Below are 111,072 nucleotides of genomic sequence, written 5' to 3' on the forward strand. Positions count from 1 at the left end.
GGCAGGGGCCGCCACCTGGATGGTGGGATGGGGGATGACTTTGCCCGCTGGCTCTGGGCGGAAGGCCACAGAGACAGCCTGCTGCCGACGCTTCGAGCGCGGGCCACGGCGGGGGCGGGAAGTCTGAGGCGACGGCAGAGGATGGGCAACGGCGATCATAATCAATCCCTTTTAAGCTGAAAAACGAATGATTGCATTGTAGTGCGCCCCTATCCTAACACTGGCTTTTGATCGATCAAAGTTTAATTTTTGGCGGGATAAATGGGGGATGATGGGCAAACCAGGTTTGAGGAGAAGGCGATCGCCTCCAAATGTTTATGAAACTTTTACAATTCAGCACGTCCCACTATTGTCGCAAAATTCGCCTCATTCTCGGTTACAAACAATTGCACTATGAAGTGGAAAATTTAACACCGGGGTTACATCTTTTGCGGATTAAGCCCCTGACGGGATTAACGACGATGCCGGTGCTCTGTCTGGATTCGGGGGAAAGCATTGGCGATTCTACCGCGATTTGGCAATACCTAGAACAACAGTATCCTGAACCGCCTTTACTATTAGCTGATCCATTGCTCAACCGGCAAATCCTGCTTTTAGAAGATTGGCTCGATGAAAGTATTGGCATCGCCACCCGCTTTGTTTATTACGACTACCGCGCCGGAGCCGGTAAACATCTCGATACGTCTTGGTTGAGTCCGATTGTTGTGAATTTAGTCCGCCAACAATACAAAATTCAAGGGGCCGGGGTAGCATTAGCCCGCCAACGTTTGGCCCAAGCCTTGGAGATTCTCGCCCCCTGGCAAGACTCTCCCTATTTGGTGGGCGATCGCCTCACCCTCGCCGATTGCACCGCTGCGGCATTACTCACGCCTTTACAGATGATTCCGGAATATCAGGATTATGGCTGGCTCTGGGAGCGGGTGCAAGCCGTCCATGGTGCTTGTGGTGAGCCATTTCCCCAGTAGGGGCGTTGGCGTAAGCCTGCTGGAGGCACAAAAATTTTTCGCCCTACCAAAAAAAGAAGGACAACCCGAACAGCGGGTTATCCTTACACTCATTGCCAAGCGAAACTTTTCAAGGGAAATCTTGGATTAAGCCAAAAATCTAGGCTTTGTTGTTGCGTTTTTTCATCCAAGCACCCGCACCGATTGCCAGACCTGCACCAATCATCGAGAAAGGTTCAGGGGTTCCTGTCGAGGGGGTTCCGGGCGTGGTAGCAGCGGCGATGGTCATGTGGGACAGATCTTTGCCGTTAGCGGTGCTGAACGTACCGCTGTTGATGGCTTCCGTCACGTTGTTGAAGTAGTAGGCGGAATATTCGTTACCCGCTTTCAAGCTGACTACGAACGGCCCAGTGAGGTTCAGACCGGATAAAGACCAGGAACCCGTGGATTTTTTGCCCGCAGAAAGTGGGTTGTTTCCTTCGTCAGATTTACCAACAACAGACCATTCAAAGGCACTGGTGTCAAAGCCGGAGAAGAGGGAGCCGGATTGGAGACCGGAAAGCAGGGTTCCTTTGTCGCCCACATCGTTGCCAGATGCGGTGACGCAAGCGGCGTATTCCAGCAGACCCACACCACCAGCGGCGCAGTCGGTGCTAGCAGAACCACCACCACCACCGCCACTATTGCCCTGAGCAATTGCATCACCAGCACCAAAACTAACAGCGGTAGCAGCGATTAAAGTAGAAGCGACTAAAGTAGAGAATAAGCCTTTCATGGTACACCCTCCCACGAGTGATTAAGAACGTTTGTTGAGATTGCAGTGTTTAGTAGCTTTCCCCCACCGCTCTTTCAGAATAACCTGAATCCCTTAACCATTCAATAAAGTTTCCGTGAAGATACGCCAAAATTCTGTAAAGAAGCTGCGAATATTCCGTCATTTACCGGAGGCGATCGCCGCAGGATCCTCTTTTGCTGAGGAGGCGATCCCCCTAAACCCGTTTGGGGTCAGCCTTTTGCCCTAGGGATACCTCTCCCTCTGCCGGAGGAACATCCCCCGCTCTCGGTGGGGAATGCTCCTCTCAAATCAGCAACTTTTACCCTTAGGAAAAAATTTTTTTAATCTCTGAGGAAAAAAATTTTTTTAATTGCTTAAAAAATCAAACCTCTATCCCCAAAGCACCGTATTATTACGGATATTCAGGGGAGCGGGAGCAGCATACCCAAAAATACTTAAGTGTTTTTACGCAAATTATGGCAGTAGCCCAGGGGATTAGTTATATCCCCCGCATAAAATTCAGTTGGCTCTATCCATTACGCATCGTAATGGGGTCGCCACTTGCCCATCGGTCAGGCCCCGCTGCTGAACCAAAACCCCAAACCCCCCTAGGCCGGTGGGGTCAATCAGGCCATGGAGATGGCTGCGCCGTTGGAGGAGTTGATTTAAGGGGATATTGCCTTGGGAAAGGGCCGCAAGGCGATCGCCTAACCCCAAGGCCATTAAAAATAATCCCTGTTTCGTTATCCCCACTGTTTGCAAGCCGTACTGTTCCCCCCAATGGGTGAGGGCGGTGAAATTGACATGGGCGGTAATATCCTGCTGGCCCAGATTTACATAGGGATTGTTGTGGTGGCGGTGCTGGAAATAGCATTGCAGCGTTCCCTCATACCGTTGGGGGTGGTAGTAGCGATCGCCCTCATAGCCATAATCAATCGTGAGCAAATACCCCTGCTTCAGCTTCCGGGCCACGGTTTGCAACCAATCCAGGGCGGCTAAATTCACCTCGGTGCGGTAGCCCGACCGGTAGGTGGGGCCAGGGAGCGGAATCCCCAAGGTTTGGAAATAGGCCGCGATTTCTGGGGTGGACAGGGGGCCAAGGCGTTCCTGAATGCCTGTAGGAGTGACATCGAGATAAACCTCTTGCAATTGCTGATCTTGACTTACCACCAAATGCACCGGGAAAGCATCCACCAATTCATTGGAAAAACAGCAACCGATCAGGGATTGATCGGGGATTTCCCCCCAATCCTGCCAAGTGACCGGATGCCCCCCCAGCTTTTCCCCTTGGCTTTGGCGCTTTTGGGGGGATTTTTCCACAATGATGTAGCGGATCGCCTTGTAGCATTGCGGATCAGTTTCTGCCATGGCCGCCAAACAATCCCGCGCCGTCTCCCCCTCCCCGGCCCCCATTTCCAAAAGGGTAAATTCCGAGGGACAGCCCAAAATTTGCCACATCTGGCAAAACTGCACGGCTAATAACTCGCCAAAATCGCGATCGCCTGTGGCGGAGGTGAAAAAATCCCCCTGAAAACCAATGGGCTGGCGGTTGTAGTACCCCAGTTCAGGGTGATAAAGCACCGTTTCCATGAAGTCGGCAAACGTCAGGGGGGAGGCGGCGGTCAGGATTTGCAGCAGATCCATCACTTAAAACTGGAATTGAGTTTGCAAGGACAGAATAAACACATCATCATTGCCCCCGTTTTGGTTCACTGCCGGGAGCCAGATAATCCCAGGGGTGAGGGCGATGCGATCGCTCATTTGATAGCGATAGGCTGCTTCAATATGCCACACCGGATCGGTATCGAGTAAATTAACCCGTCCCCCTTGGGCCCGCAAACTCCGCAACGTCGGCTCACTACCCAACACCACCATCCCTAAATTCCCCGCGCCCCCCAAATCCGGGAACGCGAGGGTAAGGGCATAGTTCCAAATTTCCCCATCGCCTACCTCTAATAACCGCGCCTTCGTCACCCCCACCCAACCGGAAAGGGCGAGGCCATCACTGGGTTGCACCATGGCCGTTAACCCGTAGGAATTGCTCACCACCGGCCGGTTAAATAAGGAATCACCAAAGGGACGGCTACTATTCGCGTTCAGGGCGAGGGGGATCAAATTCGCGCTAAAGGATCCCGTCGCTGTGCCACTGCCCCCGAACCGAAAACGGTTGGCGGTGCTGTAGCCGTGGACATAGGTTAAACCCAATTGAGCTTGGTCATTGCCCACCACCGCCTGAGCCAATAGGGAATAATCGGCGTTAAACAGCCCTCGATTCGGCGTTGCCGCTTGGTTGGCCAAATAGCCCAGATCAAACCGGAGGCTTTCGCCGATGTGATGGGTAATCCCCAGCCCCGCGCCATCGCCACCAAGGCCATAGATGGGATTGCGCTGGCCAAATCGGGAGAGCGCCCCGCTGCCCCCCTCCTGATCCTCTAAATAGGGGTTGAGGGTGTCGGCATAGTGGAAATGGGAACCGCCAGCCCCGAAGAGGGTGAGTTCTGTCGCATCCCCTAGGGGATGGGTATAACTGAGGAGATCAAGGACGACATTATTGGTATTGCGCTGCACCGTGGAGGTATCCATGGCTAGACGGCCATCATTACTAAATAAGAGGTTGGCGGCATTGGCCCCGCCGGTATTGCCCTGATCCGCCAACATCGGCAGGGCATTACTGCCCATTAACCGGGTACGGAGGCGATCGCGCCCCGTAAAACTGGTGTTGAATTCCAACCTGGTGCGGTATTGAAAAATTGGCTCAGTGGGAATCCGGGCCCCATTGCGGGTAATGCCAGTAATCGCCTCGCCCCCTAGATTGCTATTGAGGGCAAAAATCGCCTCCCCTTGCAGTTTCGTCGTTGTCGAAAACTGACTGGCTTCTAGTTCCGCCACCCGTGCCGTCATGGCATCAATGCGCCCCCGCAACACGGCTAAATCTCCATTAAATTCCCGGATCAGCCGCTCAATTACGGCCAAATCTTCTGCGGTTGCGGTATCCCCTTGGCCCACTAATAGCCCTTCAATCCCCTGAAGGCAAGCATTCAAAGCCGCCGCAAATTCATAACGGCTCAAGGCGCGATTCCCCCGAAATGTGCCATCGGGATAGCCTTTTAAGCAGTCGTAGCGATCGCTCAAATCCCGCAATGCCCCATAGGCCCAATCCCCTGGGGATACATCCCGCAACTGCGCCGCCCCTTGGCTCCAAGCGGGGGCGATCCCTACCATCAATGTTAGTAACGTGAGAAGTGAGAAGTGAGAAGTGAGAAGTGAGAAGTGGAAGATTTTCTCTCTCCTCTCTGCTCTATCCTCTTTTCTCTTCCCCCAAAGGGGTAGCTGTGCTAATTGCTTCAACATCGCTCACACCAAGTAAATGATGGTCAATATTAAAGCATTGGAGGAAGGGGGAATAGGGAGTAGGCAATATTTCCCCACAGGCGGCAGAGTCGCCTAGGGTGCATCCCATGGCAGAGCCATGGGACGAGGAGGCAAAACCCCCTTTTTAAGGGGGTTGGCGAAGCCGGGGGGGATCCCACTCCCTACAATTCTCCACAAATCGCTTCGCGATCTCCCCCCCTGCTCCCCAGTGGAGATGGAGATAGGAGCCGTGAATGTGAGTATTGCTCCAGCCTTCTGGGTAGGGGGGGGTTTGGGTGGATAGGCCTTTGAGGGTAAAGAGATTGGGGGATTGGGGGGCGAGCCATTGGGAGCGGTGGAATTCATGGCCCCAAATTTGGGCTTGGGCGGGTAAAAGGGGGGTGGATTGTCGGGCCGTGGCTTGGCGATAACCGAGGGTGAGCTTGCCCCCCATTTGGGTTTTACCAGGGATCGCCCCCACCATCGGCCAACTTTGCCCTTCAAAATCGACCAATTCCTCACATAAATACATGAATCCCCCACATTCCCCATAGGTGGGCATCCCTTGGGCCATGGCCCCCCGTACCGCCTCCCGAGCAAGATGATTAGCCGCCAACTCCGCCCCAAACAATTCTGGAAATCCGCCGCCAAAATACAAGCCCTGCACATTTGCAGGGAAGGGATCGGCGCAGGGACTCCAAAACCGCAACTCAGCCCCCGCAGCTTTGAGGGCATCGAGATTATCTTCGTAGTAGAAGTTAAAGGCGCGATCGCGGGCGACAGCAATTGTCACCCTGGGGGATTTTACGAGGATCGCGGGGGCTTCTTCTGGGGTAATTGGTTCCGGCTCAATCAACGGTAACAGCCTTGGCCAATCAAAATCCGCCACCAATGCCGCCAACCGTTCACAGAGTTGGGGCAATTGGGGTAATTCATCGGTAGGGACTAGCCCTAAATGGCGATCGGGGAGAGTTATAGCCTGCTCCCGCCGCAATACTCCTAGGATGGGAATCCCTAAGGGATCAAGGGCAGCGGTGAGCAATTCTAAATGGCGATCGCTCCCCACCCGATTTAAAATCACCCCCGCCAGATTTAAGCGGGGATCTAAACCCCGATAGCCATAGACCAACGCCGCCACCGAACCCGACAAGCTTTTACAATCCACCACCAACACGACCGGCACATTCAACAACCGGGCCAGGTGGGCCGTACTGCCATAATCCCCCTGGCCCTGCCATATCACCCCATCAAACAGCCCCATCACCCCCTCAATGATTACCCCTGCCATTCCTTGCTGATGGCGATTAAAACAGGCTTTTACCCCCGATTCTGACATTAAGAGGGGATCTAAATTACGACAGGGGCGGCCCGTGATATGGCGGTGAAACATCGGGTCGATGTAATCCGGGCCCACCTTGAAGGATTGCAACCGTAGCCCTCGGTGGTGGAGATAGCTGAGGAGGGCGAGGGTGATCGTCGTTTTGCCCGCATTGCTGCGATCGCCCGCAATGATCACCGTCATGGCTCAAAAATCTCTAACAACGGCTCAGGGGTTTCCACCGGCCGCCGAATCACCGGCTTCTCGTCAGACTCACCCGGCGTAAACAATTCTTCAATGGCCTGGGCCAGCGTCGGAGCCATCACAATCGTATTGTTATAGGCCACAATCACCCGCGCTAAAGTAGGCACACTATTGCGCTCCGCTTCTAAATAAATTGGCTCCACATACAACAGCGATTCTTCAATGGGAATCACCAATAAATTCCCCTGTACTACTTGCGATCCTTGAGTATCCCAAAGGGAAATTTGCTGAGAAATCAGCGGGTCTTGGTTGATCAGCGCCTCCATTTGGGAGATCCCGAAAATCAGCCGCTGTTTGGGGAATTGGTAGAGCAGGAGCTTGCCGTAGTTGTCGCCATCGGCCCGGGCCGCTAACCAGGCAATCAAGTTGGGCCGCGCCACCGGGGAATAGGGATGGAGAAGGATAAACTCTGCCCTGGGTTCACCGGGTAACTGCATGATCAGGTGATAGGGATCAACGGGTTGGGGTGTATCGGCATAGATTTCTTGGGGCGTTGTCCATTGATCTTCACGGTTATAAAAGACGCGGGGATCTTCCATGTGGTAGGTGAGGAGCCGCTCCGATTGGGTGCTAAAGAGATCGGTCGGATAGCGCAGGTGGGCCCGCAGGGGGGGCGGGATTTGCTCTAGGGGTTTAAATAGTTTGGGAAAAACCTTATTCCAGGTTTGGATAATTGGGTCTGTGGGGTCAGCAATATAGAAAGTCACATTGCCGTGATAAGCATCCACCACCACCTTGACGGAATTGCGAATGTAGTTGAAGGGGTGGGGGCCGGGGTCAGAGTAGGGATAGCGATCGCTCGTTGTGTAGGCATCAATCATCCAATAGAGATAATTGGGTTCACTGCCATTGCTGTTATCGACATTAGCCACCACCAGATAGGGATCATTGTCATAGCGCAAAAAGGGGGCAATTTGGCGGAGGCGATCGCCAATGATACGCCGGAACAAAATCTTAGTATCCGGCGTGAAGTTTTGGGTGAATAAAATCGGCCAATCCCGCAGATAGACCGCAAACACCAGCCGCCGCCACCAAGAATTGAGCGGAATCCCCCCCCGACCTTCATAGGTCGTAAACACATTGTCCGAACCACTGGGAAAATCAAACTCCTCCACCTTCGTTGAAGTCATCACATGGGTATGGGTCAATTCACCAAAATAGATCCGGGGCCGCCCTAAAGGGATGCTATCGGGAACAAGATCCGGAGCCAATTGCAGCCGACCAGCATCGCTTTCCGTGCCAATATCCTGGACATCATAGGCCGGTAGCCCTCCTTCCCCAACGCGGTTCACAGGGGACATCGTGAAGCCATAGCCATGGGTATAAACCAGATGTTCATTCACCCAAGTTTTCGTCACCCCCTCCACCTTGTCATAGTCCAATTCACGGGGAGCGACGATCATTTGCTGGATTTGGGGGAAAATGTTCCCCACTTCGTCGTAGCGTTGAATTTGATAGCGGTCAATATCCGCACCATGGAACGTGTAATAGAGGCGAATTTCTTGAAGTTGGCGATTTGCTTTCAAGAGGGGGCGGGTATCCCAAAGGCGAATGTTATCAATGGTGGGGTCGTTGGCGGCGATTTGGGCGAGGGTGAGATTATTTTTCGGATCAAAGGTTTCTGATTCAATGCGAGTCAGACCAAAGGCGGAGCGGGTGGCGGCAATGCTGTGAACTAGATAGGGGGTTTCTCGCTCTAGTTCGTTGGGTTGAACGTTGATCCGCTGGATCCCCTGGGTGAGGAATAGGCCCAGGAGGGCGGGGAGGAGATAGATCCACCACAAAATTGCCAGGATTTGGCGGAAGTTCACCGTTTGGGCGCGACTGCGATAGATTAACCCCCCACAGAGGCCGAGGGCAATACAGCCGAGGCCAATTTCCCAGGGGAGTTGCACCATCACATCGGTATAGCCTGCCCCGTAGACGGCCCCACGATGGGAATAGACAAGCTTGATCGCGTTAATGGTGTGCTGGAGGGCGATCGCCCCCATCAACATCCCCCCTAATCCATAGAGATGGCGCAATTGGGGCTGCGAAAAGCCGGGAAATTTGCCATCAGAAAGGCTATTGCCGGAAAGCAAATAGGTCAACAAACAACAGAGAAGCGTCAGGAAAAACAAGCCCGTGAGCCACAGGGCCAAGAGTTCCAGGATGGGCAATCGAAAGAAGTAGAAGCCGATATCGAGGTGAAATAGGGGGTCGCGCTCGTAAAACGGGGTAGCCTGTTCCCAGGCCAGAATCCGCGTCCAGTGGTTGGCGGCTAAATATCCAAACAGCACGACCATCCCCGTTGCAATCAGTCGCACAGTCCAACGGAACTGGATAATGATGCCGAGAATCATGACTGCCATCAATAGCCAGAGTCCGAGGGAGGTGGTGGTGAGGAGGGTCACGAGGGCTGCACCACTTAAGAGGGGGGGGATATCGGGGGTGAGGGGGGGGATCTCAAACCCCAACCAGCCATAATCAAGGGCCACCCGACCATACTGGATGGTTCCCCAAGCCAAAAGGGTCGCTAACCCTAGGACTAACGGGAGGATATAGCGCAGGGTGAGGATTTTCTGGCGCTGAGGGGGGGCCATATTTTGCCGGAGATCGTGAGCATCGACTGGGGCGGGTTGGGGATATTGGTGGCGATCGCTCCAGGCCAAATGGCTAAACCAAAACACCGCTGAAATCGTACTGACTCCAACCCATAACCAAACCTGGGTCTGTACCCGGATCCAGAATGTGGCGAGATAATCCACTTCTGTAAACCAAAGAATTTGGGCAATCAGGGCCACGAGGCGATCGCTCAACAACAGCCCAATGGCGATCAACCCCGTCACTATCCATCCCTTCACTCGCTTTTTACCCACAGCCCAATCAAACCTGCTAATTTGAAGAAAACTTAAAAGTCCCGTTGCCTTTTTCAGCCTACCGGATTCTCCCATGCATAGCCATTCTGATCGTATTCCTAGCATTTCTGTCACTGAGTTAGCCCAACGGCTCGCCCAAGGCGATCCCGACCTGCAACTCATTGATGTCCGTGAACCGGAGGAAGTGGCGATCGCCCACCTCCCCAATTTTAAAATTTACCCCCTGAGCCAATTTGGCCAATGGTCCACCACCCTACCCACAACACTCAAACCTGATGCAGAAACCTACGTCCTCTGTCACCATGGGGTTCGCTCGGCGCAAATGTGCCAATGGTTACGGAGCCAAGGTTTTACTAATGTTACAAACATTCAAGGGGGGATTGAAGCCTATGCCAGTTTGGTCGATGGGGCGATCGCTCGCTATTAAAAATCCCAATTTCAACGGGTTTAAAAAATTTTTTTAACATCCACTCGCATACAAACGTATTTTAGCCATGCTCGGTCACGATTGCCTCAGTGAACGCCAACAACAGATTCTCTGGGCGACAGTTCATCGCTATGTTGCCACCGCCGAACCCGTCGGGTCAAAGGTGCTAGCCGCTGAATATGACCTGCAAGTCAGTTCAGCCACAATTCGCAACACCATGGGCCGCCTCGAAAAGGTGGGATTGCTCTATCAGCCCCACACCTCCGCCGGTCGCATTCCCTCCGATTCCGGCTATCGGGTCTATGTGGATCACCTAATCACCCCTGACGATGGCAAAGGGGAACAACTGCGCCAAGTCTATACCCAACAACTGGATTGGGGCCGTTACAACCTTGAGCAACTGCTGCAACGAGCCGCGCAAATTCTCGCCACCCTCAGCGGCTATATTGCCTTGATCACTCTGCCCCAAACCACGGGCCATCGGATTCAATCCCTCCATATTCTCCCCATCAGCCCCGAGCAAGGAATGCTCGTTGTCGTCACCGATGCCTATGAAACCCAATCAATGCGTCTAGATTTGTCGGCCTTAATGGCGAGCGATCGCCCGGAGGATGAAGCCTTAGATATGAGCGGCGAGTTACAAATTCTCTCCAATTTTCTCAATCAAAAACTGCGGGGGCAATCCCTTGCCGCATTACAGCAATTAAATTGGCAAGAATTGGGGGAAGAATTTCGCGCCTATACGGTGATCATCCAGCAAATTTTAGGGGAAGTGGTGCAACGGTATCAAACCCCCATGGTGATGCCCATTGTGATTCGCGGCATTGCCGAGGCTCTGCGCCAACCGGAATTTTCCGAGGTGCAACAGGTGCAAACCTTGCTGTACCTATTAGAAGAAGAACAGGAACAACTTTTTCCTTTGATTTTCAAACAGCCGGAACAGCCAGCACAGCGGTCTACTGTGCGCATTGGCGCAGAAAATCCCCTCGCTCCCCTCAGCAGTTGCACCTTAATTTCTGCCCAATATTACAAAGGCAATTTACCCGTGGGCAGTGTCGGCTTAATCGGCCCCACGCGGATGCTCTATGAAAATGCGATCGCCCTCGTCGAATCCACCGCCCAATACCTCTCCGATACCCTCAACACCCCCTCCTAAGAATACCTTTTCCCTTTCCCCTTTCCCTCACCCCCACAAACCATAACGCACAATACAATAAATTGCCCAAACCCCATCTTTCCAGTTAATTTTTTTACCCTCCTGATAAGTACGACCATAGTAGGAAATCCCTACTTCATAAATGCGGCAATTCATGCGAGCTACTTTAGCGGTAATTTCTGGCTCAAAGCCAAAGCGGTTTTCTCGAATTTTCACACTTTGAATGATTTCGCGGCGAAACGCTTTGTAGCAGGTTTCCATATCAGAAAGATTGAGATTGGTAAACATATTAGAAAGCGTCGTTAAAAAGCGATTGCCGACGGTATGCCAGAAGTATAAAACCCGGTGGGAACCTGTTCCCAAGAAGCGGGAGCCAAAGACCACATCAGCCCGGTTTTTGAGGATAGGATCAATCACAAGCGGATACTCTTGGGGATCATATTCTAAATCTGCATCTTGAACAATGACAATCTCCCCCGTTGCTGCCCTAAAACCCGTGCGCAGGGCGGCCCCTTTGCCTTGATTACGGGGATGGTAGATGATTTGGTCAACCAGGCCGGTGATTTGCGTTTCGAGAATATCCCGAGTGCCATCGGTGGAGCCGTCATCAACAATAATGATTTCTAGATTTTGAATGGGAGATGCTTTCACTGCTGCAACAATTTGGTGAATTGTTGTTGATTCGTTGTAACAGGGGATAATGACAGAGAGCTTCATACCGTTGAAGGGGTAGCGATCGCCATCAAGGATAACCCAACCGGGGGCGGTAATCGTTGCTCTAGGCGTTGAAACAGCGGCACAAAGCGGTTAAACAGCCCCACTTGTCCCCCTCCAGGAATGGTTCTTTTTAACAAGGAACCATTCACCCACCAGCCAGGAATCCCCATGATGTTGAAATAATGGAGAGCGAGGGGGGTAAAATTTCCATCCACGAGGGTACGGCTCAGGTTCTTTTTGTTATAGCGGCGATAATGGCCAACACTACTATCGAGAAGATTATAAAGCCGTTGACCGGCGGGGACTTTGAGAATTAAACGGCCTCCCGGTTTGAGTAATCCAGCCAGTTGGTTTAAAAATGCCTGATCCTGTTCAATATGCTCTAGCACATCCAGCAAAATAATCGTGTCAAAGCGATCGCGCCATTGCTGTTGGGTAGCATCACCCACATGAAAAGTAACATGATCAGCTTCAGACAAACGCGACCGAGTTTGAGCCACATAGTCCCCATCTAAATCTATCACCGTTAAATGGCGGCAATGGTTGGCGAGATGCACAGTAAAATTACCCGTTCCGCAGCCAATTTCTAAAACCTCATCCCCTAAATGGGGAGCAATATGAGCAAAAACCCAGCGATTAAAGTGATCCGCTTGGGCTAAATGATCGAGCCATTGGGTTTGGGCTAAACTGAGGGAACCTTGTTTACGCATGGGATAGCATCAAAAGTTAAGGGAGGAACAATGTTTAAATCCTTAGATTAGGGAGATGGTGCGTTAAAATTAAACGATAAACTGTTAATCCTGATCTCCTCAATTCTAGCTTTGGTTGCTCTAGATTTAGTCCGCATTATTTTAGTCGAACCCGCTGGCCCCCTCAATGTGGGGTCGGTGGCGCGGGTGATGAAAAATATGGGGCTATCGCGGTTGGTGTTGGTGAATCCGAGGTGCGATCGCCGCTCCCCCCAAGCCTATCAAATGGCGGTGCATGGGGCAGAAATTTTAGAAGCTGCTCAGGTGGTGGGGGATTTAACGACGGCGTTGCAGGGGTGCGATCGCGCCATTGCCACTGCCGGCCGGGATTGCAGTTTAGGATTACCCCTGGAAACGCCCCGCGTCGCCTTTCCTTGGCTGCTGGCTTCCCCTGGCGAAACGGCGTTAATTTTTGGCCGGGAGGATCACGGTTTAACGAATCAGGAGTTAAACCTAGCGCAACGGGCGGTGATGATTCCCGCTCATCCTGCATATCCTTCTCTCAATTTGGCCCAAGCCGTCGGGATTTGCGCCTATGAGTTAACGCAAGTCCTCACCCGTTCCGTAATCCCCCAAACCTTACCCACCGCTCCCCTTGACCACCTCGAAGCCTACTACCAAGACCTCGAAACCCTCCTATTAAATATTGGCTATCTCCGCCCCCACACCGCCGCCGCCCGCATGGCCAAAATCCGCCACCTCCATCACCGCGCCTTACCTACGCCGGAGGAATTGGCTTTGTTGCGGGGGATGATTCATCAGGTGCGTTGGGCGATTCAGCATCAGCCCCGTTCCTAAGCACCCAATAGGTTTGGGGTTGCCCTAGGGTATCAAACCAGGCCGTTACGGCTTGGGCTTGGAGTTTGGGGATCTGTTGCCGAAGTTGCGTAACTTGTTCAGGGCGACGACTAATCACCACAGGGGCAGGATCAGCGCGGAAAGCTTGGGCTAATTGGGTAGTTGTGCCAGAAAAGACGGTGAAGGGGCGATCGCCTAAGGCCACATAGAGGGCCAAACTGGGCAAATTAAAATCTTCGGCAAATACAATCATGGCAGGGCGATCGCCAATGATTGCCAAATCCGCAACCTGTTGCGAGCCTCGCAATTCTGGCAAGATTAGCGGCAAGATCAACCCCCAAACACAGAGCAAAATCGTTGCGCCCTGAACCATTCCCCCATAAAAGGCCGCTCTCATCGCTCCCCGTGCTAAGGCTCGATAGATCAAGGTTGCTGTGATCAAGGAGAGGATGGCCGTGAGCAACAACGCCCAAAACGGGATAGGGATCCACCGCTTCACGAGCAGTAACGCCAAGCTCAAGATGAGGGAAAGCAAGAGACTTAACCCTCTGGCCCACCGTATCCTCGGAATGAGCTTCGGCATTGTACTGGCTTGGGCAATGAGCAGGGCCACGGCGGGATAGGCCCCCAAGGCATAACTGGGCAACTTACTGGGCAACAGTTCGTAAACCAGCCAACCGGCCACAAGCCAAGCCGTCAACGGCAATTGTTCTGGGGATCTCCAGGTTTGTGCTTGATCAATCAAGGCAGCCCACAACCAGGGAAACCAGGGTAAGAAGGCGAGGATAAACAGCAGCAGATAATACCCCGGTAGACCCCACTGGCCAAACACCACCCCACCCCCCACCCGATGGACAATGTACCAATCCCACAGCCAGCGGGCAAAGTTGCCCCCATCTTCGTGAGCCGTGAGGGCAAGCCAGAGGCCAAAGGGAATCAGGCTCAGGGGGGCAAGCAGCCAAGGGCGCAGGGCCGTCAGGGCGGAGCGATCGCCCTTCCCCGCCCCCAACCACCACAGCCCCCAACTGCCCAACACCAGCAGTAAAATCGGTGGCCCTTTCGTCAGCACCCCCAAAGCCACCGCCCCCCACAGCCAAACCAACCAAGACCAATGGGGGGTCAGGACAGCACGAATCATTGCCAACATGGCCACGGTTTCCAAGCCCACCAGTAGGCCATCGGTGAGGGCGACTTTGCCAAAGAGGGGTAAGAGGAGGGCGGTGAAGATTAACCCCATGGCCCGGCGGGCGATCGCCTCTCCCCAAATATCCCGACCCCATCGCCACACCACAATCCCCGTCACCAACACCGCCAAACCACTAGGCAACCGCGCCGCCCATTCCCCCCAACCCCAAAGTTGCATCGCCCCCGCCATCAACCAAAACTGCAACGGCGGTTTGCGATGCAGTTCTGACCAGAGAAAATCAGGAATCCACCATTCCCCAGTCTTGTGCATCTGGAGGGCAAAACCCCCATAGGCCGCTTCATCTTGATCCCAAAAGGGAATATTTCCATTGTGAATCCCCAGCAAAATAACCGCTAACCCAATGAGGGCTAGCGGTTGAGCATTTTCCCGGAGCGATCGTAATGTCAGAATTGCCAGGAAATTCACAGGAAGATGCTAGGGCAGAATACTACTCTTCGTTATTATTCGATTGCTCGTTGGTTTCACTGTCAGAACCACCACTGGAATAGCGTCTACCCTTAGAGTAAGAGCGAGTCGATTTCTTCCGAAACTGGCGAGCATAAGCCGCGTTACGAGCAGCTTTGTCTTTTTTAAGATTGCGGCGTTTAGACACGGTTAGTCCTCAATTAACATCAAAATAATGCGCTCGCAAAGGAAATCCACGGATTACATGGGTTTCCTGCAAGCGCAGTACAAAATCACCCAAGGTGTTTAGAAGCGGTCATTGCGACGGCCACCACCACCACCACCACCACTAAAAGAACTCCGGGGTTCACGGGGGCGAGCCTCGTTCACCTTCAGTTCACGCCCCATCCATTCAGCCCCATTGAGTTCTTCAATGGCCGAGGCTTCTTCTTCAGGGGTTTCCATTTCCACAAACGCAAAGCCCCGCATCCGACCGGTTTCCCGATCCGTGGGGACATGAACGCGCTTGACCTTGCCGTATTCAGCAAAAACTTCAGTCAAGTTTTCTTGGGTAATGGAGTAGGCAAGGTTGCCAACGTAAATTGACATAAGATCGAATGTCTCCTCAATCAAGTAATTGTCCAAGAGCCAAGATTTCGGAGAATAGCCTGTCAATAGCTGAGGGAAAAAACCAATCAATACTGAAAAACAAATGCTGTTACCGATTCTCATACTCGTCTTTTGAGTATAACACTAGGTCGCCGTCACTCAACAAAACTTAGTATTTTTTAAGCCATCAATGCCATGGCCCATCCGATGGGAGGATCAATTAAAGTACATAGATTCTGAATTGAGATGCAGAGATGAGAGAGCAAGGGTCGCTCTAGGCCTTGTTAATGTTTTCTTATCCCTCTGATAATTTTTCAGATTTAGGATCAACCTCGATTAATCGGCCGTCGTTGGGCGGCTTTGAGGAGAACACCGTGAATCAACAACAATACCCTAAAAACCCCCATATCCATCGCCCTGAACAGGCTGGCGGGGATGAGCCGATCTGTAATCATTCCCCCAATCCCACCTTTGCCGCCATTCTTAACAGCCGCCTGCAACGTCGCCAAGTGATGCGGGGTGGGGTTGCTGCTGCTGTAGCGGTTTTGTTTAGCCGCACGAACCTTAGCAACCTTTTTGCTGAACCCGCCCAAGCCGCAGAGCATGGCTCTCTCCTTGGGTTTAAAGCGGTTCCCGTCAGTTCTGCTGATGCGATCGCCGTTCCTGAAGGCTATACGGCCCGTGTCCTTTTGCCCCATGGGGAACCGATCGCCGGTAACTATCCCGCCTATCGCCTCGAAAATACCGGGGCAGAGCAGGGGATGCAGATGGGTTCCCACCATGACGGGATGCACTTTTTCCCTATTGAAGGCAATGATCCCTATCAAGGCAGTTCCACCGATGGCTTACTGGTGGTTAACCATGAATATGTTGAACCCCGGTATATGCACAAAAGTGCCATCGGTCAACCCCTCGATTCTGACGGCGTGCCGCTCAAGGCAGACGGCCAACGGGCAGCGGATGAAGTACTGAAAGAACTGAACGGCCATGGCGTGAGTATTGTGCATATTCGTCAGCAGCGTAATGGCAGTTGGGGGATGGTGCGCGATCGCCTCAATCGTCGCATTACCGGCCTCACCCCCATGGACATCACCGGCCCAGTACGGGGGAGCGATCACGTCAAAACCAAATACAGCCCCGATGGGACGAAAACCCGAGGAACCCTCAACAACTGCGCCCATGGTGTCACCCCCTGGAACACCTATATGGCCGCTGAGGAAAATTGGGCGGGGTACTTCCGCAATGGCAAACAGGTGGATCAAAAGCCCGATCTGCCCCGCGAACAGGCCCGCTACGGTGTCGTTACTGGGGTTTCTCGCTACGGTTGGGAATTGGCAGACAACGGAGCCGATCAATATACTCGTTTCGATGCCACCCCCAAAGCAGCCCGTGCCACCGAGGATTATCGCAACGAACCCAATACCTTTGGGTGGATGGTGGAGATTGACCCCTTTAACCCCACCAGCACTCCGAAAAAACGCACCGCCCTTGGTCGTTTCGCCCATGAAGGTGTGGTATTCCAAACCCCTGTGGAAGGCCAGCCCGTGGTGTGTTATTCCGGGGATGATGCCCGGTTTGAATACATCTACAAATTCGTCTCTGCCCAGCCCTACCGTAAAGCCACCGCTAACGGCGATCTCCTGGATCGCGGCACGCTTTATGTGGCCAAGTTCCACGAAGAGGGCAAAGGGGAATGGGTCGCCTTGGTTTTTGGCCAAAACGGCTTAACTGCTGCCAATGGTTTTAAAGATCAAGCCGATGTGTTGGTGAATACGCGCCTCGCCGCTGATACCGTTGGAGCAACCAAAATGGATCGTCCTGAATGGGGGGCCATTGACCCCGCAACGAAGGCGGTGTACTTCACGCTCACCAATAATAGTAGTCGTACCGGCGAACAGGTGGATGCGGCGAATCCGCGCTCGGCCAATGATTGGGGCCATATTATCCGCTGGAATGAAGCGGGGGGGAATCCGACGGCTACCACATTTGAGTGGGATATTTTTGTGTTGGCGGGAACGGCAGAGGATAGTCAGAAGTTATCGGGGAATGCCTTGGATCCTGATAGTCTGTTCTGTTGCCCCGATGGCCTCTGGTTTGATGCCACGAGCCGCCTCTGGATTCAAACGGATATCAGCGAGAGCGTGATGAACACGGGTAAATATACTCAATTTGGCAATAACCAAATGTTGGCTGCTGACCCCCGCACCGGAGAAATTCGCCGCTTTTTCACTGGCCCCATTGGCCAGGAAATCACGGGGGTTGTGACCACGCCGGATCAGCGCACGATGTTTATCAATGTGCAGCACCCTGGGGCGACGACAACGGAGGAGGATTTTGCCGCCGGTAAAAATGTCTCTCGCTGGCCGGATCAAAAAGCGACTCATTACCCGCGCTCTGCCACGGTGGTGATTACCAAAGATGATGGCGGGATTATTGGCACATAGAGTGATGCCACGGTGAAAGGGCGAACCATTGGCCCAAAAATGGGGCGAAAAATTTTTGTGCCTCCGGCAGGCTTACGCCAACGCCCCTACGGGTTTCCTGTTGCTGGTTGAAGATCATCCCCCTAGGGGGATGATTTTTTTCTAAAAGAGGAAATACCGCTGGGCCATGGGCAGGACGGTGGCGGGTTCGCAGGTGAGCAATTCCCCATCGGCCCGGACTTCGTAGGTTTCGGGATCAACTTCGATGTGGGGTTGGTAGGTGTTGAGTTTCATGCTGGCCTTGGTGATCGTGCGGGTATTGCGTACCCCATAGACCCCCTTTTGGAGGCCGATTTGAGCGGGGATGCCAGCGGCGATCGCCTCATGGGAAAGGAACGTTAAGCAGGTGGGGGCCATGGCCCGGCCAAAACTGCCAAACATGGGGCGCATATGGACGGGTTCAGGGGTGGGGATGCTGGCGTTGGGGTCGCCCATTTGGGCATAGGCGATGAAACCCCCTTTGAGGATTAACTGGGGTTTTACCCCAAAAAACGCCGGTTTCCAGAGGCAGAGATCCGCCAATTTCCCCACCTCCACCGAACCCACTTCATCGCTAATGCCGTGGGTGATGGCGGGGTTGATCGTGTATTTGGCGATGTAGCGTTTGGCCCGTTGGTTGTCATTGCGATCGCAATCTTCCTTTAAGGCCCCAAACTGGGTTTTCATTTTATGGGCCGTCTGCCAGGTGCGGAGAATCACCTCCCCCACCCGGCCCATGGCTTGGGAATCGGAGGAGATCATGCTAAATGCGCCCTTGTCATGCAAAATATCCTCGGCGGCGATGGTTTCCCGACGAATCCGCGATTCTGCGAAGGCCACATCTTCAGGAATGCTGCGATCCAAATGGTGGCAGACCATCAACATATCGAGATGCTCCTCCAGCGTGTTCACCGTGTAGGGGCGGGTGGGGTTGGTGGAGGAGGGCAGGACGTTGGTTTCGCCACAAACCTTGATGATGTCCGGGGCGTGGCCGCCGCCGGCCCCTTCGGTGTGGTAGGTGTGGATCGTGCGGCCTTTGAAGGCGGCGATCGTATCTTCCACAAAACCGGCTTCGTTGAGGGTGTCGGTGTGGATCGCCACTTGAATATCGTACTGTTCCGCTACGCTTAGGCAGGTATCAATGGCTGCTGGGGTCGTACCCCAATCTTCATGCAATTTCAACCCAATCACCCCCGCTTCCGCCTGTTCGATTAAACCTTGGGGTTGGCTGCTGTTGCCTTTGCCCATAAAACCAAAATTGAGGGGATAGGCTTCGATCGCCTGCAACATCCGCGCTAGATTCCAGGCTCCGGGCGTGCAGGTGGTGGCATTGGTTCCCGTGGCGGGGCCGGTGCCGCCGCCGATCATCGTCGTGATCCCGGAGGCGATCGCCGTTTCGATCTGTTGGGGGCAAATGAAATGAATATGGGCATCAATGCCGCCAGCGGTGAGGATGTGGCCTTCGGCGGCGATCGCCTCGGTGCTGGGGCCGATAATAATATCAATATTGTCTTGAATATAGGGGTTGCCCGCCTTACCAATGGCGACGATCCGCCCGTCTTTAATCCCCACATCGGCTTTCACAATCCCCCACCAATCGAGGATCAACGCATTGGTAATCACCAGATCCACCGCCCCATCAGCGCGGGAAATGGGGGATTGACCCATGCCATCGCGGATCACCTTGCCCCCGCCAAACTTCACCTCATCCCCATAGGTGGTGTAATCCCGCTCCACTTCAATGATCAGGTCAGTATCCGCAAGACGGAGGCGATCGCCCGTGGTGGGGCCAAAGGTTTCAGCATAGGCGCGGCGATCCATGCGGTAGCTCATGGGGGATTCTCCTTTGTAGCAAGCGAGGCAAGTTTAGCAAATAGTGCTAGGAGCCAATGTAGCAGAGAAGGCGATCGCCGCCCTTGATCTCCATTGCTAACCCCTAAAATCCCCCCCGTAGCCAACCCCCAGACTGTCCCAACCTCTCAAAAGCTGCGTCCAAATTTGCCTACAATTAAAGGATAAGAATTCAGCCCCTTGGCCCTACACACCAACGGAATTGACCCTGTAGGATTTCCTGAAGACTGTAACCCTTGTTACTGGGGCGATCGCCGCTCCATCCTGATCAAACAGAGGTGGCCACCATGGCACAACGCCGCGTTTATCTCGCAATTCTGACCCTCTTAGCCAGCTTGGTGACTTTCCCCACCAGCGCCCAAACCTCCAACTTTGGCCAAATGGAATTGGCCAGCGGTTTTGATCGCGCTGCTGCCACTGCGATGGGAACGACGGGCGGATCCATTCGTTTAGGGGATTTAGCCCAGCAACTCAGCCGGGGGCGCGTCCCCGCCGCCTGCCAAATGGCTAACCTTCACACCAGCCAAACCCCGGATCATTTGTTAATTCTCCATCCGGATATTGAAACCCTGCGGCTCGTGGTCAACAATGGCGGTAAAACGGCGGTGCTGATGGTGCAAGGCCCCGATGGCCAGATCCACTGTAGTTTCCCTGGAGAACGCTTCAATGAAGATGCAGTGCTTCAAGAGGTGGATTGGACAGCAGGAAATTATCAACTGTGGGTGGCGGCGGAAAAAGCCGGACAGCAATATCGCCTCTCAGCGCGGGAATAGGGTCCTGCGCGGGTGAGCATCCCAACCCATCAAGATTTTGGGGCCGGCAGGATTGGCAAAGCCCTCTACAATTAAGGAAGGACGATCACGACTGTTCGTGATAGCCGCTTGCACTGGGGCAAAGTTGCTAGGGGTTGTCCTGGGCATCCTGTCCTCATCTTGTTCCTTCGTTTGCTTTGCGATCGCATGAGTACCGATTCCTTTTCCACCTTGTCTCAATTTGGGTCAGATAGCGCGGATATCGACCTAACTGAACAGTTGATGTCCCAATCCCAGAACTATAAAAAGTTACTGGGGTTGGTGTTGGAGTGGACTGGACGGGAACCGCTGCTGACGCAAATCCTCTTCAAAATGATGTTGGATACCGATCGCCCCCCCATTGCTGGAGAAGAGGCGGCTTGGGTGGATGAATTAATGCGATCGCGCATCCTCAAAGCCTGGGAAAGTGAACCCCAACTCAAGCCCCTGCAAATGTTGCGCGATCGCCTCACCAGCCAACGGGACAAACGCAACAGCCTCAACCTCCTGCGTTATTACCAAAAAGTCCTCAACGAAGAAGAAGTATTTGCTGACAATAGTGCCGAACAGAAGGAACTGCGGCTCTTGGGGTTAATTGCTAAACATCGCGGCCGGGTGAAAGTCCACAACCGGATTTATGAGGAAATTTTTAACCCCAGTTGGGCGCAAAAAGAAATCAAAAAGCTGGAATCCACCCTCGGCCCCGATGACGAAGAATTTCTACGGGCCTTTGAACAGCTTGAGCGCACCCTCCTCACCTCCCAAAGCAATATCATCGCCCAAATTGAAAACGGTCAAGATAAAGTCAACGCCAACCAACTGATCCATGAAGTGCTGCGGGAAGTGACGGGGAAAATTGGCGAATTGGTGGGGGCGGATCGCACCAGTATTTTTTTACTCAATGATGAACAGACAGAACTGTGGTCGTTAGTGGCAGAAGATGCCACGGGGCAACTCCTGGATATTCGGGTTCGGGTTGGGGAGGGCATTGCTGGCTCTGTAGCCCAACGGAAACAGGTGGTACATATCCCTGATAACGTCTACGATGACCCGCGATCGCGCCTTGTTCAGGAATCCGATCGCAAATACAACTACTACACCCGCAATATCCTCGCCTTCCCCATTCTCAACGATGACGGCGAGCTAGTTGCCGTTGTCCAATTGCTCAATAAGGTGGCCAAATCGGGGGATGATGCCGGGTTTAGCCATCGAGATTTGGAGCAGTTGGCCAAATGCGTGCTGCCGATTCGCCGTATTTTAGAAAGTTGTCAATCCTGCTATGAGGCGATTAAACGGGCCCAAGCCTCCGCTGCTTTGGCTAAGGCAACGCGATCGCTCGATCAAGTCAACCTCGACACCTCAATGATCCTGCAACGGGTCATGGATGCCGCCAAAGAACTCCTGAATGCCGATCGCTCCACTCTCTGGCTCTACGATGATCACCATGGCGATCTGTGGACGCGCCTCCCTGGGGAAGGGGTGATCCGCTGCCCCGTAGGGGTGGGATTTGCGGGCCAGGTGGCAAAAACCCGCCAACCGATGGTGATCGCCTATGACCTCTACGATGATCCCAACGCTGAAAACGCCAAGCGCACCGATGCCCAAACCCATTACCGCACCTGTAGCCTGCTCTGTATGCCGATCCTCAGTCCTGATGGCCAGTTTTTGGGGGTGAGTCAGTTGGTGAATAAGCGTAAAACCGGCTACGAAGGCCAGGAATATCAAAAAGCCCAATATCCTGCTGTACCGCCCTTTTTTAAGGCCAGCTTTGACCGCAACGATCGCCAATCGATGCAGGTGTTTAATGAGCGGGTGGGGGCGATTCTGCAATTCGCTAAGACCCATGAGACGCTGAAAGCTTCGAGCCATTTAGGGGGAGAGCCGGAGGAAGTCCTTGCCCAAGCCCTGAAAATGCTGGGGCAGGTGGTGGAGCCGGAGGGGACGGCGGGCCAGCGGGATGCCCTCTATGGCGTGTTGCGGGGCATTTGTTTGTCTCTGCGGCGGAAGTTGCCGACGGAACATTGTCATATTTTTCTGATTGATCCCGAACGGCAGGAACTTTGGACATTGGTGATTGATCCCAAACAGCAATGTTCCCGTGAACTGCGGATGTCTGCCCGTCAGGGGATTACGCCGAAGGTGTTGAGTACTGCGGATGCGAAGCGCAGTAATAAGGCGGGGCAGATTAGTGATAATCTTGTCCGGATTGGGCTGCGGCGATCGCAACTGGAAACCCTGCGTAATATCCTCCTGTTCCCCCTCATTGACCCCCATGCGGGGCCGGTGGCCATTGTCCGCCTCCTCAATCGCAATCGCATTGATGGCTTCAGTAGTGCTGATGTGGAGGTGTTACAGGCGATCGCCCCCGCCCTCCTCCCGGTGTGCCAAACCATCCAAACCATTTACCAACCCCCCGGCCTCTCCGCTGCCTAAGCTAAATGTCAAAAAATGTGAACTGATGGCAGGCAATCTAGGGCTTGAACTAACAGGAAGCCCACTATCCTTTAAAATAGGCGATTGGAGCCTGCTTATCTGGGCGATCAGGATCTGCCCTGTTTTGATTTGTACATTGGCTTTAGACTTCAGCAAATCCTCTGTTTGGAACCCGCAATAAACCCGTAATGAGTAATCCAGCATTTTCGCAGTTTTCGGCCTTGGCTCTCAAAGTAGTGGGGGTCATTTTGATTTTGTCCTCTTTACTGGACTACGTTATCCTGCTGATCCCCTTCAACCCCATGAACCCGGATTGGCAAATTTCCTTTACCAACCAAATTGTCGATCGTGGGATTATCCCCATGGTCGGGATCTCATTTCTGGTGGTGGGTTATTGGTTAGAGAGCGCCATCAGCAATCTTCCAAGCGGTAAAATTTCTTTTACGGACTTGCGCTTTTGGTCTTTTCTCTTAGCCGCTATTCTGGGTTTAGTCTTTTTGCTGTTAGTGCCGGTTCACCTCAGTAACCTCGGTCGCGCCAGTACCCAAGCCATGCAACAAATTGAGCAAAGTGCTACTCAAGCAGAGGAGCAAATTGCCGGCCAATTGGAACAGGTGACAGAACTGTTGGGAGATAATAATCGCATTCAGGAATTGGATGCGGCGATCGCCAGTGGTCAAGTCCAAGGCGAACAACTGCAACAACTCCAAACGATTCGGCAGCAGATCGAAGAACTCAAAGGCAACCCAGAAGCGATCGAAGAACAGGCCAACCAAGCCCGCACCCAACTCCAGGAACAGCGCAAAGAAGCGGAAAATCAAGCCAAGCTCACCGCCTTTAAATCCGGCTTTCGGATTGGCATTAGTAGCTTCTTGCTCTCCATTGGCTATCTGGTCATTGGTGGCATGGGCTTCCGAAGTTTAGCCGGCGGTGGTGGCGGCGGTGGCGTTGGCCGCCGTTAAACCATTAACTGGCTCACGTCTAACCGCAATGGGGTGCGATCGCACCCCATCGCTTTACGAATTAAACGGTTATGTTTTCGGTTTATATTCTCACCTACAATGAAGCGGTCGAAATTGGCCCCTGTTTAGAATCGATCCTGCCTTGGTGTGATGACGTGATTGTGGTGGACTCCTTTAGTACCGATGCCACAGTGGCCATAGCCCAGGGCTACAACGTCAAAGTTGTTCAGCACGCCTTTGCCAGCCATGGGCAACAACGGACTTGGATGCTCCAGGAAGTGGCAACCGTTTACCCTTGGGTGTATATCCTCGAAGCTGATGAACGGATGACCCCAGAACTTTACGCCGAATGCTGTGGTGCGGTGCGGCAGGAAGAATACATTGGCTACTATGTGGCGGAGCGGGTGCTGTTTATGAATCGCTGGATTCGCCACTGCACCCAATATCCCCGCTATCAGATGCGCCTCTTGCGCAAAGATCGGGTCTGGTTCACCGACTACGGCCATACGGAGCGCGAAGTTTGTGATGGCCCCACCGGCTTTCTCCAGGAAACCTATCCCCACTACACCAGCGGCAAAGGCTTCAGCCGCTGGTTTGAAAAGCACAATCGCTACTCCACCGATGAAGCCAGGGAAACCTTGCACCAATTGGAAACTGGCCAAGTCCATTGGCGGGATCTGTTCCTCGGCTCATCTGAGGTAGTGCGGCGGCGGGCGTTGAAGGATTTGTCCCTGCGGTTGCCGGGGCGGCCCTTTTTACGGTTTTTGTATATGTATTTCATTTTGGGGGGAATTTGGGATGGCCAGGCAGGTTTGACCTGGTGCATCCTCCAGGCGTTTTATGAATATATGATTTTGCTCAAGGTGTGGGAATTGCGCCAGGCAAAGCAGGCAACGGATTCAGGGGGATAGGGGCGATCGCCATCAACCACAGCAGGGAGGCGGCCAAAACGGAGGAAGCGGCAAACTTTGGTATAAAATACCACTACATCCCGTCGTCATCCCCCTTGTAATCAGCGGTTTTGGCGAAATATAAGGTGAGCGCCCTCGAGACGAACCTGAAAAACCTTTACATTTCTTCAAAAGACCCTGTATTTTCTTTACAATTAAATTCATAAAACTAATTCTCATCCCAAGCAGTCGTGAGCAAGGAGAACCCACCCTCGGTGTTGCAGCGTTTAAAGCAGGACTTCAAGAATGACCTAATCGCCGGTCTATTGGTGATTATCCCCCTCGCCACGACGATTTGGCTCATTTTCACCATTTCCCGTTGGGTCATTGCCCTGCTTACGGAGATCCCGAAACAGGTCAATCCGTTCCAAGGTCTTGACCCCTTTGTGAGTAACCTCCTCAACCTCCTGGTGGGTTTGGCGGTTCCCTTGGGGTCTATTTTGCTGATTGGGTTAATGGCCCGGAATATTGTCGGGCAATGGTTACTGAATTTGGGGGAAAGTATCCTCCAATCCATTCCCCTTGCCGGTTCGGTGTATAACACCCTCAAGCAAATCCTCGAAACCCTCTTGCAGGATTCCAAAAGCAAGTTTCGCCGCGTGGTGATGGTGGAATATCCCCGGCGGGGGGTGTGGAGTATTGGCTTTGTAACGGGAACCTTGAGTCCTTCCTTGCAAGTCCATCTCGCTCAACCAATGTTGAGTGTGTTTATCCCCACTACCCCTAACCCCACCTCTGGCTGGTATGCAATCATCCCGGAGTCTGAGGCGATCACCCTCTCTATTTCCATTGAAGATGCCTTTAAGGTGCTAATATCTGGCGGCATTGTTAGCCCTCGCTCCCTTGGGGAAGTGCCGCCGGTTAAAACTGCCGAATCCGCCTATTCCGCTGTTCCTGTGGAATCTGCCCTTAACCCTGAGGGTAGCCATTAACGGGTTGCTCTTCCTTTAACCCCCTCACCTTTCTTACGGAATTCTTTTTAAACCTATGCCAGCCCGTCAACAACCCCGCCGCACCGCCCGTGAATTGACCCTTTTGGGGTTGAGCCAGGCCAGCGGTAATGATGAAAAACTTGCCCAGCAGGATCTCAATGCGTTGATCTTGGCGGCGGTGCGGACGTTGACCAGTGAGGTGCGCGATGCGTTGGAAACAGCGGGTTTGGAGGTGAAAAGGGGGAGCGATCGCCTCAATAAAAGCGAAATCCATGCCCCCGATGTCCACAGTGGCCGGGTGATGGTGCGGGAAGCGATTACCCTCACGGAGCAGGCGATCAACAGGTTAGGGGCGGCGTTAGATCTACCGGAGATGATCACACTGGCGAATCAAAAGGATGTGCGAGACTATGCCTTTGAACTGATTGGCACGATTAAACGACGGAAAGCCGATATTAGCGCGGAACTGGAGCGATCGCTCGTGGACTGGTCTTTAAGTCGTCTCCCCCAGTTGGATCGCAATATCCTCATGATTGCGGTGGCCGAAATCCGCTATCACCAGATTCCCAACCAAGTGGCCATCAATGAAGCGGTGGAATTGGCCAAACGTTATTCTGATGAAGAAGCGGCCCGCTTTATCAATGGAGTCTTACGGCGGTTTACGAATCAAAAACCGCTGGTGGTGGCTGAACCAGAGGTTTAGCCCCCTGCCCCAAACATCGAAAACCTTGAGAATTCTGCCCCCTACGCTCCAAAAACGCTGTGTTTAATTGGTTCAACCGCAAAAAAAAAGCTGAGAACGAGCAAACTCCCCCCCCCGCGACCCCGCCGGTTAAAGCTCCCATTGAGCCTGAGCCGCCTCCAGAGTCCACCGCTGATCTCGATTATCTCCAATGGGCAAAGGCGGCTTATCAAACCATCCAGCAAAAGCAGGAAACACCGCAACCTGTTGAGGAAGTGGCGGCTTCAGAGCCGGAAGTGGCGGCCCCCGCAACGCCGACAGCGGTTGATGTTGCTGAAACCCTTACAGAACAAGTCGTTGAGGTGGTGGACTCATCCCAACGGGATCAACCAGCCCCACCGGCAGCCGTTACTGAACCTGAAGCGGCGGCAGATCTGGCGGAAGCCTCTCCCATTGAGCCAGATCCGACGGAAGTCTCCACACCCGAACCCAGCCAACCGGCTTGGATGCGCAAATCTGACGGGTTGGAGCGACTGAAGGAAACGGCTTTGGTGGAGGAGGAGGAAGATCCGGAGCCAGTCTTGGCCTTTGATGAGGATTTCCTCTGGTCGGCGCGGATTTTAGCAGAGCAGGGCCGCAGTCCCGATGAAATTGATCTGGAAGAAATTAGTTGGTTGAAACGGTTGCGGGAGGGTTTGGGTAAAACCCGCCGCAGTTTGATCAATCAACTGAAGGCAATTGTGGGTCAGGGGCCGCTCAATGAGGCGGCGGTGATGGAGATTGAGGCCCTCTTGCTTCAGGCGGATGTGGGGGTTGCCGCTACAGACTACATTATTGAAACGCTGCAAGCCCGGTTAAGGGAGGAGGCTCTGCCCCCAGAGGAGGCGATCGCTTACCTGAAGGAAATCCTCTGCAAGATCCTCGATCACCCCCTCCCCGATCCCAGCAATGCCGCCCTTGTTCCCGCTGATGACCGGCTCAATATTTGGCTGATGACGGGGGTGAATGGCGCGGGGAAAACCACCACGATTGGTAAATTGGCCAATTTGGCCCAAAAATCCGGTTATCCCACGTTAATTGCTGCCGCCGATACGTTCCGGGCCGCTGCCGTTGAACAGGTGAAGGTGTGGGGGGAACGCACCAATACCCCTGTAATTGCCAATCCGGGCCAGAATACCGACCCGGCTGCGGTGGTTTATGATGCGATCGCCGCCGCCCAAGCCCGCAATATTCAACTCCTCCTCGTCGATACCGCTGGCCGCCTCCAAAACAAGAAAAACCTGATGGAGGAACTGGCGAAAATTCGCCGCATTATCGACAAAAAAGCCCCCAACGCCGTCGTTGAGTCCCTCCTTGTCCTCGATTCCACCCTCGGACAAAATGGTCTCCGCCAAGCCGAAGTGTTTTCCACCGCAGCCCAACTCAGTGGCGTTGTCCTCACCAAACTCGACGGCACAGCGAAGGGGGGCGTTGCCCTCGCCGTCGCCCAACAGTTAAACCTCCCGATCCGCTTTATTGGGGCCGGGGAAGGGATTGAAGATCTCCGGCCCTTTTCCAGTTATGAATTTGTCGAAGCCCTACTCAGTGATTGAAGAACCCCACCCACAAGGGCAAGGGAAAATTCCCCATCTCCCGCAAAGGACTTGGCCTGCCTTGAGGGAATTTCCCTGGGCGGGGTTAAGCATTGACAAAAGAATCAAACAATGCTATTGATTTTGAGACTACCTTGTCTGTGGCTGCCAACCTCACGCCAAAACCAGCCCGCTGGGTTGACCAAGCTCAAGTTCACAGTATTTTAACGCCCTACTCCCGCACTCCTTGCGAACGTAACCCCAGTAATGACGGCCGCACCGCTTCCCCATCCCTCCAATCCTGACCTGGCCTCCGCACGCGCTGAGGCCTCCGCCGTCGCTGGCCTTAAGGAGTTAGTCGCCCGTCTGCACCGTGAGCAAAACCGGATTCAAAATTTGCTCAGTTCCTTAGGGTTTGCCCTGCGGAGTTTTAATAATCTCAATCAATTTTTAGAAATTGTTCCTTTGATGGCGGCAAGGGTGACGGATGCCGATGGGGGGGCATTGGTGTTATTGCGCCCCGATGGTCAGCCCCGGTTAGAGCAACTCCATTGCCAGGAGGGCCATGCCTGTAAAGATATTCGCCGCGCCCTGGAAACTGCGACTCGGGAAATGGGCCAAGGGGCCGCTGGGACTCCGGAAGGGGGCTTTCAACCGGGGGGGTTGGATCAGCATCTCCAGGATTATCTGGGGGAAACGGTGCAACTGTTTGGCACGCCGATTTTAATTAAAAACCAGGAACGGGGACGACTGTATATTTTCAGTGATGCCCCGGATTATGCCTGGACGGGGACGCGGCGGAAGTTGGTGCAGTTGGTGGCGGATCAAACGGCGGTGGCGATCGCCAATCAGGAAATGACCAATGCCCTGCGCCAAAAGGAGCGCCTCGACCGGGAGCTAGAAATTGCCTCGGAAATTCAAGACCACCTGCTGCCCCGTCACTGCCCAACGATCTGGGGCGTGAATCTGGCCGCCAGTTGTCAAACTGCCAACCGCGTTGGCGGCGATTATTACGACTTTATCCCCACCACCTACGCCCAATTTAGTCGGGAAAATACCGTTCTCCCCGCCTGCCCTTGGGGGATTGTGATTGGCGATGTCATGGGCAAAGGGGTTCCGGCGGGGTTAATTATGACAATGACTAGGGGAATGCTGCGGGCGGAGGTGCTGAACCGCCATAGCCCGGCGCACATTGTCCAACACCTCAATCAGGTCATGTACGCGGATTTGGAAAATTCCCACCGCTTTCTGACGTTGTTTTATTCGGAATACAACCCGAAAACGCAAATCCTCTCCTATACCAATGCGGCCCACCATCCCCCCTTACTCTGGCAGGCAGCAACGCGATCGCTCCTCAAGCTCGATACTTGGGGGATGCTGATCGGCCTCGATATTGATTCAGCCTATGAAGATGCCGAAATCCAACTGGCCTCGGGGGATACAGTGGTCTATTTCACCGACGGTTTTACCGATGCCATGAACCAATCGGGCGATCGCTTTGATGAAGAGCGGTTTAACCATGCCTTTGAATGGGCCTGTCAACAGGGCTATCATTCCCAATCCATCCTCGATCATCTCTTTCAAGAAGTGGCCACCTTTGTGGGCCCAGGGGAAACCCATGGCGATGACATGACCCTAGTCGTGTTACAGGTGGACTAGCGCTACAATGGCTCTCAACGTGGTTATTGTTGGGAGATTTGCGATGCCGGATGTAATCCTTTTGGGGCCATGGCCCGCAATTGATGCCCCTGGGCTTTTAGCTCAGGCGGTGAGTGATCCTGACATCCTCGGCCAGATCCAAGCAGGATTTCAGAATTTTATGCAATCGGGGCAGGTGTGGGCCATGGTGATTGGCATTGTGATCGGCTATGGGATCCGGAGTCTGACGAGTTAGGGGGTGAATGGGTTTTTGTGGGGATCACCCTTGGAAAATGTCAAGAATCCCTCACAATGATGATCGGCATGGGGGCGATCGCTCCCCTTAATCCCCACCACCAACCCCAGATCCCATCCCTAATCCTGGTGAGGAGTCGTAAAAATGATAAGTAATCCCTGTTTAACAGACCGTTTAGATAAGTTATTTCCACTTAAGCAACATTTTAGTTGTTAAACTGGAATCGTTACCCTATATGTAATAACAGAGAACTTTCTGAGCTGGGGTACTGTTCCCTCTAGCTACGGTCTTTGCAGTCGCCATCACCCCCCTCATCTGACCAAGCGTTAGGATGGGGTATCAATATCCAATCACAAGGAGACAACCCACTGATGCAGGAACTCGCCGTCCGTCCTGAACTAGACTTTACGAGTAAAGCCTACAAAGACGCTTACAGCCGGATTAACGCCATTGTCATCGAGGGCGAAGAGGAAGCCTACAACAACTACATCGCCATGGGGGAAATGCTCCCGGATCACCAAGAAGAGTTGATCAAGCTGGCAAAAATGGAAAATCGCCACATGAAAGGGTTTCAGTCCTGTGGCAAAAACCTGGATGTCACCCCCGATATGGAGTTTGCACAGAACTATTTTGCGCAACTCCATGGCAACTTTAAAACCGCCTACGAACAGGGCAACATTGTCACCTGCTTCTTAATTCAATCTTTGATTATTGAAGCCTTTGCGATCGCCGCCTACAACATCTACATCCCGGTCGCCGATCCCTTTGCCCGCAAAATCACCGAAGGTGTTGTTAAAGACGAGTACAAACATCTCAACTTTGGGGAAGTTTGGCTCAACGCCCATTTTGAAGAAGCCAAGGCTGAACTAGAAGCGGCCAACAAAGCCAACCTGCCCATCGTTTGGAAAATGCTCAATCAAGTCGAGCAGGATGCCGCCATCCTCGGCATGGAAAAAGAAGCCCTCGTTGAAGACTTCATGATCAGCTACGGCGAAGCCCTCGCCAACATTGGTTTTACCACTCGCGACATCATGAAAATGTCTGCCTACGGTTTAACCGCCGCCTAGATCTGGGTCTGCAATGCTCATGAGCCTGCCTGATGGGTAGGCTCATTGTTTTGGGGATGCAATCCTGAACCCTTCCCCGAATTCTGCGGAGCGGCAGCCATCTCCTTGTAGGGATGAGCGGCCAGAGTCGGCTATAATGTCAAAAATCTTAACGACAAGCGACACCGTGCGAGGCGAGATTGTCTAGACAGTCCTGGTCAAGGGCTTCAGCGCTCTACTGAGTGAAAACTGAGTGAAATAGGTCGTACCGCGCCCATTACTCCCATCGCTTGATCTCCAAAGTCCTGGCATCTTTCCGCTAGGAAATATCCAAATCACATTTATCGCTCGTTATCTGCAAACGAGCCTTTTCTTCATAACTGCCCATGTTTGGTCTTATCGGTCACTTGACGAATCTCGAACACGCTCAAGGCAAAGCCCATGAACTTGGTTACACCGAGTATGGCAACCAAGGGCTGGATTTTTGGTGCTCTGCGCCGCCGCAAATCATTGATCATGTCAAAATTACCAGCCTCACAGGCCAGGTGATTGAGGGGAAATACATTGAATCTTGCTTTTTGCCGGAAATGCTAGCCCAGCGGCGGATTAAATCAGCGATTCGGAAAGTGCTCAATGCCATGGCCACCGCCCAAAAAGAGGGATTGAACATTACCGCACTGGGGGGATTTTCCTCGGTTATTTTTGAAAATTATAATCTCAGTCAAAATAAACAAGTTCGTAATGTCGAACTGGACTTTACCCGGTTTACCACCGGCAACACCCACACGGCTTACATTATTTGTCGGCAATTGGAAATCTGTGGCCCACAGTTGGGGATTGATTTAGCTCAGGCAACGGTGGCAGTTTGTGGGGCGACGGGGGATATTGGCAGCGCTGTCTGCCGCTGGCTGGATCGCAAAACCAATGTGCAGGATTTGCTCTTGATTGCTCGTAACCGTGATCGGCTCAATGAGCTACAAAGTGAATTGGGGCGGGGCAAGATCATGGATTTGGAGGAAGCGCTCCCCTTAGCAGATATTGTGGTGTGGGTGGCGAGTATGCCCCGTGGCGTAGATATCAATGGCATTCCTTTGAAAAAGCCCTGTTTGTTGATTGATGGTGGCTATCCTAAAAACTTAGATCGGATGGTGGCTCAGGAAGGGGTGCATTTCTTAAAGGGCGGCTTAGTGGAGCATGAAATTGAAATGGATTTCCGCTTTATGAGTTGGGCGGATATGTCGGTGGCTGGTCAGCCGCTGTTTGCTTGTTTTGCGGAGGCGATGCTCTTGGAGTTTGAGCAGTGGCATACGAATTTTTCCTGGGGACGTAACCACATTACGCTGGAAAAAATGGAGCAGATTGGCGCTGCTTCCCTGAAACATGGGTTCCGGCCTTTATTGCTCCAATAAACACTGCGTTTTGTTGAGTTGACAGGGGGCGATCGCGCCCCTTGTCGCGCCTATCCCTCATTCAATTCCCCATCCCCTGCCATGAGTGCTACCAAAAATCGTCCCTTTCTCTTAACCTTTGAAAAACCCCTCTGTGAGTTAGAGTCGCGCATTGAGCAAATTCGCGAACTGGCGCAGGAAAATAACGTCGATGTTTCTGACAAAATTCGGGAGTTGGAGGCGAAAGCAGAACAATTGCGCCAGGAAATTTTTAGTAGTCTTACCCCGGCCCAGCGGCTGCAATTGGCTCGCCATCCCCGCCGCCCTTCGACGTTGGACTATATCCAAGCGATGTGTGATGAATGGGTAGAACTCCATGGCGATCGCGGTGGCAGTGATGATCCCGCTCTAGTGGGGGGCGTTGCTCGTCTCGGGGGTGTGCCGGTGGTGATGTTGGGGCATCAAAAGGGACGGGATACGAAGGATAATGTGCTGCGCAATTTTGGCATGGCTTCACCGGGGGGTTATCGCAAAGCCCTGCGTTTAATGGAGCACGCCAACCGCTTTGGAATGCCAATTTTAACGTTCATTGATACCCCCGGCGCTTGGGCTGGTTTGGAGGCGGAACAGTTGGGCCAGGGGGAGGCGATCGCCTATAACCTCCGAGAAATGTTTAGCTTTGATGTACCCATCCTCTGTACAGTGATTGGTGAAGGCGGTTCCGGGGGAGCCTTGGGCATTGGCGTGGGCGATCGCATCCTCATGTTTGAGCACGCCGTCTACACCGTTGCCACCCCCGAAGCCTGCGCCGCCATCCTCTGGAAAGATGCAGCCAAAGCCCCCCAAGCCGCCGCCGCCCTCAAAATCACCGCCCTCGACCTGAAAAACCTCGGCATTTTAGACGAAATTATCCCCGAACCCGCCAGCGGGGCCCACGCTGACCCCCTGACAGCGGCCCAAACCCTCAAAACCAGCCTGCTCCATAACCTAGAAATTCTCCTCGCCATGACCCCAGGAGAGCGTCAAGCCGCCCGCTATCAAAAATTTCGTCACATGGGCCAATTTCAAGAACAGCTAGAAGCCTAAGTACCCCTGGCCATGGGTAAGCTTCAGTAACCTTCCCCCGGTTATGATCTAGAGTGGTATACTGAGGGGGTAGGGAAATTAACATTTTTTTACATTCCTCTCATAACTGGCGAGAACAGCAGCCTTTGTGGCTTTCTCCAGGGCCAAGAACACCAGTTTTTGATCCTGCTTAACCTGCATTGCTCTCAGTGATGCCTCCCCATCAGGACAGTTTTCGGCGCTCTCTTGATTAAGGAAAGCCATCACCGATTTCGGATGCTGCGAGTTCACCCTTTCAACTTAATCAGCACTTAATTTCAGATTGCATGAGTGATTCTTCCCCCCCTAAACGGGCGATTATCACTGGCGCAAGCAGTGGTATCGGCCGAGCGACGGCCCTTGCCTTTGCTCAGGCTGGTATCGATATTGCCTTAGTCAGTCGTTCGGAAACCAAGTTAAAAGCCGTTGTGGATGCGGTCGCACAAACCGGCGTAGAGGCCAAAGCCTACGGCGTTGATCTGGCTCAAGTCGATCAGGTAAAGGCGCAATTAGCCGCGATCGCCGCTGACTTTTACCCCATTGATATTCTCGTCAATAATGCGGGCATGGGCTACACCGGCCAACTGGCAGATACCCCCCTCGCTGATTGGCAGCAGGTGATGGATCTGAACCTCACCAGTGCCTTTCAATGCATTCTAGGGGTCTTGCCTCAAATGCGCGATCGTCGTACCGGCACCATTCTCAATGTGGCCTCGGTGGCGGGTAAAACCCCTTTCCCCGGTTGGGGAGCCTATAGCGTCAGCAAAGCGGGCTTAATTGCCCTCTCGAAAACCCTCGCAGCGGAGGAAAGAAGCAACGGAATTCGCGTTGTGGCCTTCTCTCCCGGCGCAGTCAATACTCCCATTTGGGATACCGAGACCGTCCAAGCCGATTTTAACCGAGCAGCCATGCTCACCCCGGAAATTGTCGCTCAATCCATTCTCCACACGGTGCTTTTACCAGAGCAGGCCGTGGTTGAAGATATCACGCTGATGCCCAGTGGCGGCTCCCTCTAGTAGCCGCGCCTTGTCCTGATCACAGCCGTGTTTTTGTTCCTTACCCTCTTTGGATTTAGTCTGTTATGACCATTACTTCCTCCTCTAACGGTTCCTCTCCCTCATCCACCGTTATTCCTCGCCCCGATCGCAATACCCACGGCGGCCAGCCCGTGCAACCCCAACCCCCCACTACAGAATCTGCAAAAGAGATGATGATGGATGCAGTGCGTCATATTTTGGAAGGCGTGGGGGAAGATCCAGAGCGGGAAGGGCTACTCAAAACCCCGAAACGGGTGGCGGAGGCAATGCAATTTTTAACGCAAGGGTATTCCCAATCTTTAGAAAAGTTGGTGAATGGAGCCATCTTTGATGAAGGCCATAATGAAATGGTTTTAGTGCGGGATATTGATGTGTTTAGCCTTTGTGAACATCATATGTTGCCCTTTATGGGTCGCATTCATGTGGCCTATATCCCCAATCAAAAGGTAGTGGGTCTGAGTAAATTAGCCCGCATTGTCGAAATGTACGCCCGTCGCCTTCAGGTACAAGAACGGCTCACTCGCCAAGTAGCGGAAGCCGTGCAGGAAATTCTCGATCCCCAAGGGGTGGCGGTGGTGATGGAAGCGAGCCATATGTGTATGGTGATGCGGGGTGTGCAAAAGCCCGGTTCTTGGACTGTCACCAGTGCGATGTTGGGGGTTTTCCAAGATGAACAAAAAACCCGTGAGGAGTTCCTCAGTTTGATCCGCCATCAACCCAGTTTCCGTTAAAGCCGACATTCCGCCGGCTGCTCAATCCATGGTGCGTCAGCCGTGATACTGCTCTTTCGCGCCCTAGGTGATCAATCTGACGCACCCGACACCCTACAAAATGTGAGTTAAAGGGAAATTCCCCTGATTCTCAGCCAAGGGGAGAGGGTTGGCTTCCTTTGGCTGCCTCGAAATTGAAAAATCAACTTAAGCCCTGGGATTAACACCCCAGGGCTTAAGTTAATGCAGATTTTTCTGTGGTTGGTAATCAAGGAGGGCAAGGGAAACAGCCCCGCGATCCCTGTTGGTGAGTTAGCTCACACCGATGGCAATTAACAGGAGGGTGGATACGAGCAGGAGGGCCACGGCCCCCTGTTGGAGATAGCGGAATTGTTGGCTAGAGGAGGGATAGTCGGAGAAATAGAGGGCGGGTTCGGTGGCGTAGTTGTTGAGTTGACCGTCGGGGTTGATGGTTTGCATGATTTTGTGAACTCCTGGTTGCTTATCTGTAAACCAATATAACGGAATATAACAAAGTGTTGCGGTGACTTGACAAGCGCATCATGGTGACAATTATCACCGCCACTTTCATGAAAAATCGCGATCAGGGCTATGGGACAGGCCCGAGGATTGCTGATGGATGGTGCGGATCAATTGTTCGACAGCAGCAAGGTTTTTATCACCGGGCGATCGCTCTACCCCGCTGGATACATCCACCCCATCGGGGTTAATCATCCCTAAAGCCGTGGCGATATTGTCGGGGTTTAAGCCTCCCGCGAGGAACCAGGGTAGGGGCGGGGTAAAGGTTTGGAGATCCTGCCAGTTGAGGGTGTGGCCCGTTCCGCCCTCAAGGTGGGGATGGTAGGCATCGAGTAAGAGGGCATCGACGACGGAATAGTAGGGGGGGATCAAGGTGAGGGTGGCGGGCGATCGCACCCGGAAGGCTTTCCAGAGGGTGACTTGAGGGCATTGCTCCCGCAGGGTTTGGCAAAATTCCGGGGATTCTTGGCCGTGGAGTTGTACGCCGGTAAGTTGGCCTGTGGTGATTGTGGCGGCAATCGTCCCTAAGGGTGCATCGACAAAGACCCCGATTCGCTCAATCCCTGGGGGAATCCTTTGGGTAATCGTGGCAATTTGGGCCGGGGTGACATAGCGGGGGGATTGGGGAGCGCAGATCAAACCTAGGGCCGTTGCCCCCAGGCGGGCGATCGCCTCCCCTTGTTCCGGCTGAGTAATCCCGCAAATTTTAATCCGCATCGTGATTTTAAAGATTTATGATCTAAAGCTTGTCATTTTATTGCTGATTCTGCCCTTTTCCCCATGTAATTTCCCAGAAGCATCTATAATTGCCAACGCTTGACTGTTTAGACTTTCGCAAAGGAAATTTACCATGCCCTTTTTATTGGCCGTCGGTGGGATCACCGTTTCTTGGAATTTGAACGTGGCGATCGTCATGATCCTATCGAACCTGTTTGCGATCATCATTGGTCGCTTCGCGATTAAAAATCCTGGCCAAGGCCCTGCCCTGCCCACGAGTCAACCTGGACTGTGGAAAAGCTTTGGTTTGCCAGAACTCTTGGCCACCGCCAGTTTTGGCCATATTTTAGGCGCAGGCATGATTTTAGGCCTCTCCAACGCTGGCGTAATCTAACAACCTTGCCGGACTGGAGGGTGGCGATCAAGTTTCACCAGGTTCCCAAACCCCGAAGGAGGGAAGTTAGCCCCTCACGATTCACTGCCGCTGCCAACATCCATCGTGAGCGGTGATTTACCCTAAGCCATTCTCCAGAGCAAGCTTGATCTGCTGAAATAGGGTTTAATTGTCTAGATGCATAGGGACTCTCGCGGGTAATTTGGCGATTTCTGCCAAAGCCCCTAAGATGTAACGTGATTCGCGATCGCCCTGGGCAGTTTAGAATCAGAAAGAAGATTTCAAAAATCAAGGGCCGGAGTAAACTAAAACCCAGTGATCCATGCCCTTGCTCAATGAACTCCCATACTTCCAGCGCGTTCAAAGATAGCCCCCATACAACGGTGAACCTTTCCACAACCGTCATTATTTTGACCCTACTCCATCCCCTTCAGGCGGTACCCGTCCAGAATTGGACGTTTGAACCGGATACCGTCATTCGGATTGGGCGTTCTACAGATAATGAAGTGATTCTGTACAGTGCCGTTGTTTCTCGCCACCATGTGGAAATTCGCCCCAGCAATGAAGCGGGTTGGGAGGTCGTTAACCTCGGTGCTAACGGCACTTATATCGACGGCAAGCGGATTACGAAAATTCCGGTGTTTGATGGGATGATCATCCGTCTGGCCAGTTCTGGCCCCCAGATTCAGATCCGCATTGAGGAGGGTGAGTTAGACGAACAGGGACGGCGACGGGCGAAACGGCCCTTGCCGCCGTTGGGTGAAGACAAATCAAAAGATACGCTCATTACCTGATCTCGCTCTCGTTCCTTGGCTCTGCCCAGGAATGTAATCTCTGCCTCCACCGGGCGGCAGAGCCGCCTAGGTGCGTGCCACGGCGGAGCCATGGCACGAGGGGACAGCCATGGCATGAGGGGGAAGGGCGAAAAATTTTTGTGCCTCCGGCAGGCTTACGCCAACGCCCCTACATTTGGTTTGGGTTGTTGCGGGAATGGGGTTTAAAACTGGGGTTCGACCATGATCGAGAACATGAGGCCCCGTTGATGGCGATCGCTGTCCCCCGTCAGGGGTAAACCCCAATCGAGGCGAAAGAGGAGATTGCCGCCGGGTTGCCACGCTAGACCGATCCCAGTACTGCTCAAAAATTCCCCAGCACCGCCCGTATCCCAACTACTGCCCAGATCAAAAAATGGGGTGAGTTGTAGCGTACCCCAACGGTCATCCCGCAACACCGTAAACCGCGCTTCTAGGGAACCATACCAACCGTTATCCCCCACCTGGCTATTGGTGCGATAACCCCGCACCGTATCCACGCCCCCCACCGCAAACTGCTCTAGGGGAAGGAGGCGATCGCCCGTCAATTGCCCCCCTAGGCGGGCAATGGCGAGAAAATCCCGATCAAAGGCCTCCACCCATTGCAATTGCCCCGTCCAGCGGGTAGACCGGCCATCAATCCCGAAATCATTGTGGGTGGCATTGAACCAATCCAGACCGATGTTGAACTGAGAACGGGCAGCAAGGACGCGACGGGGCGATCGCTGCACCCATTCCTGAAATAAACCCAAGGTTGTCACCCGTGACACCCCCCGCGCTGGCCCCAAGGAAAAGGAAAAGGGGACATCTTCCAGGAGAAATGTGCGACTTTCCCGCAGGGCCAAACTCGCCCCTAGGGTGAACTCCGTCGTCAGATTTTGCACCAAGGGCTGCCGCAGTTCTAATAACCCCGTTTTCGACCGGGCGACAATCCCCAAACTACTAAAGGGGTCTTCAATCACCCGGCTCTGACTCTGGTCGTAATGGAGTCTAATCGTACCATTGCGGGCATTAATGGGCAGTGTATAATCCACCGCCCAGGTATCCAAACCCGCCGTTGTGCCATAGCTGCCGCTGAGGGTATCGCCCCAGCCAAGGAGGTTCAGATGGGTGGCGGTAATCGCTCCCCTAGTGGCTCCAATACTGGGGGCATCGTAGTTATTGCCCTGGAGTTGCAGGGTGAGGGGGTCGGCTTCGGTGAGGCGGAGGGTGAGGCGGCTCAGTCCGGGGGCTGTCCCGGCGGAAAGTTCCGTTTGAATGGCGCTAAAGCGGGGATCCCGTTGGAGTTGTTGAAGGGCGGCTTCGAGATCCGGGAGGTGGACGGGGGTTTGGGCGGCACGGGTGAGGCGATCGCGCACATAGCCCGGTCGTAGCCGGTTTAACCCTTCAATCTCAATGGCTTCAATGGCCCCTTCCACCACCTGAATTTTAATTCTGCCCCCCTGTAAATCCTGAGCCGGGAGGAAGGCCCCAGATGTGACGTAACCGTTACGGGTGTAGAGTTCGGTGATGGCGGTACGGAGGGCAAGGAGGTCGGCAAAGCTGGCGGTTTTGCCCAACCAGGGGGCGATCGCCTCCTGTAATTCTGGTTCAGAAAATACCGTACTTCCCAAAACTTCAATGCTTTGAATCTGCACCGTCACCCCATTGCCCGGCAATTGATCCGGGGTTGAGGGAGTGGTGGGTGCGGGGAGGAGATCGGGGGTTTGGAATTGGCTGGGTAAGGCGGGCAACCCGTCCAAGGGGAGGGGATTTTTTAACGCGGGCGGGAGTTTATCAACGCTGGGGAGAGCAGCGACGGGGAGAGCGGTCAGAGCGGGCAGACAGACCCCCCAAAGCATGGTTAATACTGTTGTTTTGTTCAGGTTCATCCCGTTTAATGGAGGGGAAGGTTTATTAAAGGCGTTCATTGAGCCGGGGCCTTGTCCGGATCAATGGCATCGGATCAGAAAAGGAGGGGGAGAGCAGTCTAAGATTTGCACGAAGAGCAGCAGATCGAACTTTGACAGTTAGCAAGGGATAAATTACAGGGGGATGATCATGAACCAGCGATGGCTTTGGGGGATTTTGGCAGGATTTTGGTTGGCGATGGGCCTCCATGGTCTGCCGGTAACGGCTCAAGTTTCGCCTCAGTTGGGGGTGATGGAGCAGGGGGTGTCAGCCTATCATGCCGGGGATTTAATCACGGCCATTGCCCAATGGCAACAGGCTTTAACCCTAGCGTTGCCGCCGGAAACCCGCGCTCTGGTTCAGCAAAATCTCGCCCTCGCCTATCGGGAGCAAGGCCGTTTCGACCAAGCGATTCAAGCCTGGCATGAGGCGATCGCCCTCTACCGTCGCCACCAACCCAAATCCCCCGAAATTGCCCAATGGCAAATTGACCAAGCCCAAGCCTACAGCACCCTAGGGCAGGATCAGCGGGCCATTGATCAGTTAGTAGCTTTGGTCGCTCAATCCCTTGATCCCCCACTGCTCACCCTTGCCCAAGGCGCGTTAGGCAATGCTTACGGTCGCATCGGCAAATATGAGGAGGCGATCGCCCAATTCACCACCGCTTTAAATACGCCGCAACTGCCCTCAGAATTGGCCGCAACCCTATTGAACGATCTCGGCAACACCTATGGCAGGTATTACCAAGACCGGCAACGTCAGGCCACCGGAGCGGAAATTGAGGGGGATTTAGACCTAGCGCGGCAACTTTTTCAACAGGCGGCAACGCTGAAAGCTCAAGGGTTAGCAGCATTGGATCAGGCCATGGCCCAAAGTGCTGATCCCCTACGCCAAGCCCAAGCCCAACTCAATCGCCATAAACTTGCCCCCAATCCTGGCCAATGGCCCACCATTGCGGAACAAATTGCGGCCCAATTGCGCACCTTGCCCCCTCGTCAGCCGGTGGCGATCGCCTGGCTTAACCTCAGCCAACAATTAGATAATGATCAACCCCTAGCCCAAACCGCTGCGGTCGCTGCCCTAGGAATTGCCAATCATATCGGGGATCAACGGAGTCAATCCTTTGCTTGGGGGCGGTTGGGGGAGTGTTACCACGCCCAAGGCGATGACCGCCAAGGATTGCAGGCTTTGGAGCAGGCGCAATTTTTAGCGCAACAGAGCAACGCCCCCGATAGTCTCTACCGTTGGCAGTGGCAAGCAGGGCGGATGTTTAACGAGCAGGGCGATCGCCCTCGGGCCATCCAAGCCTATCAACAGGCGATCGCCACATTGCAAACGATTCGCGGCGATCTCGTTTCCGCTAATCGTGATTTTCAGTTTGATTTCCAGGAAGCGGTTGAGCCGGTGTATCGGGAGTTGATGGCGTTGCTGTTTACGGGGGATAACGTTGCCTTTGTGGGGCCGAAACAGGAGAGCAAACTGGCGAATGCTACGGCGGAAAATTCCGTTCAAGCGGCTCTTGATGTTTTGGAATTGCTCAAACTTGCGGAGTTACAAAACTTTTTCGGGGATGACTGTGTACAGGTGGCGAAGTCCCAAGGTAATGCTCAGGAGGCGATCGCCGCCAGCAACACCGCCTTGCTTTATTCCGTCATCCTCCCCGACCAAACTCAAATGATCCTTAAAGCCCCCGATGGCCGGATCATCCACCACCGCGTTGATATTGCCCAAGGGGAACTAGAGGATCTTATCGAAGAGTTTCGTTATCGATTAGAATTGCGGATCACGAACCAATACCGTCCCCTCGCCCAAAAACTCTATGATTTGCTGATTCGTCCCCTAGCGGCGGATTTAGCCGCCATCAACCCCGACACCATTTTGATGATCAATGATGGGGCATTGCGGCGGATTCCTTTGGGGGCATTGCAGGATGGCCGAACATTTTTGATTGAAGAATATGCGATCGCCACCACCCCCAGCCTCAGCCTCACGACGGGCGGAACGCCGCAGGATCAGACGGAGATTAAGGCCCTCAGTGTGGGACTAACGGTAGGCCGCGATGCCTTTGCGCCCTTAAGTAATGTGGCTCAGGAAATTACCACGGTACAGAGCCTAATGGGGGGGCCGAAGCTTCTGGATCAGGATTTCACGATCGCCAACCTCAAGCAAAACCTGTTAAATGAAGATTTTGCCGTGATTCACATGGCCACCCATGGCAAATTCGGGATTGATGCGGAAAATACGTTTTTGCTGGGTTATGACCAAACGCTGAGTTTGGCAGAATTGGATAGTATGTTGCGATCGCGGGCTAGTAACAAAAGCAACGCCCAACCCGTAGCCCTCTTAACGATGAGTGCTTGCCAAACGGCGGCGGGGGATAATCGTTCGGCTTTGGGGATTGCGGGGGCCGCTGTCCGGGCGGGAGTACAGGCGACGCTGGCGACGCTGTGGTATATCAACGATGAGGCGACGGTTCCCCTGATTGAGGAGTTTTATCGCCAATGGCGGGGTGGAGAAATTACGAAGGCGGAAGCCCTACGCCGCGCTCAATTACGCATGATCAACGACCCCAGTTTTAACCATCCGGCGGTGTGGTCGCCCTTTGTCTTAGTGGGGAATTGGCTTTAGGGGGATGGGGAACGGAATTAAGGATTGTTAAAGTAGGGATGTAGCAGGCAAATTGCCTAAAACTGGAAAGCCTTGAGCAATAAAGCATTTGGACATCTGCTCTTACCCTCCATATCAAAAAAAATAATCTCAACCTGCGGAATATGAGTTATATTGGGTGCATCTCAGTTAGGTGAGTGTGCCCTCATCCCCCAGCCCCTTCTCCCTTCTCCCAAGAAGGGAGAAGGGGGGTTTCCAAAGCGAGATACACCCGTTATATTCATATGCTAGAGTAGATTCTATTGTCATTAGTGAATATTTTTTTCGTCACTCAACTAAGCTGCTGATTGCCGCCTAATTAATATAGCAATCCTATTTGATTCATGAAATAACTATTGTTGCTGGGCAAGGCTTTCAGTTATCTTTTTGTTCAGCAATCACGTCGGATTGCTATAGTTATATTTCAAACGAATTATCAAGGGTTATAAGAGGAATTACTCATAAAATGAGACAGGTAACTGTACTAAGTCTGTTTTCTGGTGCGGGAGGTTTAGATTTAGGCTTTCATATTGAAGGCTTTGAAATAAAGGCATGTATTGAGATAGATAGAGATGCATGTAAAACTCTCGAAATGAATAAAGGCAAATATTTATCTAATGATGCAAAAATATATTGTGCTGACATAACAAAACTAGATGCAAATTCAGTAAAAGATAATATCGGAGATGTAGATTTTATCATTGGTGGTCCACCGTGCCAAAGTTTTTCTGCTGCTGGTAGGCGTGCAGGTGGCGTATATGGAGTGAATGATACAAGAGGATCGTTATTTTGGTTCTATGCTCAGTATCTAAAAATATTTAAACCTAAAGGGTTCTTATTTGAAAACGTAAAGGGCTTATTACAAGCTAACAAAAGCAAAGACTGGGAAATCATCAAACAGTCATTTGGAGAGATTGGATACAATCTTTCATATCGGGTCTTAGATGCGGCTGATTATGGCACACCACAACATAGAGAACGGGTGATAATGGTTGGATGGATTGACAAATCGCCTTTTAGGTTTCCTCGTCCAATTTTTGGACCAAACAGCAGTGATAAAAGATCATATATGACACCAAGAATGGCTTTTAGTGATGTTGATGATCCTGAAGAGGAGGTTCCAATATATTCTGGGAAATACGGTCATCTGCTAAAAGATATACCACCTGGGTTAAATTATTCTTTTTATACAGAGCGAATGAGGCATCCAAATCCTTTGTTCGCTTGGAGATCAAAGTTTTCTGGATTCCTTTATAAACTTGATCCTGACGAACCTTCAAAAACATTAGTCGCACATCAAGGTAAATATGACGGGCCGTTTCATTGGAAAAACCGAAAACTCAATATAAATGAACTTATTAGACTTCAAGGTTTTCCTATAGATTATAAATTTGCAGGATCTCGTATTTCCGTTGAAAAACAAATTGGAAATTCCGTTGCACCAAAGCTATCGTCCTACTTAGCAAAATCTGTTTTGATGCAAGTTTTTCATTCTGATATTTCATTAGATCTACTTGATTCTGATGAAATATTAAAGAAACCTAGGAAATCACGAGTAACTAAAAATACACAACAGAATAGTTTTGTTAAGGATAATAGTAGTCAGCTAAACCCTTGTGTCAGCTATATCACTGACTGGCCAACAAAAATCACTAATCTTTCCATCCACGAAAAGTTTTTTGAAAACAAATGCGTTCTGAAAAACGGCAAATGGCAAATGCAAGTCAAAAAAAAGCGTTGCAAATGCAATGTAGTTATAAAAATAGAAGTTGATTTTATCCAGCCAATTTATGAAACTTTTGAAAAAATAGTATGTACATTAAAGACTGATAATATTTTTGAATTTAATTTTGCATGGGACTTTATTCATAAGCTAGTTGATAGTTCTTGTAGTTACGAAAGTTTGCAACCTTTATATGGTCATTTCACAGAGCCATATCCAAAATTTTCATTGACAACAGCTACAAATATGCCAGAAAGTAGTATTACTTTGTTAATGAAAAAAATGGAAGATTATTCTTTCTTATCAAAGACACATGACTATAGTGAGATATGGAACTTATTTGATAAAAATATTAGTATCTTAGACTTAGTTCGCTTGTTAAGAAGTAAAGGTGTTGATATTCGGATTCATGAAACTAATAGAACTATCCCCGAAAACAGTTTTCGGATATGTTATCCTTTTTGCTTGCCATCTTGGCAGCCAACCTACATAACTTGGGCTGATGCAGGAAAACATAAAACGGGAGATTTAGATATAGAAAAGTTAATTTTTGGTGGTGTATTATGAGTGTTACAGTTAAGAACAAAGCAGAATTAGAAAGAATTTTACAAGAGTGCTTAAATAGCGCTATGTCGGAAGATTTGCTTGACCTTCCTATTGAAATCAGAGATAATCTCAACAGTATTTTTGAAAATATTGATATTGCAACATCAGGTTACTTGAATCTGTTGACTTGCTTGGTTTGTTCAAGCGTTGATGATTCGATTGATCCTAGATACCACAGGCGGCCAGGAAAAGGCATGCCAGCACCGGAAGTTCCTGATGGCTGGTTTTCTGGAAGAACTGTCAGTGAAAAGATCATATATCCGTGGATGGAAGCTCATGGATTTAGAACGGCAAAGTCTGGCTGGCAAACGCGAACATTTGAAAGACCTAATCCTTATACTTTGGCATATCCAGAGAATATCGCATTTATCAAAGAACCATTTTTAAAAATCCTTGATTTTGCAAGCAAAAATAAGAGTAAATCCGCACTACTTGTTACATACTTATTAAAGAAAGAAATAGCATATAAAACTAAAAAACAAATTCTCACAAGTAATGTGTCTAAAAACAGAATTGGCAACGAAGTGCTAATTACTGATATTATTTCTTCACTTCAGGAGCAATTCTCTTTGCCGAATAGTTCACATCTACCTGTTATTGCGGTTTATAGCATATATGAACTACTTTTTGGCGAGATTGAAAAATATCGTGGGTTAGCTCTTAGAAAATTAGAGAGCCATCAAGCTTCAGATTTAAGAACAGGAGCTGTGGGGGATATAGAAATTGAAGACTCAGATGGTGATGTTATTGAAGGGGTTGAAGTTAAACATGGTATTGAAATTGATATAACAATATTGCTTCGCGTAAAAGAGAAAATACTCAAATCACAAGTAAAAAGATACTATATCTTGACAACACATAACAACTGCTCAAACTTAAGTAATGATATCACAACATGTATACGGCAGATATACCATGATCACGGATGCCAAATAATAATAAATGGGGTGCTACCTACGATTAAATACTACTTAAGAATGTGTACTAATCCATCGGTTTTTATCAATCACTATTCTAAAAATATTTCAGATCAAAAACATGTAACTGTGGAACAGTTAGAGAATTGGGAAAAAATACAGGATAGCTTAAACACATAACACATTGTTGTATGAGACGGTCAGATCAATTTACTGGTGGAGATACCGATGTTAAGTAGGAGGGACTAATCATTTGTAAGATTCCGCAATCTTTGGAAACGTCAAACCCTTGTGCAGCATGGGTTACACAGATTGAGCTATTTTACATTTAATTGAGCCTACCTACTTATACACCGTCTAACAATTCGGGTGCAGCGGATTGACCAAAGCCGCTTGGGGTGGATTTGACACTCCCCGCGCTAAAGCGACGGGGATTCTTGGTTCATCGACCGGACTTAACCGAGCAGGATTGCTCCAACCCAGCCAGAGGTCTAATCTCCCCAAGCGTATAACTTCCCGTTTGCCCCACGGTAGTTCGTCCCAGGCGCAGGATACAAACCCGCTTCACTATCGACTCAGCACGATGCCGATTGCAGACTAACCCTTTCACATTCAAGTCTTCCTAGGCGACCAAATCGTTAGATTGGATGACGCAGTAGGCAATCCGCCCACTCATTACGCTGCCTGCTTACCCTTAAATGCTTCCAGGCCTGTCGGTTTTTAGCCTTGTGATAGTTCCTGGACGTTTGAAATTCAATATAATCACCATAACACGACTGGCCCAAGGAGGGCGACTAAAGTCGCTCGTGTCGTCTTTCATCCCCGCAATAAATTGACGGGGCTTTCAGACTCCCGCACTATTTTCGTAAAGGTGTCGGCAACCGCTGAACCGAGCCGTTAGGCATCGTGTAAAGTGATTAGTCCTTTAACAATGCTCTAAATCCCGCCTGCTGAAAATGGGTATCGGCAGTCAGTGCGTCAATGATTCCTCGATCTTGCATCACGATGAATGATTACAGTCCACCAACCCCCATTCTTTGTCTCCTCGTTGCTTAAACAAATTGAATGCTAATCTGTATAGGCTATCGGTTAATAAAACGACTTCAACGCTGGGATCAGTTTCGAGAGATTCTAAAAGTTGGATTGCCGCCGCTCTGTATCTTTGCTTAGAAAGCGCATTACCTATTTCTAGCAAAATCGCCTGAGTTGTCACCAAACGAGTGCTGTTACTCTCAATTTGATGAACAATCTCAACAGCCCGTGCATGATTTTGATCAGTGACGGAGGATAATGCGATCGCAAAAGAAGTATCTAAAAAGACTTCAGTCATTATTAGAAAGAGGTTCCTCATATAAATATTGATCAATTTTCTCTGACCAATCAGGTTCACCCTGTAATTGTAAAGACTGAGCAGTTTTAAGAAACCTCTTAGGTGGTTTTACGTCATTGGGTAGAACACGTTCAACAATAATACGTACCCTCGTACCTGCGGCTAGGTTTAAGGGTACTTCTAGTTGAAGAGCTGTCCCGTCAAATATGGCTTCGAGTTCTTGGAGCATTATTTTCTAGAGGCTACAGACTACCTTCAGTATAGCCTGATCTCTAAGCAGCAAGATATGCTGCCTAACGTTAGCTGGCTCCAGTTTTTGGTTCGGGACGTACAGAAAGGCTATCTGTTGCTATTTGAGTGTGCTGGTTTTTGCCGTTCTGGTATAACTGAGGTATAACCAAGGAGTAAAACTTTCAGATAAGGTCACGATGAAAACTGCAATTTCGCTTCCAGATTCAGTTTTTGAGCAGGCAGAAGCACTCGCTCAACAGTTAGGGTTGTCGCGCAGTGAGCTTTATACAAAAGCGTTACAGGTATATCTGGAAAGGTACAACCGTGATCAAATCTTGCTCAAGTTAAACCAAGTTTACGCTAGAGAGTCCTCCGAACTTGATCCAGTGATGGCAAAGATGCAGTTTATGTCTTTGCCTTGTGAGGATTGGTAATGTATCGAGGAGAAATCTGGTGGGCGAACCTACCCGATCCAGTCGCCTCAGAACCTGGATATCGTCGCCCCGTCTTGGTGATTCAGGATGATGCTTTTACCCAAAGTCGAATTAGCACGGTTATCGTCGTTATCATCACCTCAAATATTCAGTTAGCGGAAGCACCGGGCAATGTATTGTTACCGCGTGGAATGTCGGGTTTGTCGAGAGACTCCGTTGTAAATGTCTCTCAAATTTTCACAATCGATAAGACTTTTTTGGTTGAGCGTATTGGTTCACTACCAGACTACTTGCAGGAGGAGATAGATGAGGGCTTACGAACAGTTTTGTATCTGTAGCAGCACCAGCTAACTTCACCGTTATACTGCGGCGGTTTTTCTCATGACTTGGCTTTACCTTCCTCCCCCCAACAGGCGGCAGAGCCGCCTAATACCCATGCCATGGCAGAGCCATGGCACGAGATAATAACATCTAAGAAAATTTCCAGAAATACGGGGAATGGGCAACGGGGAATGGGGAATGGGCAACGGGAGGGAGGGCGAAAAATTTTTCGCCCCTACTTTGCGAGGGTTTAGTTTTTAACGATCGCTCCGAAGTCTCCCAAAATGCGGGCGTGGTTGCGGATGAGTCCTAATAAATTGAGGCGATTGGTTTGGATCGCTGGATCGTCAGCCATCACTAAAACACTATCTTCTCCATCAAAGAACCGCGTCACCGCTGGAGAAATCGCGGCTAATCCATCCACTAAGCGCTGATAATCCCGTTCTGCTTGGGCCTGCTCCGTTTGGGGAACCAATTCACAGAGCGCTGCATAGAGTACCCGTTCTGATTCCTGCTCAAAGAGATCCGGTTGGATCACCACTTGGGGATCGAGGGTATCCGTGGGAAGCGCTCCCTTAGCTGCAAGGCGGGTGGAGCGGTTGACGGTTTCGTACAAAAGATCGAGATTTTGGCTATTGCGGAGATGTTGGATGAATTGGGCGCGATCGCGCAGATCCAATAAATCCTGAAGGGCGCGGCTATGGTATTCGGGGTCATCTTCCCCCAATACAGCATTTACCAAGTCGTAATCAATACCCAATTCATCCTGTAAAAGGGTGTGCGATCGCTGCACAAAGAAATGGATTAATGCCTCTAAGGGAGAACTATAGTCGGGATGGCCACTGACAAAGGCCGCTGAAAATTGGGTGAGCAAATCTAATAGATTTAACTCCAAATTGCCATCCCAAATAATATTCACCACCGCATTGGCGGCCCGCCGTAGGGCAAAGGGATCAGATGAGCCGGTGGGGATCAGGCCTAAACCGAAAATACTCACCAAGGAATCGAGGCGATCGCCTAAACCCACCAATTGCCCCGCCAGGGTTTGGGGTAAATCATCATCAGCCCCACGGGGCAGGTAATGCTCAAAAATCCCCCGTGCGACCGCCGCCGATTCCCCACTGACCAGGGCGTATTTTTCCCCCATAATCCCCTGCAATTCCGGGAACTCATAGACCATTTGGGAGACGAGATCCGCTTTACAGAGCAGGGCAGTGCGTTCAATCGTGGCGGTTTCTGAAGCGGGTAAATCCAATTGCCGACACATTTCAGCAGTGAGATCGAGAATGCGATCAACCTTGATCTGCATTGACCCTAAATCTGCTTGGAACGTAATCGTTTCCAACTGGGGCAAATTCGCCTCTAAGGGTTCATCACAATCGGCATCGTAGAAAAACTTACCGTCCGCTAAACGGGCGCGGATCACTCTGGCGTTCCCCGTGGCGATCAAGTCAGCCTTCGCGGGATCGCCGTTGGCGATGGTGATGAAGTGGGGCAATAGGGAACCGTCGGCGGTTTGGATCGGGAAATACCGTTGATGTGTCACCATCACCGTGGTGATCACCTCTGGGGGGAGTTTGAGAAATTCTGCCTCAAAGTTCCCTATAACCGCCTGAGGAGCTTCCACCAAGTTAACAACTTCATCCAAAAGATCCACCGGGATTATGGCTTCTCCCTGAACAGATTGGGCGGCGGTTTCGATTTGGGCGATAATTGCCTCCCGCCGTTCGTGGGGATCAACGATTACCCCTGCTGCCGCCATTGTGGCCTCATAGGCGGCGGGGTGGGGGATCGTGACAGGTTGAGGATGGAGGACACGGTGGCCCCAGGAAGTGCGATCGCTCTCGATCCGCTCCGAACCATTGACCAACACCACCGGCAACACCGCCTCATCCCACAGGGCCACCAACCACCGAATTGGCCGGGGAAACCGTAATTCTCCATCCCCCCACCGCATAAACCGCCGGCCCTCCAATTGGGTGATCCATTGGGGGATCAGGTCGCGGAGAATGTCCGGTGTGGGCTGGCCGGGGATCTGTTTGTCAATAAAAATGAATGCGCCCTTGGGGGTGTCTCGTTGGGTGAAATCCGCGACTGTAACCCCCTGTTTTTGGGCAAATCCGAGGGCGGCAGCGGTGGGTTCCCCATCGCGATAGGCGGCTTTGACCGGGGGGCCTTTGATTTCTTCGTGGCGATCAGCCTGTTGGGCCGGAACCCCCGTGAGGAGTACCGCCAGGCGGCGGGGGGTGGCGTAGAGGGTGATGGCCTCCGGGGTGAGGTGAGCTTCCCCCAGGCTGTTGGGGATTAGGCGTTGCCATTGGGCGATCGCACTGGCAACAAAATCAGCGGGTAATTCTTCAGTACCCACTTCAAGGAGAAAATTCGGCATTGTGGTTGATGGCGGTTGAGGTTTTGGGGTTGGGCAAGCTCCCCCCCTATACAGTTAACAGTTTAGTGGCTCAGGGGGGCAATCCTAAGGGCGGTCTAGTTGGAGCCAGTCCCGGCCCAGTTGGATCGTAATGTCTGAGCTTAATTCCCCCGTACTTTCCACCCGCACCTCACCAATCCCTAGGGCCAGTTGGATCTGAGCCGCTATCCCCTGATCTCCCTTTTGGGCAATGATTCGGGTCGTTTCCAAGGGTTCATTCCAATTGTTGCTCATGAAGAAATTGGTGTAACCCTGGGCGCGTAAACTGTCTTGGATGGCGGCGATCGCCCCTTCACTGCCGGTACTGTTTTGGATCGCAATTCGCACTCGTTCAGGAGTACTATCGGCCACCCCACCCAACCCCTGCTCAAAATGGTTGGACATGATCCGCCGAATGCCCCGCTCATCAGGAAGCCAGTAACTCACCGCATTTTCCCCAGTACCATTGAAAGCCCCCGGCAACATCAACATTTGCACATCATCCCGCTTCGTATTCGCCGCAAACCCCACCAACGCCGCCAATTCTTCCACAGTGAGATTCGTGTCAATATTTTCTTGAATCACGTTGAAAATCTTCGGCAGCTTGAGCAACGTCTGAGGCCGAATTGCCTGCTCAATCACGGCTCGGATCAAAAGTTGCTGACGCTGAACCCGGCCAATATCGCCAAAGCGATCGTAGCGAAACCGCAAAAATTGCGTCGCTTTATTACCATCTAAATGCTGCTCCCCTTGCTTGAGATCAATGTAGAGGTGTTGGCTATGGTCGGTGTATTTCATATCGTTGGGGACATAGAGCGTTACGCCCCCCAAGGCATCGATTAACTTTTCCACCGCTTGGACATTGATCCGCACATAGCGATCAATCGGGACACCATTCAGCAATTGACTAACAGCACGGGCCGTCAAAGGAGCGCCGCCGTGGAGGTTGGCAGCATTAATCTTCATCTCCCCATAGCCCGATAATCGAACAGGCGTATCCCGTGGAATCGACAGAGCCGTAAGTTTGTAGTGAGTGGGGTCAAACCGAACCAAGATCATCGTGTCTGACAGCCCATCAACGGAATCCACCACTTGCTGATAGCCCAAATCCGGGGGCGGATTCTCAAGATCACCCGTCAGCACTTTTGTACCCAAGATCAAGACATTAACGGAGCGGGTCAGCTTGGGCAGGCTGAGGCTATCGGAGGTAATCGAACCCCCTTGGGAGAAGAGGGCGTTATCCTCTGAGGAGAGTAGGACACGACGGAGAGGAGTTGCAGAGAGGGAAATGGCTAGGATTGCCCCCGCCATTGCTGAAACCACACCAATCCCCGTGAGTCCCAACCAAATCCAAACCCAGCGAGGGCTTTGCTTCCCCGGAGCACGGCTTTTTTTGCGATATTTTCGCGGTGCTGTGCCAGGGCGAACGGGTTTAGATTTGACGTGACTTGGTTTAACCACAAATTTTCACCACACCATTTAACGGGCAAATTCCCCAGTAATGTAAACGCAACAGAAAAGCAGTTGCAAGGTTTACTCCATGATCATTGCAGCGGTTTTGGGACAAAATCGGGATGAGAAGCACGAAAAATGGGCCAAAATCTTCAAGATGTTTTTTCGATTGTACGGTACGGGCTGAAATTGGGATAGATGGGGGATGAAGGATGAAGGATGAAGGATGAAGGGTGAAGGATGAAGGGTGAATGCTGCGAGGCTTTGCTATTCTCCCCCCGGTAATCGGGGGGTTTTTCCCCGCCATACCTGAAACATTAACCCGACGCAGGTTAAGACGTAGATGCTGCTGAGGGTTCCCTCCAAAAACAAGAGGCGGAATTGCCAAACCTGATCGGGGGCTTGGGTTGCGCCGAGGCTTAATGTGGCGATCGCCCCCAACCAGATCAGAAATAAGCGCAGGGCCAGGCGGCTGGTTTGCCGTTGTTGGGGAGAGGTTTGGGGTTGCCAGAGCCACCAGAGGGCGGGCAATGGGCCCAGGAAAGGAATCAGGGTAAACCACAGTTGCAGCTTGATCAGCGGGCGTTCTGCCCAGGGATCCAATGGGAATGATGGTTTCATAAGGGGTAGGGGCGAAAAATTTTTCGCCCGCCGAGGATTTTTTTAAATTAACGGCGATGAATGGCTTTGGACTAATGGCTTTGAAAAATATTCTGCACTATTGGTTTTGCTAAGGCTGCGGCCTGATCCAAAGCGGCCACTTCCCCCTCATGGAGTCGCCACCCCATCGCGCCGGCATTTTCCTGGGCTTGGGCAATGGTTTTTGCTCCGGGAATGGGCATGGTTCCTTTGCAGATGCACCAATTGAGGGCAATTTGGGCGATGGTTTTGTTTTTTTCCTGGGCTAACTGGGCTAAACATTGGCGCAATGGCTCCATACCTGGCAAAATTTGCCGACAGACCACCCCCCGCAAACCTTTTGGATAGGGGCCTTCGGGGGTGTATTTGCCCGTCAGTAATCCTAAAGCGAGGGGGCTATAGGCGATTAACTGGATGCCGAGGCGATCGCACTTTTCCTTTAATCCCAATTCTGTCACCGGATAGGTAGAGAGGAGGGAATACTGCACCTGTAGGGAGGCGATGGGGACATGGCGATCGCCCAACCGCTCATGGGCCCACCGTAACCGTTGCGGCCCAAAATTCGACAACCCCACCCCTTTCACTAAACCCTGTTGGTACAATTGCGCCAACCCATCCAACAGCGGCCCCTCCTGCCAGGGGAAATAATTCGCCGTTGACCAATGCAATTGCACCAGATCAATGGGTCGCCCCAACCGTTCCGCCGAAGCCGCCGCCGCCTTCACCATCGCCTGGGGCGTTAATCGCCAAGGGTAGGGGGCGAGTTTCGTGCCGATGCAAATGTTTTCCCGGTTCGGCCCTGAATATTCCCGCGCAAACCGCCCTAACAAGATCTCACTTTGGCCCTTTAATTTCCCCGTCCCGTAGGAATCCCCGGTATCAAAAAAGGTCATTCCCCGCCCGACGGCGTAGTTAAAAGCAGCTTGGAGGTCATCATCCATTTCCGGGCGGTAATCCCACAGGAGGCGATTGCCCCAAGCCCAAGTACCGCAGCCCAGTTCTGGCCAGGTCAGGGCCGGGGAGGATGGAGGTAAGGATGGCATGATCTTGATCACGGGATTAATTTTCGTGTTTCTGAAAAAATTTAAAATTTCTAGGGTGCATTGTCTCAAAAATTAGCTAGGATGATGCTTGTCCAAGCAATCATCCCTCCTGGATGGAGAATAAGGTGGTGATTGGGCTAGTTATTGCCCCGGTTAACGGGAATACTCAATAACTGATTAACCATCAAGGCTGTTCTCTTGTTGCTCAATAATAAACGGTTTGGAGACTATTTACTGATGAAACGTTCTATTGCCTTCTTGGCTCTCTTGCTTGCTGTCTCTTCTGTAGCTCTAACCGCCTGTGGTGGTGGCGGAGAAGCCCCCACGGCAGAACCATCCCCCGAAGAGTCCCCTGCTCAATAAATTGAGAAGGTATTGACCAATAAAAACACGCTTAACTGTTATATCACCATACAGTTAAGCGTGTTTTTATGGCCGCCTAACGATATACCGGCAACGTAAATTGAAAACAACTGCCTTTTTGGGGGGTACTATCCACCCAAATATTGCCGTAGTGGGCTTGGATCACCTTACGACAGAGGGCTAAACCGATTCCAAAGCCCTCCTGTGCTTCATCGCGTTTGAGGCGAAAATGTCCTTCAAAAATCAGATCCCGCTTCTCGGCAGGAATCCCTAGGCCCGTGTCAGCAACACTCACCTGCACTTTTTGCGCCGTGCGGTGCAAAATGGCCACGGTAATCGTTCCTTGGGGTGGGGTGTATTTAATCGCATTTTCGAGTAAATTGGTCAGCACTTGGCGAATCAGTTCGCCATCGGCATAAACATCAGGTAAATCCTGGGGAATATCCTGAATTAGCGTCAAATCTTTAGCCGCAAATCGCAGGGTTAACTGGCTGAGGACATCTTCGCAGAGGGGCCGCAATTGTAAACTGCGTAATTGCAAGTTTAAGCCGCTATTCTTCCCTTGGGCTGCCTGTAAAATATCGTTGATCATCCGGTTCATGACCCGAAATTGGGTGCGGGCGTGCTTATAGAGTTGGTGCTTTAATTGGGCGGCGCGTTCGGGGTCTTCATGGGTGTGGGCTAGTTCGAGGGTTTCGACGGCGATCGCCGCCGCCGTTAACGGACTCCGCAAATCATGGGCCAACATCGCCAACACCTGATCCTTAAATTGCAATTGCTCATTGAGTTCCGCATTTTCCCGTTTGAGGCGAAACAGATCCTCAGCTAAACGAATTTGGGTCACAGAATAGCGATCGCTCTCCGCCTGATCCCCCCCTTGGCTCGTCACATCCGCCAACCACTGTGACCACCACCGCTTCACCTGCGCCACCAAGTCACCCCCCGCTAAGGTTTGGCGCGGAGCCGGATAAATTTTCACCAAGGACGGAGCCGCCACTAACCGAAAATGCTCCGCAAGATCAGGATTTTCGCTAATTTCCAGCACCTCTAATTCAAAGTCATCCTGTTGCTGTAACCCTTGTAAATAGGCTTGAATTTCTTGGGCATAGCCTTGGGTTGCCGCCCGTTCATCCACAAACAGCAGCAGCTTCAGAAGATTAGCAGTCTCCAGTGGGGGCATAGCGCAGGGAGTCGGCTCAGGGGGGTTAGAAGATCGCACAGCAACAATATCCTTGGGGAATTAGGGATAAGCGGGGAGACCCAGATCGAAAATGTCAAGATCAATTAATCTTATTTTAATATCTTCAGGCTGGCCGCTAACCTCACCCCCTAGGAGTTTGGTTGGGAATCTCCGTTTCGGCTTAGAATCTGAAGATAGCCTAAAGGCCCGGCCGGGTGACAGCCCCCTACGCCCAAAGGATCCGTAGGGGCGGTGCATTCCCAGTCTTTTTCCGCTGAACCTTTGACCCAACCCCCCAAATTCCCATGGCTCTCGGCTACCTCGCCCTTGTTTTGCACGCTCATCTCCCCTTTGTTCGCCATCCAGAGAGTGACTACGTTCTTGAAGAAGAATGGCTGTTTGAGGCGATCACAGAAACCTACATCCCCCTCCTGAATATCTTCACAGGCCTGCGGCGGGACGGCGTAGATTTCAAAATGACCATGAGCCTCACGCCCCCCTTAGTCTCGATGTTGCAAGATCCCCTCTTGCAGACGCGATATCTTAAACACTTGGGGCAGTTGCAAGAATTGGCGGAAAAAGAAGTGGATCGCAATCGCCACAATGGCCACCTGCGCTACTTAGCCGAGCACTATGTCCAAGAATTTGATACAGTGCGCCAAACTTGGGAGGGTTATCAAGGGGATCTGATTACGGCCTTTAAAAGCTTCCTCGATAGCAATAACCTCGATATCATCACCTGTGGTGCAACCCATGGTTATTTCCCCCTGATGAAAATGTATCCTCAGGCGGTGTGGGCGCAAATTAAGGTGGCTTGTGATCATTACGAGGAAACCTTTGGCCGGCCGCCTAAGGGGATGTGGTTGCCGGAATGTGCCTATTACAACGGTGTGGAGCGGTTGGTGGCGGATGCGGGGTTACGCTATTTTCTCACTGACGGCCATGGGGTGATCTATGCCCGGCCGCGCCCTCGCTTTGGAACCTATGCACCGATCTTTACAGAAACGGGGGTGGCGGTATTTGGTCGAGATCAGGAATCTTCGCAACAGGTGTGGTCGTCCGAGGTGGGGTATCCCGGTGATCCTGAATATCGGGAGTTTTATAAAGATATTGGTTGGGAATCGGAGTATGAATATATTAAGCCCTATGTGATGCCCAATGGTCAGCGCAAAAATGTTGGGATTAAATACCACAAAATCACGAACCGGGGGGCGGGGTTGAGTGATAAGGCTTTGTATGATCCCTATTGGGCAAAGGAGAAGGCGGCGGAACACGCGGGGAATTTTATGTTTAACCGGGTGAACCAAATCCAGCATTTAGAGGGGATCATGGAGCGGCCGCCCTTGGTGATGTCCCCCTATGATGCGGAGTTGTTTGGCCATTGGTGGTATGAGGGGCCGTGGTTTTTAGATTATTTATTCCGCAAGAGTTGGTTTGATCAATCCACCTATGCCCTCACCCATTTGTCGGAATATTTGCAATTGGAACCCCATCAGCAGGTTTGTCGCCCGGCTCAATCGAGTTGGGGTTATCAGGGGTTCCATGAGTTTTGGCTCAATCAAACCAATGCTTGGATCTATCCCCATTTGCATAAGGCGGCGGAGCGGATGATTGAGTTGAGCGGCCGGGAGGCGGCGGATGAGTTGCAGGAGCGGGCGTTGAATCAGGCGGCGCGGGAGTTGCTGCTGGCGCAGTCGTCGGATTGGGCGTTTATTATGCGCACGGGGACGATGGTTCCCTATGCGGTGCGGCGGACGCGATCGCACCTGATGCGCTTCAATAAAATTTATGAAGATTTGCAACAGGAAAAGGTGGATGCGGGTTGGCTCGAAAAGGTGGAGGAGATTGATAATCTCTTCCCGAACCTGGATTATCGGGTTTATCGGGCTTATCAGGTTTAGGGGGCCTTCCCTGGGATTCGTGGGGAATCTTTGCAATGTTGCGAGTGATGGCTAAATGTAACGTAGGATGAAGGAGTGATCCCAAGCTTCTCATTCATCCCGTCGTTTTATGAAAATTCGTTGCGCTGCGTCTGAGCCGGTTACGCTCCATGTTGAGGAAGAACTGATTCCCATTCACCACTATTTGCGCCAACCGCAGCGGTTGGTGAATGCGATCGCCAACCCCAAGTTAATGGAAGTGCTAGGGGGCGATCGCTATCGCCTCAAACTCAATCCCCTCAATCTTCTCAACCTCTACCATTTCCAACCCACGGTAATCCTAGAGGTAAAGGCGGATAGTTACGGGATGATCTCGATCCGTTCCTTGGGCTGTGAAATTCGCGGCATTGACTATATTAATGATCGGTTCAGCCTCGAACTGAAGGGCCGCCTGATTCCCGCCAAGCGTAAGGGGCAAACCTATTTAGAAGGGCGAGCCGATGTCGTCGTGACCGTTGATGTGCCGCCCGCTTTATTATTAGCCCCCCTGCCGATGCTGGAAACAGCGGGGGTCGGTTTAGTCCAAGGCATACTGAGCCGCATTAAGGATCGCATCCTCTCCCATCTGTTGGCGGATTATCACCACTGGGCGCATCAGGAAACCACTGGCTCTAATCCCCTTTGGCTCAATGGGGCCGAAAACCCAGCGGGTTAAGCCCTCACCCCCAACCCCTCTCCCAAACGATGGGAGAGGGGAGCAGATTGCCATGGGCGTAGGGGCGTTGGCGTAAGCCTGCCGGAGGCACAAAAATTTTTCGCCCCTCCATCAGCCCCCTTTTTAAGGGGGCAGCGCAGCGGGGGATCTTCCCTTAAAACTCAATGCCAGCCTGGGCTTTTACCCCTTGCTCCTTAAAGGGATGTTTAAGCAGCGTCATCTCTGTTGCCAGATCCGCCCGCTCAATCAGTTCCGGGGGTGCGCCCCGGCCCGTGAGGATCACATGGGAATCAGCGGGTTTGGTTTCGAGGCCCGCCAGGACGGTGGCCACATCGAGATAGCCCAATTTAAGGGCGATATTCACTTCATCAAGTAATACGAGGCGATATTCGGGGTTTTGGATAAATTCTAGGGCCGTTTCCCAAGCGGTTTGGGCGTTGGCAATATCGCGATCGCGGTCTTGGGTTTCCCAGGTAAAGCCCTCCCCCATGGCTCGGAACACCAATTGATCCCCGAACCGTTCTAATACTGCTTTTTCCGCCGGTTCCCAAGCGCCCTTAATAAATTGCACGATCGCCACTCGATAACCATGGCCCAGCGATCGCATCACCATCCCTAAGGCCGCCGTGGTTTTGCCCTTGCCATTGCCCGTGTTGATAATGATCAGGCCCTTCTCCTGATTGGCAGCGGCCACCCTTTCCGCCTGCACCGCTTTGCGGCGTTGCATTTTCTGTTGATATTGTTCGGGGCTGAGGTTGTCGGTCATGGTGATGGGGGTTCGGGGATAATGGTTAAACAGCCTTCAAGGCGGATCGCATTGGGGGTTAAGTCCAGTAGCGTTAACTGGATGTCCGGCCCTAGATCTAGCTTAAAGGCAGGGAGAGCGTGGGCTGTGGCTCCGAGGGTCAACTGGAGCGGGGCCAGGCGGAGGGTTTGGGGGGTTGCCATTGCTAGGCCGCTGTGGAGCGTGATCCCCCGTTGTCCGTGAACATCAGCCATTTGGCCTTGGAGTTCAATGGCATCAGGCTGAAAATTTGCCGTTTCCCAACGGATCGACCCTAATTGTAACCCGCTGGCCGGGGGAATGATTTGGGCGATCGCCTCCTCTAAACCTTGGGCCAATAATTTCGATCCGAAAGAGGCTTGTAAATCCCCCACCGTTAACGCCACCGAGCCAATCACCGGCACTGGGGCTAACAGGCGAAAGGGCTTCCCTTTGAGCATTTCTCCCACATTGATCTCAATATTTGTGGCCGTCATCTCCCCATGACTGAGGTGAATGCCTTGATACACCGCTTGATCCGCCTTGAGATCAACCTGGGAAATCTTACCTCGGAGTAATTGTTGATTTTTACTGGTGATCTGGATTTGTAAATGATCAACGTGATCCAGTTGCGATCGCAACCAGAGGCCCACAGCCGGAGCTAAAACTCCACTCACCCAATCCGAAGCTGGCAGCATTTTCATTAAAATTTCTGTGCAAAATTCTGAAATAGTTGAAGTTTTTTAATCAGTCCATCCTGGAATATGACCAGATCCCGATAATTGGCCCATGACAGCCCTAAAAGCTGCCAAAAAATCCTGTAATATTTGTACATAGTTTAAATGCCCAGGGTTCAGTTTACTCCCGACTGCCTGGCTCTCACCTGGCTCACCCCGATTTTGCACCATTCATGGCGGAACGCATTCAAAAAATTCTGGCTCAATGGGGAATTGTCTCCCGACGACGCGCTGAACAATGGATTTCAGCGGGGCGGATCCGGGTTAATGGTCAGGTAGCAACCCTGGGACAACAGGCAGATCCACAGGGCGATCGCCTAGAACTCGATGGCCAAATCCTCACCCCCAAGCATACCGCCGATCTCGTTTATATTCTGCTCAATAAACCCCGGGGTGTGGTGTCCACCTGTGCAGATCCCCAAGGACGGCGCACCGTGTTAGATTGTCTCGAACCCCACTGGCGTAGGGATTACCGCCTTTATCCCGTCGGTCGTCTCGACACAGACTCAACAGGTGCTATTCTACTAACGAATGATGGTGTCCTCACCCTCAACCTGACCCACCCCCGCTATCATCTCGCCAAAACTTATCATGTCTGGGTTCAGGGCCACCCGCCCCCTGAAATTCTTCAACAATGGCGGCAAGGTCTACGACTGGATCACCGTTGGACGCAACCGGCTCAAGTGACCATTCTCAAAACGGAACCCGAGCGCACCCGCCTGCGCATTGTGTTACAAGAAGGGCGGAACCGCCAAATCCGGCGCATGGCCACACAACTGGGATATCCGGTTTTACAATTGCACCGAGTGGCGATCGGGAGCTTAAGCCTTGATCAAGCCCCTGCCAAACCCTTGGCTGCCGGGCAATATCGGGTGCTGACCCCTAGCGAACTCGCCCACCATTTCACGAATCACGATCCTCTCAATCCTCACTTGCCTAACCCTATTGCGGAGAAGCCTCTATGCAAACCCCAAACCAGCCTTTAACACCAGAGCAGGGGGAAAAGCTCAAAGAACTGGGCCTTTATCTCCATGAAGTGCGCCGCAAACGCGCCCTCTCCACGGAGGCTTTAGCAAAACAAACCCGCATCCCCCTCCGTTTAATCAAAGCCATTGAAACCGCAGATGGCTCGGCTTTACCCGAGCCGATCTATATTCAAGCCTTGGTGCGTCGGATTGCCAACGCTCTCCATCTCAATGGCCAAGAACTGGCAGCGGCTTTTCCCGTCGAAACCCATTGGCAATCGATTCGCCCCACCTGGAAACCCGTATCCGCTTCCCAGTTGCGCCCCTTCCATATGTATTTGGTTTACATCGCCGTGTTAATCGGGGCGGTGAGTGGTTTATCGATCTTGATTAAGCCTCCAGGGCCACAGTTAGCCAAAGACAACAGCAGCGTTTCTCTGGAATCTCCCTCCGTTTCCTCGGCTCCTGTGCAACAGGTACAAAACATTTCCAGTCCACCCCCAGTCCAAGCGCCCCCAAGCCAACAAACAGAAGCACAAATTTCCAATGATCGCGTTGTGGTTTCGATGACCCTCCAGGATGATTGCTGGCTGCGGGTGGTGGCAGATGGTGAGGTTGCCTTTGAGGGGACGCTACCCAAAGGTGAAAAACGCAGTTGGGAAGCCAAGGAACAAATCACGATTATGGCCGGCAATGCTGGGGGTGTTGTTGTGGCGATTAACAATGAAGAAGCCAGACCCCTAGGCAATCCCGGCGCAGTACAGACTGTCACCTATCGTCCCCCCAGTGGGGATCAATCCTAACGGGCGCACCTCTGAGGAATTCGTGATTGATGGTGGGCGCGTTAAGCGCCCCTTTTTTTTAAGAGAGTGGGTGATGGAGGGGAAGTTTGAGGGTGAAGGTGCTGCCCATGCCGGGGGTGGAGGTGCAGTAGAGGCGGCCCCGATGGGTGTTGGTGATAATCTGGTAACTGGTGGAGAGGCCCATGCCGGTGCCGGTGCCGATGGGTTTGGTGGTGAAAAAGGGGTTAAAGATTTTCCCTTGAATATCCGGTGTGATGCCGATGCCGTTGTCTTGGATGGCGATCGCCACTTGCTCCCCATCGAGGCAGGTGGTGTGAATCTTGATCCGACCTTGGTCAGGTTCAGCAGAACCGGGAGCACTGCTATATTGACGATCATGAATGGCATCAATGGCGTTGGCCAGCAAATTCATAAACACTTGATTCAAGAGGCCGCCATAGCATTCCACTAAGGGGAGGGGCCCATAGTTTTTCTCGATGTAAATTTCCGGCATACCGCTGCGGCCATTGGTGCGGTTTTGCAAAATTACCAGGGTGCTATCGAGGTTTTCGTGAATATCAATCTCTTTTAAATCTGCTTCATCCAGGCGGGAGAACGTGCGTAGGGATTTAATAATATCGCGAATGCGAGCGGCTCCGGTTTGCATCGAGTCGAGGGTTTTGGGGAGATCACTGGCGATAAATTCCAGATCGACATCTTCCATTAATTCGATAATTTCCCCTGGCGGGTCGGGGTAATGGCTTTGGTAAAGATGGATAAGTTCAAGGAGATCATGGGCATAGTTGGCGGTATGGGTGAGGTTGCCATAGATGAAACTCACCGGGTTATTGATTTCATGGGCAATCCCCGCTACCAACTGCCCCAAGCTGGACATTTTTTCGGCTTGGATCAGTTGAATTTGGGTTTCTTGCAGTTCCCGATAGGCCTGCTCTAATTCCTCACTCTTGGATTGGGATTCTTGATAGAGTTGGGCTTGATAGATGGCGATCGCCACCTGATTACCAATACTGTGCAATAGCTCCATTTCATCGGGTTGCCAGGGGCGATCGCGCCCCACCCGCCCCATTTCAAACGCGCCAATCTTGCCCCCAGCGGTATGAATCGGCAACATGAAATAGAGATCAACCTTCACCTCCTGACAAAAAGCCTTTAAAAATTCATCGGTGGTATTTTCCACATCTAACTGATAGGTTTGGCCAGCAAAAATATGCTCAAATAAAAGGGGAAACTCACTCAGTTGATAGGCTCCCAACCAACTGGTCATTTCCGGTTGACGCTGTTCCATAATCACATTCCACTCTGGTGGCTCTCGATCCGCCTCATACCAACCAAAGGTGCAAATATCTACCCCCACTTCGGCAACAATTGCATTGACAGTATTTTGCACAATCGTTTCTAAATTCAGGGAGTTGCGCACCTCCGTACTAATTTCATTTAACAGTTGGCTCCGTTGCACCAAGGCTTTGAGGGCCGCTTCGGTTTCTAATCGGGCAGTAATATCCCGTGCGGCGGCATAAATTAAATCAGCATGGGGCGCAGAAGACCATTCAATATAACGATACTCGCCATTTTTAGCCTGATAGCGATTGACAAAGGAGGCAATATTATTTTGATCTCCTAAATGGGCGATCGCCGCCAACGTAGAATCCAGATCATCGGGATGAACAAAATTCAGAAAAGGCTGTCCCTCCAGTTCCGCTAAATCATAGCCCAACGTCCGCGACCAAGCCTGATTGAGGCGACGGAAATTCCCCTCTACATCCGCAATACAAAGCAACTCTAAACCCACATTAAAAAACTGCTCTAGTTCCAATTGAGCTTGTTTTCTCACACTAATATCACTAAATAAACCAATAAACCTGAGCGGGCGACCCTCCTCATCCCGCTCCAAAATTCTGCCCCGCGACAGCATCCACTGATAGGAACCATCGGCATGACGCAGCCGATGTTCACTTTCATACATCGGGGTTTCTCCTTGCAGATAGCGAGACATATCAGCATAGGCCTGTTCCCGATCCTCCGGATGGAGGCGACTATCCCAATCGGCGGTCGTATTGGTTAACTCCTCCGCCCGACAGCCCAAGAGCAGGAGCCACTCCCGGGAATAGATCACCGCATTGGTTTGCAAATGCCATTCCCAAACCCCATCCCCCACGCCTTCGAGGAGAAAATCTAAACGGGCTTTACTTTCTCGCAGGGCAATTTCTGCCTGCTTGCGATCATCAATATAACTCGCAAGCCCTAAACAAACGATCCCTTGATCCGGCCCCTCCTGCAATGGGGCTAAATTGGCACGATGCCAATAATATTGCCCATCAGCGTGTAAAACTCGGTACTCTAAACCCTGCACTCGTTCGCCCCGTAAAACGGCATTAAAGCTCTGGACACAAATGGATAAATCTTCAGGATGAACCACATCCGCAAAGGGACGTTGACTTAAATCTGTGAGTTCATAACCCATCACCGTTTTAAACGTGGGGCTAACATAGCTAAAATTGGCATTTTGATCAGCAATAAAGAGCATATCATTGATGTTTTCAATGATGTTGCGCAATTTATTTTCACTGGCTTGGAGGGCCAATTGATTGATTTTTTCGGTGGTAATATCGCGGATATAACCATACCAAGTTGTGCCGCCGTGCTTTTGCCGTTGGGGGGTGGCATAGCCTAATAACCACAGTTGTTGACCATCGGGATGATTGACGCGATATTCACAGCGCCAAGGGGTTAATTGGGCCGCAGAGGCCATAATCGACTCAGATACCCGGTCAAAATCATCGGGGTGAATGACACTAAAAACGTTTTGACAATCTTCCTGCACAGTCTCAGGGCTAATGCCGTAGATCTGCCGAATCCCTTCACTGGCATAGGGAAAGGACATGGAACCATCCGGTTCTAGGGAGAATTGATAGAGAGCGCCGGGGACATGGTGGGCGATTTGTTGGAGGCGATATTGACCGTCGGTGAGTTCGCTGTTGGGGTTGCGATCGTCGGGTTGATCCGTGGGGGGGGGTGTGATGTCCCGGAGGATGGAGAGGTGGAGATGGGGCAGAAAATGGGCGGTGGCGGTGTATTGGATCAGACGGCGATCGCCCTCCCCCCGCAATAGGGAAAATTCCCCCTCACTTTTCCCCGCAGCGAGGAACTGCCGCCATGTTTGCTCAAAGTCCAGTTCTAAACTGACAAAATCTTGGATAGACTGCCCAACAATTGCCGATGCGGGGAGGCCAAACAGTTCACAGGCGACGGGGTTAGCGGCAATGTATTCCCCCTGATCATTGGCGATTAAGAGGCCATCTAAGCTGGCATTAAATAGGGACTGAAATGCTGGATTATCCTCACCCTCACCGCCAAAAATACCGGCTGTCTCTGTGGCTGCTGTTGCCTTGAGGCCACTCCCTGGTTGATGAGATTGAAATCTAGGCGATATTTGCCGAGGGTAAGGCATGATCAACAAAATTTTGATGATCTAGACATTAACTCATTCCATGATCAATTGTGCCGGTATTGCATCAATCCTTAACATGATGGCCGCCATGAGTCTGTGCTCTGGCGATCGCTGGGAACCTTAATCACTCTGCCCTTTTGGAGTCGGGATTGGCATCTGCTTTGGGGGGGGCGGTGGGGGCGGATTCATCGGGGGCCTTTTCCGGGAAGAGATTCACCTCAGCCTCTGGTTCTAGTTCATCAAAAAAAGGTCTACCTTCTCTTGGCAAGACGGGATCCGAGAGGATAGGTTTACCGCGATCAATGGTTGAGGGGGCCACATTGGGGAGGGCTTCATTCACCCCGGCTTCGGTGACGGTGCGGCCCCGACTGACAAAGAGGACGATCTTGAGCGATCGCCCCACCTGCTCACTGACAAATTTCTGCATCTCCTGCACCTGCTTGGGGGTGATCTCTTCGACGAGATCACTGGCTACCTGGATATTGAGATAGACCACTGGGGGCCGGGCTGACCAATCAATGCGGGTATCTAAAAGGGTGACATCCCGCTGACCGATGGTGATCGTGTTGCGCACCAACAGGGCGCGGATATAGTCCTCCACCTGGACGCGACGGATTTGGGAGGCAAAATTCGTCCCGAGGGGAATGGCCAAAATCGCCACGGAAATCACTGCCCAAAGGACAGAATGGCTCATTTCCGTATAGCCCGCCAACATAAACACCACCATGCAGGCCAGGACAATGCCGATCAAGTTGGTGAGATAGAGCAGGAATGCCTGCTGGCTAAAGACCCAAAAGCTAGGGTTGGTGAAGGCCCGGGACATGGCCAAGCCCACGACGCAAATCGGCGGCATCAGGGCGACGGCGATCGCCGTCCCCGCTAACACATCACTAATGCCGGTGCGAATCTTGGCAAACCCACTGATCCCCCCAGCGGCGATCGCAATTCCTAAATCTACTAAACTCGGTTGCACGCGGGACTGGAACTCGGAACCAAAGGAGGGAATGGGGGTAATTAGCCCCAAGATCATCGAGAGGGTAATGGCGAGCATCGTGCCGCCGATAATTGAAAGGAGGGAGCGGCGGAGCAGTTCTAAATCGCCCTCCAAGGCCGCAAACGCCAACCCCCGCAACGGCAACATCAAGGGTGCAATAATCATCGCGCCAATAATCACCGCCGTACTATTGCCAATTAAGCCAAAGGTGGCAATGGCACAGGAACTAATGATCAACACCACATAGTTCAAACTCCAACGGGAATCAATACTTAATTCTTGATGGAGAATTTCCGTCGGTTTTTCCCGTATGGATGCGGGAAGATGGCGGAGTTTTTGAGCGTAAGGGGAAAAGCGCGATCGCATAGCTTCACCGGAGATAAAGATACCGTTATCCTAAGCGTCACCGGACAAGCCTGGCCGATCCCTAACGGGAATAGGTGCGTTGGGGCGATTCCGTTTCCATCTTAAACTCACGCATTTCTGAGCTTTGGGCGGCTTTCCGAATTAAATAAGCAAGGGCATAATCACCATGTTCATGATGATTCAATGTCACCGCCAGGGCAAAAATTTGCGCCGCTAAATCCGGCCCCAATTTTTCAATCATCCCCTGCCGTTCACTCTCCGCTGCGGCCTGTTCTCGAATTTGCATTTGCCATTCCCGTTCAAAAAACTGCTCTAAAGAACCGCTCACCCCTAACCGGGTTAACACCTCCCATTCACCGCGATCGCACCAATAGCCCTCACATTCCGTACAGCGTTCGAGATAAAAGGGGGTGAGATAGTCCACCTTGGTACGGGTTAAATAGCGGCGGCATTCTGGACAAAGGCCCGCTTTGCGATCGCTCTCTCCCGGTGCAAAGGTGGCGATGGTTTCCTGATTCAGCGTTGCTGTTGTCGCCGTTTGCGGCGGGGTTTTCCCCTGCCATTGGCGATAGGCCGTAGCTGACAGCCACTGACCTTCACATTCGCTACAGCGTTGAACCGTGAGATTTCCCCCCAGGGATGTTTCAAGGAGAGCAGTATTTCGACACTTTGGACAATCCACAACCAACTGGTCTTGAGTTTACATCCTCAATTCTAAAGGCTGATGTCCCTCTCATCACCTACCGAAAGAGAGGTCTTGAAAACTCGCTGCCCTCGCTCCGTTCATTCCCCAGAGGGAAGAGCCACCCCTGAGAGCGATGGGCAGCATCAATCCTCCTTGAGTAGGGATTGAGCAATGGTTAAAATTTGATCAAAATCGTAGGTTTCGACAATTTTCAATAAATCATGATGGACGGCTTCCCCCTCGGCGGGCAAAGCTTGGAGCAGACGACGAATTTCCTGTTCATTGCATTGTTCCGCCGCCTCCCGGAGGTCAGCGGGCCAATCCGGAGGCAGTTGCGATCGCCATCGGCCCAACATATCAATGGGGGATAAGGGGCGCGAATCACCATAGAGATAGTCCAGGGCGAGATGTTGACCAATGACATGGAGCAGCGTTTGACTCTGAAACGGTTTGCTTAAAAACCCATTACAACCCACGGCTAAGGCTGCTTGGCGATCGCGATCAAAGGCAAAGGCCGTCAGCGCAATAATCGGTGTCTCCCCATCTTGCTGGCGAATATGGGTTGCCACCTGTAAGCCATCAATCCCCGGCAGTTGAATATCCAAGAGAATGAGGTGAGGTTGCCAAGTTGACCAGAGGGGAATCACCGCGTTACCATCCCCACAACAGAGCACTTCAAAGCCAATGGATTCCAGCAAATAGGTTACTAAAAATTGACCATCGGGTTCATCATCAATGACCAAAATTCGGGGGCGTAGCTCTGGTTTTTTCAACCCAATGATGGTGCGGCTCGGCTGGCCATATAAAGGCAAAGGACAGGAAGCCGCTACCGTGAACGGCAAAGTTAGCGTAAAGCAAGATCCCGCGCCGGGGGTGCTGGTGACGGCAATATCTCCCCCCATTAATTGGGCAAATTGGCGGCTAATCGGCAGACCTAACCCCGTACTCTGCGGGGTTCGTTGGCCCGTGGTGGTTTGGGTAAAGGGTTCAAAAATGGCCTCAAGGGCAGTGGCGGGAATTCCATAGCCGGTGTCAGTAATTGTGAGTTTGAGATCATAAACAGGATCGGGGGCATGGGGAGGGCGATCGCCCCCAGGCACAGCAGGACAGATCGTTAATTCCACCCATCCTTGGGGCGTAAATTTCAACCCATTACCCAACAAGTTGATTAAAATCTGACGCAATTTTCGCTCATCCCCATGGAGGTGTTGGGGAACTGCCGGATCAATGCTCACCCGTAATTCAATGCCCTGCTCTTTCGCCCGTAAATGGAACAAAGATTCTAAACCTTGGATCAGTTGATAAAAATCAAAATCATGGTTATCTAACGTCACCCGCCCCGCTTCAATTTTGGAGAGTTCTAAAATATCATTAATCAGCGTCAGCAAATGTTCACCACTTTGATTGACAATCTCTAAATAGTGTTTTTGAGTGCGGCTTAAGGTGGGATCAGCATCGAGCAATTGGGTAAAGCCAAGAATGGAATTTAACGGGGTGCGCAGTTCATGGCTCATATTCGTAAGAAATTGACTTTTAGCAGCATTGGCCGCATCAGCTACTTCCTTAGCCTGTTGGAGATCTTTTACCTGTTGGCGGGTGCGATTCAGTACCTCAGCCTGGCGAATCACAGAACTTAATTGCGCACTCAGATGTAACAGCAACGTAATTTCTGACCGTTGCCAAAGGCGCGGGCCAGTATTTTGATAAACCCCCACCAAACCCCAAAGTACAGGGCCAACAAAGATCGGCACAATCACATAGGCTTTCGCCTGAACTGTAGCGAGAAATTCAGCATAACAATCGGTAAAATGGGCGGCACTGACATCATTAACACAGCGATAATCCTGACAACTTTGAAAGATTTCTCCTTGGGTTGCTTGTAAGTGGGTATCGACAATTTCTTCAGTTTTGCGAATGAAGGTCGTTAAACGACAATTTTCCCCTTGATGTAAGGGATTTTTCAGTAGGGGTTGACCACAGAGGGGTTGCCAAAGGGGGGCCACGGATTCGGCGACAATTTCCCCACTCCAATCAGGGTTAAAGCGATAGATCAGGGCGCGATCGCAGGGCAATTGTTCCCGCAAAACCTGGGTCATTGTGGCCCAAATCTGCTCAAGCTCCAAACTATGGCGCATACTCTCAAGGGTGTGATCGATCAACCGTTCCCGCTTCGCTGTCACCGTGAGGGCCCATTCTGCTTCTTTTTGGGCGGTGATATCCGTGACAAGGCCATGCCAAAGCAGGGTGCCATCGGCTTGTTGTTCCGGGCGGGCCTGGGCCTGTACCCAGCGCAGGGTATCCCCCGTTAAAACCCGCCAAACCGCCTGCCAAGGGGAGCGGGCTTGGGCAGCCGCCGCAAGGCTGGCCTGAGTTGTCGCGAGATCATCGGGGTGGGCTGTGGCAAAGAGGGCAAATCCCTGGCTCGCCATCAACACCTCCGGGGCAATTCCTAACAATTCAACACTGCCCGGACTCACATAGGGAAAGAAAATATCTCCGCTGGGAGTAAATTGTAATTGATAAAGCATGGCTGGCAAATGATAAGCCATCTCAAGCATCACTTGGGCTGCGTCTGGGGAAGACGGCGATCGTTCTTGGGGCATTGCAGCAGTATCGGTTGTCAGGAAGGGGATCAAAGGAGCTATCTCCCATATTAGTATGGGGTTACATCTCCTAGAGGGGGAAACCCCGCACTGATGGCTAATATGATGTTAGCTTATGGGAAAATATTGTCCATGACAAGCATAGCTCTAAGTGAGACAGAGCACAGGCCAGGGATTAAGCTCTGACTCGGAAATCTCTAACCGCAAGGGGGAGCAGACTTCAGTCCGCAGGATGTTGAGATTAACTCGCATTCCGCAGGTTAAAACCCATTATGCTAATGAACGGTGGGTCAGACACAATTCAATTCCCAACATCATCATTGATCCGGTTGACACACCCTACAATTGAATCGTAGGGTGTGTCAAAGCGATTAATCCATGACGCAAAAAAGTAGCGTCACGGAGTAACACACCATTTATTGAGCAACCTACGGAATGTCGGATTAATGGCATCCTAAGCTAAACGGCGTAGGGTTTGTTTCAGTAAATTGATGTCTACAGGTTTTGCTAAATAATCATCAGCCCCTAACATGGTTCCCCAGGTTTTATCCACCTCTGTTCCCTTCGTGGAGCAAATCACCACCGGAATTTTTTTCGTTGCGGGATTGCCCTTCAGTTCCCGACAAAATTCAAACCCACTTTGTCCGGGTAAAATGACATCGAGAAAAATAATATTGGGGGGGTCTGGGTTTAATTTACCCTTGGCTTCTTCCACACTAGAGGTGCTAATCACATTAAAGCCTGCTTCTTTGAGCGATCGCGTCATATATTCACGATCCGTCAGGCTATCCTCTACAACTAGGGCAATTTTCATGGGTTCAAGTTCACAATAAAAGCGGAGGTTCAGGGGTTAGAGATTCTAACACAGTTGGCATCGACAATTCCCCGAATGAATCATACCCAGTGCATCGTTAACAGTGAATCAGACTGAAAAAATTAGCTATTGCACTGGTCTGCCACACTTAATCTATCATACGCAATCAAGCTTAGGGTTCTCAAGGTCTTGAATTTTAATGAAGCAAGAGACTGCTTAACCATCAGCCCTTGCTTAATGTTAAGCAATTTGCTCAACGCTCCACCGTACTGAGGGGCAAAAAGAGTTGGGAAGGTTGATTTTGCCCCGAGCCGAGGGTCAGGGTGATCACCGCTGCTTCACTGATGGGGGTGAGGGGGGCGAGGGTATTGGCTCCACCATTGACGGGATAGGCGGGGAAATTGGCGGCGCTAATACTGAGGCGTAGGCAATGGCCGGGGGGCAATTGGATACAGGTGGCTTGGAGGGGGATGCGGATCGGCTGTGTGGTGGTGGTGTGGCGGCGGTAGCCTTGGCAGATGTTGTACACCTGGCCATCGGGATGGACATCCGCCAAGATGGCACAGAGATCATAACTGGGGGTGCTGGCGGTGCAGTGGAGTTCAACGATCGCCTCCCCAGCGATCGCCAAGGGTTCCCCTAAGGGCGGTGTGGTGTAGGTGAGGATGTCGGTACGGCTATCGAGGGGAGCGCGGGCCATGGCCCCACTGGGGTGGCTGGCGTGGCCGCCATGGCTGGGAACGGGCCGCCAGGGGTCATGGATCAGCGTATCCTGTTGATCGGCAATGCCTTCAGCGGTGAAGGGGATCAACCGGCCGCCATCGGTGCGGACGCTGGCTAGGCCATTGCTGGCCAAATACCAAGATTGATAATTGGCTTGGGGAAAATCCCCAAAGGAGCGCCATTGGTTGGTTCCCATTTCAAACAGCCACACGGGATCATCGATCATTAACCCGGTATCTTTGCCCTTCAGCCAATGGTCAAACCAGCGAATTTGCAAAGTATCCACGGGGCTGAGGGCGGCGGGGCCATAGTCGAGATCGCCCCCTGGGGATCCCCAAGGGAGATGGCCCCAAGGGCCGACGAGGAGCAGTTGGGGGGCATCGGTTTGCGATCGCATTTGCCGATAGAGGCGGAGATTGCCCCGCAAATAGGGGTCATACCAGCCGCCAATATGGAGCATGGGGAGGGCAACCTCCGTTAATTCAGGTTGGCGCTGTTGCCAATAGTCATCGGGATGGGGATGTTGAAGCCAATCGAAATAGAAGGGGGCGTATTTATGGAGACTTTCCATAAAGTGATGGGGGGGGCTGTAAAAGGGGAGATGGCGTGAGGCGGTGTAGAGGCTCTCGAAGGCGGGGCGATCGCCCTGAAGCCGGGCGGTTTCGGTGGCCAATTGCACCGCCCAACCGAGATTAGCCTGGAGGCAAAAGGCCCCATTTTCATAGATCCAATCCCGGTAGAGGTCATAGCCCACCATGGCGGGGGCGATCGCCTTCAGGGCCGGCGGCCGGTGTTGGGCCGCATACAGTTGGGTCATCCCCTGATAGGAAAACCCATACATCCCCACTGCGCCGCTACTCCCCGGCAGGGCGGCGCACCAAGCCACCGCATCCTCCCCATCGGCTTGTTCCTGGCAAAAAGGATCAAACGTCCCTTCCGAACTCCCCCGGCCCCGCACATCTTGAATGACGACGATATAACCCTGAGCCGCATACCACTGGGGAGGAGCGTAGACCACCGTTGAAGCAATGGCCCGACCGTAGGGTTGCCGCATTAATAAAACGGGATAATCCCCCTCATCTTCTGGGCGATAGATATCCGCATCGAGGCGCAGGCCATCACGGGTCTGCATGGATCGAGTTTCACAACAAATTTTCACGGTCAACGGCTTCTCCTTCCCCGGTTTTGATCCATGGCCCATCATAACCTCCTGATCCCCCCGCGCATTGACCCAGCCCACAGAGATCACCGCGCTCCTGCTGATGGCATTCAGGCTGCCCACACCGTAGGGGCGAAAAATTTTTCGCCCCTACCCCTGGTAAGATCCGCCACTCAATGCCCGATTAATAGCGGATTTCCAGCGTGACCGAGGCCCGGACGGTTTGATCTCCCCCCACGATCGCATCAGCGGCTTCAAAGGCGATCGTATTCGCCTGAATGCGGGGACTAAAATCCACACCACTATCGTTAATCTGAATCCTGGTGATCTCCTGTTCCCGCAATCCAAGGGCGGTCAAGACGATCGCCGCTTCGGCCCGAGCATTGGCCGTCGCTTGGCGCAGAGCCTCCGCCCTGGCGGTTGTCATTGCGGCATCGGTGGCGAGGAACTCCACCCCATCAATACGGGTGACACCTGTTCCCACCGCCCGATCAATCACATCGCCAGCGGATTCCGTGGCGATGCGAAAGGCGACACTATTGGAGCCGATATAACCCACCAAGCGAGGTTCCCGTTGATCATCGCGGGATTCGTAGCGGGGTTGGAGGCTGAGGCCGGTGGTTTGGAGGCGTTCCACACCTTGCGATCGCAATAATGCAATCACCTGAGCGGTTTGGCGGGCCACCTCCCGCTGCACCACCGCCGCATCTTCGCCGCGCACTTCTACAGCGAGGCGCACCCGCGTGATCGTCGTCGGGATCGTTTCGATGCCCGTGCCGGTGACGGTGAGGAGGCGCGATCGCTGTTCTTGGGCCCAGGCCGGGAGGGCGAAGGGGGCAATGAGCAGGGAGCAGGCGAGGGCGAAGGGAGCCAAGCGTTGGGGGAAAAAAGGCGTTAACATCGGCGTTTAGGGTAAGAGGAACCGCAAGGCGCGTTTGTCCTTGCCCTTCCCGTTATAGGGGATTCTCCCGCCAGTTTTAGCGCTGATACCATTTTGGCAACGAATGATTAAGCAGGCCGCAACAGCGGGAGCAGCCGGGCCAGAGGATCAAAACCCGGTTTCTTTCCCCAATTACCACCCTGCGGCTGAAACTGGGCATCATTGAGAATCACAACATTTTCCCCCGATTGGGCTAATACAAACAAGCCCTGACGGTAGGCATAATCGGCCACTTCGTCCGTGACCACCATCGCCGCCACCGCCCCCAAGGCTTGGGTATCTCGATAACGGGGCATGAATTGTTTAAATTTGGCCAACCGCTCTAAATGCTGATCGACATCTCTTTGGGTGAGTTGATCTTGAGCTTTAATTAAAACGGCTTGCGTATCATTAACCAAAAATAAGTCGATTTCTAACCATCCATCAGCCCGTTTAACCGAAACCTCATTGTGAAGTTCATAAACAGTAATTCCCCACTGTTTAAAAAGGCGTATCGCTGCTGGTCGCACTTTCCATTTTAGAAAATCCCATAAGGGATTTCCCAACTTGTCCAATGCGCGGCTTACGTCTTGGATTAATTGCTCGGTTTCTGGGGCTTGTTCAATCATCGGGAATCTGCTGAGTCAGATCGTGAAAAGTTGTAGGTGATGTAGGGGCGAAAAATCGAATTTTTTGCCCCTAAGGGGTGATTTGGCGCATATAGTCGCGCCAGAGTTGGGCGGCATCGCCGCTGCTGCCTCGGGTGGGGCTGTTGTTGTCGTTGCCGAGCCAAATGCCGGTGGTGAGGTTTGCCCCTGGGACGGAGCCGATAAACCAGAGATCAACAAGGCGATCCGTTGTGCCGGTTTTGCCCCCTTCCCCTAAGCCCAAGGCCGCTCGGCTCCCCGTTCCGCCCTGCACGACGGCCCGGAACATCCGCTGGAGGGTTTGGGCGACCTCAGGACTGACGGCTTGGCGCTGGGCGCTGCGGTCTTGGCTGGCATCGTAGATGACGCGGCAGGTTTGGAGATCCTCAGGATCGAGACAGTCGCCACTATCTAGCACCCGTTTAATCGTGTGGGGGCGATGCCATTGGCCATCATTGGCGATCGCCCCATAGGCTCCGGTCATTTCCAACACATTGGTTTCACTCTCCCCCAACACTAAACCGGGGGAAGGCCGCAGGGGCGATCGCACCCCCAAATTTCGCGCCATGGCGATCATGTTCTCCATCCCCGCATCCTGAGCCACCCGGATCGCTACGGCATTCTCCGATTGCGCCATGCCCCGATCCATATTGATCGCCCCACTGCTGCGCTCACAACCCCGATAGCGTTGCCCCTCCCAAGTGACGGGACTGCAATCGTAGGTTTTGCTGGCGGGGATGCCTTGGGCGAGGGCGGCGGCGTAGGCGAAGAGCTTAAACGTGGAACCCGGTTGCCGTTGGGCAGAGGTGGCGCGGTTAAATTGGCTTTGCTTGTAATCCACACCCCCCACCAGGGCCACCACTTCCCCCGTGCGATAATCGAGGGTGACAATCGCCCCCTGCTCAAACCCCAAACCCCGCTCTACCAAAGCCTTAAGCGCTTTTTCCGCTGCCGCCTGTTTCTCCACATCGAGGCCCGTTTCAACAATAAAATTGCCTTCTCGGGCCAGGCTCTCCCCCAGGCGTTGATGGAGTTCGGTGAAAATGTGGCTGTAGAAATAGGGGGCGATCGTGCTGCTGAGGATTTCTGTGGCGGTGGGGCTGATTTCAATGCGCGATCGCCGGGCCTGATTGGCTTCTGCCTGGGAAATCATCCCCAATTGAGCCATGCGCTCAATGACGCGATCGCGCAACTGCACCGCTGTATCATAGTCCTGCACAGGGTTATAACTATTGGGGGCTGGCAGGATTGCCACCAAGGTTGCTGCTTCAACTAAGCTGACATCGGCGGCGGATTTATCAAAATAAAACTGGGCGGCATCCTCAAAGCCATAGCTCCCCACGCCTAAATAGACGCGGTTGAGGTAGTTGCGCAGTAATTCATCTTTGCTGTAGAACGTTTCCAGTTTTAAGGCCACAATGGCCTCGCGAATTTTCCGCCCTGCCGTATTGGAGCGGCCCACATAATCGGGGTAAAGGCTGCGGGCTAATTGTTGGGTGACGGTGCTGGCCCCTTGGGCAATGCCCCGCCGTTGGAAGTTCACCACCACCGCCCGCAAAATCCCCAAAGGATCAACCCCCAAATGCCAATGAAAACGGCTATCTTCGGAGGCGATCACTGCTTGGGGGAGGTAGGGGGAGAAGTCTCGCAGGCGTTTTAATTCTTGGTGCGATCGCGTGGGTAGTTGTCGCAGGGGGGTTTCCCCATCGCGGGCATAGACCATCACGGGCCCCTCTACGCCGGAGGGGAGGGGATAAATGGGGATTTTCAGCCATTCAATGCCAATGGCGATGACGACCAAGCCGACGATCCCCCCCATACCACCGAGGCCATATTGTAAGCCCCGCACCCATTTCGGCGGCGGGTTATGGTAGCGCAACTGTACCCCTTCGGCGAGTTCCGGCGGCCCCAATGTCAACACATCCCCATGGCGGAGCATCAGGGTTTTGAGGCGACGACGACCCAAATAAATGCCGTTGGTGGATTTTTCATCTTTGATGATGAATTGGCGGGGTTGGGCGGGGTCGCGGCTGAGGGAGAGGTGAACTTGGCTGACGACGGGGTTCCGGACGACGATATCCGTTTGGCTGGAACTGCGCCCTAGGAGGTAGCGATCGCCGACGAGGGGATGGGTTTGGGCTTGGTCAGTGTCGGCGGTTTGTACCCAAAGTTCTGGCACACGCGCCCCCGGTTTGAGGGCCGGGGGGGCATTGAACCGTTGGACAAATTGGGTGACAAATTGGGTGATCGGGTTGGCAGGCATAGCGGATTCAATTCCCTAGGATCAGGGTTTTTCTATTCCTATTATGCCAGTCCGGTTTGCAGAAGGAGTGAGGAGGGAGGAGTGAGACGGGGGCAGAAAATCTGAATTTCCCTTTATTTCCCTCTCCCCTCTTTTCTGCTCCGCGTTAGATTGAGGGGTTTGGGTTGCTGTTTTGCTCTTGGTAAAATTTGACTTTATTCGTCAAGTCAATTTGACGATACAAATCCACCAGTTCATCATAAATCACTTTTGTTCCCCCCAATTCCTCAAGATGGGTTTCTAGGACAGCAATGGCATCATTGAATAGGAAATGTTGTTCATAGATTGCGGCAATGGCTAAGGCTTCTTCTTGGGGCGTTAAATCGCGGCTGAGGGTGGCTATGGCTCCTTGAATGTCCTGCTCTTGTTCTGTGTTTAACCAGATGAAGGATGCCCGATCTTGATGCTCTCCATCATGGGTACTGACGATGACGGAATATTCTTCTCCCCGTACTAAGTTTTCACCGTTATAGGTCACAAAGGGATCAGTGGTTTCGGTCTGCCACTGAAGATTTGGCCCTTGAATTTTGACAAGATAGCGGGTTGCTCCTTCGACTTGATACCACCGAATCAGGGGGCGATCGCTCAAAATATAGCTATTACGCGGGCTAATAATATGGGGCGTATTGGGATCTAAATCACCACGGGGACAATCCCCATTTTCATCACATTCTGGGGGTCTTGTCTCTGGAGATTGGGCAAATACTGGAAACGAATTTGTCCAGGAAACACCCTGAAACAGCAAGAGGGAAGCCCCCAAAAAGCCCCCGAACATCTTTACCCCTGAATAATGCAGTGAAACCATAACTACTCCTGTAATTGATCAAGATAATCTTCTGCAAATTTAGACCACTCTAATTCTTCAATGCGGTCTTTATAGGTATGAGCGACACAAACTTGAAAATGTTCCCCAATTTCTGACTTTAAATTTTCTGGATTTTCTTTCAACTTAACTCGCCCTAATAAACAATGGGCTGCTCCCATTTGAGGACGATATACTAGAGACTTTTCAAGTGCAATTCGTGCTTTTTGGAAATGCTCCTGTTCATAATAAATCCAACCATAGTTCTTATAAATTGAATACTTCACAGTATTTGATAGATTCTTGATTTGCTGACAGCCATGTAGTAAAGATTCAGCTTCTGATAGTTGATCTGCATGAATGAGCCGAACAGCTTTCCCAGTACAAGCCGCAGCATCGCCTAACGCTACAGCAATATCAAGGTGATGATCTCGCTTAGGATAATCTTTGATTTTTTCATAGAATCGGGATAAATTATTGTGGACTGAGCCATTACGATTATTTAACCTCAGTGCAATATCTAAATTCTGCTTGGCACAAATCAAATCGCTCTGATTGATACAATTCGACGCTTGTTTGTTAAAGTAGGCGGCAAGATTGGGTTTAATCATCGAAAAACTCAAAACCAAAGCCCCTAGCATGACGCTAACGATCCTGACGGGAAAACGTTTGATCTCAGCTTTGATCGGTGAAGGCTTGGGGGGAGCGTGGAGATCGGCCCAGGTGAGATCGGCGGCTTCCGGTTGTTGACAGAGTACCGGCAACCAACTAGCACAAGGGTAATCCTGCTCTAAATGGTGGAGCCGCTCCTGGGCTTCCCGTACCGCTAAAGTTAAGGGTTTTGGGTCTGTGGGATCAGCAAAAGCCGTCAGGAAATAATCGAGGAAATATTGCGCCGCTGCATCGGGAATCCGCTCCCGCATCACAATAATCGCCGGTAAATTGAGATCCGCTAAATCTTGGGCCAACTTCAACCCATCACAGGAATTAAAAATGGCTAACTTTAAACCCTTTTCAATCGCTTTACTCAAGGCAAATTTAAGATCGGCAATGGTTACACTCTCAAATTCATTGAGAAAAAATTCCCCCTGCGGCCCCGTGCTAGAACTGTGGCCCGCAAAAAACAAAATATTCGGGCTTTGCTCCCAAAGTTTTTCCCCCAAAACCTTGCGAGATATTGCAACCAGTGGCGGTAAAATTTCCGCATCCGGCGGTAACTTATCCTGCAATAACCACAGATCCGCCTGAATATTAATCCCCGTACTATCCCCCAACACCGCCAACACCCTCACGCGAGATTGAGAAGAAGCATAGGGTAGGGAATGCGATCGCCTCGGTAAACTCAAACTCACCCCCCCATAGGGATAGCGCTGAAAAAGATTACAGAGATGCCAAGGCAACCATTGCAAAACCGGGTTTTGGGTATGGATCACAAACCGCACCCGATCTGTCCTATTGAGATGATCGAGCAACTCCTCCCGAATCGGTTGAAACTCTGGGGAATGATCCAACCAATCATTTAACCCTTGGGTGAAATCCACCGCTGCATCCCGAATCGAAATGTGCGTCACTTCATCAAGGGCTTCTAAACCTCGAAAACCGCGATAGGCCAAATGGCATTGTTGCCGATAACTGTCCCGTAAACTTTCATAAATGTGTAACAAGACCGGATCGGGGGGCAATGCACCATCGATTTCCGTGAGCGTTTCGCTGGCGGTATAAATCCGTAAATGCAGAGCAAACCCTACTGCTAAATTGCCCCCTTGCCCAAACCGTAAAACCACCTGCTTCATTGTCATCTTTACCCCCTAAACTTGGAAGGTTTCCCGGACTTGATGATCGCCAAAAACGACAACAACCGTAAAGCGATCGCCCCCATTGGCCCGCAATGCTAATTGTAAGGCCTGATCCTGACCCCGCGATCGCACTTCCTGAAATATCACCCCCTCCCCATCTTCAATGATTAACTGAATATCTGGGGGTAACGTGGCGCGATCGCCAATGGGGTTTAAGCGCATTTGAATATTGGTTTTCTCCCCCTCCGGCAACAGCGTCAACACCAACACCACCGGGGATTCCCCCACCTGCAAGCCCAAATCCAACACCTTGCCCCGACGAATCCCCGCCGCCGGATGGCTGGGGTCAATTTTCCCCAAACTCACCGCCGCCTGCCGTCGCAAATCCGCATCGGTTGTACTAGCTTGAAACGCCACCAGAGCGGCGATCGCCTCCCCATCCCCCTGGCCAATTTGCCCCAACAGATAAATGGCTGATAATTGCGTCTCCTTATCCACCGCCGAGCGTAACACCTCCACCACCCCCGGCACCGCATCGGGAAACCAAGACCCCGTTTGCAGACGATAATCTCCCCCAAAGCGATAGGCCAGGGACATTTCCGAACTGTGGAAATTCTGGGCAATCTCCTCTAAACTTTGCCAACCTTGGTTAATCGCCTGCTCAATTTCCCCCTGCCGTTGCTTCAGCCAACGACCCAAGGACAAAATTCGCGGCCCGAAACTGGCTTGCTCCATTCGTTCCCGGTAGAGTTGCGATCGCCAAGCCGCCACCGAAAACAAGCTCCCCCACTGCTCAAAGGGCAACCCTAAACGCGGCTCCGTAACCGGGACACAATCCTGTAATAATTGCGCCTGCACCGCAGGCAAAAACTGCGGCACCGCCGAAACCCGGCTCCAACGGCGGCCAAACAGCCGCTGACCCAGGAACAGTAAATACAAATCGGGAATGAAAGCTTGGCGATCTAAGCAATAACACCGCTCTTCATTACGATGACCCTCCCGCACCATCCCATGGGTGGCATAGCCCACCACCGCCAACCAACTCTCCGCCGGATCCGGCTCTAAATGCAACTCCACCGCCAAATAGTAATCCGCCACAAAGGCCGGTAAATCCACCCATTCCTGGGGAATCAACCAAGTATCGAGATCCTCCGTTTCCGTCGCAAACAGCGCTAAACGCACCTCCCCCCACTGCAACGCGGCCCCCCCCACGCCTTCCCAGAAAGCAGGCTGCTCTGAAGGCGGCAACCAAGGCGTAATTGCTTCCGGGCGATGGGTCTGCAACCACGACATTAACGTTTCTAAGGCGATCTGGTGGTGGTAGGCTTGCCAGGCTGCCAATGGCGTGGACTGGCGCTCCATCAGGGTTTCCGCCGAGGCGATCGCACCCGGGGCAATATCCAAAATCAAAGGCTGGGGCTGGGCAGGCATGGGGGATTGCATTGACAACATCTGGATTGATCTCCTTAATATCACATTTGTTTTGATCACACCGAGGGAAAAAGGGCTGAACTTAGGCGCGTAATTCTACTTCCCAAGCTTGAAAAACCTGCCCCATTTTTTTGATCATCGCTGGCGTTAAAGCTTCCAACTCAAAAATAATTTTCAGTTGGGACTGAAACCAAGCTTGTAACTGGTTGATCAACCACAGATCCAGAGTAGATACAACCATCGGATCAAAGTTTTGTTTCAGTACAAACTCATAAATCCAGTCCTGATAGTATTGTCTTAGGAGCGGATCTAAACTTTTATGCTGTTTTTGAGCCATATTTTGAAAATTGGCATTTTTTTCCGGCGGCTGTTCCCCCCAGCTTTCCCCAAATTGGTCTTGAATTTCCTGAGCAAACAGCGTTAAACAGGCTAAAAATAGTTCAATTTTAAAGGTTTGCAGTTTGCGGGAGAGGCTAGTTTGGAACAGGGGCTGATGATTGTACTGGAGAATTTGCACGGTTCCCGATTGACCAATATTTAAACCATAACCGATCAACATCATGTCCCAGAGGGTGAGGGTGGTGGGTGGGATGGGGACTTTGGGCTGGGCGTTGCGATCCTGCGCCAACTGCTGTAGCCGTTGCTCCACCATTTGATACACTTGGTTTTGCTGCACCTTTTGTTGTCGGTGGGCCTCCTCCCGCTCAAACTCTTGTTCTAGCTCAGGGCGCGATCGCTCTCGTTGGTTTTCCGTATTCGGCTCTTCGAGGGAATAAATCATTGGGGGCGTTTGCCAATGGCTGGGCCCCAGTTTGCGATGGAAGACATCGCGGCTGCGGTGGTATAAAAGTTGATTCACATATTTGCGATAGCTGCACCGGGGATCAAAGTGTTTAAAACTTTTCCTCGCCTTCGCCAGATCCGTCAATGGCTCACAGACAACATCGAAAATTTCCGACCAACTAAACAGATGGCGGGGCAGTTTACGACTCATAAACCACTTGCGGCTAAGGTAATAACAATCTTCTTGGTAAAAGCACCAAAGGTGATGGAGGGCAAGCTGTTGCTCGGTTCCATTCAGGGATTCACCCGTCACGCCATCCACAAAATAAGTCACCCATTCCACCACATCCCAATCCGGCTGGGTGGCCCTCAGGGTGCGGTAATGCTCAACCCAGCGTTTTTCCGACTGCCAACGGCTGATATAGTCATATCGCCCGGCGGTTGTGCTGTTGGGGCTAAACTCCAGGAAACTCGAAAACTGCTGCTCTGGGTGCTTCCCCCGTTTGGGGGGCGACCAAGGCAATTCATAATCACGGTTCATCACCCGTTCAACTCCTCTGCTTGCATCATCTCTGTTCTGATGACCCCAGATCGGGCCTATCTCCTTATCTAGGGAGGATCCAATATTTTTATGCAGATAAAACCGGAGGATGGGGAAAATCACCGTTCCGCCAGCCGCGCTCTGCCTCGGCATTAGCCCCCGACTCAAGGAGTAGCCAGCGAGGGGAACTTCAGGCCTATGCTACCCTAGATCTTTAGGTATTTCCCCCGGTTTTTCCCTTGAGATTCCCCCGATGCCGAGCCGCGCTAGCGTCCCTATTGCCCCGATCTTCCATGATCCCGATCGCCTCGCCCAGCGCTTAAAGGAAATTCCCCCAGAGCCGGGGGTGTATTTAATGCGCGATCGCACCGATGGGATTTTGTATATTGGCAAGTCGAAAAAATTGCGATCGCGGGTGCGTTCCTATTTTCGTGATGGGCAGCGGTTGAGCGATCGCATTGCGATGATGGTGCGCCAAGTGGTGGAGATTGAATTTATTGTCACTGATAGCGAGGCGGAGGCCTTAGCCTTAGAAGCTAACCTGATTAAAACCCATCAACCCTACTTTAACGTCCTCCTCAAAGATGATAAAAAATACCCCTATGTTTGCATTACCTGGTCTGAAGCCTATCCCCGCATTTTCCTCACCCGTAAACGCCGCGCCACCCAAGCCGCTGACCGCTATTATGGCCCCTATGTGGACGTGCGATCGCTCCGGGAAACCTTAAGGTTAATTCAGGAGATTTTTCCCCTCCGCCAACGCCGTCGCCCCCTCTTTAAAGACCGCCCCTGTTTAAATTATGATATTGGCCGTTGTCCAGGGGTTTGCCAATCCTTAATTACCCCAGAAGATTATCATGCCATTGTGCAAAAAGTGGCAATGATTTTTCAGGGTAGGAGTGGGGAATTAATTGATCAATTGACCCAACAAATGAACACAGCGGCGGCGGATTTAGCCTTTGAGCAGGCGGCGCGGTTGCGGGATCAAATCCGGGCTTTGCAATCCCTCCATGGGGAGCAAAAAATGAGCCTCCCTGATGATACGGTGTCACGGGATGCGATCGCCCTCGCCGCCCAAGGGGAAGATTACGCTGTGCAATTGTTCCAAATGCGGGCGGGAAAATTGGTAGGGCGATTAGGATTTTTTGCCCAAGGGGATGCACCGGGGGCGGTGTTACAGCGGGTATTAGAGGAGCATTATCGGGGCGTGGATGGGGTGGAAATTCCTCAGGAAATTCTGGTGCAGTATGAGTTACCTCAGGGGGAAATGTTGACGGATTGGCTCACGGGCCGACGGGGGCGCAAAGTCCAAATTTTCACCCCCCAACGGCAACAAAAGGCGGAATTAATCGAGTTGGTGGAGCGCAATGCCCAGTATGAGTTAGAGCGGGCCCAACGGTTGAGCGATCGCAACCATACCGCCCTTGAAGATTTAGCCCTGTTGTTGGATTTGCCGGAGCCGCCCCAACGCATCGAAGGTTATGATATTTCCCACATTCAGGGGTCGAATGCCGTCGCTTCTCAAGTGGTGTTTATTGCTGGAATGCCTGCTAAACAGCATTATCGCCATTACAAAATCCAAAACCCAGCGGTACACAATGGCCGCTCCGATGATTTTGCCAGTTTAGCGGAAGTGATGGGCCGGCGATTTCGTCGTTATGGCGATCGCACCTTACCCCGACAGGGAGACCCGGATTTTCCCGATTTGGTCTTAATTGATGGGGGCAAAGGACAATTATCGGCAGTGGTGAAGGTGTTGCAACAGTTGGATTTGTTGGAAGATTTACGGGTGATCAGTTTAGCGAAACGACGGGAGGAGGTGTTTTTGCCCGGTGCAACAGAACCCCTAGCCACAGAACCGGAGCAGCCAGGGGTCCAATTATTGCGGCGGGTGCGGGATGAATCCCATCGATTTGCCCTCGGTTTCCACCGTCAACAACGGTTAAAAGCCAGCAGGCGATCGCAACTAGATCAAATTCCCGGTTTAGGCTTTCACCGCCAAAAGTTATTGTTAGCCCATTTCCGTTCCGTAGACTATATCCGCGCCGCCTCTGTGGCCCAACTTGAAGCTGTCCCCGGCATTGGCCCCCATATTGCCCAAACCATTTATGACTATTTCCATCCGCCTACAGCATAATATAGGGGCGCAAATTTTTTGTGCCGTAGGCTTACGCCAACGCCCCTACAGCGATTAACGGGACAACTAAATTCCCTATAATATCAACAGCAGTCCGGCTGAAACCGATGGGGCGATCGAACGCTTTCATCCATCCCTCAGCAATCCCATTCCCCTGAATCAGGAGATTATTAATGTCTATTGCCACCGAACTCAAAACCGAACCTAAAATCTGGACAGATGAAGCATTCATGGCTCTCCCCCAAGATGGCCATCGCTATGAAATTATCAACGGAGAACTAATTGAGATGGGAAATTCAGGCGCATTACACGGCTATGTTTGTAGCAATTTGATGATTTTTCTAGGTAGCTACATTCATACTCATAAGCTTGGTGCTATGTTTGACTCCAGCACCGCTTTTAAAATGAAAAATGGTAATAAACGCTCTCCCGATATTTCCTTCTTTGCCAAGGAAAGGCTTCAGGGTCTAACGGAGTTGCCTACAGGATTTCTAGAGGGTGCGCCGGATTTGGCGGTTGAGATTCTTTCGCCGGGTAATACCGTGGAAGAGATGCACAACAAACTCGTGGAATACTTTGAAAACGGCACTCGTTTGGCTTGGATAATTCACCCCATGGAAACCTATGTTTTAGTTTACCATTCTGCCCAAGAACCGGATCGTTTGGTAAAATCTGCCGATGTCCTTGAGGGAGAAGCAGTGATTCCTGGTTTTACTTTACCGATGGCGGAGCTTTTCCAAAAACTTTCCTTTTAATCCCGATTCGTTAGGTTAACAATCATTAAATATTGTGGGATAAATATTTTGAGATGGCTTAGTGAATGGTTCGTAGGATAAACTCTAGGTTAGAAAACTGAAAAAATATAGCCATTTTTGAAGCTATGGGTCACAGAGACCTCTCTCAATGCCTCTAAGCCTCTTTGGGAATATGCTTTCAGCGTAAAAAAAGGAAAAGCAGAGTTTTGATGCGTCGTAAAAATGCTGTATTTTAGCAATTTTGGAATTAAGCAATGTACACACAAGTTTTATCATTTTGGTTTGAAGAAATTGAGAAAAGTCTTTGGTTTCAGTCGGACAAAGATTTTGACGATTTGATTGAACATCGCTTTTTAGATCTGATGCAACAAGCCGCTGTCGGGGAATTATATCCATGGCGGACAACGGCAGAAGGTCGCCTCGCAGAAATTATCATCCTGGATCAGTTTTCCCGCAATGTTTACCGCAACACCCCCCAGGCATTTGCGCAAGACCCCATCGCCCTCGTCCTTGCTCAAGAAGCAGTGGCATCGGGGGTGTTGAACGTGCTGAATCCTACGCAGCGCGTTTTTCTATTATTGCCCTATATGCACAGTGAATCAAAGCAGATTCATGTTGTGGCGGAGACGCTTTATCAGGAATTTACACCAACGGAAAACTATGAGTTTGAGTTACGACATAAAGCGATCATTGATCGTTTTGGTCGGTATCCCCACCGCAATCAAGTTTTGGGGCGTAGTTCTACGCAGGAGGAAATAGAGTTCTTGAAGGAGCCGGGGTCAAGTTTTTAAGAAATATCTCCCCATGAATTTTGGGTGATATTTTGGAGGCGATCGCCTCCATAAAAATCATACTTCAAATGTAGTTAATACAGAGTTATGCTAAGTTCAAAAAACATCATCCTTGTCCATGGTGCAGGACTATGTGGTCTAGAAATGCTTGTTTTGAAAAAACGGCTATTAAATAAAGGGTTTAATGTATTTTTATTTAGATATTCTTATTATTTCGATGGGCTTGATAGTAATGCCCATAAACTTAAAAAGTTTATAGAAATGAACAATATTCAAAATGGCAATTTTGTGTGTCATAGTTTGGGGGGCATTGTCGCATTAAAATTTTTAGTCAATAATCCTTCATACCAATTTAGTTCAATTGTCAACCTAGCCACTCCACACAATGGCAGCAAAATTGTTAGAGGTATTCTCAAGCTTCCCTTTGGCTTTTTAATTGTCGGCAAAACATTGTCAGAGTTTCATCAAGATTTATTTGAGTTTGATCATATTAAAAATTTAGCCGTTATAGCGGGTACAGTCAATTTTATATTGGGATATTTATTTGCATTACCATCACCCAATGATACGGTTTTATCCAGAAGGGATGTTAAACCAGATCACAGCAATCATTACAGAGCAGTCACTGCGACTCATGCAAGTATTCTTTTTTCTAAAAAAGCATTTAATTTAATACTTGAATTCATTGACAATAAATCATTTATAGTTAAATCGTGAGTTTAGGGGGAGGGCGATCGCCTCTCTCTCATTAAGGCTTGAAACGTAATAACCTGCTCCCTTGTTACCGTTGGAAATCCATCTAAAAAATTGTCGATGGATTCTCCCCCCCTGAGATAGTCCAGAAGTGTCTCAATGGGAACCCGAGTTTCTGTAAAAACTGGTGTGCCGCCCATGATTTCAGGAGATACGCTGATCACCGAAGAGTTTTTAAGCATCGTTTCTACCCGCCAAACTTTACAGCCATTAGCTTATCAATTTTTGTAGGCTAGCGTTCTCGCGCACAAGCTGAAATCGGCCAAACCCCATTACCGATAACGCCGCCAGAGGGGGGCGATGATGTGCGAGGTTAGACTGCTGCCGATACTGATCAACAGGGCGAATATCGCCCAAAAACCATAACTGAGCATCACATCCTTGAGATCCACCATCACCCCCCAATCCTGGGCGGTCAGTCCCCAATATTTCGCCATCAACCCCATGCCACCAAGGACGATCGCCCCACTCATTCCCAACCCTAACCCCACATCTTCCCTTCGTCCCAATCCCACGAATACCAATAGAATTAATCCCAAACATAGGGGTAAACGGATATCGACCCCGTAGGGCATTCCCACCCAAAACAGCCAGGCTACCCCATAACTTAAGGCTCCGGCTAAACCTGTGGCGAGGGGCGATCGCCACCCTAACCCCCCCCAAGCTATGCCGTAGCCTGTCCCCAATCCCGCCAACACCACCACCCAAAACCGCTCATCCACCGTCACCATTACTCCCGGTAATTGCGCGTGGAGCCAAGCGGTTAAGGCCGCCGCCCCCCGCGCCCCGATGTTTTCCACTTTGCCCCCGCTATAGCCGAGCAGACAACCGGCGATCGCCCCCCCACTGGCCCCCACCCCCTGCTCCACAGTCTGACGGCTGGCCCGATAAAGCGGCACAATCCCTCGCCGCCAGAGGGTGCGAGTTTTTCGCTGCATCTGGCGGCGCAGGCGTTGCCCCTGCTCCCGCAGTTGGATTTGCCAGCGGGGTGGCCCCAATTGTTGGAGGCGGCGGGCGATGATCGCCATCGAGGGGGGGCGATCGCCTACATTCGGGCTAATCATCTCGGCCAACAATGCCCGCAACGGGGGCGAGATTAAACCCGGTTGCACCCAATCCAGGCCCCGCGCCGTTTCCGGCCAATGCTCCGGCGGTTCCCCCGTGAGGAGATGGACAAGGGTACGCCCCAAGGCATAAATATCCGCCGTCGGCTCCACCCGACCCCCCACCACCTGCTCCGGCGGACTATAGCCCGCCGAAAACAATCGCGTTGAATCCCTCGCTTCCCCCACCTGTTTCGCGCCGCCAAAATCAATTAACACCAATTGCCCGGTTTCCGCCCGGAGCATCAGGTTCGAGGGTTTAATATCCCGGTGGATGATGTGGCGACGGTGGAGGCGGCGGAGAATTTGCACCGCCTGCCGCATCCAGTCTTGAACGAGGGCCTCCGGGCAACCCTGGGGATACTGCTCTAAAAGCACCGTTTCCATCGTCGGGCCGGTGATTTTTTCCATCACCAAACCGTAAAGAGTTTGGCTGGGGGTCGGGATTTCAAAAAAACTGTCATGATCAACATGGGGAATGCCCGGATGGTTGAGGCTGCGAAGCACGATCGCCTCCTGGGCGAACAATTCCAGTGCCTTTTCCGATGGCTCCGTTAACACCTTCAGCACCTGCTCCTCCTGCCGTTGTTGATCCCAAACGCTGTAGATCGTCGCAAACCCCCCCGCCCCTAACCGTTGGCGGGGGAGATAGCGATCGCGCAGCAGCAACGCCGTCCCGCACCGCTGGCAAAACCGATGGTGAGCCGGTTGGGGAAAGGGGGCGGGACAATGGGGATTAATGCAGTGATGGGGGGCGTTCAAGGGTTGCACCTCAGACCGGCGATGAAGCGGCTAATTGATCCAGCGCTTCCCCCTCCACCCGACAGATTCGCCAATCCGGTAAAACCGTCGCCCCCATCCGCTCATAGAAGGCGATCGCCCCCGCATTCCAATCCAACACCGCCCATTCCAAACGCCCACAACCCCGCGTCTGAGCCAATGCCCCTAGATGGGTGAGCAACGCCCGGCCAATGCCCCGCCCGCGATAATCCGGCAACACAAACAAATCCTCTAAATGCAGCCCTGGCCGGGTTAAAAACGTTGAATAGGTGGGAAAAAACAGCGCAAACCCCACCGCCTCCCCCGCCCATGTGGCCAAAACCACCTCCGCTAAAGGCCGGGGGCCAAATAAATCCAGAGCCAATTGTGCCGCCGTGCCTGTCACCGCCTCCGGCAACTTTTCAAAAATCGCTAACTGTTGAGTGAAGTGAAAAATCGTCGGTACATCAGCGGGAGTAGCAGCGCGAATTTCTAGCATTGTTAATAACCATCCAAGGTATGAAAGCCGAAACCCCCACAGGGGCCATAGTGGCCAGTGTCTTCTAAGGTTAAGATATATCTCAATCAGTCGCAGGAGAAGGAAACCACGTTGGCTCGTCGTTACTTATTTACTTCAGAATCCGTCACCGAAGGGCATCCCGACAAGATCTGTGATCAAATCTCTGACACAATTCTTGATGCCCTGCTCACCCAAGATGAACGCAGTCGCGTTGCCGCTGAAGTGGTGGTGAATACCGGGTTAGTCCTGATTACCGGGGAAATTTCTTCCCAGGCGAACGTTAATTATATTGACCTCGCTCGCAAAAAAATTGCCGAAATCGGCTATACCGATGCTAACAATGGCTTTTCTGCGGATAGCTGTTCGGTCTTGATCGCCTTAGATGAGCAATCCCCCGATATTGCCCAAGGTGTAACCAGCGCCCAAGAGCAGCGAGAAGCCCTCAGTGAGGATCAACTCGATGCGATCGGTGCGGGGGATCAAGGGTTAATGTTTGGCTATGCCTGCAATGAAACCCCGGAATTAATGCCCCTGCCCATCAGCCTCGCCCACCGCATTTCCCGCCAGTTAACCGCTGTGCGCAAAAGTGGTGAACTGTCCTACCTGGGCCCCGATGGCAAAACCCAAGTGAGCGTTCTCTATGAAGACGGTCAACCCGTGGGCATTGATACGATCCTGATCTCCACGCAGCACAGCGAAACCATTGGTGATCTCACTGATAACGATGCAATCCAAGCCAAAATCAAGGCGGATCTGATCGAGCGGGTGATTGAGCCGGTGTTTGCTGATATTGCCATTAAACCGACGGAGGCGACCCGTTACCTCGTCAATCCCACGGGCAAGTTTGTCATTGGCGGCCCCCAAGGGGATTCCGGCTTAACGGGGCGGAAAATTATTGTCGATACCTACGGCGGCTATTCTCGCCATGGCGGCGGGGCGTTTTCCGGTAAGGATCCCACAAAGGTAGACCGTTCGGCGGCCTATGCCTGTCGCTATGTGGCCAAGAATATTGTCGCGGCGGGTTTGGCGGCGAAATGTGAGGTGCAGGTGAGCTATGCCATTGGTGTAGCGCGGCCGGTGAGTATTTTGGTGGATACCTTTGGGACGGGCCAGGTGGATGAGGATATCCTTCTGGATCTGGTGAAACGCCATTTTGAACTGCGGCCGGCGGGGATTATCCAAGCCTTTAACCTGCGCAAGCTCCCGGCGGAAAGGGGCGGTCGGTTTTATCAGGATGTGGCGGCCTATGGTCACATGGGCCGGACGGATTTGGATCTGCCCTGGGAAAAAACCGATAAGGCGGCGGTGTTGAAAGCGGAAGCCCTCGCGGTAACGGCTTAATACCCTCATTCCCTCGTAGGGGCGAAAAATCTTTCGCCCCTACACCTATAAGGGATTGAGGGGAATCTCAAAACTCCACCGTGGGAAATCGGGGCTGATGATAGAAGTGATTCATATCATCGAATTTGTGCAGTTCGGCGCGGTGACTGCGGAGAATTTCCGGTTCGGCCCCTAGCCAGCGATCATTGAGATTCATGATGATGTCTAGGAATCGGTCGTAATGAGTAGGGGTGAGGGTGTGGGCGAAATAGCCGAGGGGAATGTGGGCGGTAAAGGGGTATTGCTGTTCAATGCCCAGGGCGATCAGGCCGGAGTTTTGATAGACCGCTCGCCGCAGTTGGAGCATTTTGTGGTAGGACAGTTCATCAATGGGGACGAGGACGATCGCCACCGCCCTGGGACGCACCAACAACCCGACAATTTGTAATTCAATGGGGCCCCGTTCGGGGATTGAGGCTTGGTATTTGGTAAAACTTTGGGCAAGGCGATCGCACAGTTGTCCCTCATAATCCGGCGTATGGGCCAGGGCCTCGTGATAGTTGGAATCCCAAATCAGATCCGCAACGGTGAGGTGAAAACTTTCCGACGGAACCGGCAGGATCAACCCCGGCTCCATCTCTTCCACCGCTGACATCATCAGGGCCTGGGTCGCCACTAAATGTCGATAAAAGCTTTGATTACGGCCATCCGCTTCACCGGGGGTGTTGATCGTATAACCCGGAAACGGCACGGCAATGCCCCCATGAAATTTGGGGGATTCTTGAATATTTTGAATCTGGCTACGATAGGCATCGGGAAGTGTCAGCTTCGTGACGCGATTGAGATAAGCCTGATAGGTTTCGTCCACGTTGGTTTATCTTGAAGTTCTTGCTTGATCCGATTCTAGCCTGTGCTATGCCTATCTATTTATTTTGGGGTGAAGATGACTTTGCCATGGAGCGGGCGATCGCCCAACTCCAAGGCGAAGTCGTCGATCCCAATTGGAGCGCATTCAACAGCGAAACCATCCCCGGAGATCAGGCTGATGCGGTGATTGAAGGGTTAAATCAGGCCATGACTCCCCCCTTTGGCATGGGGGGGCGGTTCGTTTGGCTCGCCAATACCACCGTTTGCCAGCAATGTTCCGAAAGCCTGCTCAAGGAACTCCAACGCACCCTCCCCCAAATCCCCCCCCAATCGACGCTCCTGCTCACCAGCCCCAAAAAACCCGACGGCCGCGCCAAATCCACCAAACTCCTCCAAAAGCACGCTCAAATCCGTGAGTTTGCCCTGATCCCGCCCTGGAAAACCGATGAATTGATTGCCAATGTCCGCCGCGCCGCCCAAGGGTTAACGCTCAACCTCACCCCCGCCGCCGTCGAACTCCTCGCCACCTCCGTGGGCAATCAAACCCGGCAACTTTACAGCGAACTGGCAAAGCTACAACTGTTTTGCAATGATCCAAGCCAAGCCATTGATGCCGATGTGGTGGCCCAACTCACCATCGCCAACACCCAAAACAGCCTCCAACTGGCGGCAGCAATCCGCGATGGCAAAACCAGTGAAGCCGTGGGTTTAGTGGCGGAATTGTTGCGCCTCAATGAACCGGCCCTGCGGATTGTGGCCACGTTGATCGGACAATTTCGCACCTGGACGTTAATTAAAGTGATGGTGGACAGTGGGGAAAGGGATGATAGTGCGATCGCCAAGGTGGCGGAATTGGGCAACCCCAAACGCCTCTATTTTTTGCGCAAAGAAATCGCTGGCATTACCACAGGGCAGCTATTGCAAGCTTTACCCATTCTCCTAGAATTGGAGTTAGGGCTAAAGCGGGGGGCTGACCCCTTGGAATGGTTGCAAATGAAGGTGGTGGAGTTGTGTGGGATTTGTCGGGGGGGGAGTGGGAAGTAGGGAGTGGGGAGTTTGGAAAAAGGCTGTATACTGAGAAACGGTTTAAACCGTGGCCTTTCCTGTCTTTGGGGCATTCCGGGCTAGTTTTGATCCTACTCTGGGCGATCGCTCACGTTTTTAGAAAATCGTAATGGAATTATCGTTTCCGCAAGAAAAATCTTTGGTTTCCGTGTTTCGTCAGGTGGGGGGGGGATCGTTCCCGCCGGTGGTGGAAAGCTTTGAGCGCGGCAAAACCATCTTTTTTCCCGGAGACCCTGCCGAACGGGTTTATTTTTTGCTCAAAGGGGCGGTGAAGCTCTCCCGGGTTTATGAAGCGGGGGAGGAAATTACCGTCGCTTTGTTGCGGGAAAATAGCGTATTTGGTGTGCTGTCGTTGATTACCGGCCAGCATTCCGATCGCTTTTATCATTCCGTGGCCTTCACCCCCGTTGAACTGCTCTCTGCTCCCATTGACCAAGTGCAAAAGGCCCTCAAGGAAAACCCGGAACTTTCCCTGCTCATGCTCCAAGGGCTTTCCTCCCGGATTCTACAAACGGAAATGATGATCGAAACCTTGGCCCATCGGGATATGGGGTCACGGTTGGTGAGCTTTTTGCTGATTCTTTGTCGGGATTTTGGCGTACCTACGCCGGAGGGGATTCGCATTGATTTGAAATTATCCCATCAGGCGATCGCCGAGGCCATCGGCTCGACCCGTGTCACCGTTACCCGTCTTTTAGGGGATCTCCGTCAAGAGGAAATGATCTCCATCCACAAAAAGAAAATCACCGTCCATAACCCAGTAGCCCTCAGTCAGCAGTTCACCTAAACCGCCATTGCACCCTTCCCAGGGGCGATCAAAAATCGTAACCGCGTCACTGCTTTTGGAAAAATGTCCTATGGTGATGCTGTAGCATTTTGAGGAATTGGCGATGTACTCCAAAATCATGGGGGATTCTTCCTCCCGAGGAATCAACCCTGTAGCCCCGCTCTGGTTTTGAGGATTCTTGGATCTGAATTTATTGTCAATCTTGTTCATCAATGACCAGTGCTTACGTTCTGATTGCCGCTGTTCTGCTCCTAGGAGGCATTCTTGCGGTTCTTGGCGATCGCATTGGCACAAAGGTCGGCAAAGCCCGCCTACGGCTGTTTAACCTCCGTCCCCGCAATACCGCGACGCTAATTACCGTCCTCACGGGCCTTTCCATTTCCGGATCGAGTTTGATCATCCTGTTCAGCTTAAGCAAATCCCTACGAGAAGGGGTGTTTAACCTGGACACCATTTTGGCCAACCTCCGCATTGCCCAGGCGCAACTGGACGAAGTGAGTGCCGAGCGCAGCCGCATTGATGGCGAACTGGAGCAGGCAATGCTGGAGCAAGAACGCACTGAGCGCAGTTTTCGCCTTGTTCAGGAACGCTATCGAGAAATGACCGCCCAAGCCCGGCGGCTGCAAACGGAACTGGAAATTCTCCGTAGCCAGCGGGAGCGGCTTTTGGTGCAAATTCCCCGTCTGCAACAGCAGGTCAGGGAGCGGGATGATCTGATTGCGGGGCAGGATCAAATTTTGCGCGATCGCAACAGTCGCATCATCAGCCAAGACCAAATCCTCCGGCAACGAGCCGTCCAACTCAACACCCTCCAAACCCAACGCAGTCGCCTCCAATCGGAAATCAGCCAGCGGGATAGCCGCATTCAATCCTTAGATACTGACATTGCCCAACGGGACGAAACGCTCCAAGCGCGGGAAATCAACCTCCAAGAACTCACCGCCCAACTAAACTTTGTCCGCCAAGAGGTGGCAATTCTCGAGCAATATTACCAAGACTATCAGGCCCTCCGTCAGGGCAATTTAGCCCTAGTGCGGGGGGAAGTCCTCAGTTTTGGCGTGTTGCGCGTTGTCGATACCACGGGGGCATTAAATGCCGTGGATCAACTCCTCAGCCAAGCCAATCGCCGGGCGATTGAGGCGACGCGGCCTTTTGGGAATCAACAGGGGGGCGATCGCGTCGTCCAAATCACCCAAGCCCAAGTCAATCAACTGGTGGAGCAGATTGGCGATGGTCAGGATTATGTGGTGCGCATTTTATCCGCCGGGAACTATGTAGAGCAAGAGCAAGCGGTGCTAGTGTTTGCCGATGCCGTTCTCAACCAAAAGCTCTTTAATGCTGGGGATGTGATCGCCACGGTGTCAGCGGATTCTAACCAAATGACCGAACAGGAAGTCCGCGCCCGCCTCGATACCCTCCTCGCCGCAGCGCAGTTCCGGGCCAGAAGAGCAGGAGTCTTAGGGGAAATTCAGGTGGGGGATGGCACGGTGCAAACCTTCACCCGTTTTCTCGATCAACTCCAAACCACACCGGAACGGTTCGGCCAAATCCAAGCCGTTGTTGAGGAAAACACCTTCACCGCCGGCCCCCTGATTATCAATTTACGGGTCTACCACAACGGCCAAGTCATCTTCCAAAGCTCCACCCGCCCCTAATCCCTCTGGCACAATCCATCAACCCGTAGGGGCGTTGGTGTAAGTCTGCCGGAGGCACAAAAATCTTTCGCCCTCTTCAGCTTTCCCCCCCCGACGATAACCCCCATAACGCACCCGAATGCGATCGCTGCCCGTTGGGGAATCGGGGAATCCTTGAGGGAAAGGGGTAACATCAAACCGCAGTCTACAGATTCACTCAGCACCATTGATAGTATCAATATCTTCAGGCAAGACCACAGGAATTTCCGCATTTATAAATCCAGAAGCATCACGGGTTACAATCGCACTCAGACCATATGCTATTGCACAAGTGTACTGTACTGCATCTTCAAAATCCTCAAAATTTAATGCAAGAGCTTGTTCTAGCACATCTAAATCGACTGTACAAATGTTTAGATCACTTAACACCTGAGTAATTGCATCTTGCGCCACTGCCCTCCCTGCTGCCCTACGAACAATGTAGTAAATGTTAGTCATTGTCGTTGCTGCGATAAAACCCTCGATATCTCCAACATCAATGCGTTCAAATAATTTTGTGGCATTTGCTACAAACGGCTCTCGTTCTTGCAAAAAATCAAGAACGACATTAGTATCAATTAAAACTCGCATTACTGATATTTCTCAGTCAGATAGGTTACATAATCTGCATCTGCTTGGGCGTTACTCTCCCCTGGAACTGCTGAAATTTTAGCAATGCCTCGCAAACGTGACAGGTTCCTTCGCTTAGGCTTGAGGTCTGCTTCCCGTTTCAGGGATTCTAGAAGAACTTGTACTAACTGCCAGCGATCGCCCGTAGGTAACTGCAATACCTGATTTTGTAATTCTTGCAACGTCATCCGCCTTTCCTAACAACTTTTCTCCCCTACATCCTAAACCGGCGACACCTTGGCCCGCCAGAGCAACTTTTCCCCCCGACGATAACCCGCATAACGCACCCGAATGCGATCGCCCCTTGCCGCCGTTCCCGTCATTAATTCGTGAAATTGGGGATCGTAGGGGAGTTCTGCACCGATGGGGGCAATGGGGGCAATGTCCCAGGTGGCGATCAAAGCTTCCAAGGGTTTGACGAGGGGGATGACCTTTGTGGCGGGCAGGTCGGGATTGTTAGCTATAGCAGCAACGACGGTGGGCCATTGCCGCAACCAGGGTTCAATGAGTTCTAAATATTGTTGAACCGGATCCATAGGAGGCGCAGATTGTAACCCTTCCGGGTGACAATCCTGCCACAGTTGATCAAGGGAAATCCCCAAGGCTTGGGCAATTTTTTGCAGACTTTCCCCTTTAATTTGGCCAATGTTGCCCCGTCGTAATTGACGAATGGGGCTAGGGGAAAGGCCCGCCCGTTGGGCCAGTTGGCGAAAACTGGTGATACCTTGGGCGGCCATGTGGGTGCGGAGGTGGAAGGAGATGCGCTCCGCGATCGCGTGATTCTCGCCGGTCATAGAGCCTTGATCAATACCATCAGAAATACAGCTTGTTCACCCGCTTCATAGATTGCCCTCACCTTCAATCCCTCTCCGAGATTGGAAGAGGGACTTTGAACGCCCATCAGATTATTTTTGACTAAGTTTGCTCTTGGGGCAATTGATCCGGGGGAAATACACCTTTTTCGGTAATAATTCCAGCAATCAACGCCGCTGGCGTGACATCAAAAGCCGGGTTATAAAACTCCGCCCCCTCCGGACAAAGGCGGGTCTCTCCCACTTGGTAAATTTCCTGGGGATCGCGCTCTTCGATGGGAATTTCTGCCCCCGTGGCAATCTTGAAATCAATCGTCGAAAAGGGAGCCGCCACATAAAAGGGGACTTGATGGGCTTGGGCAATCACTGCGAGGCCGTAGGTGCCGATTTTATTGGCCGCATCGCCATTGGCGGCAATGCGATCGGCCCCCACCACCACCAGATCAATCATGCCCCGCTGCATACAGTGGGCCGCCATGTTATCCGTAATCACGGTGACGGGAATGCCCGCTTGCACACATTCCCAAGCCGTTAACTTTGCCCCCTGAAGCCGGGGCCGGGTTTCATCGGCAAAGACGCGCCCTAATCGCCCCGCTGTCCAAGCGGAACGAATCACGCCTACCGCTGTGCCATAACCGGCGGTGGCGAGGCCCCCCGCGTTGCAGTGGGTGAGGATGGTTAGTTTTTCGGGACTGGGGGGGAGAATTGTACAGCCATGATCCCCCATGGCTTGGCAGCGTTGCAGATCATCGGCTTGGATCGCCTGGGCTTCAGTGAGGAGAGCGGCGCGGATGGCATCGGGATCGCCGGGGGTTTGGTGGGCGGTGGTGAGTTGGCGATCGATGGCCCAAAAGAGGTTAACGGCGGTGGGGCGGGTGGAGCGCAGAGTGTGGGCGATCGCCTCCAATTCCGCTAAAAATACCGTCCGCTGGGGGGCGGCAATCTCCCGCGCTCCCAAATACATCCCATAGGCCGCCGCTACGCCAATGGCTGGCGCACCCCGGACAATCATCGTTTTAATCGCCTCCGCCATCGTTGCACTGGTTGCAATGCTCACGGTGGTGAGGGTGGCGGGTAATTGGGTTTGATCAATGAGGAGGACGCGATCGCCTTCCCAAATGACGGGATAAATTTCAGCCATAGGGGGTAAACGTGAGGGGCTAGACTATAGAGTATCAGGCATGGGCGAATGATTGTTTTCCTCATGACTTGGCTCCGCCAAGTCATGCCCTCCCGGAGGCTCTGCCTCCACCAGGCGGCAGAGCCGCCTAACGCCCATGCCATGGCGGAGCCATGGCACGAGATCATCTTTTAAATCCAGTATGGTGCGGAAAATTCCCTGGTTTTATGGCTTGCTGATCCTTCTGGCCGGTTGCCAAAGCTATCCCCAACGGTTAAACCTCTCCTATGATCCCGGCGGCCGGGGTGTGAATAGTCCGGCGGCGGAACTTTCTCCCCAATATATGGGCAACTATTTGGTGTTTGTGTCCGATCGCAACGGTTCCCCCGATCTCTATCTCTTCGATACCGTGGGCCAGCGTTTCCTCGATTTACCGGGGCTAAATTCCCTCACCACAACGATCGCCGATCCCTCCATTTCTGAAGATGGCCGCTATATTGCCTATTTGGGGAGTCGTTTGGGTTTAGCCGATGTTTATGTTTACGATCGCGAAACCGCCCTCAGTCGCAACCTCACCGAAGGCCTCCAAGCCCAAGTCCGCCATCCGGTAATCAGTGCTGATGGGGGGGCGATCGCCTTTGAAGCCAATCAAACGGGGCAATGGGATATTCTCATTTATGACCGCGATGGCAATGCCTTGGATTAAACCGCTGCTGATCATTAGCCTATGCTGCTTGGGAGGTTGCGCCCTCTTTGTTCAGCCCCAGATTCCCACCGGAGGCTTAAATACGAATAGCCCGGAGGAACACCCCGCCTATAGTGGCGATGGTCGTTATTTAGCCTTTAGTAGCGATCGCCTCGGCCGCCGCGATATTTTCCTTTACGACCTCCAAACCCGCCAACTGATCCCCCTCCCCAACCTCAACCGCCGCGATTCCAGCCAGGATCAACCCGCCCTCAGTGCCGATGGCCGTTATCTCGCCTACGTTTCCACGGAACGGGGCCGCTCCGATATCCTCGTTTATGACCGCCAAAGGGAGCGATCGCAACTCCTCACCGCCAACCTGCGCGGCTCAGTGCGCCATCCCACCATCAGCGGTGATGGCTCGCAAGTGGCTTTTCAAACCAATCAGTTGGGGCAATGGAACCTGGCGATCGTCGAGGTGAACCCGTGAAGGGCGAAAAAGTTTTCGCCCCGACAATGGGGTTAATGGGTGGAATGTCGGTGATAAAATTTAGATAGACTGACTCATGATTACGAAATTTCTTAACCATGGTTGAAATTGAAGTCCTAACCGCTGAAATTCTAAAACTCTCCCCAGAGTCCCAACAAAAAGTAGCTGATTTTGTCCAGCTTCTCAAAACTAATTCTCAAGACAATCCAGTAAAACCTACCCTGTTAAACCTAAAAAGTCAAAACTTTGTTGGAATGTGGAGTGATCGACCTGAAATCCAAGATAGCAGTCAATGGGTGCGAAACCTTCGTCAAAATCAATGGACGCGGTAATATGCAGAAATTACTCATTGATACCGATATCCTCATCGACATCGCCAACAACGACAACACCGCCCAAAAACGTCTTACTGAAGAATCTCAACAATATCAACTCAACATTTCCAGTATTACAGAAATGGAATTAATCGTTGGTTGTCGTAACAAAGCAGAATTGCAACACCTCAATCAATTTCTTAAGCAATTTCATCGACTAAACCTAAATGAATCGATTGCCAAAATTGCCATCCAACTCATGCAAACTTACAATCTCAGCCATAACCTCCTCATTCCCGATGCCCTGATTGCGGCAACAGCTATTGTAGAAAATATTGCTTTACTCAGCAAAAATCAGAAGGACTACCATTTCATCCCTAATCTCAATTTATTAACTTATCCATAAACGCGATCGCCACCCAATATCGTCCACTATTCACCCATCAAACCTAAAATCAAATTAAGCATTTGTACTACCTTGACAATTTTGCCTAGATTCTATACCAAAAAGCCACCCGATGCTCTTCCCGGCTTGGGAACCAGCCCCCAGGCGAGGAGAAGAGTCGGCAAGTCCGGATTTTTTGGTAAATTCTTAAGAGAGATTTAAAAAATCAACCCTTTGCAACCTATGGATTACTCCCTCTGGCCCGGCCAATCCTATCCCCTTGGTGCAACATGGGACGGGAAAGGTACGAACTTTGCCCTGTTTAGTGAAAATGCAACGGGGGTCGATCTTTGCCTGTTTGATGAGCAGGATCGGGAAACCCGCATTTCCCTCAAGGAAAATAATCACTTTGTTTGGCATGGGTATTTACCCAATGTCGGGCCGGGTCAACGCTATGGCTACCGCGTCTATGGCAGCTTTCTCCCCCATCAGGGCCATCGCTTCAACGTCAATAAACTGCTGATTGACCCCTATGCCAAGGCGATCGCTGGCGATGTCATCCATGATGAAGCCATCTATAGCTACCCCTGGGAAGGGGACGCAGAAGATCTAGGGTTTAACGACCTCGACAGCGCCCCCTATATGCCCAAATGCGTCGTCATTGACCCTCGCTTCGATTGGGAAGGCGACGAACTGCTCAGGATTCCCATGCATGAATCCGTGATCTACGAAATCCACGTTAAAGGCTTCACCAAACAACACCCCGACATCCCCGCTCCCCTGCGGGGAACCTATAGCGGCCTTGCCCATCCCGCTGCCATCGAATACCTCAAATCTTTAGGCATCACCGCCGTTGAACTCCTCCCCATCCATGCCATCTACATCAACCAAGGCCATTTAGTCGGCAAAGACCTCCATAACTATTGGGGTTATGACAATTTGAACTACTTTGCTCCCTATTCCGGCTATAGTGCCAAGGGCAAACAGGGGGAACAGGTGCAGGAATTTAAGACCATGGTGAAGGCCTTGCACAAAGCTGGCCTAGAGGTGATCCTCGATGTGGTTTATAACCATACCGGCGAAGGCAATCACATGGGGCCGACCCTCTCCCTGCGGGGCATTGACAACGCTTCCTACTACCGCACCCTAGAAGATAATCCCCGTTTTTATATGGACTTCACCGGCTGCGGCAACTCCCTAAATGTTTGCCATCCCCAAATTTTGAAATTAATCACCGACAGTTTGCGCTATTGGGTGGAGGAAATGCACGTTGATGGCTTCCGCTTTGATTTGGCTTCAGCCTTGGCGCGGGAACTCTATGATGTTAATAATTTAGGGGCATTCTTTAATATCATCCACCAAGACCCCGTATTATCCACCGTGAAATTAATTGCCGAACCTTGGGATATTGGCGAAGGGGGCTATCAGGTGGGGAATTTTCCCCTGTTGTGGTCAGAGTGGAATGGGAAATATCGCGATACGATGCGGGATTTTTGGATTGGCCAGGAAAGCAGTGTCGGAGAATTTGCCTCCCGCTTTACCGGCAGCTCAGACCTTTATGAATTGAGCGGCCGCAAACCCAGTGCCAGTATTAATTTCATTACTGCCCATGATGGCTTTACCCTCAATGATTTAGTCAGTTATAACGAAAAACACAATGAGGACAATGGCGAGGAGAATCGCGATGGCGATGATCATAATCGGTCTTGGAATTGTGGGGAGGAAGGGCCAACAGATGATCCGGAAATTATCGCATTGCGGGAACGACAACGGCGCAATTTCCTCGTCACCTTAATGCTATCCCAAGGGGTTCCTATGCTCCTAGGGGGGGATGAAATGGGCCGCACCCAACAGGGGAATAATAACCCCTATTGCCAGGATAATGAGATTTCTTGGTTTGATTGGTCACTCACCCAAAGCAATCGCGATTTACTGGAATTTACCCGCGAGTTAATTGCGTTCCACCACAATCACCCGGTATTTCAACGGCGCAATTGGTTCCAAGGGCGAGAAATTCACGGCTCAGGGGTGCGCGATATCCTCTGGTTTAATCCCGATGGGATGGAGATGACTGATGAGCAATGGAATAACGACTATGTGAAGGCTTTGGGGATTTTTCTCAATGGGGAAGAGTTGGAGCAGGTGAACGAAAAGGGCGATCGCATTCTTGGCGAAAGCTTTTTACTCTTCCTCAATGCCCACTATGGCGAGCTAGAATTTACCCTGCCGGAACGGTTGCAACTGTGGGAATGGCAGGTGATCATTGATACGTTAGAACCCCGATTTTTAACAGCGGGGCCGGTGTACAAACATGATGCGGTGATTACCATCCCGGAGCGATCGCTCATCCTTCTGCAACGGGGTCTATCCGTCCCCCCCCCACCGCCCAAGCCAGTCGTTTCAGCGGCCAAAACCGGCAAAAACCATAATTAACCGGGGCTGGGGGAGAGGGAATTGCTTACCCATCGGGATCGCTCATGATCCGCAGGCGAACAGACCGCTCTCCCGTTTCATCGAGTTGGACTTCGATCACCTCCTGGGTGAGGCTGGTGAGGCTGGTGAGCATCGCCCGCAGATGGGGGTTGCTGGCTCCGGTATCCACATAGAGGCGATCGGCCAAACTCCCCAGTCGTCGCCAAGTGGTGTAGAGTTTGCCCACGGTTTGCTCTAGGGTGCTGGCTTGTTTCACCAGTTCGGCGGCGGTGTTGAGACAATCTAGGCGCATCGCTTCTGCAAGGGCTAGTTCGAGATCCACAGGGGATCGTTTCAAGGTTTGGACTTGGGCCGCTGCATCGAGGTATTTAGAGAGGTTTTTCGCCTCGGTGGTGAGGGTTTTCACCATATCCACATCGGGAGTATTAGCCACTTCTACCTGGATGGTTTTCAGGTGGCTATCGGGGAGTTTTTCCAGTTCTCGCACAAAGGGGGCGAGATGGCGCGAAGGGAGGCTGCCGTTGGCGGCTTTGGCTTTAACTTCAGCGGGGAGCAGGTCGGAACTCACGGCAGTCCATTCGTCGGTGAGTTGTTTCACTTCCCGGCGGGTAATGCGATCGCCCCCCGCTGCCGCCTCACTAATCATCCGCTGCACTTCCGGTTCAGCTTTAGCGGTTTCCACAAAGGCCCGCTTACTAAACAGGTTGATGGAGGTGGGGTCAAGCTGTCCTTCCGAGAGGAGGGTATCGGCACTATTGGCCAATTGGATCAGGGCATAGGCTTGGCTTTTGGTAATTTCCCGATCCTTGAGCCAGTTGAGAAAGCCATTGCCCCGGCCTTCACCGCCCCGTTTTTCGCGATCGCGCACCGCCCGCAGCACGCGCCCCCGCCAAATATCCGTTTGCAGATCAAACCGCTCACAAATCGTCCACACCTCATCGAGTTGCTGATTAAATTCGTGGTCGTGAATCTCATCGTCTTCAGGATCAGGAAGTTGAAAATTAAAATCCGTGGGCAGGATCAAAGCGGCAGCGATGTCATCGCGGGAAAAGGAGGTTTCCACAGTTTCAATTACAAATAGTGTTGATGGGGAGATCCCCCCTGCCCCCCTTAAAAAGGGGGGTTCTGAGTTTAACCCCCTTATTAAGGGGGTCGGCGTAGCCGGGGGGATCGTCTAATTGGGCAGATCCGTCACAGCCCCCAAATGGCTAGAGGAAACCAGTTTCGCATATTTTGCCAACACACCACGGGTGTAACGGGGGGCCGGCGGTTGCCATTGGGCGCGACGCTGGGCTAGTTCCGCCTCATCGACATTCAGCGTTAGGCTGCGGTTGTGGGCATCGATGGTGATGGAATCCCCTTCGGCAACAAGGGCGATCGCCCCTCCTACCGCCGCCTCTGGGGCCACATGGCCCACCACTAACCCATAGGTTCCGCCGGAAAAGCGGCCATCGGTGATTAAACCCACAGAATCCCCTAAGCCTGCGCCAATGATTGCCGAAGTGGGGGCGAGCATTTCCCGCATACCGGGGCCACCTTTGGGGCCTTCGTAACGCACCACCACCACATCCCCGGCTTGGATTTTGCCCGCGAGGATTGCATCCAGACATTCCTCTTCCGAATTAAAGACGCGGGCGGGGCCGGTGATACTGGGGTTTTTCACGCCGCTGATTTTCGCCACACTGCCATTTTCCGCGAGATTGCCCTTAAGGATCGCTAAATGGCCCGTGGTGTAAACCGGGCGATCCCAGGGGCGGATCACATCTTGGTCGGGGCGGGGTTCGTCGGGGATATCCGCGAGAACTTCGGCAATGGTTTGGCCGGAAATGGTGAGGGCATCGCCATGGAGCAGGCCATGGTTAAGGAGCATCTTCATCACCTGAGGAATCCCTCCGGCTTGGTGGAGATCCGTGGCCACATAGCGGCCACTGGGTTTGAGGTCGCAGATCACCGGCACGCGCCCCCGGATCGTTTCAAAATCATCAAGGGTGAGTTCAACGCCGATGGTATTGGCGATCGCCAACAAATGCAGCACGGAATTGGTCGAACCGCCAACGGCCATGATCACGGCGATCGCATTTTCAAAGGCTTTGCGGGTCAAAATCTGCCGGGGCAAAATCTGCTGGCGCACCGCCTCCACCAACACCCGCGCCGAAGCCGCCGTACTTTCCGCTTTTTCCGCATCCTCCGCCGCCATCGTCGAAGAATAGGGCAAGCTCATCCCCATGGCCTCAAAAGCTGAAGACATCGTATTGGCGGTAAACATCCCCCCACAGGAGCCAGCCCCAGGGCAGGCGTGGCGCTCAATTTGCGTTAGGGTTTCTGTGTCGATCTTGCCTGCACTGTGTTGGCCCACCGCTTCAAAGGCACTGACGACGGTGAGATCCTGGCCATCGTAATGCCCCGGCTTAATCGTGCCGCCATAGACAAAAATCGCCGGAATATTCAAGCGGGCCATGGCGATCATCGCCCCTGGCATATTCTTATCACAGCCGCCAATGGCCAAAACGCCGTCCATACTCTGGCCATTACACACCGTTTCAATGGAGTCGGCAATCACATCCCGCGACACCAGGGAATATTTCATCCCCTCGGTTCCCATGGAAATACCATCGGAAATCGTGATTGTGCCGAAGATTTGGGGCATCGCCCCCGCCGCCTTGAGGGCCGCTTCTGCGGTCGTGGCCAGATCCCCAATCCCCATATTGCAAGGGGTAATCGTGCTGTAGCCACTGGCCAAGCCAATAATCGGCTTCGTAAAATCCCCATCCCCAAACCCCACGGCCCGCAACATGGCACGGTTAGGCGATCGCTGTACCCCCTGGGTAACAACTTGACTTCTGCGGTTCTCAGACATAACGCTTACTCTCAAACAATATTCTTCTCTTTAATGTGCCACGTTAGGGGGACGCTCAGAGTCTCAGTTCAGTCTAGCCTCGCAAAGAAGCCCTAGAATAGAAATCAATGGCCAAATGGCGGCTAGACGAGTATCATTTCAGAAACAACCTGAAAAGCCCAGTGCATCTGCGAAAATTACAATTAACTCCCACGGGGGGTAATTCCTTAATGCTCCCCCTTATCCCCTAACGTCAAACTGAGAGATCATGGACACAGCAGAACTTTTGCAACGCTATGCAGACGGAGAGCGCGATTTCCGGGGTTTGGAATTACGGAATGCTTTCCTAGGCGGTGCGGATCTGACTGAGGCCAATTTTCGTGAATGTGATCTGAGTGGGGCGAATTTAATTGGGGCAAAGTTAGTACGGACGAATTTTCGCGAGGCGAACCTCACTGAAGCACATTTAGAAGCCGACCTCACCGAAGCCAATTTGATTAGCGCGAACCTCCACAACGCCAACATGACCGGGGCCAAGGTGCGCGATGCCAGTTTACGGGCAGCCAATTTACAGGGGGCGATTTTAAAATCCGCTGACTTTACCGATGCGATTCTGAGCGAAACGGATCTGCGCGATACCGATATGAGCCGCACCCGCTTGATCCGCTGTCATTTAGGGCGGGCGAAGATGATGAAAACGTTGCTCATGGAAGCGAACTTAACAGAGGCCAATTTAACCAATGCCATTTTGATGGAGGCCAATCTCCATGGAGCCAACTTAACCGGGGCGATTCTCCATGGGGTCAATGCCACCAATGCCGATGCCAGTGATGCCGATTTGAGCCGCGCTCAGATGAACAGCGCCAACTTGGCCAGCATTAATCTCCAACGGGCCAACCTGCGGGCGGCGAATCTCTCCTGGACAACGCTGCGGGGGGCGGATCTCACGGAAGCCAAGCTCTATCGGGCCAAACTCTGTTGGTCAAACCTGATCGGGGCCAAACTGGTGGATGCAGTCCTCATTGATGCCAATATCCATGAAACCAATTTCCGCAACGCCGATTTAACCCGCGCCGTAATGCCCAATGCCGGAACGGGAGAATCTGGCTCCACTTCCACAGAGGTGAGTGATCAGTTGATGGCGTTGCGGGAACAAATTATGAAGGGGCGCGGTTAGGGGCCCAAGGAAGCCCTTTCAAGGCCACAATAGAAAGATGGTTGATTTGGAAGCGCAACACATCACTATGGATAAGGCATCGAAAATCTGGCTCTACGACACGACGCTACGGGATGGCGCTCAACGGGAAGGCATTGCCTTGTCCATTGAAGATAAGGTCAAGATCGCCCGCAAGCTGGATGAAATGGGCATTCCCTTTATTGAAGGGGGATGGCCGGGGGCCAATCCGAAGGATGTGCAGTTTTTTTGGCGGCTTCAGGAGGAGCCGTTGAAAAATGCGGAGATTGTGGCCTTTTGCTCGACGCGGCGGCCGGGGAAGTTGGCGGCGGAAGACCCTTTGTTTAAGGCGATTTTGGCGGCGGGGACGCGGTGGGTGACGATTTTTGGCAAGTCTTGGGATCTCCATGTGGAGGCGGGGCTGCAAACGAGTTTGGCGGAAAATTTGGCGATGATCCGCGATACGATCGCCTATTTGCGCAGTCAGGGGCGGCGGGTGATCTACGATGCGGAGCATTGGTTTGATGGTTATCGGGCCAATCCAGATTACGCTTTGCAAACCTTGCGGGCGGCCTGGGAAGCGGGGGCGGAATGGTTGGTGTTTTGTGATACCAATGGCGGGACGTTGCCCCATGAGATTGGCCGGATTGTGGGGGAAGTTTATGATGCGTTGCCGGGATTGACTCAGGATCAGGACGCGCCCCGCTTGGGGATTCATACCCATAATGATTCAGAAACGGCGGTGGCCAATGCGATCGCCGCCGTTATGGAAGGGGCAACGATGGTACAGGGGACGATCAACGGCTATGGGGAGCGGTGCGGCAATGCTAACCTTTGCTCGATTATTCCCAATTTGCAGTTAAAGCTGGGCTATGACTGCATTGCCCCGGAGCAGTTGCAACAGTTGAGCCGCACCAGTCGGGCGATTAGTGAATGGGCGAATTTAGCCCCCGATGATCATGCGGCCTTTGTGGGGCGATCGGCCTTTGCCCATAAGGGGGGCATTCATGTCTCTGCCGTGGCCCGCAACCCCTTGACCTATGAGCATATTGCCCCGGAGGCGGTGGGCAATGAGCGGCGGATTGTCATTTCTGATCAATCGGGATTGAGTAATATCCTCGCCAAGGCCCGCAGTTTTGGCATGGAGTTAGATCCGAAGGGGGCAACCTGTCGGGAAATTTTGCAGCAGTTGAAGCAGTTGGAAAGTGAGGGCTATCAATTTGAGGCAGCGGAGGCGAGTTTTGAACTGTTGATGCGCTCGGCCTTGGGGCAACGGCAACCCCTGTTTACGCTCAAGGGGTTTCAGGTGCATTGTGATATTTTGCAGGGCATGGGCCATACCTGCGGGGAAAATGCGATCGCCACGATCAAACTCAGCGTCAACGAGGAAAATCTTCTCGAAGTGGCGGAAGGCAATGGCCCCGTTTCAGCCTTAGATGCTGCTCTGCGCAAGGCGTTAGTCAAGTTCTATCCGGAAATTGCCACGTTCCACCTCACCGATTACAAAGTCCGGATTTTAGACAGCACCTCCGGAACCGACGCAAAAACGCGGGTATTGGTGGAATCCAGCAATGGCGAGGAACGTTGGAACACCGTTGGGGTTTCCACCAATATCATTGATGCCTCCTATCAGGCGGTGGTGGAGGGGATTGAATACGGCCTCTTGCTCAAAGCCAACAATCCCGTCACCGTTGCCTAGGCATTAACCAAAGGTGGTGCCATTCCAGCCCCACATCGCCCCCTTAGCATCGGCAAATTCAAGATAAACCCGGTTTTTCGCAACGCCTAACTGGGTGGCGATTTCCGTGCAAAAATCTTGGCTCATGGCTTGGGTTTGGGCGGGTTGCATCGTGCCAACGCTCTTAATTTCCAAATAGCAAGCCGGTTCCGTCGTGCCGCCAAACGTCATCGGCACATCGGCTTCAAAAGCGGTCATCACATAGGATTCGGGCTTACCCAAATGCTTGGCCAGTTTCGCAGATAGCCCTTTCAGCAGGGCCTCTATTTGGGCGGGTTCGGGGCTAGAGATGGAGGTTTGGATTTTCAGTAAAGGCATAATTCAAAAGCGATCAGATTAACGTAGGGGCGAAACATCTTTCGCCCTCATCCATAAATTGGATTAACGTAGGGGCGAAACATCTTTCGCCCTCAACAGGGCAATTTTAACCACCATAGTTCCAGCCGGTGGTTTCCAACAGGAGGGGATCGCCTTCGCGATGAATGCCCGCCCCCACGACTTCACCGACAAACACCGTATGATCCCCCTGTTCAACGGAGCCAACGACTTTACATTCCACATAACCCAGGCAATCCGTTAACACGGGACAGCCGGTTTCCGGGCCTTCAATACAGTCCACATCGGCTAATTTATCCCCCACTAATCGCTGGGGTTTAAAAAATTGGGCGGCTACCTCTTTTTGGCTGTGATCCAAAACACTGAGGGCAAACACACCGCTATTTTTAATCATGGCATGGGAGCCAGAATCGGCTTTGACGCAGTTCACCACCAAGGGCGGTTTAAAGGAAGCCTGCATCACCCAACTGGCGGTAAAGCCGTTACGATTTTCGCCATCTTTCACCCCACAAATATAGAGGCCGTGGGGGATTTTGCGGAGCATTGTTTTTTTTGCTTGTTCGTCGAGCATGATGCAAAGGGAATGGAAAACCTCTTGATCATACCCTGTTGGTTGAATTGAAAAAGGGAAGAGTAGGGCAACCCTTGCGATTGCGACTACTCCACAACAATGCTCCGGGTTGATCCGTGATCAACCCGGGGCAGGTTAGCCACAATTGGCTTATGGGGTGGTGGCAAAGGTATCGAAATAGGTTTCGACCTCGTGATCCCCCCCGACTTCTGCCATGGTTTTGAGGATGTCGTACCAAATGCCATGGTCAGCATAGGCGGCGGCGCGATCGCCCTTGGTCATTGCCCCAGCAAGGGCCGCTGTTAATTCGGGGGAAGGGGCAACCCGTTCAATCCAACTGAGGACATAGGGGTTGGCGGAGGGACGGGCCGCATTACAGATCAGCATCACCGACCAGCTATAGAGCGCACTTTCCCTCGCTGTGGCGATTTCTAAACCGGGGCGATCGCTCGGTAACGTTACCGACATTACACCGCTTTCGGTGGTGGTGATGGTTTCGGTGTAGAGGGGTTCATCGGCTCCCTCTTGGCTGAGGCTAAATTGTAGGGTGACAGGCACTTCGCCGCCATGCTCTAACACCCAATAAAACGAGGGATGGCTTTGGGTGGTTTGGCCCGCCACCGTCGCGGAGGGAATCACTGGCTGTAACTGCACATTGGCTAATTCTGCCTGAGCACAACCCCGCGACCCGGAGCCTTGGCTGCGGCGGGGGCTGGAGGTGGCGGGGGGAATGAAAGCTAAGGTTTGGGCTGTGGCTACCGTTGGGGTTTTAATGATGGGGGCCATCAGCCCAAAACTTTGGCTCACCAGCAGGGCAACAAGAATAGATTTCAACACAGTCATCATGCTCCACAAATAATCAACAGGTTCCCAATTGGTAGAAGCCCCCAGGCTGGCCTCGCAGGAATCCCTAAGCTTTTAGGCAACTCACTGTCTAGCACTACGGCTATTGGACGTATTTTTCCGGATAACTACTTTATTTTCTCCCCTGAGGGGGGGCGATCGCCATCCGTGAAATTAGGGACGATAGATCACCTGGTACACATCACTGGGGCGGCCCCGGCCCCGTAAATTCACTTTCCCCACCCATTGGGCATCGATGCAATCCCGCACATACTCATAGGTTTCCTGATTGATCAAAATGCGGCAAAGGCTATGGTCTTGAAATTTGTTTAGGCTTTCGAGGCGAGCGGCGATGTTGACGGTATCGCCAATGGTGGTATAGTCCAGCCGCTGATGACTGCCCAGGCTGCCGGCCACGACCCGGCCTGTGGCAATCCCAATGCGGATGGCGGTGCGGGGTTTTTGGTTGGCCTGCCAATATTGATTGAGGCGTTCTAATTTCCGCGCCATGATCAAGGCGCATTGGACGGCGGCGATCGCATCGGCCCGAATTTCCGCCTCCGTCCCACGGGCAATAGGCACGCCAAACACCGCCATAATTGCATCGCCAATAAATTTATCGACAATGCCCCCTTGATCCAGCACCACATCGGTCATTTCCCCCATGTAGTCATTGAGCCAAGCCATCAACGCCTCCGGGGCCATGGCTTCGGCAATGGTGCTAAAACCTTTGAGGTCGCTAAATAGGACGGTAGCGGTGACTTTTTGCCCCGGTAAACGCCCGGATTGGAGGAGATGATCGCGATCGCGCCAAATCGCCTCCGCGACCTTAGGCGTAACATGGCGGCCAAACAAATTCATCACCGTTTGCCGTTCCCGCCGCTCTAATTGCGCGGTGTAGAGCGTGACGGCGATCGCCCCTCCCCAGAGGCCCAACGTCCCTGGCACCACCGGCAACCACAGGCCCCTCGCGTGAAACGCCACCACCGTACTCGCGAGAATCAACCCCGTCGCTATCCCTCCCTGCACCCAACCCCAAGGCGGCACAAACTGCCCCAGGGGTCGATCCCGCTGTTGCCGCCAACTAATCCCCACCCCTAACGTACTTAACGCCCCGACCCAGAGCCATTCCCCCCAATTTGGTAGGGTGATCATGCCAAGACGGCCCTCTAGGGCAAGGGCGAGCAGATGGCTGATCATATTGGCTTGAATTTCCACGCCAGCGGTACGCTCTGGGGTCGTAATGCGATCGCCACTGTAGGGGGTATAGAAAAAATCATTAAGGCTCATGGCCGTTGCACCGATCAAAACAATGCGATCGCGAAATAGATCGGGGGCGATCGTCCCCTTCAACACATCCCGCATCGCCACCGTTTCAAAAGACCCCCCCGGCCCGCGATAGTTGAGCAAAATCTGATACCCCCCCGCATCCACCCCCGCATAGCCGCCATCCTCCCCCGTAAATGGCCGCACCGTCCCCTTCCCCCAATGGAACACCAAAGGCTGATCCGGGTCAGGTTCCGGCGTAATCCCCTTTGCTTCCAGGTATAAACTCGCCAACACCATCGCAAAGGAAGCCACCGGCTCCTCATCTTTCACCATCGACAGCACCGCCCGCCTCAGCTTGCCATCGGGATCCACCACCACATTGTTAAACCCCACCTGACCGTTGGCCGCCAAGGCCGGCGGCGGCGCAACGCCATCAGCCGGGTAATGTTCGGACACCAATTCAATGCCGATCAGGTTGGGGGTATTTTGAAAGACCGCCACTAGCTCATCATGGCCGGGTCGCACCGGCAAATCCCGATAGAGATCTAAACCAATGGCTGCCGGTTTTTGCGCTTCCACCTGGCGCAGCAATTTTGCTAAATGCTTATCGGGAAAAGGCCATTGCCCCAGATCCCGTAAATCCAGTTCATCGATACCAATAATTACAATTCGGGGGTCAGGGGCTTCAAGGGGGCGCGATCGCACCAAGGCATCAAAACTTTGTAACTCCAAACCTTGGAGCCATCCCAAAGCCCGCAGCGTCAAAATTAAAACCGTCACTGCCGGAGCAAAGAACCAAACCTGATGCCGATGGTCAAAAATTGCGCTCAGTTTGGGCCGTTTCATTGGCATCAATGGGAGTGAATGGTGGATTAGACCCCTGGCAGGTTGTCTCTCCACTTTAATCCTTCCCTTCAGTTTGGCGACAGTCCACCCCATTAATCCAGGTTGACACTCCCCGCGCTAAAGCGACGGGGATTCTTCACTCAACGAGCCAACTTGCTCAGACAGGATGACTCCAGCCAAAGTAGAGGTCGATTCTCCTGAAGCGTTGCTTACGTCTCGCGCAAAAGTTCCGGTATGCCCTACCGTACTCAATCCCCGACGGAGGATGTTTCTCGCTGCATTATGATCCCTGTCCATCACACATCCACATCGACAAACATGAGTCCGAGTGGATAAAGTCTTCTGGACAATGGCACCGCAGCGAGAGCATTCCTGGCTTGTCCTGTGGGGTGGAACAGCAATAGTGATCTTCCCGAACACCTTGCCAAAGTATTCCAACCACAGTCGAAACTGATACCAGGAAGCATCGCTAATCGATTTAGCAAGGCTGTGATTGCGCACCATATTCCTGATTCTTAAATCTTCGTAAGCCACCAAGTCGTTAGACCGGATTACGCATCTTGCCAACTTCACGGCAAAATCTTGACGCTGCCTACTTATTTTGAGATGGCGTTTACCGAGAACCACCCTTGCCTTTGCTCGGTTCTGACCCCCTTTCTTCCTCCTGGAAACATTGCGCTGCGACTGCTTGAGTCGTGACTCACTTTTCCTGAGATGTCGGGGGTTTCCCACTGTTTCACCGTTGCTATCGGTGTAGAACTCTTTGAGTCCAACATCCAAGCCGATGGCTCGACCAGAGGGTTCAACGAATTCAGTCCGTTCTGCACGAATACAGAACTGGACATAGTAGCCATCGGCTCTTTTGACGAGGCGAACCCGCTTAATCTGCTCTATGGGATAGAAATGCAGATCACGAGTGCCTTTGAGCTTTAGTCTACCAATGCCCTTCTTGTCGGTGAAGGTGATGACCTTGCGATTCTCATCTAACTTCCACCCAGAGGTTTTGTACTCTACTGAGCGGTTATTTTTCTTGAAGGAGGGGAATCCCTTTTTTCCGGGGATACCCTTCTTGCAGTTTTCGTAGAATCGCGAGATTGCACTCCAGGCTCTTTCTGCGGATGCTTGGCGAGCCATGCTGTTGAGTTCAGCGGCAAAAGGGAATTCCTGAG

The 111,072-nt window shown here is 52.2% G+C and carries 97 protein-coding genes and 2 pseudogenes; 47 read left to right on the forward strand and 52 right to left on the reverse strand.

The window, feature by feature from the left end; genetic code table 11:
* The first annotated feature begins 317 nt into the window (after positions 1 to 317).
* Positions 318 to 965, forward strand: coding sequence for a glutathione S-transferase family protein (locus VB712_RS02825; protein WP_323251919.1), 648 nt, complete (start codon positions 318 to 320; stop codon positions 963 to 965).
* A gap of 139 nt (positions 966 to 1,104) precedes the next feature.
* Here the strand turns inward: VB712_RS02825 and VB712_RS02830 are convergent, their stop codons facing one another.
* The 5 genes from VB712_RS02830 to VB712_RS02850 all read right to left on the reverse strand — a co-directional run bounded on the left by VB712_RS02830 (position 1,105) and on the right by VB712_RS02850 (position 9,510).
* Positions 1,105 to 1,719 (reverse strand): PEP-CTERM sorting domain-containing protein, encoded by a 615-nt coding sequence (locus tag VB712_RS02830; protein WP_323251921.1) that lies wholly within the window; start codon positions 1,717 to 1,719, stop codon positions 1,105 to 1,107.
* A 519-nt stretch (positions 1,720 to 2,238) separates the two neighbouring features.
* Positions 2,239 to 3,363 (reverse strand): class I SAM-dependent methyltransferase, encoded by a 1,125-nt coding sequence (locus VB712_RS02835; RefSeq protein WP_323251922.1) that lies wholly within the window; start codon positions 3,361 to 3,363, stop codon positions 2,239 to 2,241.
* Positions 3,364 to 3,366: 3 nt separating this feature from the next.
* Entirely contained in the window at positions 3,367 to 4,941 is a 1,575-nt protein-coding gene (locus VB712_RS02840; RefSeq protein WP_323251924.1) for an iron uptake porin, read from the reverse strand.
* 274 nt (positions 4,942 to 5,215) lie between these two features.
* Positions 5,216 to 6,592 carry a cobyrinate a,c-diamide synthase gene (locus VB712_RS02845; protein WP_323251925.1) on the reverse strand — a complete coding sequence of 459 codons (1,377 nt, stop codon included), beginning with the start codon at positions 6,590 to 6,592 and terminating at the stop codon, positions 5,216 to 5,218.
* A complete protein-coding gene (locus VB712_RS02850; RefSeq protein WP_323251927.1) occupies positions 6,589 to 9,510 on the reverse strand; it encodes a UPF0182 family protein in 2,922 nt (973 codons plus the stop codon). Before VB712_RS02850 ends, VB712_RS02845 begins: the two co-directional genes overlap by 4 nt.
* Positions 9,511 to 9,583: 73 nt before the next feature.
* Here VB712_RS02850 and VB712_RS02855 point away from each other — a divergent pair, with 73 nt between their 5' ends.
* Both VB712_RS02855 and hrcA read left to right on the forward strand, forming a co-directional pair.
* Positions 9,584 to 9,937, forward strand: a complete 354-nt coding sequence (locus tag VB712_RS02855; protein ID WP_323251928.1) for a rhodanese-like domain-containing protein — start codon at positions 9,584 to 9,586, stop codon at positions 9,935 to 9,937.
* A gap of 67 nt (positions 9,938 to 10,004) precedes the next feature.
* Entirely contained in the window at positions 10,005 to 11,093 is a 1,089-nt protein-coding gene (hrcA, locus tag VB712_RS02860; RefSeq protein ID WP_323251930.1) for a heat-inducible transcriptional repressor HrcA, read from the forward strand.
* 27 nt (positions 11,094 to 11,120) lie between these two features.
* Here hrcA and VB712_RS02865 read toward each other — a convergent pair whose 3' ends face one another.
* Positions 11,121 to 11,810, reverse strand: coding sequence for a glycosyltransferase family 2 protein (locus VB712_RS02865; RefSeq protein WP_323251932.1), 690 nt, complete (start codon positions 11,808 to 11,810; stop codon positions 11,121 to 11,123).
* Positions 11,807 to 12,520, reverse strand: coding sequence for a class I SAM-dependent methyltransferase (locus tag VB712_RS02870; RefSeq protein ID WP_323251934.1), 714 nt, complete (start codon positions 12,518 to 12,520; stop codon positions 11,807 to 11,809). The genes VB712_RS02865 and VB712_RS02870 overlap by 4 nt, the downstream gene beginning before the upstream one ends.
* Before the next feature lie 111 nt (positions 12,521 to 12,631).
* On the opposite strand from VB712_RS02870, the gene VB712_RS02875 reads away from it, so the two are divergent.
* Positions 12,632 to 13,357: an RNA methyltransferase gene (locus VB712_RS02875; protein WP_323251936.1), complete on the forward strand. Its 726-nt coding sequence runs from the start codon at positions 12,632 to 12,634 to the stop codon at positions 13,355 to 13,357.
* On the opposite strand, the gene VB712_RS02880 is transcribed toward VB712_RS02875, so the two are convergent.
* From VB712_RS02880 to VB712_RS02890, 3 genes are all read right to left on the reverse strand, one after another.
* On the reverse strand, positions 13,278 to 14,969 hold the full coding sequence (locus VB712_RS02880; protein ID WP_323251938.1) for an ArnT family glycosyltransferase: 1,692 nt from the start codon (positions 14,967 to 14,969) through the stop codon (positions 13,278 to 13,280). The two genes, VB712_RS02875 and VB712_RS02880, sit on opposite strands and share 80 nt — an antisense overlap.
* Before the next feature lie 22 nt (positions 14,970 to 14,991).
* On the reverse strand, positions 14,992 to 15,156 hold the full coding sequence (locus tag VB712_RS02885; protein ID WP_323251940.1) for a hypothetical protein: 165 nt from the start codon (positions 15,154 to 15,156) through the stop codon (positions 14,992 to 14,994).
* A 98-nt stretch (positions 15,157 to 15,254) separates the two neighbouring features.
* Entirely contained in the window at positions 15,255 to 15,557 is a 303-nt protein-coding gene (locus VB712_RS02890) for an RNA-binding protein (RefSeq protein ID WP_323251942.1), read from the reverse strand.
* A 287-nt stretch (positions 15,558 to 15,844) separates the two neighbouring features.
* On the opposite strand from VB712_RS02890, the gene VB712_RS02895 reads away from it, so the two are divergent.
* A complete protein-coding gene (locus VB712_RS02895) occupies positions 15,845 to 18,001 on the forward strand; it encodes a PhoX family protein (protein ID WP_416236231.1) in 2,157 nt (718 codons plus the stop codon).
* A 141-nt stretch (positions 18,002 to 18,142) separates the two neighbouring features.
* Here VB712_RS02895 and ureC read toward each other — a convergent pair whose 3' ends face one another.
* Complete coding sequence (gene ureC, locus VB712_RS02900) at positions 18,143 to 19,852, reverse strand: urease subunit alpha (protein ID WP_323251946.1); 1,710 nt, start codon at positions 19,850 to 19,852, stop codon at positions 18,143 to 18,145.
* 305 nt (positions 19,853 to 20,157) lie between these two features.
* Here ureC and VB712_RS02905 point away from each other — a divergent pair, with 305 nt between their 5' ends.
* The 14 genes from VB712_RS02905 to folE all read left to right on the forward strand — a co-directional run bounded on the left by VB712_RS02905 (position 20,158) and on the right by folE (position 35,391).
* Positions 20,158 to 20,643 (forward strand): hypothetical protein, encoded by a 486-nt coding sequence (locus VB712_RS02905; protein ID WP_323251948.1) that lies wholly within the window; start codon positions 20,158 to 20,160, stop codon positions 20,641 to 20,643.
* Positions 20,644 to 20,829: 186 nt separating this feature from the next.
* Positions 20,830 to 23,094: a GAF domain-containing protein gene (locus VB712_RS02910; RefSeq protein WP_323251950.1), complete on the forward strand. Its 2,265-nt coding sequence runs from the start codon at positions 20,830 to 20,832 to the stop codon at positions 23,092 to 23,094.
* Between the two features lie 188 nt (positions 23,095 to 23,282).
* The gene (locus VB712_RS02915; RefSeq protein ID WP_323251952.1) at positions 23,283 to 24,056 is read left to right on the forward strand and encodes an HpsJ family protein; all 774 of its coding nucleotides are present in this window, start codon (positions 23,283 to 23,285) and stop codon (positions 24,054 to 24,056) included.
* Between the two features lie 71 nt (positions 24,057 to 24,127).
* Positions 24,128 to 24,967, forward strand: coding sequence for a glycosyltransferase family 2 protein (locus tag VB712_RS02920; RefSeq protein ID WP_323251954.1), 840 nt, complete (start codon positions 24,128 to 24,130; stop codon positions 24,965 to 24,967).
* Positions 24,968 to 25,221: 254 nt separating this feature from the next.
* Entirely contained in the window at positions 25,222 to 25,938 is a 717-nt protein-coding gene (locus VB712_RS02925) for a DUF502 domain-containing protein (protein WP_416236235.1), read from the forward strand.
* 55 nt (positions 25,939 to 25,993) lie between these two features.
* Entirely contained in the window at positions 25,994 to 26,641 is a 648-nt protein-coding gene (gene nusB / locus VB712_RS02930) for a transcription antitermination factor NusB (RefSeq protein WP_323251958.1), read from the forward strand.
* Between the two features lie 59 nt (positions 26,642 to 26,700).
* A complete protein-coding gene (gene ftsY / locus VB712_RS02935; RefSeq protein ID WP_323251960.1) occupies positions 26,701 to 28,212 on the forward strand; it encodes a signal recognition particle-docking protein FtsY in 1,512 nt (503 codons plus the stop codon).
* Between the two features lie 246 nt (positions 28,213 to 28,458).
* Positions 28,459 to 29,850, forward strand: a complete 1,392-nt coding sequence (locus VB712_RS02940; RefSeq protein ID WP_323251962.1) for a PP2C family protein-serine/threonine phosphatase — start codon at positions 28,459 to 28,461, stop codon at positions 29,848 to 29,850.
* A 43-nt stretch (positions 29,851 to 29,893) separates the two neighbouring features.
* Entirely contained in the window at positions 29,894 to 30,085 is a 192-nt protein-coding gene (locus tag VB712_RS02945) for a hypothetical protein (protein WP_323251964.1), read from the forward strand.
* A 371-nt stretch (positions 30,086 to 30,456) separates the two neighbouring features.
* A complete protein-coding gene (locus VB712_RS02950; protein ID WP_323251966.1) occupies positions 30,457 to 31,152 on the forward strand; it encodes an aldehyde oxygenase (deformylating) in 696 nt (231 codons plus the stop codon).
* Between the two features lie 365 nt (positions 31,153 to 31,517).
* Positions 31,518 to 32,540: a long-chain acyl-[acyl-carrier-protein] reductase gene (locus VB712_RS02955; protein WP_323251968.1), complete on the forward strand. Its 1,023-nt coding sequence runs from the start codon at positions 31,518 to 31,520 to the stop codon at positions 32,538 to 32,540.
* A gap of 81 nt (positions 32,541 to 32,621) precedes the next feature.
* Positions 32,622 to 33,605, forward strand: coding sequence for an acetyl-CoA carboxylase carboxyl transferase subunit alpha (gene accA / locus VB712_RS02960; protein WP_323251970.1), 984 nt, complete (start codon positions 32,622 to 32,624; stop codon positions 33,603 to 33,605).
* 305 nt (positions 33,606 to 33,910) lie between these two features.
* The gene (locus VB712_RS02965; protein WP_323251972.1) at positions 33,911 to 34,639 is read left to right on the forward strand and encodes an SDR family oxidoreductase; all 729 of its coding nucleotides are present in this window, start codon (positions 33,911 to 33,913) and stop codon (positions 34,637 to 34,639) included.
* A 65-nt stretch (positions 34,640 to 34,704) separates the two neighbouring features.
* Positions 34,705 to 35,391, forward strand: coding sequence for a GTP cyclohydrolase I FolE (gene folE / locus VB712_RS02970; protein WP_416236232.1), 687 nt, complete (start codon positions 34,705 to 34,707; stop codon positions 35,389 to 35,391).
* A gap of 291 nt (positions 35,392 to 35,682) precedes the next feature.
* Here folE and psb34 read toward each other — a convergent pair whose 3' ends face one another.
* Both psb34 and VB712_RS02980 read right to left on the reverse strand, forming a co-directional pair.
* Positions 35,683 to 35,850 (reverse strand): photosystem II assembly protein Psb34, encoded by a 168-nt coding sequence (gene psb34 / locus VB712_RS02975; RefSeq protein ID WP_323251974.1) that lies wholly within the window; start codon positions 35,848 to 35,850, stop codon positions 35,683 to 35,685.
* Between the two features lie 108 nt (positions 35,851 to 35,958).
* Positions 35,959 to 36,627 carry a phosphoribosylanthranilate isomerase gene (locus tag VB712_RS02980; RefSeq protein WP_323251976.1) on the reverse strand — a complete coding sequence of 223 codons (669 nt, stop codon included), beginning with the start codon at positions 36,625 to 36,627 and terminating at the stop codon, positions 35,959 to 35,961.
* 133 nt (positions 36,628 to 36,760) lie between these two features.
* On the opposite strand from VB712_RS02980, the gene psaK reads away from it, so the two are divergent.
* Complete coding sequence (psaK, locus tag VB712_RS02985; protein ID WP_323251978.1) at positions 36,761 to 37,021, forward strand: photosystem I reaction center subunit PsaK; 261 nt, start codon at positions 36,761 to 36,763, stop codon at positions 37,019 to 37,021.
* A gap of 335 nt (positions 37,022 to 37,356) precedes the next feature.
* Complete coding sequence (locus tag VB712_RS02990; RefSeq protein ID WP_323251980.1) at positions 37,357 to 37,815, forward strand: FHA domain-containing protein; 459 nt, start codon at positions 37,357 to 37,359, stop codon at positions 37,813 to 37,815.
* Between the two features lie 203 nt (positions 37,816 to 38,018).
* Here the strand turns inward: VB712_RS02990 and VB712_RS02995 are convergent, their stop codons facing one another.
* On the reverse strand, positions 38,019 to 39,704 hold the full coding sequence (locus VB712_RS02995) for a ShlB/FhaC/HecB family hemolysin secretion/activation protein (RefSeq protein ID WP_323251982.1): 1,686 nt from the start codon (positions 39,702 to 39,704) through the stop codon (positions 38,019 to 38,021).
* Positions 39,705 to 39,873: 169 nt separating this feature from the next.
* Here VB712_RS02995 and VB712_RS03000 point away from each other — a divergent pair, with 169 nt between their 5' ends.
* From VB712_RS03000 to VB712_RS03010, 3 genes are all read left to right on the forward strand, one after another.
* A complete protein-coding gene (locus VB712_RS03000; protein WP_323251984.1) occupies positions 39,874 to 42,351 on the forward strand; it encodes a CHAT domain-containing protein in 2,478 nt (825 codons plus the stop codon).
* Between the two features lie 484 nt (positions 42,352 to 42,835).
* Positions 42,836 to 44,659, forward strand: coding sequence for a DNA cytosine methyltransferase (locus VB712_RS03005; RefSeq protein ID WP_323251986.1), 1,824 nt, complete (start codon positions 42,836 to 42,838; stop codon positions 44,657 to 44,659).
* Positions 44,656 to 45,795, forward strand: coding sequence for a hypothetical protein (locus VB712_RS03010; protein WP_323251988.1), 1,140 nt, complete (start codon positions 44,656 to 44,658; stop codon positions 45,793 to 45,795). The genes VB712_RS03005 and VB712_RS03010 overlap by 4 nt, the downstream gene beginning before the upstream one ends.
* 262 nt (positions 45,796 to 46,057) lie before the next feature.
* Here VB712_RS03010 and VB712_RS20360 read toward each other — a convergent pair.
* The 3 genes and pseudogenes from VB712_RS20360 to VB712_RS20365 all read right to left on the reverse strand — a co-directional run.
* A pseudogene (locus VB712_RS20360) lies at positions 46,058 to 46,358 on the reverse strand (hypothetical protein); the annotation flags it as partial.
* Between the two features lie 174 nt (positions 46,359 to 46,532).
* A pseudogene (locus tag VB712_RS03015) lies at positions 46,533 to 46,945 on the reverse strand (type II toxin-antitoxin system VapC family toxin).
* Complete coding sequence (locus tag VB712_RS20365) at positions 46,938 to 47,174, reverse strand: hypothetical protein (RefSeq protein ID WP_416236233.1); 237 nt, start codon at positions 47,172 to 47,174, stop codon at positions 46,938 to 46,940. The pseudogene VB712_RS03015 and the gene VB712_RS20365 overlap by 8 nt, the downstream one beginning before the upstream one ends.
* Positions 47,175 to 47,373: 199 nt before the next feature.
* Between VB712_RS20365 and VB712_RS03020 the strand changes: the two genes are divergently transcribed.
* Positions 47,374 to 47,610: a hypothetical protein gene (locus tag VB712_RS03020; protein WP_323251992.1), complete on the forward strand. Its 237-nt coding sequence runs from the start codon at positions 47,374 to 47,376 to the stop codon at positions 47,608 to 47,610.
* The gene (locus VB712_RS03025; protein WP_323251994.1) at positions 47,610 to 47,948 is read left to right on the forward strand and encodes a type II toxin-antitoxin system PemK/MazF family toxin; all 339 of its coding nucleotides are present in this window, start codon (positions 47,610 to 47,612) and stop codon (positions 47,946 to 47,948) included. The genes VB712_RS03020 and VB712_RS03025 overlap by 1 nt, the downstream gene beginning before the upstream one ends.
* A 233-nt stretch (positions 47,949 to 48,181) precedes the next feature.
* Here the strand turns inward: VB712_RS03025 and glyS are convergent, their stop codons facing one another.
* The 4 genes from glyS to VB712_RS03045 all read right to left on the reverse strand — a co-directional run bounded on the left by glyS (position 48,182) and on the right by VB712_RS03045 (position 53,472).
* Entirely contained in the window at positions 48,182 to 50,320 is a 2,139-nt protein-coding gene (gene glyS / locus VB712_RS03030; protein ID WP_323251996.1) for a glycine--tRNA ligase subunit beta, read from the reverse strand.
* Positions 50,321 to 50,404: 84 nt separating this feature from the next.
* Positions 50,405 to 51,799, reverse strand: a complete 1,395-nt coding sequence (locus tag VB712_RS03035) for an LCP family protein (protein ID WP_323251998.1) — start codon at positions 51,797 to 51,799, stop codon at positions 50,405 to 50,407.
* A gap of 258 nt (positions 51,800 to 52,057) precedes the next feature.
* Complete coding sequence (locus VB712_RS03040; RefSeq protein ID WP_323252000.1) at positions 52,058 to 52,411, reverse strand: hypothetical protein; 354 nt, start codon at positions 52,409 to 52,411, stop codon at positions 52,058 to 52,060.
* Between the two features lie 71 nt (positions 52,412 to 52,482).
* Positions 52,483 to 53,472 carry an aldo/keto reductase gene (locus VB712_RS03045; protein ID WP_323252002.1) on the reverse strand — a complete coding sequence of 330 codons (990 nt, stop codon included), beginning with the start codon at positions 53,470 to 53,472 and terminating at the stop codon, positions 52,483 to 52,485.
* A gap of 237 nt (positions 53,473 to 53,709) precedes the next feature.
* On the opposite strand from VB712_RS03045, the gene VB712_RS03050 reads away from it, so the two are divergent.
* On the forward strand, positions 53,710 to 53,835 hold the full coding sequence (locus tag VB712_RS03050) for a hypothetical protein (RefSeq protein ID WP_323252004.1): 126 nt from the start codon (positions 53,710 to 53,712) through the stop codon (positions 53,833 to 53,835).
* A 76-nt stretch (positions 53,836 to 53,911) separates the two neighbouring features.
* Here VB712_RS03050 and VB712_RS03055 read toward each other — a convergent pair whose 3' ends face one another.
* Positions 53,912 to 55,015, reverse strand: coding sequence for a histidine kinase (locus VB712_RS03055; protein ID WP_323252006.1), 1,104 nt, complete (start codon positions 55,013 to 55,015; stop codon positions 53,912 to 53,914).
* Positions 55,016 to 55,320: 305 nt separating this feature from the next.
* Between VB712_RS03055 and VB712_RS03060 the strand changes: the two genes are divergently transcribed.
* Both VB712_RS03060 and VB712_RS03065 read left to right on the forward strand, forming a co-directional pair.
* Complete coding sequence (locus VB712_RS03060; protein ID WP_323252008.1) at positions 55,321 to 56,916, forward strand: glycoside hydrolase family 57 protein; 1,596 nt, start codon at positions 55,321 to 55,323, stop codon at positions 56,914 to 56,916.
* A gap of 109 nt (positions 56,917 to 57,025) precedes the next feature.
* The gene (locus tag VB712_RS03065) at positions 57,026 to 57,610 is read left to right on the forward strand and encodes a DUF1997 domain-containing protein (RefSeq protein WP_323252010.1); all 585 of its coding nucleotides are present in this window, start codon (positions 57,026 to 57,028) and stop codon (positions 57,608 to 57,610) included.
* A gap of 154 nt (positions 57,611 to 57,764) precedes the next feature.
* On the opposite strand, the gene cobO is transcribed toward VB712_RS03065, so the two are convergent.
* Positions 57,765 to 58,376 carry a cob(I)yrinic acid a,c-diamide adenosyltransferase gene (gene cobO, locus VB712_RS03070; protein WP_323252012.1) on the reverse strand — a complete coding sequence of 204 codons (612 nt, stop codon included), beginning with the start codon at positions 58,374 to 58,376 and terminating at the stop codon, positions 57,765 to 57,767.
* Positions 58,373 to 59,071: a DUF2993 domain-containing protein gene (locus VB712_RS03075; protein WP_323252014.1), complete on the reverse strand. Its 699-nt coding sequence runs from the start codon at positions 59,069 to 59,071 to the stop codon at positions 58,373 to 58,375. Before VB712_RS03075 ends, cobO begins: the two co-directional genes overlap by 4 nt.
* Positions 59,072 to 59,283: 212 nt before the next feature.
* On the opposite strand from VB712_RS03075, the gene VB712_RS03080 reads away from it, so the two are divergent.
* Positions 59,284 to 60,096, forward strand: a complete 813-nt coding sequence (locus tag VB712_RS03080; protein WP_323252016.1) for a pseudouridine synthase — start codon at positions 59,284 to 59,286, stop codon at positions 60,094 to 60,096.
* Complete coding sequence (locus tag VB712_RS03085; protein ID WP_323252018.1) at positions 60,072 to 60,878, forward strand: RodZ domain-containing protein; 807 nt, start codon at positions 60,072 to 60,074, stop codon at positions 60,876 to 60,878. The genes VB712_RS03080 and VB712_RS03085 overlap by 25 nt, the downstream gene beginning before the upstream one ends.
* 58 nt (positions 60,879 to 60,936) lie before the next feature.
* Here VB712_RS03085 and VB712_RS03090 read toward each other — a convergent pair whose 3' ends face one another.
* The 13 genes from VB712_RS03090 to VB712_RS03150 form a co-directional block, all read right to left on the reverse strand.
* Positions 60,937 to 64,326, reverse strand: coding sequence for a PAS domain-containing protein (locus VB712_RS03090; protein WP_323252020.1), 3,390 nt, complete (start codon positions 64,324 to 64,326; stop codon positions 60,937 to 60,939).
* Positions 64,327 to 64,450: 124 nt separating this feature from the next.
* A complete protein-coding gene (locus VB712_RS03095) occupies positions 64,451 to 65,686 on the reverse strand; it encodes a DUF389 domain-containing protein (protein WP_323252022.1) in 1,236 nt (411 codons plus the stop codon).
* A 61-nt stretch (positions 65,687 to 65,747) separates the two neighbouring features.
* Positions 65,748 to 66,368 carry a zf-TFIIB domain-containing protein gene (locus VB712_RS03100; protein ID WP_323252024.1) on the reverse strand — a complete coding sequence of 207 codons (621 nt, stop codon included), beginning with the start codon at positions 66,366 to 66,368 and terminating at the stop codon, positions 65,748 to 65,750.
* A 146-nt stretch (positions 66,369 to 66,514) separates the two neighbouring features.
* Positions 66,515 to 68,974, reverse strand: a complete 2,460-nt coding sequence (locus VB712_RS03105) for a GAF domain-containing hybrid sensor histidine kinase/response regulator (protein ID WP_323252026.1) — start codon at positions 68,972 to 68,974, stop codon at positions 66,515 to 66,517.
* A 454-nt stretch (positions 68,975 to 69,428) separates the two neighbouring features.
* The gene (locus tag VB712_RS03110; protein ID WP_323252028.1) at positions 69,429 to 69,788 is read right to left on the reverse strand and encodes a response regulator transcription factor; all 360 of its coding nucleotides are present in this window, start codon (positions 69,786 to 69,788) and stop codon (positions 69,429 to 69,431) included.
* Positions 69,789 to 70,041: 253 nt separating this feature from the next.
* Positions 70,042 to 71,643 (reverse strand): CocE/NonD family hydrolase, encoded by a 1,602-nt coding sequence (locus VB712_RS03115; RefSeq protein ID WP_323252030.1) that lies wholly within the window; start codon positions 71,641 to 71,643, stop codon positions 70,042 to 70,044.
* A gap of 211 nt (positions 71,644 to 71,854) precedes the next feature.
* On the reverse strand, positions 71,855 to 72,571 hold the full coding sequence (locus tag VB712_RS03120) for an SIMPL domain-containing protein (RefSeq protein ID WP_323252032.1): 717 nt from the start codon (positions 72,569 to 72,571) through the stop codon (positions 71,855 to 71,857).
* Positions 72,572 to 72,678: 107 nt separating this feature from the next.
* Positions 72,679 to 73,008 (reverse strand): hypothetical protein, encoded by a 330-nt coding sequence (locus VB712_RS03125; RefSeq protein WP_323252034.1) that lies wholly within the window; start codon positions 73,006 to 73,008, stop codon positions 72,679 to 72,681.
* 280 nt (positions 73,009 to 73,288) lie between these two features.
* The gene (locus VB712_RS03130; RefSeq protein ID WP_323252036.1) at positions 73,289 to 75,499 is read right to left on the reverse strand and encodes a transglycosylase domain-containing protein; all 2,211 of its coding nucleotides are present in this window, start codon (positions 75,497 to 75,499) and stop codon (positions 73,289 to 73,291) included.
* A gap of 145 nt (positions 75,500 to 75,644) precedes the next feature.
* A complete protein-coding gene (locus VB712_RS03135; protein WP_323252038.1) occupies positions 75,645 to 76,343 on the reverse strand; it encodes a hypothetical protein in 699 nt (232 codons plus the stop codon).
* 2 nt (positions 76,344 to 76,345) lie between these two features.
* Positions 76,346 to 78,139 (reverse strand): CHAT domain-containing tetratricopeptide repeat protein, encoded by a 1,794-nt coding sequence (locus tag VB712_RS03140; RefSeq protein WP_323252040.1) that lies wholly within the window; start codon positions 78,137 to 78,139, stop codon positions 76,346 to 76,348.
* Between the two features lie 9 nt (positions 78,140 to 78,148).
* Entirely contained in the window at positions 78,149 to 79,567 is a 1,419-nt protein-coding gene (locus tag VB712_RS03145) for a DUF1822 family protein (protein ID WP_323252042.1), read from the reverse strand.
* 82 nt (positions 79,568 to 79,649) lie between these two features.
* Positions 79,650 to 80,891, reverse strand: a complete 1,242-nt coding sequence (locus VB712_RS03150; RefSeq protein WP_323252044.1) for a hypothetical protein — start codon at positions 80,889 to 80,891, stop codon at positions 79,650 to 79,652.
* Positions 80,892 to 81,144: 253 nt separating this feature from the next.
* Here VB712_RS03150 and uvrC point away from each other — a divergent pair, with 253 nt between their 5' ends.
* The 4 genes from uvrC to VB712_RS03170 all read left to right on the forward strand — a co-directional run bounded on the left by uvrC (position 81,145) and on the right by VB712_RS03170 (position 85,291).
* Complete coding sequence (gene uvrC, locus VB712_RS03155; RefSeq protein WP_323252046.1) at positions 81,145 to 83,028, forward strand: excinuclease ABC subunit UvrC; 1,884 nt, start codon at positions 81,145 to 81,147, stop codon at positions 83,026 to 83,028.
* A gap of 173 nt (positions 83,029 to 83,201) precedes the next feature.
* Positions 83,202 to 83,783 (forward strand): Uma2 family endonuclease, encoded by a 582-nt coding sequence (locus tag VB712_RS03160; RefSeq protein WP_323252048.1) that lies wholly within the window; start codon positions 83,202 to 83,204, stop codon positions 83,781 to 83,783.
* Positions 83,784 to 84,037: 254 nt separating this feature from the next.
* A complete protein-coding gene (locus VB712_RS03165) occupies positions 84,038 to 84,574 on the forward strand; it encodes a DUF924 family protein (RefSeq protein WP_323252050.1) in 537 nt (178 codons plus the stop codon).
* Between the two features lie 87 nt (positions 84,575 to 84,661).
* Positions 84,662 to 85,291 (forward strand): hypothetical protein, encoded by a 630-nt coding sequence (locus VB712_RS03170; RefSeq protein WP_323252052.1) that lies wholly within the window; start codon positions 84,662 to 84,664, stop codon positions 85,289 to 85,291.
* Between the two features lie 2 nt (positions 85,292 to 85,293).
* Here the strand turns inward: VB712_RS03170 and VB712_RS20370 are convergent, their stop codons facing one another.
* From VB712_RS20370 to VB712_RS03180, 3 genes are all read right to left on the reverse strand, one after another.
* Positions 85,294 to 85,509 (reverse strand): DUF433 domain-containing protein, encoded by a 216-nt coding sequence (locus tag VB712_RS20370; RefSeq protein WP_416236234.1) that lies wholly within the window; start codon positions 85,507 to 85,509, stop codon positions 85,294 to 85,296.
* Positions 85,510 to 85,599: 90 nt separating this feature from the next.
* Complete coding sequence (locus tag VB712_RS03175; RefSeq protein WP_323252054.1) at positions 85,600 to 87,192, reverse strand: serine/threonine-protein kinase; 1,593 nt, start codon at positions 87,190 to 87,192, stop codon at positions 85,600 to 85,602.
* Positions 87,193 to 87,202: 10 nt separating this feature from the next.
* Positions 87,203 to 87,688, reverse strand: a complete 486-nt coding sequence (locus VB712_RS03180; protein ID WP_323252056.1) for a GNAT family N-acetyltransferase — start codon at positions 87,686 to 87,688, stop codon at positions 87,203 to 87,205.
* A gap of 111 nt (positions 87,689 to 87,799) precedes the next feature.
* Between VB712_RS03180 and metK the strand changes: the two genes are divergently transcribed.
* Positions 87,800 to 89,050 carry a methionine adenosyltransferase gene (gene metK / locus VB712_RS03185; RefSeq protein WP_323252058.1) on the forward strand — a complete coding sequence of 417 codons (1,251 nt, stop codon included), beginning with the start codon at positions 87,800 to 87,802 and terminating at the stop codon, positions 89,048 to 89,050.
* Between the two features lie 67 nt (positions 89,051 to 89,117).
* Here the strand turns inward: metK and VB712_RS03190 are convergent, their stop codons facing one another.
* Positions 89,118 to 89,897 (reverse strand): DUF1868 domain-containing protein, encoded by a 780-nt coding sequence (locus tag VB712_RS03190; RefSeq protein WP_323252060.1) that lies wholly within the window; start codon positions 89,895 to 89,897, stop codon positions 89,118 to 89,120.
* A 47-nt stretch (positions 89,898 to 89,944) separates the two neighbouring features.
* Between VB712_RS03190 and holA the strand changes: the two genes are divergently transcribed.
* The 3 genes from holA to VB712_RS03205 all read left to right on the forward strand — a co-directional run bounded on the left by holA (position 89,945) and on the right by VB712_RS03205 (position 93,403).
* Positions 89,945 to 90,940: a DNA polymerase III subunit delta gene (holA, locus tag VB712_RS03195; RefSeq protein WP_323252062.1), complete on the forward strand. Its 996-nt coding sequence runs from the start codon at positions 89,945 to 89,947 to the stop codon at positions 90,938 to 90,940.
* Positions 90,941 to 91,070: 130 nt separating this feature from the next.
* Positions 91,071 to 91,748: a global nitrogen regulator NtcA gene (gene ntcA / locus VB712_RS03200; RefSeq protein WP_323252064.1), complete on the forward strand. Its 678-nt coding sequence runs from the start codon at positions 91,071 to 91,073 to the stop codon at positions 91,746 to 91,748.
* Between the two features lie 212 nt (positions 91,749 to 91,960).
* Positions 91,961 to 93,403, forward strand: a complete 1,443-nt coding sequence (locus VB712_RS03205) for a DUF3084 domain-containing protein (RefSeq protein WP_323252066.1) — start codon at positions 91,961 to 91,963, stop codon at positions 93,401 to 93,403.
* A gap of 192 nt (positions 93,404 to 93,595) precedes the next feature.
* Here VB712_RS03205 and VB712_RS03210 read toward each other — a convergent pair whose 3' ends face one another.
* The 4 genes from VB712_RS03210 to mtnA form a co-directional block, all read right to left on the reverse strand.
* Positions 93,596 to 94,012 (reverse strand): PIN domain-containing protein, encoded by a 417-nt coding sequence (locus VB712_RS03210; RefSeq protein ID WP_323252068.1) that lies wholly within the window; start codon positions 94,010 to 94,012, stop codon positions 93,596 to 93,598.
* Positions 94,012 to 94,239 (reverse strand): hypothetical protein, encoded by a 228-nt coding sequence (locus tag VB712_RS03215; protein WP_323252069.1) that lies wholly within the window; start codon positions 94,237 to 94,239, stop codon positions 94,012 to 94,014. Before VB712_RS03215 ends, VB712_RS03210 begins: the two co-directional genes overlap by 1 nt.
* Before the next feature lie 33 nt (positions 94,240 to 94,272).
* Positions 94,273 to 94,845: a helix-turn-helix transcriptional regulator gene (locus VB712_RS03220; protein ID WP_323252071.1), complete on the reverse strand. Its 573-nt coding sequence runs from the start codon at positions 94,843 to 94,845 to the stop codon at positions 94,273 to 94,275.
* A 121-nt stretch (positions 94,846 to 94,966) separates the two neighbouring features.
* Positions 94,967 to 96,004 carry an S-methyl-5-thioribose-1-phosphate isomerase gene (mtnA, locus tag VB712_RS03225; RefSeq protein WP_323252073.1) on the reverse strand — a complete coding sequence of 346 codons (1,038 nt, stop codon included), beginning with the start codon at positions 96,002 to 96,004 and terminating at the stop codon, positions 94,967 to 94,969.
* A gap of 48 nt (positions 96,005 to 96,052) precedes the next feature.
* On the opposite strand from mtnA, the gene VB712_RS03230 reads away from it, so the two are divergent.
* The 6 genes from VB712_RS03230 (at position 96,053) to glgX (ending at position 100,290) form a co-directional block, all read left to right on the forward strand.
* Positions 96,053 to 96,178 carry a hypothetical protein gene (locus VB712_RS03230; protein WP_323252075.1) on the forward strand — a complete coding sequence of 42 codons (126 nt, stop codon included), beginning with the start codon at positions 96,053 to 96,055 and terminating at the stop codon, positions 96,176 to 96,178.
* A gap of 7 nt (positions 96,179 to 96,185) precedes the next feature.
* Positions 96,186 to 96,689: a Tol biopolymer transporter periplasmic protein gene (locus VB712_RS03235; RefSeq protein WP_323252077.1), complete on the forward strand. Its 504-nt coding sequence runs from the start codon at positions 96,186 to 96,188 to the stop codon at positions 96,687 to 96,689.
* On the forward strand, positions 96,670 to 97,158 hold the full coding sequence (locus tag VB712_RS03240; RefSeq protein ID WP_323252079.1) for a biopolymer transporter: 489 nt from the start codon (positions 96,670 to 96,672) through the stop codon (positions 97,156 to 97,158). Before VB712_RS03235 ends, VB712_RS03240 begins: the two co-directional genes overlap by 20 nt.
* A gap of 98 nt (positions 97,159 to 97,256) precedes the next feature.
* Complete coding sequence (locus tag VB712_RS03245) at positions 97,257 to 97,490, forward strand: hypothetical protein (RefSeq protein WP_323252081.1); 234 nt, start codon at positions 97,257 to 97,259, stop codon at positions 97,488 to 97,490.
* 1 nt (position 97,491) lies between these two features.
* The gene (locus VB712_RS03250; RefSeq protein ID WP_323252083.1) at positions 97,492 to 97,878 is read left to right on the forward strand and encodes a type II toxin-antitoxin system VapC family toxin; all 387 of its coding nucleotides are present in this window, start codon (positions 97,492 to 97,494) and stop codon (positions 97,876 to 97,878) included.
* A 222-nt stretch (positions 97,879 to 98,100) separates the two neighbouring features.
* The gene (gene glgX / locus VB712_RS03255) at positions 98,101 to 100,290 is read left to right on the forward strand and encodes a glycogen debranching protein GlgX (protein WP_323252085.1); all 2,190 of its coding nucleotides are present in this window, start codon (positions 98,101 to 98,103) and stop codon (positions 100,288 to 100,290) included.
* A gap of 25 nt (positions 100,291 to 100,315) precedes the next feature.
* Here glgX and VB712_RS03260 read toward each other — a convergent pair whose 3' ends face one another.
* A complete protein-coding gene (locus VB712_RS03260) occupies positions 100,316 to 101,353 on the reverse strand; it encodes a hypothetical protein (protein ID WP_323252087.1) in 1,038 nt (345 codons plus the stop codon).
* Positions 101,354 to 101,464: 111 nt separating this feature from the next.
* Positions 101,465 to 103,147, reverse strand: a complete 1,683-nt coding sequence (gene ilvD / locus VB712_RS03265) for a dihydroxy-acid dehydratase (RefSeq protein WP_323252089.1) — start codon at positions 103,145 to 103,147, stop codon at positions 101,465 to 101,467.
* A 247-nt stretch (positions 103,148 to 103,394) separates the two neighbouring features.
* Here ilvD and VB712_RS03270 point away from each other — a divergent pair, with 247 nt between their 5' ends.
* Both VB712_RS03270 and cimA read left to right on the forward strand, forming a co-directional pair.
* Complete coding sequence (locus tag VB712_RS03270) at positions 103,395 to 104,303, forward strand: pentapeptide repeat-containing protein (protein WP_323252091.1); 909 nt, start codon at positions 103,395 to 103,397, stop codon at positions 104,301 to 104,303.
* A 67-nt stretch (positions 104,304 to 104,370) separates the two neighbouring features.
* Positions 104,371 to 105,999: a citramalate synthase gene (gene cimA / locus VB712_RS03275; protein ID WP_323252093.1), complete on the forward strand. Its 1,629-nt coding sequence runs from the start codon at positions 104,371 to 104,373 to the stop codon at positions 105,997 to 105,999.
* Positions 106,000 to 106,002: 3 nt separating this feature from the next.
* Here the strand turns inward: cimA and VB712_RS03280 are convergent, their stop codons facing one another.
* The 5 genes from VB712_RS03280 to VB712_RS03300 form a co-directional block, all read right to left on the reverse strand.
* Positions 106,003 to 106,356 (reverse strand): phenylpyruvate tautomerase MIF-related protein, encoded by a 354-nt coding sequence (locus VB712_RS03280; protein ID WP_323252094.1) that lies wholly within the window; start codon positions 106,354 to 106,356, stop codon positions 106,003 to 106,005.
* Positions 106,357 to 106,462: 106 nt separating this feature from the next.
* Positions 106,463 to 106,945: a flavin reductase family protein gene (locus tag VB712_RS03285; RefSeq protein ID WP_323252096.1), complete on the reverse strand. Its 483-nt coding sequence runs from the start codon at positions 106,943 to 106,945 to the stop codon at positions 106,463 to 106,465.
* Between the two features lie 150 nt (positions 106,946 to 107,095).
* A complete protein-coding gene (locus VB712_RS03290; protein ID WP_323252098.1) occupies positions 107,096 to 107,782 on the reverse strand; it encodes a DUF928 domain-containing protein in 687 nt (228 codons plus the stop codon).
* Positions 107,783 to 107,962: 180 nt separating this feature from the next.
* A complete protein-coding gene (locus VB712_RS03295; protein ID WP_323252099.1) occupies positions 107,963 to 109,903 on the reverse strand; it encodes an adenylate/guanylate cyclase domain-containing protein in 1,941 nt (646 codons plus the stop codon).
* A 117-nt stretch (positions 109,904 to 110,020) separates the two neighbouring features.
* A partial coding sequence (locus VB712_RS03300; protein ID WP_323252101.1) for a transposase occupies positions 110,021 to 111,072 on the reverse strand: 1,052 nt, incomplete at its 5' end.

It is taken from the genome of Spirulina sp. CCNP1310 (genome assembly GCF_034932185.1).
GTDB lineage: Bacteria > Cyanobacteriota > Cyanobacteriia > Cyanobacteriales > Spirulinaceae > Spirulina.

Excerpts from the sequence above, each read along its gene's own strand:
- VB712_RS02825 (WP_323251919.1), top strand. The coding sequence starts at position 318 with ATGAAACTTTTACAATTCAGCACGTCCCACTATTGTCGCAAAATTCGC.
- VB712_RS02830 (WP_323251921.1), bottom strand. The coding sequence starts at position 1,719 with ATGAAAGGCTTATTCTCTACTTTAGTCGCTTCTACTTTAATCGCTGCT.
- VB712_RS02835 (WP_323251922.1), bottom strand. The coding sequence starts at position 3,363 with ATGGATCTGCTGCAAATCCTGACCGCCGCCTCCCCCCTGACGTTTGCC.
- VB712_RS02840 (WP_323251924.1), bottom strand. The coding sequence starts at position 4,941 with ATGGTAGGGATCGCCCCCGCTTGGAGCCAAGGGGCGGCGCAGTTGCGG.
- VB712_RS02845 (WP_323251925.1), bottom strand. The coding sequence starts at position 6,592 with ATGACGGTGATCATTGCGGGCGATCGCAGCAATGCGGGCAAAACGACG.
- VB712_RS02855 (WP_323251928.1), top strand. The coding sequence starts at position 9,584 with ATGCATAGCCATTCTGATCGTATTCCTAGCATTTCTGTCACTGAGTTA.
- hrcA (WP_323251930.1), top strand. The coding sequence starts at position 10,005 with ATGCTCGGTCACGATTGCCTCAGTGAACGCCAACAACAGATTCTCTGG.
- VB712_RS02865 (WP_323251932.1), bottom strand. The coding sequence starts at position 11,810 with ATGAAGCTCTCTGTCATTATCCCCTGTTACAACGAATCAACAACAATT.
- VB712_RS02870 (WP_323251934.1), bottom strand. The coding sequence starts at position 12,520 with ATGCGTAAACAAGGTTCCCTCAGTTTAGCCCAAACCCAATGGCTCGAT.
- VB712_RS02890 (WP_323251942.1), bottom strand. The coding sequence starts at position 15,557 with ATGTCAATTTACGTTGGCAACCTTGCCTACTCCATTACCCAAGAAAAC.
- VB712_RS02895 (WP_416236231.1), top strand. The coding sequence starts at position 15,845 with ATGTTTTCTTATCCCTCTGATAATTTTTCAGATTTAGGATCAACCTCG.
- ureC (WP_323251946.1), bottom strand. The coding sequence starts at position 19,852 with ATGAGCTACCGCATGGATCGCCGCGCCTATGCTGAAACCTTTGGCCCC.
- VB712_RS02905 (WP_323251948.1), top strand. The coding sequence starts at position 20,158 with ATGGCACAACGCCGCGTTTATCTCGCAATTCTGACCCTCTTAGCCAGC.
- VB712_RS02910 (WP_323251950.1), top strand. The coding sequence starts at position 20,830 with ATGAGTACCGATTCCTTTTCCACCTTGTCTCAATTTGGGTCAGATAGC.
- VB712_RS02915 (WP_323251952.1), top strand. The coding sequence starts at position 23,283 with ATGAGTAATCCAGCATTTTCGCAGTTTTCGGCCTTGGCTCTCAAAGTA.
- VB712_RS02920 (WP_323251954.1), top strand. The coding sequence starts at position 24,128 with ATGTTTTCGGTTTATATTCTCACCTACAATGAAGCGGTCGAAATTGGC.
- nusB (WP_323251958.1), top strand. The coding sequence starts at position 25,994 with ATGCCAGCCCGTCAACAACCCCGCCGCACCGCCCGTGAATTGACCCTT.
- VB712_RS02940 (WP_323251962.1), top strand. The coding sequence starts at position 28,459 with ATGACGGCCGCACCGCTTCCCCATCCCTCCAATCCTGACCTGGCCTCC.
- VB712_RS02945 (WP_323251964.1), top strand. The coding sequence starts at position 29,894 with ATGCCGGATGTAATCCTTTTGGGGCCATGGCCCGCAATTGATGCCCCT.
- VB712_RS02950 (WP_323251966.1), top strand. The coding sequence starts at position 30,457 with ATGCAGGAACTCGCCGTCCGTCCTGAACTAGACTTTACGAGTAAAGCC.
- VB712_RS02955 (WP_323251968.1), top strand. The coding sequence starts at position 31,518 with ATGTTTGGTCTTATCGGTCACTTGACGAATCTCGAACACGCTCAAGGC.
- accA (WP_323251970.1), top strand. The coding sequence starts at position 32,622 with ATGAGTGCTACCAAAAATCGTCCCTTTCTCTTAACCTTTGAAAAACCC.
- VB712_RS02965 (WP_323251972.1), top strand. The coding sequence starts at position 33,911 with ATGAGTGATTCTTCCCCCCCTAAACGGGCGATTATCACTGGCGCAAGC.
- folE (WP_416236232.1), top strand. The coding sequence starts at position 34,705 with ATGACCATTACTTCCTCCTCTAACGGTTCCTCTCCCTCATCCACCGTT.
- psb34 (WP_323251974.1), bottom strand. The coding sequence starts at position 35,850 with ATGCAAACCATCAACCCCGACGGTCAACTCAACAACTACGCCACCGAA.
- VB712_RS02980 (WP_323251976.1), bottom strand. The coding sequence starts at position 36,627 with ATGCGGATTAAAATTTGCGGGATTACTCAGCCGGAACAAGGGGAGGCG.
- psaK (WP_323251978.1), top strand. The coding sequence starts at position 36,761 with ATGCCCTTTTTATTGGCCGTCGGTGGGATCACCGTTTCTTGGAATTTG.
- VB712_RS02990 (WP_323251980.1), top strand. The coding sequence starts at position 37,357 with ATGAACTCCCATACTTCCAGCGCGTTCAAAGATAGCCCCCATACAACG.
- VB712_RS02995 (WP_323251982.1), bottom strand. The coding sequence starts at position 39,704 with ATGAACCTGAACAAAACAACAGTATTAACCATGCTTTGGGGGGTCTGT.
- VB712_RS03000 (WP_323251984.1), top strand. The coding sequence starts at position 39,874 with ATGAACCAGCGATGGCTTTGGGGGATTTTGGCAGGATTTTGGTTGGCG.
- VB712_RS03005 (WP_323251986.1), top strand. The coding sequence starts at position 42,836 with ATGAGACAGGTAACTGTACTAAGTCTGTTTTCTGGTGCGGGAGGTTTA.
- VB712_RS03010 (WP_323251988.1), top strand. The coding sequence starts at position 44,656 with ATGAGTGTTACAGTTAAGAACAAAGCAGAATTAGAAAGAATTTTACAA.
- VB712_RS20365 (WP_416236233.1), bottom strand. The coding sequence starts at position 47,174 with ATGCTCCAAGAACTCGAAGCCATATTTGACGGGACAGCTCTTCAACTA.
- VB712_RS03020 (WP_323251992.1), top strand. The coding sequence starts at position 47,374 with ATGAAAACTGCAATTTCGCTTCCAGATTCAGTTTTTGAGCAGGCAGAA.
- VB712_RS03025 (WP_323251994.1), top strand. The coding sequence starts at position 47,610 with ATGTATCGAGGAGAAATCTGGTGGGCGAACCTACCCGATCCAGTCGCC.
- glyS (WP_323251996.1), bottom strand. The coding sequence starts at position 50,320 with ATGCCGAATTTTCTCCTTGAAGTGGGTACTGAAGAATTACCCGCTGAT.
- VB712_RS03040 (WP_323252000.1), bottom strand. The coding sequence starts at position 52,411 with ATGAAACCATCATTCCCATTGGATCCCTGGGCAGAACGCCCGCTGATC.
- VB712_RS03045 (WP_323252002.1), bottom strand. The coding sequence starts at position 53,472 with ATGCCATCCTTACCTCCATCCTCCCCGGCCCTGACCTGGCCAGAACTG.
- VB712_RS03050 (WP_323252004.1), top strand. The coding sequence starts at position 53,710 with ATGAAACGTTCTATTGCCTTCTTGGCTCTCTTGCTTGCTGTCTCTTCT.
- VB712_RS03055 (WP_323252006.1), bottom strand. The coding sequence starts at position 55,015 with ATGCCCCCACTGGAGACTGCTAATCTTCTGAAGCTGCTGCTGTTTGTG.
- VB712_RS03060 (WP_323252008.1), top strand. The coding sequence starts at position 55,321 with ATGGCTCTCGGCTACCTCGCCCTTGTTTTGCACGCTCATCTCCCCTTT.
- VB712_RS03065 (WP_323252010.1), top strand. The coding sequence starts at position 57,026 with ATGAAAATTCGTTGCGCTGCGTCTGAGCCGGTTACGCTCCATGTTGAG.
- cobO (WP_323252012.1), bottom strand. The coding sequence starts at position 58,376 with ATGACCGACAACCTCAGCCCCGAACAATATCAACAGAAAATGCAACGC.
- VB712_RS03075 (WP_323252014.1), bottom strand. The coding sequence starts at position 59,071 with ATGCTGCCAGCTTCGGATTGGGTGAGTGGAGTTTTAGCTCCGGCTGTG.
- VB712_RS03080 (WP_323252016.1), top strand. The coding sequence starts at position 59,284 with ATGGCGGAACGCATTCAAAAAATTCTGGCTCAATGGGGAATTGTCTCC.
- VB712_RS03085 (WP_323252018.1), top strand. The coding sequence starts at position 60,072 with ATGCAAACCCCAAACCAGCCTTTAACACCAGAGCAGGGGGAAAAGCTC.
- VB712_RS03090 (WP_323252020.1), bottom strand. The coding sequence starts at position 64,326 with ATGCCTTACCCTCGGCAAATATCGCCTAGATTTCAATCTCATCAACCA.
- VB712_RS03095 (WP_323252022.1), bottom strand. The coding sequence starts at position 65,686 with ATGCGATCGCGCTTTTCCCCTTACGCTCAAAAACTCCGCCATCTTCCC.
- VB712_RS03105 (WP_323252026.1), bottom strand. The coding sequence starts at position 68,974 with ATGCCCCAAGAACGATCGCCGTCTTCCCCAGACGCAGCCCAAGTGATG.
- VB712_RS03110 (WP_323252028.1), bottom strand. The coding sequence starts at position 69,788 with ATGAAAATTGCCCTAGTTGTAGAGGATAGCCTGACGGATCGTGAATAT.
- VB712_RS03115 (WP_323252030.1), bottom strand. The coding sequence starts at position 71,643 with ATGCAGACCCGTGATGGCCTGCGCCTCGATGCGGATATCTATCGCCCA.
- VB712_RS03120 (WP_323252032.1), bottom strand. The coding sequence starts at position 72,571 with ATGTTAACGCCTTTTTTCCCCCAACGCTTGGCTCCCTTCGCCCTCGCC.
- VB712_RS03130 (WP_323252036.1), bottom strand. The coding sequence starts at position 75,499 with ATGCCTGCCAACCCGATCACCCAATTTGTCACCCAATTTGTCCAACGG.
- VB712_RS03135 (WP_323252038.1), bottom strand. The coding sequence starts at position 76,343 with ATGGTTTCACTGCATTATTCAGGGGTAAAGATGTTCGGGGGCTTTTTG.
- VB712_RS03140 (WP_323252040.1), bottom strand. The coding sequence starts at position 78,139 with ATGACAATGAAGCAGGTGGTTTTACGGTTTGGGCAAGGGGGCAATTTA.
- VB712_RS03145 (WP_323252042.1), bottom strand. The coding sequence starts at position 79,567 with ATGCCTGCCCAGCCCCAGCCTTTGATTTTGGATATTGCCCCGGGTGCG.
- VB712_RS03150 (WP_323252044.1), bottom strand. The coding sequence starts at position 80,891 with ATGAACCGTGATTATGAATTGCCTTGGTCGCCCCCCAAACGGGGGAAG.
- uvrC (WP_323252046.1), top strand. The coding sequence starts at position 81,145 with ATGCCGAGCCGCGCTAGCGTCCCTATTGCCCCGATCTTCCATGATCCC.
- VB712_RS03160 (WP_323252048.1), top strand. The coding sequence starts at position 83,202 with ATGTCTATTGCCACCGAACTCAAAACCGAACCTAAAATCTGGACAGAT.
- VB712_RS03165 (WP_323252050.1), top strand. The coding sequence starts at position 84,038 with ATGTACACACAAGTTTTATCATTTTGGTTTGAAGAAATTGAGAAAAGT.
- VB712_RS03170 (WP_323252052.1), top strand. The coding sequence starts at position 84,662 with ATGCTAAGTTCAAAAAACATCATCCTTGTCCATGGTGCAGGACTATGT.
- VB712_RS20370 (WP_416236234.1), bottom strand. The coding sequence starts at position 85,509 with ATGCTTAAAAACTCTTCGGTGATCAGCGTATCTCCTGAAATCATGGGC.
- VB712_RS03180 (WP_323252056.1), bottom strand. The coding sequence starts at position 87,688 with ATGCTAGAAATTCGCGCTGCTACTCCCGCTGATGTACCGACGATTTTT.
- holA (WP_323252062.1), top strand. The coding sequence starts at position 89,945 with ATGCCTATCTATTTATTTTGGGGTGAAGATGACTTTGCCATGGAGCGG.
- ntcA (WP_323252064.1), top strand. The coding sequence starts at position 91,071 with ATGGAATTATCGTTTCCGCAAGAAAAATCTTTGGTTTCCGTGTTTCGT.
- VB712_RS03205 (WP_323252066.1), top strand. The coding sequence starts at position 91,961 with ATGACCAGTGCTTACGTTCTGATTGCCGCTGTTCTGCTCCTAGGAGGC.
- VB712_RS03210 (WP_323252068.1), bottom strand. The coding sequence starts at position 94,012 with ATGCGAGTTTTAATTGATACTAATGTCGTTCTTGATTTTTTGCAAGAA.
- VB712_RS03215 (WP_323252069.1), bottom strand. The coding sequence starts at position 94,239 with ATGACGTTGCAAGAATTACAAAATCAGGTATTGCAGTTACCTACGGGC.
- VB712_RS03220 (WP_323252071.1), bottom strand. The coding sequence starts at position 94,845 with ATGACCGGCGAGAATCACGCGATCGCGGAGCGCATCTCCTTCCACCTC.
- mtnA (WP_323252073.1), bottom strand. The coding sequence starts at position 96,004 with ATGGCTGAAATTTATCCCGTCATTTGGGAAGGCGATCGCGTCCTCCTC.
- VB712_RS03230 (WP_323252075.1), top strand. The coding sequence starts at position 96,053 with ATGATTGTTTTCCTCATGACTTGGCTCCGCCAAGTCATGCCCTCCCGG.
- VB712_RS03235 (WP_323252077.1), top strand. The coding sequence starts at position 96,186 with ATGGTGCGGAAAATTCCCTGGTTTTATGGCTTGCTGATCCTTCTGGCC.
- VB712_RS03240 (WP_323252079.1), top strand. The coding sequence starts at position 96,670 with ATGGCAATGCCTTGGATTAAACCGCTGCTGATCATTAGCCTATGCTGC.
- VB712_RS03245 (WP_323252081.1), top strand. The coding sequence starts at position 97,257 with ATGGTTGAAATTGAAGTCCTAACCGCTGAAATTCTAAAACTCTCCCCA.
- VB712_RS03250 (WP_323252083.1), top strand. The coding sequence starts at position 97,492 with ATGCAGAAATTACTCATTGATACCGATATCCTCATCGACATCGCCAAC.
- glgX (WP_323252085.1), top strand. The coding sequence starts at position 98,101 with ATGGATTACTCCCTCTGGCCCGGCCAATCCTATCCCCTTGGTGCAACA.
- ilvD (WP_323252089.1), bottom strand. The coding sequence starts at position 103,147 with ATGTCTGAGAACCGCAGAAGTCAAGTTGTTACCCAGGGGGTACAGCGA.
- VB712_RS03270 (WP_323252091.1), top strand. The coding sequence starts at position 103,395 with ATGGACACAGCAGAACTTTTGCAACGCTATGCAGACGGAGAGCGCGAT.
- cimA (WP_323252093.1), top strand. The coding sequence starts at position 104,371 with ATGGATAAGGCATCGAAAATCTGGCTCTACGACACGACGCTACGGGAT.
- VB712_RS03280 (WP_323252094.1), bottom strand. The coding sequence starts at position 106,356 with ATGCCTTTACTGAAAATCCAAACCTCCATCTCTAGCCCCGAACCCGCC.
- VB712_RS03285 (WP_323252096.1), bottom strand. The coding sequence starts at position 106,945 with ATGCTCGACGAACAAGCAAAAAAAACAATGCTCCGCAAAATCCCCCAC.
- VB712_RS03295 (WP_323252099.1), bottom strand. The coding sequence starts at position 109,903 with ATGAAACGGCCCAAACTGAGCGCAATTTTTGACCATCGGCATCAGGTT.